General features: G+C 72.0%; 81 protein-coding genes and 3 pseudogenes. 36 read left to right on the forward strand and 48 right to left on the reverse strand.

Features of this window, described 5'->3' with window-relative positions; all coding sequences use genetic code 11:
- The 16 genes from ACFC09_RS31830 to ACFC09_RS31905 all read right to left on the reverse strand — a co-directional run.
- The coding region (locus ACFC09_RS31830; RefSeq protein ID WP_376534032.1) for a flavodoxin-dependent (E)-4-hydroxy-3-methylbut-2-enyl-diphosphate synthase at positions 1 to 194 on the reverse strand (194 nt) is incomplete at its 3' end.
- A 5-nt stretch (positions 195 to 199) separates the two neighbouring features.
- Positions 200 to 1,222, reverse strand: a complete 1,023-nt coding sequence (gene hpnH, locus ACFC09_RS31835; protein ID WP_376533890.1) for an adenosyl-hopene transferase HpnH — start codon at positions 1,220 to 1,222, stop codon at positions 200 to 202.
- Positions 1,223 to 1,227: 5 nt separating this feature from the next.
- Positions 1,228 to 1,863, reverse strand: coding sequence for a 1-hydroxy-2-methyl-2-butenyl 4-diphosphate reductase (locus ACFC09_RS31840; protein ID WP_376533892.1), 636 nt, complete (start codon positions 1,861 to 1,863; stop codon positions 1,228 to 1,230).
- The gene (shc, locus tag ACFC09_RS31845) at positions 1,863 to 3,884 is read right to left on the reverse strand and encodes a squalene--hopene cyclase (RefSeq protein WP_376533894.1); all 2,022 of its coding nucleotides are present in this window, start codon (positions 3,882 to 3,884) and stop codon (positions 1,863 to 1,865) included. The genes ACFC09_RS31840 and shc overlap by 1 nt, the downstream gene beginning before the upstream one ends.
- Before the next feature lie 116 nt (positions 3,885 to 4,000).
- Positions 4,001 to 5,134, reverse strand: a complete 1,134-nt coding sequence (locus ACFC09_RS31850) for a polyprenyl synthetase family protein (protein WP_376533896.1) — start codon at positions 5,132 to 5,134, stop codon at positions 4,001 to 4,003.
- On the reverse strand, positions 5,134 to 6,561 hold the full coding sequence (hpnE, locus tag ACFC09_RS31855) for a hydroxysqualene dehydroxylase HpnE (RefSeq protein ID WP_376533898.1): 1,428 nt from the start codon (positions 6,559 to 6,561) through the stop codon (positions 5,134 to 5,136). The genes ACFC09_RS31850 and hpnE overlap by 1 nt, the downstream gene beginning before the upstream one ends.
- Positions 6,558 to 6,701: a DUF6380 family protein gene (locus ACFC09_RS31860; RefSeq protein ID WP_376533900.1), complete on the reverse strand. Its 144-nt coding sequence runs from the start codon at positions 6,699 to 6,701 to the stop codon at positions 6,558 to 6,560. Before ACFC09_RS31860 ends, hpnE begins: the two co-directional genes overlap by 4 nt.
- Complete coding sequence (gene hpnD, locus ACFC09_RS31865; RefSeq protein ID WP_376533902.1) at positions 6,701 to 7,651, reverse strand: presqualene diphosphate synthase HpnD; 951 nt, start codon at positions 7,649 to 7,651, stop codon at positions 6,701 to 6,703. The genes ACFC09_RS31860 and hpnD overlap by 1 nt, the downstream gene beginning before the upstream one ends.
- Complete coding sequence (gene hpnC / locus ACFC09_RS31870) at positions 7,648 to 8,550, reverse strand: squalene synthase HpnC (protein WP_376533903.1); 903 nt, start codon at positions 8,548 to 8,550, stop codon at positions 7,648 to 7,650. Before hpnC ends, hpnD begins: the two co-directional genes overlap by 4 nt.
- 359 nt (positions 8,551 to 8,909) lie before the next feature.
- On the reverse strand, positions 8,910 to 9,698 hold the full coding sequence (locus ACFC09_RS31875) for an ABC transporter ATP-binding protein (protein ID WP_376533905.1): 789 nt from the start codon (positions 9,696 to 9,698) through the stop codon (positions 8,910 to 8,912).
- Positions 9,691 to 10,620, reverse strand: coding sequence for an ABC transporter permease (locus ACFC09_RS31880; RefSeq protein WP_376533907.1), 930 nt, complete (start codon positions 10,618 to 10,620; stop codon positions 9,691 to 9,693). The genes ACFC09_RS31875 and ACFC09_RS31880 overlap by 8 nt, the downstream gene beginning before the upstream one ends.
- A 74-nt stretch (positions 10,621 to 10,694) precedes the next feature.
- Positions 10,695 to 11,567: a glycosyltransferase family 2 protein gene (locus ACFC09_RS31885; RefSeq protein WP_376534034.1), complete on the reverse strand. Its 873-nt coding sequence runs from the start codon at positions 11,565 to 11,567 to the stop codon at positions 10,695 to 10,697.
- Positions 11,568 to 11,590: 23 nt separating this feature from the next.
- Positions 11,591 to 12,370, reverse strand: coding sequence for a CDP-alcohol phosphatidyltransferase family protein (locus ACFC09_RS31890; RefSeq protein WP_376533909.1), 780 nt, complete (start codon positions 12,368 to 12,370; stop codon positions 11,591 to 11,593).
- Positions 12,348 to 13,409, reverse strand: coding sequence for an iron-containing alcohol dehydrogenase family protein (locus tag ACFC09_RS31895; protein ID WP_376533911.1), 1,062 nt, complete (start codon positions 13,407 to 13,409; stop codon positions 12,348 to 12,350). The genes ACFC09_RS31890 and ACFC09_RS31895 overlap by 23 nt, the downstream gene beginning before the upstream one ends.
- Complete coding sequence (locus ACFC09_RS31900) at positions 13,397 to 14,158, reverse strand: sugar phosphate nucleotidyltransferase (RefSeq protein ID WP_376533913.1); 762 nt, start codon at positions 14,156 to 14,158, stop codon at positions 13,397 to 13,399. Before ACFC09_RS31900 ends, ACFC09_RS31895 begins: the two co-directional genes overlap by 13 nt.
- The gene (locus tag ACFC09_RS31905) at positions 14,155 to 15,975 is read right to left on the reverse strand and encodes a DUF5941 domain-containing protein (protein ID WP_376533915.1); all 1,821 of its coding nucleotides are present in this window, start codon (positions 15,973 to 15,975) and stop codon (positions 14,155 to 14,157) included. The genes ACFC09_RS31900 and ACFC09_RS31905 overlap by 4 nt, the downstream gene beginning before the upstream one ends.
- 547 nt (positions 15,976 to 16,522) lie before the next feature.
- Here ACFC09_RS31905 and ACFC09_RS31910 point away from each other — a divergent pair.
- Together ACFC09_RS31910 and idi are read left to right on the forward strand one after the other, a co-directional pair.
- Positions 16,523 to 16,696, forward strand: a pseudogene (locus tag ACFC09_RS31910) (cation transporter); the annotation flags it as partial.
- Positions 16,697 to 16,942: 246 nt separating this feature from the next.
- Positions 16,943 to 17,536, forward strand: coding sequence for an isopentenyl-diphosphate Delta-isomerase (gene idi / locus ACFC09_RS31915; protein WP_376533917.1), 594 nt, complete (start codon positions 16,943 to 16,945; stop codon positions 17,534 to 17,536).
- A 6-nt stretch (positions 17,537 to 17,542) separates the two neighbouring features.
- On the opposite strand, the gene ACFC09_RS31920 is transcribed toward idi, so the two are convergent.
- On the reverse strand, positions 17,543 to 18,037 hold the full coding sequence (locus ACFC09_RS31920) for an ATP-binding protein (RefSeq protein WP_376534036.1): 495 nt from the start codon (positions 18,035 to 18,037) through the stop codon (positions 17,543 to 17,545).
- Positions 18,038 to 18,260: 223 nt separating this feature from the next.
- Between ACFC09_RS31920 and ACFC09_RS31925 the strand changes: the two genes are divergently transcribed.
- Entirely contained in the window at positions 18,261 to 19,016 is a 756-nt protein-coding gene (locus tag ACFC09_RS31925; RefSeq protein WP_376533919.1) for an enoyl-CoA hydratase/isomerase family protein, read from the forward strand.
- Here ACFC09_RS31925 and ACFC09_RS31930 read toward each other — a convergent pair.
- Both ACFC09_RS31930 and ACFC09_RS31935 read right to left on the reverse strand, forming a co-directional pair.
- Positions 19,003 to 19,638, reverse strand: a complete 636-nt coding sequence (locus ACFC09_RS31930; protein WP_376533921.1) for a DJ-1/PfpI family protein — start codon at positions 19,636 to 19,638, stop codon at positions 19,003 to 19,005. The two genes, ACFC09_RS31925 and ACFC09_RS31930, sit on opposite strands and share 14 nt — an antisense overlap.
- Positions 19,639 to 19,906: 268 nt before the next feature.
- A complete protein-coding gene (locus ACFC09_RS31935; protein WP_376533923.1) occupies positions 19,907 to 20,866 on the reverse strand; it encodes a GlxA family transcriptional regulator in 960 nt (319 codons plus the stop codon).
- A gap of 169 nt (positions 20,867 to 21,035) precedes the next feature.
- On the opposite strand from ACFC09_RS31935, the gene ACFC09_RS31940 reads away from it, so the two are divergent.
- Complete coding sequence (locus tag ACFC09_RS31940; RefSeq protein ID WP_376533925.1) at positions 21,036 to 23,444, forward strand: Tex family protein; 2,409 nt, start codon at positions 21,036 to 21,038, stop codon at positions 23,442 to 23,444.
- A 323-nt stretch (positions 23,445 to 23,767) separates the two neighbouring features.
- Here ACFC09_RS31940 and ACFC09_RS31945 read toward each other — a convergent pair whose 3' ends face one another.
- On the reverse strand, positions 23,768 to 25,408 hold the full coding sequence (locus ACFC09_RS31945; RefSeq protein ID WP_376533927.1) for an ABC-F family ATP-binding cassette domain-containing protein: 1,641 nt from the start codon (positions 25,406 to 25,408) through the stop codon (positions 23,768 to 23,770).
- A 300-nt stretch (positions 25,409 to 25,708) separates the two neighbouring features.
- On the opposite strand from ACFC09_RS31945, the gene ACFC09_RS31950 reads away from it, so the two are divergent.
- Positions 25,709 to 26,623, forward strand: a complete 915-nt coding sequence (locus ACFC09_RS31950; protein ID WP_376534038.1) for an NAD(P)/FAD-dependent oxidoreductase — start codon at positions 25,709 to 25,711, stop codon at positions 26,621 to 26,623.
- Positions 26,624 to 26,905: 282 nt separating this feature from the next.
- Here the strand turns inward: ACFC09_RS31950 and ACFC09_RS31955 are convergent, their stop codons facing one another.
- Positions 26,906 to 28,864 (reverse strand): Xaa-Pro dipeptidyl-peptidase, encoded by a 1,959-nt coding sequence (locus tag ACFC09_RS31955; protein WP_376533929.1) that lies wholly within the window; start codon positions 28,862 to 28,864, stop codon positions 26,906 to 26,908.
- A gap of 198 nt (positions 28,865 to 29,062) precedes the next feature.
- Between ACFC09_RS31955 and ACFC09_RS31960 the strand changes: the two genes are divergently transcribed.
- Both ACFC09_RS31960 and ACFC09_RS31965 read left to right on the forward strand, forming a co-directional pair.
- Positions 29,063 to 30,544, forward strand: a complete 1,482-nt coding sequence (locus ACFC09_RS31960; protein ID WP_376533931.1) for a M1 family metallopeptidase — start codon at positions 29,063 to 29,065, stop codon at positions 30,542 to 30,544.
- A 205-nt stretch (positions 30,545 to 30,749) separates the two neighbouring features.
- A complete protein-coding gene (locus ACFC09_RS31965; RefSeq protein WP_376533933.1) occupies positions 30,750 to 31,493 on the forward strand; it encodes a MerR family transcriptional regulator in 744 nt (247 codons plus the stop codon).
- Between the two features lie 45 nt (positions 31,494 to 31,538).
- Here ACFC09_RS31965 and ACFC09_RS31970 read toward each other — a convergent pair whose 3' ends face one another.
- The 4 genes from ACFC09_RS31970 to mmpA form a co-directional block, all read right to left on the reverse strand.
- Positions 31,539 to 33,734 carry a 3-hydroxyacyl-CoA dehydrogenase NAD-binding domain-containing protein gene (locus tag ACFC09_RS31970; RefSeq protein WP_376533935.1) on the reverse strand — a complete coding sequence of 732 codons (2,196 nt, stop codon included), beginning with the start codon at positions 33,732 to 33,734 and terminating at the stop codon, positions 31,539 to 31,541.
- Positions 33,735 to 33,776: 42 nt separating this feature from the next.
- Positions 33,777 to 34,991 (reverse strand): acetyl-CoA C-acetyltransferase, encoded by a 1,215-nt coding sequence (locus tag ACFC09_RS31975; RefSeq protein WP_376533937.1) that lies wholly within the window; start codon positions 34,989 to 34,991, stop codon positions 33,777 to 33,779.
- Between the two features lie 135 nt (positions 34,992 to 35,126).
- Positions 35,127 to 36,281 (reverse strand): CaiB/BaiF CoA transferase family protein, encoded by a 1,155-nt coding sequence (locus tag ACFC09_RS31980; protein WP_376533939.1) that lies wholly within the window; start codon positions 36,279 to 36,281, stop codon positions 35,127 to 35,129.
- A gap of 295 nt (positions 36,282 to 36,576) precedes the next feature.
- Complete coding sequence (gene mmpA / locus ACFC09_RS31985; protein WP_376533941.1) at positions 36,577 to 36,723, reverse strand: morphogenic membrane protein MmpA; 147 nt, start codon at positions 36,721 to 36,723, stop codon at positions 36,577 to 36,579.
- 252 nt (positions 36,724 to 36,975) lie between these two features.
- Between mmpA and ACFC09_RS31990 the strand changes: the two genes are divergently transcribed.
- A complete protein-coding gene (locus ACFC09_RS31990) occupies positions 36,976 to 37,164 on the forward strand; it encodes a hypothetical protein (protein ID WP_376533943.1) in 189 nt (62 codons plus the stop codon).
- Here the strand turns inward: ACFC09_RS31990 and ACFC09_RS31995 are convergent.
- From ACFC09_RS31995 to ACFC09_RS32005, 3 genes are all read right to left on the reverse strand, one after another.
- Entirely contained in the window at positions 37,113 to 37,835 is a 723-nt protein-coding gene (locus tag ACFC09_RS31995; RefSeq protein WP_376533945.1) for an endonuclease V, read from the reverse strand. The two genes, ACFC09_RS31990 and ACFC09_RS31995, sit on opposite strands and share 52 nt — an antisense overlap.
- Positions 37,836 to 37,866: 31 nt before the next feature.
- Positions 37,867 to 38,193: a plasmid stabilization protein gene (locus ACFC09_RS32000; protein ID WP_376533946.1), complete on the reverse strand. Its 327-nt coding sequence runs from the start codon at positions 38,191 to 38,193 to the stop codon at positions 37,867 to 37,869.
- Positions 38,194 to 38,267: 74 nt separating this feature from the next.
- Entirely contained in the window at positions 38,268 to 39,371 is a 1,104-nt protein-coding gene (locus tag ACFC09_RS32005; RefSeq protein WP_376533948.1) for a WD40/YVTN/BNR-like repeat-containing protein, read from the reverse strand.
- Between the two features lie 215 nt (positions 39,372 to 39,586).
- On the opposite strand from ACFC09_RS32005, the gene ACFC09_RS32010 reads away from it, so the two are divergent.
- The 3 genes from ACFC09_RS32010 to ACFC09_RS32020 all read left to right on the forward strand — a co-directional run bounded on the left by ACFC09_RS32010 (position 39,587) and on the right by ACFC09_RS32020 (position 43,282).
- Positions 39,587 to 40,000 carry an SsgA family sporulation/cell division regulator gene (locus tag ACFC09_RS32010; protein ID WP_376533950.1) on the forward strand — a complete coding sequence of 138 codons (414 nt, stop codon included), beginning with the start codon at positions 39,587 to 39,589 and terminating at the stop codon, positions 39,998 to 40,000.
- Between the two features lie 285 nt (positions 40,001 to 40,285).
- Entirely contained in the window at positions 40,286 to 41,908 is a 1,623-nt protein-coding gene (locus ACFC09_RS32015; protein WP_376533952.1) for an ABC-F family ATP-binding cassette domain-containing protein, read from the forward strand.
- Positions 41,909 to 42,307: 399 nt separating this feature from the next.
- Positions 42,308 to 43,282, forward strand: coding sequence for an acyl-ACP desaturase (locus ACFC09_RS32020; RefSeq protein WP_376533954.1), 975 nt, complete (start codon positions 42,308 to 42,310; stop codon positions 43,280 to 43,282).
- A gap of 178 nt (positions 43,283 to 43,460) precedes the next feature.
- On the opposite strand, the gene ACFC09_RS32025 is transcribed toward ACFC09_RS32020, so the two are convergent.
- Complete coding sequence (locus tag ACFC09_RS32025) at positions 43,461 to 43,952, reverse strand: peptidylprolyl isomerase (protein WP_376533956.1); 492 nt, start codon at positions 43,950 to 43,952, stop codon at positions 43,461 to 43,463.
- Positions 43,953 to 44,160: 208 nt separating this feature from the next.
- Entirely contained in the window at positions 44,161 to 44,406 is a 246-nt protein-coding gene (locus tag ACFC09_RS32030; protein WP_376533958.1) for a WhiB family transcriptional regulator, read from the reverse strand.
- Between the two features lie 265 nt (positions 44,407 to 44,671).
- Here ACFC09_RS32030 and ACFC09_RS32035 point away from each other — a divergent pair, with 265 nt between their 5' ends.
- Positions 44,672 to 45,463, forward strand: coding sequence for a VOC family protein (locus ACFC09_RS32035; protein WP_376534040.1), 792 nt, complete (start codon positions 44,672 to 44,674; stop codon positions 45,461 to 45,463).
- A 21-nt stretch (positions 45,464 to 45,484) separates the two neighbouring features.
- Here ACFC09_RS32035 and ACFC09_RS32040 read toward each other — a convergent pair whose 3' ends face one another.
- From ACFC09_RS32040 to ACFC09_RS32060, 5 genes are all read right to left on the reverse strand, one after another.
- Positions 45,485 to 46,117, reverse strand: a complete 633-nt coding sequence (locus ACFC09_RS32040; RefSeq protein ID WP_376533960.1) for a S26 family signal peptidase — start codon at positions 46,115 to 46,117, stop codon at positions 45,485 to 45,487.
- Complete coding sequence (locus tag ACFC09_RS32045; protein WP_376533962.1) at positions 46,114 to 47,994, reverse strand: ABC transporter ATP-binding protein; 1,881 nt, start codon at positions 47,992 to 47,994, stop codon at positions 46,114 to 46,116. The genes ACFC09_RS32040 and ACFC09_RS32045 overlap by 4 nt, the downstream gene beginning before the upstream one ends.
- Before the next feature lie 11 nt (positions 47,995 to 48,005).
- Positions 48,006 to 48,557, reverse strand: a complete 552-nt coding sequence (locus tag ACFC09_RS32050) for a TlpA disulfide reductase family protein (RefSeq protein ID WP_376533964.1) — start codon at positions 48,555 to 48,557, stop codon at positions 48,006 to 48,008.
- Entirely contained in the window at positions 48,554 to 49,207 is a 654-nt protein-coding gene (locus ACFC09_RS32055) for a MauE/DoxX family redox-associated membrane protein (RefSeq protein ID WP_376533966.1), read from the reverse strand. The genes ACFC09_RS32050 and ACFC09_RS32055 overlap by 4 nt, the downstream gene beginning before the upstream one ends.
- An 89-nt stretch (positions 49,208 to 49,296) precedes the next feature.
- The gene (locus tag ACFC09_RS32060; RefSeq protein ID WP_376533968.1) at positions 49,297 to 49,464 is read right to left on the reverse strand and encodes a hypothetical protein; all 168 of its coding nucleotides are present in this window, start codon (positions 49,462 to 49,464) and stop codon (positions 49,297 to 49,299) included.
- 570 nt (positions 49,465 to 50,034) lie between these two features.
- On the opposite strand from ACFC09_RS32060, the gene ACFC09_RS32065 reads away from it, so the two are divergent.
- Positions 50,035 to 51,012 (forward strand): helix-turn-helix domain-containing protein, encoded by a 978-nt coding sequence (locus tag ACFC09_RS32065; protein ID WP_376533970.1) that lies wholly within the window; start codon positions 50,035 to 50,037, stop codon positions 51,010 to 51,012.
- Positions 51,013 to 51,021: 9 nt separating this feature from the next.
- Here the strand turns inward: ACFC09_RS32065 and ACFC09_RS32070 are convergent, their stop codons facing one another.
- The 3 genes from ACFC09_RS32070 to ACFC09_RS32080 form a co-directional block, all read right to left on the reverse strand.
- On the reverse strand, positions 51,022 to 52,059 hold the full coding sequence (locus ACFC09_RS32070; protein WP_376533972.1) for a LacI family DNA-binding transcriptional regulator: 1,038 nt from the start codon (positions 52,057 to 52,059) through the stop codon (positions 51,022 to 51,024).
- A 104-nt stretch (positions 52,060 to 52,163) separates the two neighbouring features.
- Entirely contained in the window at positions 52,164 to 53,105 is a 942-nt protein-coding gene (locus tag ACFC09_RS32075; RefSeq protein ID WP_376533974.1) for an ornithine cyclodeaminase family protein, read from the reverse strand.
- 165 nt (positions 53,106 to 53,270) lie between these two features.
- A complete protein-coding gene (locus tag ACFC09_RS32080; protein ID WP_376533976.1) occupies positions 53,271 to 54,248 on the reverse strand; it encodes a multicopper oxidase domain-containing protein in 978 nt (325 codons plus the stop codon).
- Positions 54,249 to 54,437: 189 nt separating this feature from the next.
- Here ACFC09_RS32080 and ACFC09_RS32085 point away from each other — a divergent pair, with 189 nt between their 5' ends.
- Positions 54,438 to 56,924 (forward strand): ThuA domain-containing protein, encoded by a 2,487-nt coding sequence (locus ACFC09_RS32085; RefSeq protein WP_376533978.1) that lies wholly within the window; start codon positions 54,438 to 54,440, stop codon positions 56,922 to 56,924.
- A gap of 47 nt (positions 56,925 to 56,971) precedes the next feature.
- Positions 56,972 to 59,119 carry an OmpL47-type beta-barrel domain-containing protein gene (locus tag ACFC09_RS32090; RefSeq protein WP_376534042.1) on the forward strand — a complete coding sequence of 716 codons (2,148 nt, stop codon included), beginning with the start codon at positions 56,972 to 56,974 and terminating at the stop codon, positions 59,117 to 59,119.
- 85 nt (positions 59,120 to 59,204) lie between these two features.
- On the opposite strand, the gene ligD is transcribed toward ACFC09_RS32090, so the two are convergent.
- The 3 genes from ligD to ACFC09_RS32105 form a co-directional block, all read right to left on the reverse strand.
- Positions 59,205 to 60,272, reverse strand: a complete 1,068-nt coding sequence (ligD, locus tag ACFC09_RS32095) for a non-homologous end-joining DNA ligase (RefSeq protein WP_376533980.1) — start codon at positions 60,270 to 60,272, stop codon at positions 59,205 to 59,207.
- A gap of 120 nt (positions 60,273 to 60,392) precedes the next feature.
- Complete coding sequence (locus ACFC09_RS32100) at positions 60,393 to 60,977, reverse strand: hypothetical protein (protein WP_376534044.1); 585 nt, start codon at positions 60,975 to 60,977, stop codon at positions 60,393 to 60,395.
- Positions 60,978 to 60,989: 12 nt separating this feature from the next.
- Entirely contained in the window at positions 60,990 to 61,112 is a 123-nt protein-coding gene (locus ACFC09_RS32105) for a hypothetical protein (RefSeq protein ID WP_376533982.1), read from the reverse strand.
- Between the two features lie 625 nt (positions 61,113 to 61,737).
- Between ACFC09_RS32105 and ACFC09_RS32110 the strand changes: the two genes are divergently transcribed.
- From ACFC09_RS32110 to ACFC09_RS32120, 3 genes are read left to right on the forward strand one after another with little or no spacing between them, the layout of a single operon-like run.
- Positions 61,738 to 61,914: a hypothetical protein gene (locus tag ACFC09_RS32110; protein ID WP_376533984.1), complete on the forward strand. Its 177-nt coding sequence runs from the start codon at positions 61,738 to 61,740 to the stop codon at positions 61,912 to 61,914.
- On the forward strand, positions 61,901 to 62,023 hold the full coding sequence (locus tag ACFC09_RS32115; protein WP_376533986.1) for a hypothetical protein: 123 nt from the start codon (positions 61,901 to 61,903) through the stop codon (positions 62,021 to 62,023). Before ACFC09_RS32110 ends, ACFC09_RS32115 begins: the two co-directional genes overlap by 14 nt.
- 45 nt (positions 62,024 to 62,068) lie before the next feature.
- Positions 62,069 to 62,257, forward strand: coding sequence for a phage major capsid protein (locus ACFC09_RS32120; protein WP_376533988.1), 189 nt, complete (start codon positions 62,069 to 62,071; stop codon positions 62,255 to 62,257).
- 62 nt (positions 62,258 to 62,319) lie between these two features.
- On the opposite strand, the gene ACFC09_RS32125 is transcribed toward ACFC09_RS32120, so the two are convergent.
- The gene (locus ACFC09_RS32125) at positions 62,320 to 62,778 is read right to left on the reverse strand and encodes a hypothetical protein (protein WP_376533990.1); all 459 of its coding nucleotides are present in this window, start codon (positions 62,776 to 62,778) and stop codon (positions 62,320 to 62,322) included.
- 342 nt (positions 62,779 to 63,120) lie between these two features.
- Here ACFC09_RS32125 and ACFC09_RS32130 point away from each other — a divergent pair, with 342 nt between their 5' ends.
- Complete coding sequence (locus ACFC09_RS32130; protein WP_376533992.1) at positions 63,121 to 63,354, forward strand: hypothetical protein; 234 nt, start codon at positions 63,121 to 63,123, stop codon at positions 63,352 to 63,354.
- Between the two features lie 71 nt (positions 63,355 to 63,425).
- On the opposite strand, the gene ACFC09_RS32135 is transcribed toward ACFC09_RS32130, so the two are convergent.
- The gene (locus ACFC09_RS32135; protein WP_376533994.1) at positions 63,426 to 63,749 is read right to left on the reverse strand and encodes a rodlin; all 324 of its coding nucleotides are present in this window, start codon (positions 63,747 to 63,749) and stop codon (positions 63,426 to 63,428) included.
- Positions 63,750 to 64,005: 256 nt separating this feature from the next.
- Here ACFC09_RS32135 and ACFC09_RS32140 point away from each other — a divergent pair, with 256 nt between their 5' ends.
- Positions 64,006 to 64,449 carry a hypothetical protein gene (locus tag ACFC09_RS32140; protein ID WP_376533996.1) on the forward strand — a complete coding sequence of 148 codons (444 nt, stop codon included), beginning with the start codon at positions 64,006 to 64,008 and terminating at the stop codon, positions 64,447 to 64,449.
- 290 nt (positions 64,450 to 64,739) lie between these two features.
- On the opposite strand, the gene ACFC09_RS32145 is transcribed toward ACFC09_RS32140, so the two are convergent.
- Positions 64,740 to 64,976 (reverse strand): hypothetical protein, encoded by a 237-nt coding sequence (locus tag ACFC09_RS32145; protein WP_376533998.1) that lies wholly within the window; start codon positions 64,974 to 64,976, stop codon positions 64,740 to 64,742.
- A 271-nt stretch (positions 64,977 to 65,247) separates the two neighbouring features.
- Here ACFC09_RS32145 and ACFC09_RS32150 point away from each other — a divergent pair, with 271 nt between their 5' ends.
- Both ACFC09_RS32150 and ACFC09_RS32155 read left to right on the forward strand, forming a co-directional pair.
- Positions 65,248 to 65,454 carry a hypothetical protein gene (locus ACFC09_RS32150; protein ID WP_376534000.1) on the forward strand — a complete coding sequence of 69 codons (207 nt, stop codon included), beginning with the start codon at positions 65,248 to 65,250 and terminating at the stop codon, positions 65,452 to 65,454.
- Between the two features lie 69 nt (positions 65,455 to 65,523).
- Positions 65,524 to 65,817, forward strand: a pseudogene (locus ACFC09_RS32155) (hypothetical protein); the annotation flags it as partial.
- Here ACFC09_RS32155 and ACFC09_RS32160 read toward each other — a convergent pair.
- Both ACFC09_RS32160 and ACFC09_RS32165 read right to left on the reverse strand, forming a co-directional pair.
- Positions 65,809 to 66,345, reverse strand: coding sequence for an NUDIX hydrolase (locus tag ACFC09_RS32160; protein WP_376534002.1), 537 nt, complete (start codon positions 66,343 to 66,345; stop codon positions 65,809 to 65,811). The pseudogene ACFC09_RS32155 and the gene ACFC09_RS32160 overlap by 9 nt on opposite strands.
- Before the next feature lie 45 nt (positions 66,346 to 66,390).
- A pseudogene (locus ACFC09_RS32165) lies at positions 66,391 to 67,307 on the reverse strand (hypothetical protein).
- A gap of 130 nt (positions 67,308 to 67,437) precedes the next feature.
- On the opposite strand from ACFC09_RS32165, the gene ACFC09_RS32170 reads away from it, so the two are divergent.
- The 4 genes from ACFC09_RS32170 to ACFC09_RS32185 all read left to right on the forward strand — a co-directional run bounded on the left by ACFC09_RS32170 (position 67,438) and on the right by ACFC09_RS32185 (position 72,028).
- On the forward strand, positions 67,438 to 67,707 hold the full coding sequence (locus ACFC09_RS32170) for a hypothetical protein (RefSeq protein ID WP_376534004.1): 270 nt from the start codon (positions 67,438 to 67,440) through the stop codon (positions 67,705 to 67,707).
- Between the two features lie 226 nt (positions 67,708 to 67,933).
- Positions 67,934 to 69,499 (forward strand): hypothetical protein, encoded by a 1,566-nt coding sequence (locus tag ACFC09_RS32175; RefSeq protein WP_376534006.1) that lies wholly within the window; start codon positions 67,934 to 67,936, stop codon positions 69,497 to 69,499.
- A gap of 300 nt (positions 69,500 to 69,799) precedes the next feature.
- Positions 69,800 to 70,870: an ATP-dependent DNA ligase gene (locus ACFC09_RS32180; RefSeq protein WP_376534008.1), complete on the forward strand. Its 1,071-nt coding sequence runs from the start codon at positions 69,800 to 69,802 to the stop codon at positions 70,868 to 70,870.
- A 123-nt stretch (positions 70,871 to 70,993) separates the two neighbouring features.
- Positions 70,994 to 72,028, forward strand: a complete 1,035-nt coding sequence (locus ACFC09_RS32185) for a DUF3048 domain-containing protein (protein ID WP_376534046.1) — start codon at positions 70,994 to 70,996, stop codon at positions 72,026 to 72,028.
- Positions 72,029 to 72,030: 2 nt separating this feature from the next.
- On the opposite strand, the gene ACFC09_RS32190 is transcribed toward ACFC09_RS32185, so the two are convergent.
- Positions 72,031 to 72,495 carry a MarR family winged helix-turn-helix transcriptional regulator gene (locus ACFC09_RS32190; protein ID WP_376534010.1) on the reverse strand — a complete coding sequence of 155 codons (465 nt, stop codon included), beginning with the start codon at positions 72,493 to 72,495 and terminating at the stop codon, positions 72,031 to 72,033.
- Positions 72,496 to 72,701: 206 nt separating this feature from the next.
- Here ACFC09_RS32190 and ACFC09_RS32195 point away from each other — a divergent pair, with 206 nt between their 5' ends.
- From ACFC09_RS32195 to pcaD, 7 genes are all read left to right on the forward strand, one after another.
- On the forward strand, positions 72,702 to 73,457 hold the full coding sequence (locus ACFC09_RS32195; RefSeq protein ID WP_376534012.1) for a CoA transferase subunit A: 756 nt from the start codon (positions 72,702 to 72,704) through the stop codon (positions 73,455 to 73,457).
- Positions 73,457 to 74,104 carry a CoA transferase subunit B gene (locus tag ACFC09_RS32200; protein ID WP_376534014.1) on the forward strand — a complete coding sequence of 216 codons (648 nt, stop codon included), beginning with the start codon at positions 73,457 to 73,459 and terminating at the stop codon, positions 74,102 to 74,104. Before ACFC09_RS32195 ends, ACFC09_RS32200 begins: the two co-directional genes overlap by 1 nt.
- Entirely contained in the window at positions 74,101 to 75,303 is a 1,203-nt protein-coding gene (locus tag ACFC09_RS32205; protein ID WP_376534016.1) for a thiolase family protein, read from the forward strand. The genes ACFC09_RS32200 and ACFC09_RS32205 overlap by 4 nt, the downstream gene beginning before the upstream one ends.
- 128 nt (positions 75,304 to 75,431) lie before the next feature.
- On the forward strand, positions 75,432 to 76,205 hold the full coding sequence (gene pcaH / locus ACFC09_RS32210) for a protocatechuate 3,4-dioxygenase subunit beta (protein WP_376534018.1): 774 nt from the start codon (positions 75,432 to 75,434) through the stop codon (positions 76,203 to 76,205).
- A gap of 4 nt (positions 76,206 to 76,209) precedes the next feature.
- Complete coding sequence (gene pcaG, locus ACFC09_RS32215; RefSeq protein WP_376534020.1) at positions 76,210 to 76,815, forward strand: protocatechuate 3,4-dioxygenase subunit alpha; 606 nt, start codon at positions 76,210 to 76,212, stop codon at positions 76,813 to 76,815.
- Positions 76,812 to 78,170: a 3-carboxy-cis,cis-muconate cycloisomerase gene (pcaB, locus tag ACFC09_RS32220; RefSeq protein WP_376534022.1), complete on the forward strand. Its 1,359-nt coding sequence runs from the start codon at positions 76,812 to 76,814 to the stop codon at positions 78,168 to 78,170. The genes pcaG and pcaB overlap by 4 nt, the downstream gene beginning before the upstream one ends.
- A complete protein-coding gene (gene pcaD, locus ACFC09_RS32225; RefSeq protein ID WP_376534024.1) occupies positions 78,167 to 79,321 on the forward strand; it encodes a 3-oxoadipate enol-lactonase in 1,155 nt (384 codons plus the stop codon). Before pcaB ends, pcaD begins: the two co-directional genes overlap by 4 nt.
- 327 nt (positions 79,322 to 79,648) lie before the next feature.
- Here the strand turns inward: pcaD and ACFC09_RS32230 are convergent, their stop codons facing one another.
- Positions 79,649 to 82,330, reverse strand: coding sequence for an AAA family ATPase (locus ACFC09_RS32230; protein WP_376534026.1), 2,682 nt, complete (start codon positions 82,328 to 82,330; stop codon positions 79,649 to 79,651).
- A gap of 179 nt (positions 82,331 to 82,509) precedes the next feature.
- Between ACFC09_RS32230 and ACFC09_RS32235 the strand changes: the two genes are divergently transcribed.
- The 3 genes from ACFC09_RS32235 (at position 82,510) to ACFC09_RS32245 (ending at position 86,333) form a co-directional block, all read left to right on the forward strand.
- Positions 82,510 to 83,820, forward strand: a complete 1,311-nt coding sequence (locus ACFC09_RS32235; RefSeq protein ID WP_376534028.1) for an MFS transporter — start codon at positions 82,510 to 82,512, stop codon at positions 83,818 to 83,820.
- Between the two features lie 29 nt (positions 83,821 to 83,849).
- Positions 83,850 to 85,010 carry an anhydro-N-acetylmuramic acid kinase gene (locus ACFC09_RS32240; protein WP_376534048.1) on the forward strand — a complete coding sequence of 387 codons (1,161 nt, stop codon included), beginning with the start codon at positions 83,850 to 83,852 and terminating at the stop codon, positions 85,008 to 85,010.
- Positions 85,011 to 85,226: 216 nt separating this feature from the next.
- Complete coding sequence (locus ACFC09_RS32245) at positions 85,227 to 86,333, forward strand: DUF2510 domain-containing protein (RefSeq protein ID WP_376534030.1); 1,107 nt, start codon at positions 85,227 to 85,229, stop codon at positions 86,331 to 86,333.
- The last annotated feature ends 81 nt before the right edge of the window (positions 86,334 to 86,414 follow it).

The following is an 86,414-nucleotide window of genomic DNA, read 5'->3' on the forward strand; positions in this document are numbered from 1 at the left end:
CCCGACGCCGTCAACTCCGCGATCTGCTGCAACGTCGCACCGACATCCGACGTACGCGTCGTCGTCATCGACTGGACCGAGACAGGCGCGTCCCCACCCACCGCCACCGAACCGACATGGATCTGCCGCGACACGCGGCGCTCGGCGATCGGCCGGGGCGGGATTTCGGGGACGCCGAGCGAAATTGCGGTCATACGTGTCACTCCCGGTTCCCGGAGACCGTCTCACGCATGGCGCGCAGCGACTCCTTGAGCGATCCCATGGTCGCGAGCACGGCGGTGGGCTCGTAGCCGCAGTGCGCCATGCAGTTGGCGCAGCGCGGGTCCTTGCCGCGGCCGTACTTGTCCCAGTCGGTCTTCTCGATCAGTTCGCGGTACGTCGGCACATACCCGTCGCTCATCAGGTAGCAGGGGCGCTGCCAGCCGAAGAGCGAGTAGTTCGGGATCGCCCACGCGGTGCACGGGAAGTCGACCTTGCCCTCCAGGAAGTCCAGGAAGAGCGGGGAGTGGTTGAGCCGCCACCGCCGCCGGTTGCCGCCCGAGAACGCCTTCTTGAACAGTTCGCGGGTCTGCTCGACGCCGAGGAAGTGCTCCTGGTCGGGGGCCTTCTCGTAGGCGTAGGCGGGCGAGATCATCATCTCGTCGACCTGGAGGTCGTCGTTGAGGAAGTTGAGCACCTCGACGATCGTCTGCGGGGTGTCCGTGTTGAAGAAGGTCGAGTTGGTGGTGACCCGGAAGCCGCGCCGCTTGGCCTCCTTGATCGCCGCCACGGCCTCGTCGAACACACCTTCCTTGGCGACGGACTCGTCGTGCCGCTCGCGCAGCCCGTCGATGTGCACGGCGAAGGCGAAGTAGGGCGAGGGCGTGAACTTGTCCATCTTCTTGCGCAACAGCATGGCGTTGGTGCACAGGAAGACGAATTTCCGCTTGGCCACCAACTGCCGCACGATCTCGTCGATCTGCGGGTGCATGAGGGGCTCGCCGCCGGCGATCGACACCATCGGCGCGCCGGACTCCAGCACCGCGCCGACGGCCTGGGCCACCGGCATGCGCTGCTTGAGCACCCCGGCCGGGTGCTGGATCTTGCCGCAGCCCTCGCACTTGAGATTGCAGGCGAACAACGGTTCCAGCTCGACGATGAGCGGGAACTTGTCGCGCTTGCGGAATTTCTGTTCAGCCAGGTACGTAGCGACCTTGATGGACTGGCGCAGTGGCATGGCCATCTGGCTCACCTCCGAGGGAGCAGCAAAGAACGGTGCCATTCAAAAAATGCAGGAAGGACTGAGCGAAGAACACGGAAAGCGGATATTCCACCGCGCACCGTGCCGATCCGGACGAGTTCATGTTCCGGAGCGTCCACGACCACCCGGACCGCGGCAACGGGTCGCTCGCCCGTCCGCACGGCGCTCAGGAGCGTGGCGGCCGACTCCATGTCGACCGCGATCGCGCCGGTGTCGAGGAGATCCGACCGCTCGTTGCCCCGGACCACGTGGTCGGAGCCGGTGAGCGGGCCGGTGTGGACCGTGCGTCCGGGCACGGTCCGGGTGAGCTCCTTGACGAGCAGTTCGGTCCCCGCGCAGGGGACGTCGCCCCGCGGGTCCCGGGTCTCCTCGGCGACGACCAGGTCGCCGGGGTGCATACCGGGGGCGAGCCCCGCGCAGAAGCCGGTGGCCACCACGGCGGCCCCGGCGAGCGCCGGTTCGGCGAGGGCCCGGGCGACGGAGCGTTCCGCCGCCCTCGGCCCCATGCCGGTCCGCAGGACCGTGACCGGCCCGTCGGCCCCGCCACGCTCGCCCGCGCGCAGGGCGAAGTGCTCGATGCCGAGCGCGCAGGCGATCAGCAGCGGGGCGGGCTGGGCACTCATCAGCCCCCCTCTCCGTCGACTCGGGGCGCTCCTACACCCCGGTCGGTGAAGGGCTCGCCGTGCACGTACCGGCCGAGCGCGGTGAGCGGGAACACCTGCCGGTAGAGGTGGTAGTTGATGGAGAAGTCCCAGGGGAAGCCGGTGCCCGTGAAGTACGGCTCGTCCCAGGAGCCGTCCTCACGCTGGGTCTCGGCCAGCCACTGGACGCCGCGCTCGACGGCCTTGGACTCCTTCTCCCCGGCCGCCAGCAGCGCCATCAGCGCCCACCCGGTCTGCGAGGGGGTCGAGGCGCCGCGCCCGCTCCAGTCCTTGTCGTCGTCGTAGGAGCGCAGGTCCTCGCCCCAGCCGCCGTCGTCGTTCTGGGTCGACTCCAGCCAGGAGACGGCGCGCCGGATCGCCGGGTGCGAGGTGGGCAGCCCGGCCGCGACCAGCGCGGGCACCGCGGATCCGGTGCCGTAGAGGTAGTTCACGCCCCAGCGTCCGAACCACGAGCCGTCCGGTTCCTGTGCGGCCAGCAGCCAGTCGACGCCGCGCCGGGTGCGCGGGTCGTCGGCCAGGCCCTCGACCGCGAGCATCTCGACGACATGCGCGGTGACGTCGGCCGACGGCGGGTCGATGACCTCGCCGAAGTCGCAGAACGGCAGCCGGTTGGGGAACGGGCTGGTGTTGTCGGCGTCGAAGGCGCCCCACGCCCCGTTCTTCGACTGCATGCCGAACAGCCAGCGCACCCCGCGTCCGATGGCCTTCTCGACCCGGTCCGGGTCGTGGTGCCTGACCCGGCGCAGGGCGAGCAGCACCTCGGCGGTGTCGTCGGTGTCGGGGTAGTTGTCGTTGTGGAACTCGAACGCCCAGCCGCTCGGCGGGAGTCCGGGCCGCTTGACCGACCAGTCGCCGGGCCGCACGATCTCCTCGCCGAGCATCCAGTCGGCGGCCTTGACCAGCCGCGGGTGCTCGGCGGGCACACCCGCGTCGGCGAGGGCGATCACGGCCAGGCAGGTGTCCCACACCGGGGACTGGCATGCCTCGATCATGCGGGAGCCGTCCTCGCGCCACACGGCGTACCGGTCAAGCGACTCCAGGCCCGCCCGCATCACCGGGTGGTCGAGGTCGTAGCCCAGCAGGTGCAGGGCGATGACCGAGTAGACGGCCGGCGGCTGGATGCCGCCGAAGCAGCCGTCGTTCTCCTGCCGCTCGATGATCCAGCGGGCCGCGGAGTTCATCGCGGCGCCGCGCAGCCGGCGCACGGCGACCGTGCGGTAGCCGCGTACCACCTTGTCCAGCCGCTGGAACAGGCCGTCCCAGCTCAGCGCCGGAGCGAGCGGCTGCGGCGGATTGGGGCGCGCCGGATCGGTGTGCAGCTCGTCCAGCGCGAACGGCGCGGGACGCACCGGGCGCTTCGCCGAGACGATGGTGAGCGGCACGATGGTCTGCCGCGCCCAGGACCCGAAGTTGTAGATGTTCAGTGGGAACCACTTCGGGAAATACATCAGCTCGGGCGGGAGTTCCGGCAGGTCCTCCCACTTCCACCAGCCGAACAGGGCCAGCCAGATCCGCGTGAACACGCGGGCGGCGGCGATCCCGCCGCGCTCGCGGACCCAGGCGGACGCCTTGGCCATGTGCGGTTCGTCGGGCGCGTCGCCGGCCAGCCGGAGGGCGACGTACGCCTCGATGGTGGTCGAGAGTTCACCGGGGCCGCCGTAGAAGGTGGCCCAGGCGCCGTCCGCGCGCTGTTCGCCGCGGATGTAGAGAGCCGCGCCGCGAGTCGTCGCCTCGTCGCGGATGCCCAGGAACTGGCGCAGGAGCAGATCCTCGGCGTCCATGGTGACGTTAGTTTCGAGGTCGCCCTTCCACCAGCCCTCGGCGTCCTGCTGCGTGAGCAGGAAGTCGGTGGCGCGCTGTACGGCGCGTGTGGCGGCGTGTTTTACCCCGTCCGCCGCGGGGGTTGTGAGCTGGACTTCGCTGGCCGAGGCAGCGCGGGGCGGCAGAGTGGCCCCGGTGCTTCCGTCGGTCGTCGCTGTCATGGCTTCCCCTTCTTGCAGTCGTGCAAGTCGTGCTGCTGTGGGTCCGCCGTCGGCCGATGTCTGTCATCCCTCGACACCGGCCGGCGACTACGCGAGGGTCATTCGACTGATAGTGATCATCTCTTTCGGACTACTACGAAGTCGGCGAGCGCCGTGAACCGGGCCCGAACCTGCTCGGGCATGTCGATGGCGTTCAAGGCTTCGATGGCGATGGTGTACTGGCGGCGCGCCTCCTCGGCGGTCCACTCACGGCCGCCCGCTTCCTCGATGAGGGCCGCACGGGCCGCGAACTCCTCCTCGGAGAAGTTCTCGAAGTCGCTGCTCTTGGCGTCGGCGGCGAGCATCTCGCCGAGCCGCTCCGAGGCGGAGCCGCCCGCCGCGAGCGCGGCCACGACCGGCAGGGATTTCTTGCGCTGGCGCAGGTCGCTCCAGGTCTGCTTACCGGTGGCCTCCGGGTCGCCCCAGATGCCGAGCAGGTCGTCGACGGCCTGGAAGGCCAGGCCGAGGTGGTAGCCGTACTTCTCCAGCGTGTCGGCGGTGCGGTCGTCCGCGCCGCCGAGCACCGCGCCGATGGAGGAGGCGCAGGCGAGCAGGGCTCCGGTCTTGTTGCCCTCCATCTCCAGGCACTCCGCGACGCTGACGCGGTCGCGGTGCTCGTAGGAGATGTCCTGTGCCTGACCGTCGATCAGGGCCCGGGTGGCGGTGGTCAGCCGGCGGGTCGCACGGCCCGCCTCGACCGTGGCCAGTTCCAGCAGCACCTCGTTGGCGAGGGCGAACAGGGCGTCGCCGACCAGGATGGCCTGGGCGGGGCCGTGCACCTTCCAGACGGTGTCGCGGTGCCGGCGCTGTTCGTCGCCGTCCATCAGGTCGTCGTGCAGCAACGAGAAGTTGTGGACCAGTTCGACGGCGACCGCACCGGGGATACCGGCCTCCGGCGCACCGCCGGTGACCTCGGCGGACAGCACGGCGAGCGCGGGGCGCACGGCCTTGCCGCCGTCCGAGTCGGCGGGGTTGCCCTGGGCATCGATCCAGCCGAAGTGATAGGCGGCCACGGTGTCCATGGGCGGGGCCAGGCGGTCGACGGCCGCCCGCAGTACCGGTGTGGCCAGGGTCCGGCCACGCTCCAGGAGCGCGGTCACGTCCACCGCGGTCGCTTGAGCGGCCGTCGCGGCCTCGGGCACAGTGGGCACGGTCTCTCCTCTTCTTGCAGTACGGGGGGTGCGGGGGCCTGCCGCATGCCGATCGGGCATCAGGCCGCCTCCTCGAACGCGAAGAGGTGACTCGGGCGGGGCCGGCCCAGGGCGCTGAGCGCCGCGTCTGCGGCACTCACGCCGCTGCGGACCGCACTCTCCATGGTCGCGGGCCACCCGGTGGCGGTCCACGCTCCGGCCAGCCAGAGGCCGGGGGCATTGGTACGGGCGCCGGGCCGCAGCCGTCCGACGCCTGGCGTGGGAGCGAACGTCGCCGTGCGCTCCCGGGTCACGAAGAAGTCCTTCACTTCCGCCCGGCGCGCGCCGGGGAGCAGCCGCTCCAGTTCGGGCAGGTAGCGCTCGCGCAGCACGGCCACGGGGGTGTCGATCTCGTCCTGCACGGCCGACTGGGACAGGGCCAGATACTGGCCGGTGCGCAGCCCGGAGGCGTGGGTGCGGTCGAAGACCCACTGCACCGGGGTGCCCAGGGCCGCGAAGAACGGCCTGTTCAGCACCGTACGGTCGTAGATCACATGGACGTTGAGGATGGGCGCGGTGCCGATCCGCAGCAGCCGGTCGGGGTCGTCGAGGGCGCCGGGCGGGAGCAGACCGTGGGCCTCGCGCTGAGGCACGGCGAGCACGACCGCGTCAGAACGCAGCGTCTCACCGGGAACCTGAACGCTCCATCCACCGTTCTCGTCAGTGGAGACGGAGGTGACACGTGTACGGATCTCGGTACGGACACCCGCGGAGTCGAGCGCCTTGCGAGCCAGACGGTCGTGCAGTTCACCCAGGGGCACATGAGCCCAGCCGATGTCGGCGGCGCCCGGGTCGGACAGCAGACCGGTCTTGAACACCATCGCGGCGAGCCCGAGCGAGGCGTCGCCCGCGACCGCGTTGAGAGTGGCGACCCCGACCAGGTCCCAGAGGGCCTCGACGGCGCGCGCCGACTGGCCGTGAGCGGCCAGCCAGCCGCCGAAGTCCTGTGTGTCCAGGGTCGGATCGGCGAGGTCGAGCCCCTTGAGCGCGAGCGCGGCACGCCCCACCTTGGCCCGCTCGGCGAGTGACAGGTGCGGATACGAGGCCAGACTCCGGCCCAGGTGCAGGGGTACGGGCAGCGGATCGCGCCGCAGTCTGCCGAGTCGCCGTCCCTCGGGTCTGGCGAGGTCGAGGACGGGTACGTCGAGGCGGTTCTGCACCGGCGCCAGCTCCGTTCCCCCGATCCGGTCGAGGAACCAGCGGTAGGCGGTGCAGCAGCGCAGGTACACGTGCTGGCCGTTGTCGACAGTCAGGTCGCCGCGTTGGAAGGAGAAGGCGAGGCCGCCCAGTCTGGGCCTGCTCTCCAGCAGCGTGACGCGGACGCCGGCGTCGGCGAGCGCGAGCGCGGCCGTGACACCGGCGAGACCGCCGCCGACCACGACGGCGCTGCGTCCGGTGTGCCCCGGGATGTCCGCCTGCGGTCCCTCGGACCGCTTGCCGTCGGTCATCGTGCGTCCTCCCGTGCCCGCCCGCCACGCCGGTGGTACGGCACGCGGCGGGTCATCTCAGTCAGGGACGCCACGCCGCACCGGAGGGTTGCTCGTTCCCCGGCGGAGTCGCCGGAGTCTTCCTGTCCTCTCGCGTCCATCAGGCACGCCTCCTGACGGTCTGCCGGGCCACGTGCCGGGCGTCGAGTCCGGACAGCCCGCGCACGGCGACGTACGCCTTCTCGTGGCCGGGCAGCGAGACCCGGCCGCGCAGCACGGCCTCGGGCTCGCGCTCGATGCGGTCGAGCAGCCGGCGGTAGATCCCGGCCATGGCGGCGACGCACGCGCCGCTGCGCCGGTCGAGCATGGGCAGCAGCTGGTAGCCCTCGGCGAACAGGGCGCGGGCCCGCCGCACCTCGAAGTGCACGAGACCCGCGAAGTCGGAACCCTCGGGCGGCGTCGGTCCGTTGAACCCGGCCGAGCAGCCGAACTTGGCGAGGTCGTCGGCCGGCAGATAGGTACGGCCGCCCTCGGCGTCCTCCCGGACGTCCCGGAGGATGTTGGTCAGCTGAAGGGCGAGACCCAGGGTGTCGGCGTACTCGGAGGCGCGCTCGGCGCCGCGGGCCCCCGGTTCCGTGCCGAACACGCCGAGCGAGAGCCGGCCGATGGCCCCGGCCACGCAGCGGCAGTACACCTTCAGGTCGTCCCAGGTCTCGTACGCCTCACCGCGGACGTCCATCTGCACGCCGTCGATGAGTTCGTCCAGGCCCCCGAGCGGGATCGGGAACACCCGCGCGGCATGGGCGAGGGCGACGGCGACCGGGTCGGTGTCGTCCTCGGCGACCGAGCCCTCACGGACCCGGGCGAGCAGTGCCCGGGTCTCGTCGAGCCGCGTGGCCTTGACGTCGTCCGCCAGCTCACCGTCGCCGATGTCGTCGACACGCCGGGACAAGGCGTACAGCGCCGACATCGCGCGCCGCTTGGGCGTCGACAGCAGCCTGATGCCGTATGCGAAGTTGCGGGCCTGCTGCCCGGTCACGGCCTCGCAGTAGCTATAGGCGGCGAGTACCGGTGCGGACACGTTCACTTCCGGCTCCACAGCCCGGATCACCCCTCTCCTCGCAGAGTCACGCCCACCTCGCGCAGCAACTGGACCTTGCCGGGCTTGGGCGGGCCGGGAAGTACGTCGTATTCGGCAGCGGCGATCGCCCGGATCGCCGCCCTCCCCCCCGCCACGAATCCCGCGAGCAGCAGCTTCAACCTGCCGTGGACGCTACCCACCAGGGGGGCGCCTTCATTCAGGAGGTCGCGGGCGCGTTGAGCTTCGTACGCAACCAGGGCGCGCGCCGATGCGCCCGTGGTTTTCGCGGCGAGATCCGCCTCCTGGACATGAAAACGCTTCATGTCCTCGGCCGGCAGATAGATCCGGTCGCGGCCGAGGTCCTCGGCCACGTCCTGGAGGTGTTCGACGATCTGCAACGCGGTGCAGATCGAGTCGGAGAGACGGATCCGCTCGGGGGTCGAGGTGCCGGTGACGGCGAGGACGAGGCGGCCGACGGGGTTGGCGGACAGTTCGCAGTACGCGAGGAGGTCGTCGTAGGTCTCGTACCGCTTGACGAGCTGGTCCTGACGGTTGGCCGCGATCAGGCCGAGGAAGGGCTCGGGGGTCAGGGAGCAGCGGCGCACCGTGGGCTGGAGGCGCAGCAGCAACGGGTGGCGCGGGGTGGCGTCGAAGACGCGGCGCAGATCGGCCTCGAAGGCGTCGAGGAGGACGAGCCGGTCCTCCGCGTCCGCGGGCGACACGCCGAGCAGCCGCGCGTCGGCGCCGCCCGGGGCGAGGTCTCCGTCGCCGATGTCGTCGACGAGGCGGGCGAAGCCGTAGACCGCCATCAGGTCGTCGCGCCAGACTCTGGGCAGGAAGAACGGAGCCACGGGGAAGTTCTCGCCCGCGGCCTTGTCGAGCGTGCCGCGCTCCGGGCTTCCCAGGCGCGCCGTGTCGATTCCCGTCACCGGGCACTGCCCGGGGCGGGGACGGCACATGCTGCGCTGAGCTGGGGAGTTTCCGTAGCCATTGCCGTCACATCTCCCGTTCTACACTGCCAAACCAATACACACTATTTCGGACACGCCGCCCAGCCGTCCGTGACGGCGCCCGGCGGAGGGTGTCGCGCATTATCGCCCCACTTGCCACTTTCCGGGACCGATACAGTTTACGTTGTACAACGCAGCGAGGTCCGTGGGGGTGTCCTGCACATCACAACAACACACCGATTGCCGCCAAGATTCCTTGACGGACCCCGAGTTGACGTTTCTTTTGCACACGAAGGGCCCCGCCGGAAAGGTTCCGGCGGGGCCCCGGGCGTGTCGGGCTACTTGCCCGTGAACTTCTCGTACTCCTTGAGGACCTCGTCGGTCGGTCCGTCCATCCGCAGTTCACCGCGCTCCAGCCACAGGACCCGGTCGCAGGTGTCCCGGATGGACTTGTTGTTGTGGCTGACCAGAAACACGGTGCCGGCTTCCCTGCGCAGCGCCCGGATGCGGTCCTCGGAGCGCCGCTGGAACTTGCGGTCACCGGTGGCCAGCGCCTCGTCGATCATGAGGACGTCGTGGTCCTTGGCCGCGGCGATGGAGAACCGCAGCCGGGCCGCCATGCCGGAGGAGTAGGTGCGCATGGGCAGGGTGATGAAGTCGCCCTTCTCGTTGATGCCGGAGAAGTCGACGATGTCCTGGTAGCGCTCCCTGACCTCTTCACGTGACATCCCCATGGCCAGACCGCCGAGGATGACGTTGCGCTCGCCGGTGAGGTCGTTCATCAGGGCCGCGTTCACCCCGAGCAGCGAGGGCTGGCCGTTGGTGTAGACCTTGCCGCTCTCGGCGGGCAGCAGCCCGGCGATGGCCCGCAGCAGGGTGGACTTGCCGGACCCGTTGGAGCCGATCAGGCCGACGGCCTCGCCCCGGTAGGCGATGAACGACACGCCGCGTACGGCGTGCACCTTGCGCACGCCGCGTGCCGCGTCGTCGGAGCCCCGCCCGAGGATGCGGCTGAGGGCGGCGGTGGCGCTGCCCCTGCCGGTACGGGCGCCGTTGACGCGGTAGACGATGTGCAGGTCCTCCGCGATGACGGTCGGGACGGGCTGTCCGGTGTTCTGCTCAGCCACGGCCGTACCTCTCCTCCGCCTTCCAGAAGTACACGAACCCCCCGGCGAAGGCGGCCACGGCCCAGAACAGGGCGATGCCCCAGACGTGCGGCGGGAGGTTCGCGGAGCCGTAGCCGTCGATGAGCGCGAAGCGCATCAGGTCCATGTAGACCGCGGCCGGATTGACCTGGAGCACGCGCACGATCCACTCGGGACGGCCTTCGAGCATCTTGTTGATCGAGAACATGACGCCGGAGGTGTACATCCAGGTCCGCAGTACGAACGGCATCAGCTGGGCCAGGTCCGGCGTCCCAGCGCCCAGGCGGGCGATGACCAGCGCGAGCCCGGTGTTGAAGAGGAACTGCAGCGCGAGCGCCGGCACGATCAGCAGCCAGGACAGGCCGGGATAGCTGCCGAAGCCCACCGCCACCACGAACAGCACGATCATCGAGAACAGCAGCTGCTGGAGCTGCTGGAGCGCGAACGAGATCGGCAGCGAGGCCCGCGGGAAGTGCAGGGCCCGCACCAGACCCAGGTTGCCGGAGATCGCGCGGACGCCCGACATGATCGAACTCTGTGTGAAGGTGAACACGAACACACCGGTCACCAGGAACGGGATGTACACGTCGTGCGACATGCCCCGGCTGGCGTGGAGGATCAGGCCGAAGATGAAGTAATAGACGGCCGCGTTCAGCAGCGGGGTGGCCACCTGCCACACCTGGCCGAGTTTGGCCTGGCTGTACTGGGCCGTCAGCTTCGCCTGGGAGAAGGCGAGGATGAAGTGCCGCCGCCCCCAGAGCTGCCGGACGTACTCACCGAGCGAGGGCCGGGCGCCGCTCACGGTCAGCCCGTACTTGACGGCGAGCTGCCCCGGCGTCAGTCCCTCGTCGGACGACCGGGCCGCGGTCGTCGCGATCCCGCCGTCGTGCGCTGTCTCACTCACGCGTGGAAACTTTCCTCTTCGAATGCGTCATCGAGTTCGTCCAGGCGCCGCGCGGCCCCCTTGGACCGAGCTTGTCAGATCACCGGGGGCCGGCCCAGTCGGGTCAGCCGCCACACCGTACGCCACTTCATGGGCCGGCGCGGCCCGCACGCGGTGGCCCAGCCCTCCCGGAACCCGCCGAACCAGGCTTGCAGGGCCGAGCGGGAGGGGCGGCGCACCAGGGTGAGCAGCAGCCAGACCCCCAGATACACCGGGACCAGGAGCGCGGGGAGGTTGCGGCGGGCCAGCCAGACCCGGTTGCGGGCGACCATGCGGTGGTACACCGCGTGCCGGGAGGGGGCGGTCGTCGGGTGGTACAGCACCATGTCGGAGCGGTAGTCGATCATCCAGCCCGCGTCCAGGGCGCGCCAGGCCAGGTCGGTCTCCTCGTGGGCGTAGAAGAACGCGTCCGGCAGGCCGCCGACCTCGGCGAAGACCCGGGTGCGGACGGCGTTGGCACCGCCGAGGAAGGTGGTGACCCGGGAGGAGCGCATCGGGTCGGCGGCGCGCAGCCGCGGCACGTGCCGGCGCTGGGTCTCGCCGGTCTCCGGATCGGCGATGCGGAAGCTGACGATGCCGAGCCGCGGGTCCGCGGCGAAGGCCGTGCGGCACAGCTCGGCGGTGTCGTGGCGGGCGAGCAGTCCGTCGTCGTCGAGGAAGAGGAGTATGTCGACGTCGCGGCCGCCGGGTCCGAAGGCTTCCGTGCCCACGTTGCGACCGCCCGGTATGCCCAGGTTCTCGGGCAGTTCCATGGTGCGTACGCCCTCGGGGACGTCCGGCACGGGCGAGCCGTTGCCGACGACGACCACCTCGACCGGGTCGCCGTCCTGTTTGGCGACCGAGTCGAGCAGGGCGCGCAGTTCGTCGGGGCGGTTTCCCATGGTGATGATCACCGCGCCGACTCTCAGCGGTGGGGAGGTGTCCACGGCGCTCACCGCAGCCGGCTGGAGACGAGGACGGACACCAGATGCAGCAGGGTCTGCACCAGCGCGATGCCGGCCAGCAGCGCGGTACCCAGCCGGGTGAAGAACAGATCGCCCCTGATCTCGTCCGCCACGGCCAGGACGAGGATCAGCAGGGTGGCCTCGATCCCGAGGATCAGCCGGTGGAACTTGAGGGCCGCGGCGGCCCTGCGGGCCAGCGCCATCCCGGACGAGCGCGGCTCGGCGGCGGATTCCGCGACCGGCGGCAGCCCGCCCTGGTGACGGGCCACGCCGACGAGGTCCGTCTCGGCCTTGACGAGGATCGCGCCGAGCGCGGCAAGCGTCCCGAGGAAGGCCCACAGCCAGTCGATCCGGCCGGGCCCCCACAGGTCGGCGGCGCGCAGCCCCAGGCCGACCAGGACCGCGGCATCGGTCAGATAGGCACCGACCCGGTCCAGGTAGACCCCGCCGAGCGAGTACTGCTGCTTCCAGCGGGCGACCTCGCCGTCGACGCAGTCCAGCAGCAGGTACAGCTGGACCGCCAGCACGCCGAGCACGGCGCCCGCGATCCCCGGCACCAGCAGGGCCGGGGCGGCGAGGACGCCGAAGACGGTCATCAGGTAGGTGAGCTGGTTGGGCGTGACCCGCGTGGTGACCAGATAACGGTCCACGCGCAGGGACACCTCGCGCATGTAGAGGCGCCCCATCCAGTGCTCGCCGCTGCGCCGGTCCTTGACCCCGGGGGGATGGACGACCGTACGCAGTTCAGCTACCGATGGCCTTGACATAGTCGACGTAGATGTCCTTGATCTGATGGGTTTTGAGGTCGAGGTGTTCGAGGATCGTGTAGCGGCCCGGCCGGGTCTCCGGAGCGAACTCCACGACCCGGACGAATTCGTCCGCCGTGAAGCCGATCTCGTGCGGCAGGACGGGCAGGCCGTGCCTGCGCAGCACCTCGGCCATGTGCGCCGCTTCCTCGTGCGCCCCCCGCAGGTACATCGCGAAGGCCGCGCCCAGCCCGCACTGCTCGCCGTGGCTCGCCGCGCGCTGGGGGAACAGCAGGTCGAAGGCGTGGTTGATCTCGTGGCAGGAGCCGGAGGAGGGGCGGGAGTCGCCCGACACGGACATCGCGACCCCGCTGAGGACCAGCGCTTCGGCGAGCACCTGGAGGAAGTCGTTGTCGCCGATGCCGCCCGGGTGCCGCAGTACGGCCTCGCCGGCCTGCCGGGCCATCGCCGCGGCCAGGCCGTCGATCTTCTCGCCGGTGACACGGTTCGCCAGCTCCCAGTCGGCGATCGCGTTGACGTTGGAGACCGCGTCGCCGATGCCCGAGCGGACGAACCGGACGGGGGCCTCGTGGATCACGTCCAGGTCGATGACGACCGCGATCGGGTTGGGCACGCCGTACGAGCCGCGGCCCGCGTCGTTGTCGAGGGTGGCGACGGGCGAGCACAGGCCGTCGTGCGCGAGGTTCGTCGGGACGGCGACCAGCGGCAGGCCGACCCGGGCCGCGGCGAACTTGGCGCAGTCGATGATCTTGCCGCCGCCGAGGCCCACCACCGCGTCGTAGCGGCCGGCCTTTATGGCCCCGGCCAGCCGGACCGCGTCGTCGAGGGTGCCGCCGCCGACCTCGTACCAGGAGGCGCCCGGCAGTGAGGGGGCGACCCGCTCGCGCAGCAGCGCGCCGGAGCCGCCGCTGACGGCGACGGCCAGCCGCCCGGAGTGCGAGATGCGTTCGTCGGCCAGCACACCGGCCAGGTCGTCGAGGGCACCCGGGCGGATGTCCACCACGACCGGCGAGGGGATGAGCCGGGTCAGTACTGGCACGCGATCTCCCGTCCCCGGGCGAGATCGTCGTGGTTGTCGATCTCGACCCAGCGCACATCGCCGATCGGAGCCACGTCGATGCGGAAGCCGTGGTCGACGAGTTCCTGGTAGCCGTGCTCGTAGAACTGCTGCGGATCGGCCTCCCACACGGTCTTGAGCGCGGCGGCCAGTTCGGGGGCGGCGTCGCCCTCGATGAGGGTGACGCCGATGTACTCGCCGGTGGCCTCGGCCGGGTCCATCAGCTTGGTGATCCGCCGCATGCCCCTGCCGGGGTCGGCGACGACCTTCATCTCCTCGTCGGCCAGCGACTTCACCGTGTCCACGGCGAGGATGATCTTCTTGTCGCCGCCGCGGGCGTCCAGCAGGGTCCGTTCGACGGAGACCGGGTGGACGGTGTCGCCGTTGGCGAGGATCGCACCGTCCTTGAGGGCGTCACGGCCGCACCACAGGGAGTAGGCGTTGTTCCACTCCTCGGCCTTGTCGTTGTCGATGAGAGTGAGCTTCAGGCCGTACGTCCGCTCCAGGGCCGCCTTGCGCTCGTAGACGGCCTCCTTGCGGTACCCGACGATGATCGCGGCCTCGGTCAGGCCGATCTCGGCGAAGTTGCCGAGGGTGAGGTCGAGCACCGTGGCCTGGTCCTCTATCCCCGACCGACCCGCGTCACGCACCGGCACCAGAGCCTTGGGGAGGCTGTCCGTGTAGGGCCGCAGGCGCCGTCCGGCGCCGGCCGCGAGCACGAGGCCGATCATGCGGGTTCTCCTTCGTCGTGTACGGCGGGCGCGCCACCCAGGTGGGAGGCCACCCAGAAGCGGATGCTCTCGGCGAGCACCAGCAGGGCGACGACCACGGCGAGGACCGTGAGCGCGACCTTGAACTGCGCGGCGGTGAGCACCGCGGCCAGAACGGTGACGAGCAGCGTCCGCCCCTCGTGCCCCCCGATGGCGCGCACCAGCCAGGACGGCGGCGCTCCGGCGTCACCGCGGATCCGGTACACCGTGTCGTAGTGATGGTAGGCGACGGCGGCCACCAGGCCGAAAGCCGCAGGAAGGGTTCCGTTCACCCCGGATATGGCCGCGAGGGCGAGCACGGTGCCGTACTCGGCGGCCCGGAAGAAGGGCGGGACCAGCCAGTCGAGGGTGCCCTTGAGGGGGCGGGCGACGGCGAGGCCCGAGGTCACGGCGTAGACGACGGCTCCGGCCACGGGCAGTGGGCTGCCGGGGGCGGACAGCGCGGCGGCGCAGACGACGACGGCTCCGCCGACGAGCGCGGCGCCGGGGACGGCGAAACCGGGCAGCCCCCGAGGGACGGCACGGGCGAGCACCTGCGCGAGCGGACCTGAGTCCGCGAGGTCCGCGAGCGCCCGCGCGGCCCGGTCCGTGCGGTGCGCCCTGCGGGTCACCGAGCGCAGCACCCGGCCGGCGGTGGTGTAGGCCGCGGCGCAGGCGCAGCCGACGAGCAGCACCCAGAAGGTGATGCGCGGGGTGGCGACGGCCGTGAGGACGGCGATCATGGCCCATCGTTCGCCGATGGGCAGCACTATCATCCGGCGCAGCCACACCGTCCAGCCGACGCTGTCGAGCCGGTCGGAGAGGGCGGCGGTGGGGCTGGTGTTGGCGGTGGCGTCGTGGTTGGCCTCGTTGAACGAGAAGTCGACGACGTGCCGGCAGGTCTGCAGGACCATCGCGCCGAGGGCGAGGGCCCAGACGTCGTCGCCGCCACGGGCGGCGCCGAGGGCGAGGCCCGCGTAGTACGCGTACTCCTTGGCCCGGTCGAAGGTGGCGTCCAGCCAGGCGCCGAGCGTGGAGTACTGCAGCGAGTAGCGGGCGAGCTGGCCGTCGGTGCAGTCCAGTACGAAGGAGAAGATCAGCAGGAGTCCGGCGGCGACGAAGCCGCCGCGGGTGCCGGTGGCCGCGCAGCCCGCCGCGATCAGCGCGGTGATCAGCGAGGCGGTGGTGACCTGGTTGGGGGTCAGGCCGCGACGCGCGCACCAGCGGGCGAGGTAGCGCGAGTACGGGCTGACGCAGAACGTGGTGAAGAAACCGTCGCGGGCCTTCACGGCCGACTTCAGGCGTACGGCCTCGTCGTCGACGGCGGCGACGGCCTGCCGTGCCTCGTTGCGCGCCTGCGGATCACCGGGGACGGCGGCGACCAGGCTGCCCAGCTCGGGGCGGTGCACCTCGGCGCCGTCGGCGTCCAGGGCGGTGACGATCCGGTCGGCGAGGCTGTCCACGGCCAGGTCCGTGCCGTGCGCCGTGCCGCCGCCCGCCGTGGTCGGCCGTGCCAGCGCGCGGCTCAGGGCCTCACGGCCGGCCGGCCGGGCGGTGACGGCGCCCGCGACGGCCGCGAGCGGGAAGCGGGGGTCGGTGAGGCCGAGGCGCAGCGCGTGCGGGTGGCCGACGAAACGCGCGTCGACGAGGGCCACGCGGCGGTCGGCCGGTACGGCGGCGAGGAGTGCCGCGGCGTCGGCGGCGTCCGCGGCCGACCGCACCTCGAAGCCGAGGGACCGCAGATCGTTCTCCAGTGACGATCCGGGCACCGGCTGACCGGTGACGATGGCGGTCGACAACCGAACTCACTCCCTGGGTGCCGACGCGTCCGCGCCGGTCGTCTGCTGGGTCGGGGCGCCGCTCGTCCATGGCTCCCGGGCGGCATGTCGGCAGAGGTTATCGGATACCTGGGGGACCTTGTTCACCGGCCGTTAACGGGACGGTCGACGCGGTCTGACCCGGCCTTTGCCGAGATCATCATCAGCGATCAGGGCCCGACCGCCAAACCACGTCCCGCGGTTGTGCCCGCAGAACAGGCATGAGCGGGCACAGCAGAAGTTCCGTATGTATCTCTACATGGGGGGCGTGCGTCTCTGTACGCGAAGGGCGCCCGGACAGCGCCGCGGGACACCGGGTGCGTCCCGCCCCGCGGCCGACCGGCGGTCGGCCCCGACGGGGAGGTCTGTACCTACGGTTGTGCGCCACCGCACCCCGCCGAGCACGGGGGCCACCCTGACCTGCGCTTCGTTTCCGCAGGTCAGAGGGGATGACGACGGTGTTCAGTACCGCGTTGCCGGATACCCCCCCCGCCCGTAGTTCACTGTGCGTCTGGACGGAGAGCCCGAACCGGTGCTGTCCGCACACATGGTCGTGCGCTCGGACACGCTCAACGCCGTCGGACACGAGAGGACACTGCACGACCTGCGGGGCTGTCTCGGACACCACTTCGACGTGGCACACTGCACCTTCCGGTTGGAGCCGGGCGGACACGTGGCGCACGAGGCGAAAGTGTGCCTGTGACGCAGGCCCCGACGCACCCCGCCGGAGCCCCGCGGTCCGACGCACCCTTCGATCGGGTGTTCGGGGGCCCCGGACGGTTCCCCGGCGGACGCGTCGGGCACGATCGTCTACCGGGTCCCCCTTCCGGCGGCCGGAGCGGCCGCGGTCCATCCCGCGCGCGGGACATGCGGACGTGCCGGGGAAGTGCCGGGAGTGCCGGATTCGTACGGCAGACTTGGGGTGCGAAGACCGAGGCGAAGGATGGTTATGCCGATCACACCTGCCAGCACGACGCACAGTTCGTCGAACGGCACCGCAGAGGCGATTTTGCTGGAACTGGTCGACGAGAAGGGTGTGACGATCGGCACCGCGGAGAAGCTCGCCGCCCATCAACCGCCGGGACAGTTGCACCGCGCCTTCTCGGTGTTCCTCTTCGACGAGCAGGGCCGGCTGCTGCTCCAGCAGCGGGCGCTCGGCAAGTACCACTCCCCCGGTGTGTGGTCCAACACCTGCTGCGGCCACCCCTACCCGGGCGAGGCGCCGTTCGCGGCGGCGGCCCGGCGCACCCACGAGGAGCTGGGGGTGTCGCCCTCGTTGCTCGCGGAGGCGGGCACGGTGCGCTACAACCACCCGGATCCCGCCTCGGGCCTGGTCGAGCAGGAGTACAACCACCTGTTCGTCGGCCTGGTGCAGGCCACGGCGGCGCCGGACCCCGAGGAGGTCGCGGCGACCGCCTTCGTCACCCCGGCGCAGTTGGCGGAGCGGCACGCGCGGGACACCTTCTCCACCTGGTTCATGACCGTCCTGGACGCGGCCCGGCCCGCGATCAGGGAGCTGACCGGGGATTCCGCGGGCTGGTGAGGCACCTCACCGCGGCCGAGCGGGTTTGAGCGGCAGGGCGGCCCAGATCACCTTGCCGCCACTCGCCGTGTGTGCCACATCGAGCGTGCCGCCCGCCTCCCGGGCCACCTCGCGCACCAGGAGCAGTCCCCGCCCGCCGGTCCGGCCGTGGTCGGCCTCCAGGGCGGTCGGGCGGTAGGGGTGGCTGTCCTCCACCGACACGCGCACCCACTCGGCGCCGACGGCGACCTCCACGGCGAGCATCGGCGACAGCAGCGCCGCGTGCTTGACCGCGTTGGTGACCAGTTCGGACACGATCAGCAACAGCCCGTGGACCAGGTCCTCCGAGACCGGCACGCCCTGGCGCGCGAGCAGGTCCCGTACGGCGTGCCGGGCCTGCGGCACCGACGCGTCGACGGCGGGGGCGGTGAACCGCCAGACTCCTTCGTACGGCAGTGGATCCGGCGTTCGCCGGTCGTCTCGCCCGGGGCGCGGGCCGTACCCGCGCCCATCGTCGTCCATGGTCCGGTCGCCACCCTCGCACTCGATTGTCACCACACGTGGAATGTTGGCAACGCTCCGCTCCGGCCCACCGGAGTGAACACAAATCAGCTGCGATCGAGCGTTTCTGACCGTTGGCGTATGACCTGGTCAGGTGCGGGACTGCTCCTGTCGCCCGCGGGCTGTCTTCGCGAACTCTTCGGTTTGTACGGCTCGTCCGACCACGCCCGATAGCATCCGGCTCATGGAGCCTCAGCTGTTGCACTCCGTCACCGACTCGGTCGCCACCGTCGTGGTCCACCACCCGGCCAAACGCAACGCCATGACGGCCGCCATGTGGCGCTCGCTGCCGCCGCTGCTCGACGCCCTGGCCGCCGATCCGGGCGTGCGGGCACTGGTGCTCACCGGTGAGGGCGGTACCTTCTGCGCCGGGGCGGACATCTCGACCCTCAAGGACTCGCCCGAAAAGGCGCAGCGGCTCGCCGTGGCCGCCGAGGAGGCGCTCGCCGCGTTCCCGAAGCCGGCGCTCGCGGCCGTGCGGGGTCACTGTGTGGGCGGCGGGGCGCAGCTCGCGGCGGCCTGCGACCTGCGGTTCGCCGAGGCCGGGGCGCAGTTCGGGGTGACTCCGGCGAAGCTCGGGATCGTCTATCCGGCGTCCGCGACCCGGCGGCTGGTGTCGCTCGTGGGTCCCGCCACCGCCAAGTACCTGCTGTTCTCGGGCGAGCTGATCGACGCGGACCGGGCCCTGCGCACGGGTCTCGTCGACGAGGTGCTGCCGGAGGGCGAACTGGACAAGCGGGTGGCGGAGTTCGGCCGGATCCTGGCCTCCCGGTCGCAGCTGACGCAGGCCGCGGCCAAGGAGTTCGCGAACGGCCGCACGGACCGGGACGGCCACTGGGCGCGGCAGGCGGGCGGCAGCGGCGACACCGCGGAAGGCGTCGCCGCGTTCCTGGAGCGCCGCCCGCCGCGCTTCACCTTCAGCGTGTCTACGCCTCGCTGAAGCGGCTGCCGGTGCGGAACCTCTCGACCAGGTGGGCGGGCGCCTTCTCGGGGGAACCCGCGTCGTAGGGCGGCTGCGGGTCGTACTCCGTCAGCAGCTGCACCGCCTGCGCCTGTTCGTCGCCGGCGATCCGGCCCAGCAGGGCGAGGCCCATGTCGATGCCGGAGGAGACACCCGCCGCGGTGACGTACTTGCCGTCGAAGACGACCCGCTCCCCCGTCGGCCGCGCGCCGAACCCCTTCAGGAAGTCGAGCGCCAGCCAGTGCGAGGTGGCGCGCCGGCCGTCGAGCAGTCCGGCGGCGGCGAGCAGCAGCGAGCCGGTGCACACCGAGGTCGTCCAGGTAGTGGTGGCGTCGGCCGCCCGCAGCCAGTCCAGGAGGACCGGATTGTCCATCTGCGGGGTCTGGCCGGGGCCGCCGGGGACCACCACGATGTCGGGGCCCGGCACGTCGGCGAGCGTCCGGTCGGCCGTGAGCGCGAGGTTTCCCGACTCGTTGCGCACGGGTCCGGTGTGCTCGGCGACGAACACGGTCTCGGCGCCGGGGAGACGGCCGAGCGTTTCGTAGGGTCCCACGGCGTCCAGGGCGGTGAAGCGGTCGAAGAGGACGATGGCGATCTGCATGGGTTTCCTTTCCGGGCGGCACGACGACGCGGCGCCGGGCCCGCGGTGCGCGGTTCGGGGTGCGCGGCTCGGGGTGCGGGCCATGCGTGTGCGGCGCGCGCTCGCCTCCGGGACGCGTCCAGGCGCGGTGCTCGGGTGGTCCGGGCTCAGGTCGGTCGGGGCTCAGGTGGTCGGGGCTCAGGTGGTCGGGACGGTTGGTGCCGGACGGGCGGCACGGTCGGGGCCGGAGGGCCGGTACGGTCGGCGTCGGGGGCCGGCACGGCCGGGGTCAGCCGATCGGGGCGGGGCGGAAACGGCGGCGGTATTCGGCCGGGGGCGCGCCCAGCGCCCTGGTGAAGGCGCGGCGCATCGCCTCGGGCGTGCCGTAGCCGCTCGCCCGGGCCACCCCCTCGATGCCGTCGCCGGTGTCCTCCAGCAGACGGCGGGCGTGTTCCAGGCGTACCCGGTCGACGTAGCGGCCGGGCGTCATGCCGGTCTCGGCCTGGAAGGCGCGCGCGAAGTGGCGCGGGGAGAGCGCGGCCCGAGCGGCCAACGACTCGACGGTCAGGTCGGCGGCCGGATGCTCGGTGATCCACCGCTGCACCTCCTGGAGGGGTTCACGCCGGGCGGTCTGCGCCGCCAACTGGGCGCTGAACTGGGCCTGGTTGCCGGGCCTGCGCAGGAAGACCACGAGACGGCGGGCGACCGTGAGCGCGACGTCCCGGCCCAGGTCCTCCTCGACGAGGGCGAGCGCGAGGTCGATGCCCGCGGTGACCCCGGCCGAGGTGGCGACCCGCCCGTCGCGTACGTAGATGGGGTCCGCGTCGACCCGCACGGCCGGGTGGTCGCGGGCCAGCCGGTCGCAGTACGCCCAGTGCGTGGTGGCCCGCAGGCCGTCCAGGAGGCCGGCCTCGGCGAGCCGGAGCGCGCCCGTGCAGACGGAGACCAGACGCTCGGCACGCGGGCCGTGGACGCGCAGCCACGCGGTCAGCCGGGGATCGGACCGCCGGGTGCCGGGCCCGCCGGGGACGAGCAGCGTGTGCGGACCGGACACCTCGTCGAGTGCTTCGTCCGGCACCAGGGTGAGACCGCTGGACGTACGCACCGCGGCCCCGTCCAGGGACGCGGTACGGATCCGGTACGTCCCCGGGGAACACAGCTCGGCCCCGGCGAAGACCTCCACCGGGCCGGTGACGTCGATGCTCTGCACGTCGTCGAAGAGAACGACGAGGACGGTTCGCTGCGCCATACCGTCGATTCTTCCCGGCCCCGGGGATGGCCGCAATGACGCGTTTCCCACCTTTCCTGCCATCGGACGGGCCGACGCGCCAGGGCGTCGGGTGCGCCCTGATCCCGGGTTGTCGGTGCCACCTGCCACAATTGCCGCGCAACCTCAGTGGAGAAGGCGGTACGGGATCGTGACGACACCCGGGTCCCTCGAAGTAGGGTCCATCGAAGGCAGGATCGCCGAGGAGCTCGGCGTACGGGAGCGGCAGGTGAAGGCCGCGGTGGAGCTGCTCGACGGCGGTTCGACGGTGCCCTTCATCGCCCGCTACCGCAAGGAAGCGACCGAGATGCTCGACGACGCGCAGCTGCGCACGCTGGAGGAGCGGCTGCGCTACCTCCGGGAGCTGGAGGAGCGACGGGCGGCGATCCTGGAGTCGGTGCGCGAGCAGGGCAAGCTCACCGAGGAACTGGAGGCGCAGATCCGGGGCGCCGAGACCAAGGCGCGTCTGGAGGACATCTACCTGCCGTACAAGCCGAAGCGGCGGACCAAGGCGCAGATCGCGCGCGAGGCGGGTCTTGAGCCGCTGGCGGAGGGTCTGCTCGGCGACCCGACGGTCGAACCGACCGCCGCTGCCGCCGCCTTCGTCGACGCCGACAAGGGCGTCGCCGATCCGCAGGCCGCCCTGGACGGCGCGCGGGCGATCCTCACCGAGCGGTTCTCGGAGGACGCCGACCTGATCGGCGAGTTGCGCGAGCGCATGTGGACGCGGGGGCGGCTGGCCGCCAAGGTGCGCGAGGGCAAGGAGGAGGCGGGTGCCAAGTTCGCCGACTACTTCGACTTCGCCGAGCCGTTCACCGAACTGCCCTCGCACCGCGTCCTCGCGATGCTGCGCGGCGAGAAGGAGGAGGTCCTGGACCTCGTCCTGGAGCCGGAGGAGCCGGCCGAGTCGCCGACGGCCGCGTCGTCGTACGAGGGGACGGTGGCGCACCGCTTCGACATCGTCGACCGTGGCCGTCCGGCCGACAAGTGGCTCAAGGACACGGTGCGCTGGGCGTGGCGCACCCGGATCCTCGTCCACCTCGGCATCGACCTGCGCCTGCGGCTGCGCACGGCCGCCGAGGACGAGGCGGTCGACGTGTTCGCCGCCAACCTGCGGGACCTGCTGCTCGCCGCGCCGGCGGGTACCCGTGCCACGCTGGGCCTGGATCCCGGCTTCCGTACGGGCGTGAAGGTGGCCGTGGTCGACGCGACCGGCAAGGTGGCGGCGACGGACGTCATCCATCCGCACGTGCCGGCCAACCGGTGGGACGAGGCGATCGCCACCCTGGCCCGGCTGGCGAAGGAGCACGCGGTCGAACTCGTCGCGATCGGCAACGGCACGGCGTCCCGGGAGACCGACAAGCTCGCCGGTGAACTCATCACCAAACACCCGGAGTTGAAGCTCACCAAGGTCATGGTGTCGGAGGCCGGCGCCTCGGTGTACTCGGCCTCCGCCTACGCCTCGCAGGAACTGCCCGACATGGACGTGTCGCTGCGCGGCGCGGTCTCGATCGCCCGGCGGTTGCAGGACCCGCTGGCCGAGCTGGTGAAGATCGACCCGAAGTCGATCGGCGTGGGTCAGTACCAGCACGACCTGTCCGAGGTGAAGCTGTCCCGCTCGCTGGACGCGGTGGTCGAGGACTGTGTGAACGGCGTGGGCGTGGACGTCAACACGGCGTCCGTGCCGCTGCTCGCGCGGGTGTCCGGCATCTCCTCCGGCCTGGCCGAGAACATCGTGACGCACCGGGACACGAACGGGCCGTTCGCGTCCCGCTCCGAGCTGAAGAACGTGGCCCGGCTGGGCCCGAAGGCGTTCGAGCAGTGCGCCGGCTTCCTGCGCATCCGCGGCGGCACCGACCCGCTGGACGCCTCCAGCGTGCACCCGGAGGCGTACCCGGTGGTGCGGCGGATGGTGAAGACCAGCGGTCAGGAGGTGGCCGCCCTGGTGGGCAACACGGGGCTGCTGCGTTCGCTGAAGCCGTCCGAGTTCGTCGACGACACGTTCGGGCTGCCGACCGTGAGCGACATCCTCAAGGAGTTGGAGAAGCCGGGCCGCGACCCGCGGCCCGCGTTCAAGACGGCCACCTTCAAGGAGGGCGTGGAGAAGATCTCCGACCTCGCGTCCGGGATGGTCCTGGAGGGCGTGGTCACGAACGTGGCGGCCTTCGGGGCGTTCGTGGACGTCGGTGTCCACCAGGACGGTCTCGTCCATGTCTCGGCCATGTCGCGGACGTTCGTCAAGGACCCGCGGGACGTCGTGAAGCCCGGGGACATCGTCAAGGTGAAGGTCCTCGACGTGGACATCCCGCGCAAGCGGATCTCGCTGACGCTGCGGCTGGACGACGAGGCCGCGCCGCAGGGGCAGCAGCAGCGCGGCGGTGGCGGCCGCCCGCCGCAACAGCGTCAGGGCCAGCGCCAGGGGCAGGGCCAGCGCCAGCGGCAGGGACAGGGCCGCGGCGGCGACCGGGGCGGACGTCAGGCACCGCCGCCCGCCAACAGCGCGATGGCGGACGCGCTGCGGCGCGCGGGTCTCCTCGACTCGAAAAACGACCGCCGCTGAACCGACGCGCTCGAACGGACCGGGCCCGGCTCCTCCGGCACGACGGGAGGAGCCGGGCCCGGCCCGGTGCGGTTCGGTGCGGCAGCGGCATGACGGCTGTGTACGGCTGTGCTCCGGGGCCGGCGGGCGGCTCGCTCCGCGTTCGCCTCCACCTTCGCCTCCGGCGCCCGGTCGGCTGCGCGCCTCGTGCCGCCGCGCCCCCGCCGGCCGGGAGACGTGGGCGTCGCCCCGCGGGTACCTCCGCTGTCCTCCGCGGCGGCCCGGAGCCGGACGCGCGCGGTGCCCCCGCCGGCCCGGCCGTGTCGGGCCGGCGGCCCGGACGGTCAGCGTTCGCCGACCTTGCCGTCGGCCACCTCCAGGCGGCGGGTGACCCGGACGGCGTCCAGCATGCGGCGGTCGTGGGTGACCAGGAGCAGCGTGCCCTCGTAGGCGTCGACGGCCGATTCGAGCTGTTCGATGGCGGGCAGGTCGAGATGGTTGGTCGGCTCGTCGAGGACCAGGAGGTTCACACCCCGGCCCTGGAGGAGTGCCAGGGCGGCCCGCGTGCGCTCGCCCGGCGAGAGGGTCACGGCCGGACGCAGCACATGGTCCGCTTTCAGGCCGAACTTGGCGAGCAGGGTGCGGACGTCGGCGGGCTCGGTGTCGGGGACCGCGGCGCGGAACGCGTCCAGCAGGGACTCCGCGCCGTGGAACAGCGCGCGGGCCTGGTCCACCTCGCCGACCAGGACGCCCGAGCCGAGCACGGCGTGTCCGGCGGTCGGCGGGACCCGGCCGAGCAGCACGCCGAGCAGGGTCGACTTGCCCGCGCCGTTCGCGCCGGTCACGGCGATCCGGTCCGCCCAGTCGATCTGGAGTGACACCGGGCCGAGGACGAAGTCCCCACGGCGCACCTCCGCGTCCCTGAGCGTGGCGACGACGGCGCCGGAGCGGGGCGCGGAGGCGATCTCCATGTGCAGTTCCCACTCCTTGCGCGGCTCCTCGACGACGTCCAGCCGTTCGATCATGCGCTGGGTCTGCCGGGCCTTCGCGGCCTGTTTCTCGCTGGCCTCGCTGCGGAACTTGCGGCCGGCCTTGTCGTTGTCGTTGCCCGCCTTGCGGCGCGCGTTGCGTACGCCCTTGTCCATCCAGGCGCGCTGCATCTGCGCCCGGTCCTGAAGGGCGGCCTTCTTGTCGGCGTACTCCTCGTAGTCGTCCCGGGCGTGCCGCCGGGCGACCTCCCGCTCCCCCAGATAGGCCGCGTAGCCGCCGCCGTAGAGGTTGATCTGCCGCTGGGCGAGGTCGAGTTCGAGGACCTTGGTGACGGTGCGGGTGAGGAATTCACGGTCGTGGCTGACGACGACGGTGCCCGCGCGCAGGCCGGTCACGAAGCGTTCGAGGCGGTCCAGGCCGTCCAGGTCGAGGTCGTTGGTGGGTTCGTCGAGCAGGAAGACGTCGTAGCGGGACAGCAGCAGCGAGGCGAGTCCGGCGCGGGCCGCCTGGCCGCCGGACAGCGAGGTCATCGGCTGGTCGGGGCCGACGGTCAGCCCGAGCGTGTCGATGACCTCCTCGGTCCGCTCCTCCAGGTCGGCGCCGCCCAGGCCGAGCCAGCGCTCCAGGGCGGCGGCGTAGGCGTCGTCGGCGCCGGGCGCGCCGTCGACGAGTGCCTGGGTGGCCTCGTCCATCTGGCGCTGCGCGCGGGCGACGCCGGTGCGGCGGGCCAGGAACTCGCGCACGCTCTCGTCCGGCCTGCGCTCGGGCTCCTGCGGCAGGTGGCCGACGGTCGCGGTCGGCGGGGAGAGCCGCAGTTCGCCCTGCTCGGGCCGGACGAGACCGGCGAGCAGCCGCAGCAGCGTGGACTTGCCGGCGCCGTTGGCGCCGACCAGACCGATCACGTCCGCGGGCGCGACGACGAGGTCGAGGCCGGAGAAGAGCGAGCGGTCGCCGTGCCCGGCGGCGAGGTTCTTGGCGACGAGGGTGGCAGTCATCAGAGCGCCGATCCTAGTGCCCCGGCAGGGGACGTTCGCCCCGGTGCTCAGCGGGGGCCGCCGCGCGTCACCGGCGCCGCCGGCGGTCCCCCGACGGCGCGGGCCACGACGAAGGCTCCCCGCGCCGTCGGCCGAGAGTCGCCCATGCGCCGGACACGGTGTGCGGATCCCCAGAGCGGCACGGATGTGCGCATGGCGCCAGGAAATCCTCCGCCCGCGCGCCGCGATCCGCGCGCGGGGCCTGCCGTCCGGGCGCCGAGGTTCTAATCTCCCCGCGTGGAGCATGAGCCGAGTGACGAAGTGATCGTGGTCGGTGGCGGGGTCGTCGGGCTGACGACGGCCGTGGTGCTGGCCGAGGGCGGCCGGCGGGTGCGGGTGTGGACACGGGAGCCCGTCGAGCGGACCACCTCGGCGGTGGCCGGCGCGCTGTGGTGGCCGTACCGCATCGAACCGGAGCGGCTGGTCGGCGACTGGGCGCTCACCTCCCTCGTCGTGTACGAGGAGTTGGCACGGCGGCCCGAGCGGACGGGCGTACGCATGGTGGACGGCGTGCATCTCGGGATCCGCCCGGCGGACCTGGGGCCGTGGGCGGCGCGGGTGCCGGAGCTGCGGGCCGCGGACGACGGCGACGGGGTGCGGGCGCGGCTGCCGTTGGTCGACATGCCGGTCCATCTGGTGTGGCTGCGGGAGCGGCTGACGGCGGCCGGCGGGGTGGTCGAGGAGCGGACGGTGGCGGACCTGGCCGCGGTGCCGGCCGCCGTCGTGGTCAACTGCACCGGTCTCGGCGCCCGTGCGCTGGTGCCCGATCCGTCGGTGCGGCCGGTCCGGGGGCAGTTGGTCGTCGTGGAGAACCCGGGGATCACCACCTGGTTCACCTCGGTCGACGACCCCGCGGGTGATTCGGCCTACTTCTTTCCGCAGCCGGGCGGGCTGATCCTGGGCGGCACGGCACAGCCGGACGAGTGGTCCCTGGAACCCGACCCGCGCGTCGCCGAGGAGATCGTCGCCCGGTGCGCGGCCGTACGGCCGGAGATCGCCGGGGCGCGGGTGCTGGGGCACCGGGTGGCCCTGCGTCCGACGCGGCCCGCGGTACGGCTGGAACACGGGACGCTGCCGGGCGGGCGGACGTTGGTGCACAACTACGGGCACGGCGGGGCCGGGGTGACCGTGGCCTGGGGATGTGCCCGGGAGGCGGCCGGGCTGGCCGACACCTGAGCGCCGGTGCCGCGGACCCGGCACCGTTCGGGGACGGTGCCGGGACGAGTCGCCGCGCGACCGGGCGACGGTGGGGCAGGCGAGCCACGGTGGGGCGGCGATGCAACAGCAGGGCAGCCGGGCCGCGGTGGGGCGGCGATGCGAGAGCGGGGCAGCCGGGCGGTGGTGGGGAGGCGATGCGACAGCGGGGCAGCCGGGCCGCGGTGGGGCGGCGATGCGACAGCGGGGCAGCCGGGCGGCGGGCGGCCGGGCCGGACTCGGGCCCGGCCGCCCCTCAGCCGGTCAGCTCGCCGGGACGCGCTGTACGGCGTGCGGCGACCGGACGCCGTGCAGGGCCGTGGTCCCGGGTGCGGTGGAGGCCGCGCCGGAGGTGGCGCGGGCGAACGCGGCCGTGCCGCCGACCAGCGGTACCCGGGCGGACGTACGGGCCAGGTCCAGGGTGAGCGTGGGCGTGTCGGCCGGCGGATCGATGAGGCCCCTGTCGGTGCCTGCGACGATCAGCGCCAGCCGGTGGCCCGCGGGGACGACATGGTCGGTCGCGGCCAGGTCGAGCGTGATGGTGTACGCCCTGCCCGGAGTGAGCGGGACGCCCTTGCCGCTGTCGGCGTAGGTGCCGAGGTCGGCCCAGCCGCGGCTGAGGACCGTGTAGCCGACGGAGGTCGTCTTCGCCCGGGTCTGCTGGAAGCAGGCGCTGTCGCCCGGTGTGCTCTCGCCCCAGCAGTCCCGGTCGGTGCCGGTGGTGATGCCCTCGCCCGAATCGGCGTAGTCCCGGATGGTGTCGGGGCCGAGGTCGACGAGGACGGCGGACAGATGGGCCGTCGGGGTGGTCGGGGTGGCGGTCACGGTCACCGCGGAGGACCCGGACAGACGCAGGTCGCGGCCGAGCGGACCGGTGACGAACCCGGCCTTCTCGGGGGTGGACCTGCCGATCGCCGCGGCCCAGTCGGTCTCGCTCAGACCCGGGTCGTCGGTGAAGCTCTCGGTGCCGTGGCCGGGGCGCAGGCCGAGTGTGCCGACGCCCGCCAGGTCGCCCGCGGCGGGCCGCAGGGTGGTGGTGCCGGTGTCGCGCGGCGGCCAGAGCGCGGAGGTGACCCACTGGTCGGGCCGGCGTTCGATGTCGGCCATCGGCTCGCGGTCGATCCCGTTGTCGTAGCCGAGGAGTTCGTGGTCGAACCAGCGGTGCAGGGTGTCCACCCAGGCGCCGCGCCGGAAGTCGAAGGGGTCGACGTGGCCGGTCTGGGAGAGCCAGATCTTGCGCTCGACGCCGTGCGCGGCGAGGGCGTCCCACCACTGGCCGAAGTTCTTGGTGCGGACGTTGAGGTCCTGCATGCCGTGCACGAGGAAGACGCTGGCCCGGACCTTGCCCGCGTCCTTGACGTAGTCCCGTTCGCTCCACAGCCCGGTCCAGTCGCCGGTGCGCGGGGCGCCGTCGACGAGCGCGCGCTGCACGGCGGCGCACCGGCCGAGGGCGTCGTCGCTCTCGACGGCGCCGGCCAGCCAGTCGGGTCCGGAGTCGTACAGCGGCGCGCCCTGGGCGAAGTAGTAGTCGTACCAGGAGGAGATCGCGCTGATCGGGACGATCGTCCGAAGTCCCTCGACGCCGGTGGCCGCCACGCCGTTGGCGATGGTGCCGTCCCAGCTCTTGCCGATCATGCCGGTTCTGCCGTTGCTCCAGTCCGCGGTGACGGTGGTGGTGCCGGTGCGGCTGGTGTAGGCCCTGGCGCGGCCGTTCAGCCAGTCGATCACGGCCTTGGCGGACTGAATGTCGGAGCGTCCGCCGACGTCGACGCATCCGTCGGAGCGGTTGGTGCCGGCGAGGTCGACGCCCACGACGGCGTAGCCGCGCGGCACGAAGTAGTTGTCGTAGAAGAGCGGCATCTGGACGACGTGGCCCTGGGCGTCGTACGTCTTCAGCTGGCTCTCGTTCCCGCGCCCGCAGCACGAGTAGTAGGGGCTCGCGTCCATGATGACGGGGATCCTGCGGCCTTGCTGGGCGGGTTCGCGGGGCCGGACGATGTCGGCGGCGACCCGGTCGGTGTGTCCGTCTCCGTCGGCGTCGAGGCCGGTGTCCACCCAGACGGCCTCGCGGACGGCGTTCGCGTAGGAGTGGACCGGGCGGCTCTCCCGGGCTGCCGGGCCGGTGGCGGCCTGGGCCGTCGGAGTGAGGAAGGCGGCCGTCAGGGCGACGACGGCGGCTGCCGCGAGCGGTCTCCAGATCGTGAAGCGCATACGTTTCGGCATGCGCGGACGGTACCCCGGCCAACTCCCGTGAAGAAGAGGACACGTGGGGCACGGCCGGCCGGACCGCGTGCGTGGCACGCGCCGTGTCATGGCGGCCGAATGGCGATCGTGTGACAGCGGGGGCCGTGGACACGTCAGGGGGCGGCGGGACTGAATAGGCTTCGAACGGACTTGGTGCTTCTACGACTTGGAGCTCTCGTGCACCGCAGAATCTTCGCGCCGGGCGCGCTCGCGGCGGCCTCCCTGCTGCTGGCGGTACCGGCGTCGGCCGCGAGCTACACCCCCGGCGCTCCGGGCATCGGCGACCCCTACTACCCGTACTACGGCAACGGCGGTTACGACGTCTCCCACTACGACCTGCGGCTGCGGTACCAGCCCGGGACGGACGAACTCGACGGCACGGCGACGATCCTGGCCCGGACCACGCAGGACCTGTCCCGCTTCGACCTGGACTTCCTGCTGGACGTGAGCGAGGTCCGGGTCAACGGCGCCAAGGCCGCCTTCGCCACCTCCGGCGAGCACGAGTTGCAGATCACCCCGAAGACGCCGCTGGCGAAGGGCACGCCGATCACGGTCGTGGTCCGCTACAGCGGAGTGCCGTCCACGAAGACCGCGTACGGGTTCTCGACCTGGCACCGCACCCCGGACGGCGCCGTCGCCGCGGACGAGCCCGAGGCCGCCTGGTGGTGGTACCCGAGCAACGACCATCCGCTCGACAAGGCCACCTACGACGTGTCGGTGGCCGTGCCGGACGGCACCCAGGCCATCTCCAACGGCACGCTCCAGTCGACCAGTTCCAAACTCGGCTGGACCCGCTACACCTGGCGCCAGAACAAGCCGCAGGCCACCTACCTGACCACGCTCGCGGTCGGCAGGTTCGACATCACGACCAGCACCTCCGAGGGCGGGGTCCCGGTCGTCAACGCCTACAGCAAGGACCTCGGGGACAACGACGGGGCGGCGCGGGCGAGCGTGGAGCGGACCGGGGAGGTCGTCGACTGGCTGAGCGGGTACTTCGGCCCGTACCCGTTCGCCTCGGCCGGCGGCTATGTGCCCAACACGACCACCAGCTACGCGCTGGAGACGCAGACGCGGGTGTTCTACAGCCCGAAGCAGTTCGCGAACGGCTCCAACACCTCGGTGGTCGTGCACGAGCTGGCCCACCAGTGGTACGGCGACTCGGTGTCGCTGAAGGACTGGAAGGACATCTGGATCAACGAGGGCTTCGCCCGGTACGCGCAGTGGCTGTGGTCCGAGCACGAGGGTGAGGGCACCGCGCAGGAACTGGCGGACTACACGTACGCCTCGCACCCGGCCGACGACCCGTTCTGGACGGTGGCGCCCGGCGACCCCGGCCCGGACAACCAGTTCGACACCGCCGTGTACGACCGGGGCGCGCTGGCCATCCAGGCGCTGCGCAACGAGATCGGCGACGACGCGTTCTTCGCCGTCCTGAAGGGCTGGCCGAAGGAGCACGCGTACGGCAACGCGTCCGTGGCGGACTTCCAGAGGTACGCCGAGCAGGTGTCCGGGAAGCCGCTGGCCGCGCTGTTCGACACCTGGCTGTTCCAGCCGAGCAAGCCGGCCGCGCCCGAGGCGCGCGCCGCGGCCGTCGCCGCGGCCGCTCCCGTCCAGCCGAGGTCGTGGAAGAAGATCGCGGCGACGAACGACGCGCGCTGAGCGCTCCACGGGAAGGCCGTGATCCGCTGATCCCGTCCGCGGGTGCGCCGTGGCTGGTCACCCCCTTCCCGTCTCGCTCGAACAGGGGGACCCGCATCTCCCCGCGCCCTTGCGGGGGCGCCCTCGGCCGACAGGGTGGGCCACGGCCCCGGCCGGGGCCCCCGCGCGGTTTCACAGTGGTGGTGGGACAGCGATACTGCTGCACATGACGACCGACGCCGAGGAGCCGCCCCTCACCATCGACGAGTTGGCCGCGCGGGCCGGCGTCACGGTCCGTACGGTCCGCTTCTACAGCACCAAGGGCCTGCTGCCGCCCCCGGCGATCGGGCCGCGCCGGGTGGGGCACTACGGGCCGGGTCACCTCGCGCGGCTCACGCTGATCGAGGAGTTGCAGCGCCAGGGCATGACGCTGGCCGCGATCGAGCGCTATCTGCACCGGCTGCCGCCCGACCTGACCGCGCGCGACCTGGCCGTGCACCGCGCGGTGGTGTCCTCGTGGGCCCCGGACGCTGCGCGGACGCTCACCCACGCGGAGTTGGAGCGCCGGGCTGGGCGTCCGCTGGACGGGGGTGATCTGGACCGGCTGACGGCGATGGACGTCGTCGAGCGGGCCGGGGACGCGTTCCGGGTCGACCTCGGGCTGCTCAGGCTCGGTGTCGAACTGCTCGACGTGCCGCTGTCGCAGGAGTCGATCCTCGCCGCCCGCGGCGTCCTGCTGGAGCACGCCCGCGCGGCGGCGCACGAGATGTCGCGGCTGCTGCGCGCCGAGGTGGCGGAGCGCGACGCCCGGGACGTGCGCTCGCTGTCCGCCCATATGCAGCCGCTGGTCGTCCAGGCCCTGCTGACAGCCTTCCAGCGGTCCCTGAAGGAGGAGCTGCGGGTCTGGCTGGGGGACGAACCGGCGCCGGAGCCGACCCGGCCGGCGAACGGGCCGTCCGGACCCTGCTGACGGGCGGCCCACCCCGGGGGCCGCCCCACGGCGGTACCGACGCTCTCAGCGGGCGTCGGTGAAGACCTCCCCCTTCTCGGCCTTCTCGACCAGCAGGGCGGGCGGGGTGAACCGCTCGCCGTAGCGCGCGGCGAGTTCACGCGCGCGGGCGACGAAGCCGGCCGGGCCGGTGCCCGTCCCGGCGCCGCCCTCGTAGCCGTTGATGTACTGGAGCACACCGCCGGTCCAGCCGGGGAAGCCGATGCCGAAGATCGAGCCGATGTTGGCGTCGGCGACCGAGGTCAGCACGCCCTCTTCGAGCAGCCGTACGGTGTCCAGCGCCTCGGCGAACAGCATGCGCTCCTGCATGTCGCCGAACGGGATCCGATGGCCGGGCCGGGTGAAGTGCTCGCGCAGCCCCGGCCACAGTCCGGTGCGCCGGCCGTCCGCGTCGTAGTCGTAGAACCCGGCGCCGCCGCTGCGGCCGGTGCGGCCGAACTCGTCGACCATGCGGTCGATGACGGCCTCGGCGGGGTGCGGCGTCCAGGTGCCGCCCGCCTCCTCGACGGCCCGCCTCGACTCGGTGCGGATCTTGCGGGGCAGGGTGAGGGTCAGCTCGTCCATCAGGGAGAGCACCTTCGCCGGATAGCCCGCCTGCGCCGCCGCCTGCTCGATCGACGCGGGTTCGACGCCCTCGGCGACCATCGCCACTCCCTCATCGATGAAGTGGCCGATGACGCGGGAGGTGAAGAAGCCGCGTGAGTCGTTCACGACGATCGGCGTCTTGTTGATCTGCCGGACCAGGTCGAAGGCGCGGGCGAGGGCCGCCTCGCCGGTGCGCTCGCCCTTGATGATCTCGACGAGCGGCATCTTGTCGACCGGCGAGAAGAAGTGCAGCCCGATGAAGTCGGCCTGCCGCTGGACGCCCTCGGCGAGCGCGGTGATGGGCAGGGTGGAGGTGTTGGAGCACAGCAGCGCGTCGGGCGCGACGACACTCTCGATCTCCTGGAAGACCTTGTGCTTGAGCGCGGTGTCCTCGAAGACGGCCTCGATCACCGCGTCACAGCCCGCGAGGTCGGTCACTTCGGCGGTGGGCGTGATGCGGGCGAGCAGCGCGTCGGCCTTCTCCTTGGTGGTACGGCCCTTGGCGACGGCCTTGGCGCACAGTTTCTCGGAGTAGCCCTTGCCCTTGGCGGCGGCCTCGGGGGAGACGTCCTTCAGGACGACGTCGATGCCCGCGCGGGCGCACGCGTAGGCGATGCCCGCGCCCATCATCCCGGCGCCGAGCACGGCCGCCCTGCGGACCCGGCGGGGCTCGATGCCCCGGGGCCGGTTGGCGCCGGAGTTGACGGCCTGCAAGTCGAAGAAGAACGCCTGGATCATGTTCTTCGCCGTCTGCCCGGCGGCCAGTTCCACGAAGTAGCGGGCCTCGACGACCTCGGCGGTGGCGAAGTCCACCTGGGAGGACTCGACCGCGGCGGCGAGGATGCGCCGCGGGGCCGGGTAGGGGGCGCCGTTCGTCTGCTTGCGCAGGCTGGCCGGGAAGGCGGGCAGGTTGGCCGCGAACTTGGGGTTGGCCGGGGTGCCGCCCGGGATGCGGTAGCCGGGCCTGTCCCAGGGCTGCTGCGACTCGGGGTGGGCGTCGATGAACGCGCGCGCCTTGGCCAGCATCTCCTCGGGGGTGCCCGCGACGTCGTCGATCAGACCGTTCTCCAGCGCGCGCCGCGGGTTGTACTGGGTGCCCTGGAGGAGCACCTTCAGCAGTGCGTCGGTGATGCCGAGCAGCCGTACGGTGCGGACGACGCCGCCGCCTCCGGGCAGCAGGCCGAGGGTGACCTCGGGGCAGCCGATCTTCGAACCGGGTGCGTCGAGGGCGATGCGGTGGTGGCAGGCGAGGGCGATCTCGTAGCCGCCGCCGAGCGCTGCGCCGCCCAGCGCCGCGACGACCGGCTTGCCGAGGGTCTCGATGCGGCGCAGGTTGCGCTTGATCGCCATGCCGCCGTCGAAGAGTTCCTGGGCGGTCCCGGGCGTGACCCGGATCAGATCGCGCAGGTCGCCGCCTGCGAAGAAGGTCTTCTTGGCGGAGGTGAGGATGACACCGCGGATCGAGTCGCGCTCGGCCTCCAGACGGTCGGTGATCGCGGCCAGCGACTCCCGGAACGCCTGGTTCATGGTGTTGGCGGACTGGTCGGGGTCGTCGAGGACGAGCGTGACGACGCCGGTGTCGTCCTGTTCCCAGCGGATGGTGGTGCTCGTGGTCATGAGGGGTCTCCGTAGAAGTCGGGAAGTCTGCCGCTGGGGAGGTCAGATGCGTTCGACGATCGTGGCGATGCCCATGCCGCCGCCCACGCACAGCGTGGCGAGGCCGTAGCGCTTGTCCTGGCGTTCCAGTTCGTCGACGAGGGTGCCGAGGATCATCGCTCCGGTGGCGCCGAGCGGGTGGCCCAGGGCGATGGCGCCGCCGTTGACGTTGACCTTGTCCAGGGTGAGGCCCATGTCCTTCACGAAGCGCAGGACGACGGCCGCGAACGCCTCGTTGATCTCGACGAGGTCGATGTCGTCGATGCTCAGCCCGGCCCGTGCGAGCGCCTTGCGGGTGGCGGGCGCGGGTCCGGTGAGCATAATGGTGGGCTCGGAGCCGGAGACGGCCGCGGAGACGATCCGGGCGCGCGGGGTGAGTCCGTTGCGCTCGCCGGCCTCCTTGGAGCCGATGGCGACGAGCGCGGCGCCGTCGACGATGCCGGAGGAGTTGCCCGCGTGGTGGACGTGGTCGATCTTCTCGACCCAGTGATACCGCTGGAGCGCCACGGCGTCGAAGCCGGCGAGGTCGCCGATGTCCGCGAAGGACGGCTTCAGCTTGGCGAGCGAGTCGGCGGTGGTGCCGGGCCGCGGGTGCTCGTCGTGGTCGAGGACGACCAGGCCGCTGCGGTCCCTGACCGGGACCACGGAACGCTCGAAGCGGCCCTCCTTCCAGGCGGTGGCCGCGCGTTCCTGGGAGAGCGCGGCGTACTCGTCGACGTCGCGCCGGGAGAAGCCCTCGATGGTGGCGATCAGGTCGGCGCTGACGCCCTGCGGGACGAAGTTGACGGCGAGGTTGGTCATCGGGTCGTTGAACCAGGCGCCGCCGTCCGAGGCCATCGGCACCCGGGACATCGACTCGACGCCGCCCGCGAGCACCAGGTCCTCCCAACCGGAACGGATCTTGGCGGCGGCCATGTTCACCGCCTCAAGGCCGGAGGCACAGAAGCGGTTCTCCTGCACGCCCGCCACGGTGTCCGGCAGTCCGGCCGCGACGGCGGCGATCCGGGCGATGTCCGAGCCCTGGTCGCCGACCGGGCCGACGACGCCGAGCACGATGTCGTCGATCGCCGCCGGGTCGAGGCCGGGGAAGCGGGCGCGGATCTCGTGGATGAGGCCGACGACCAGGTCGATGGGCTTCGTGCCGTGCAGGGCGCCGTTCGCCTTGCCGCGGCCGCGCGGGGTGCGGATCGCGTCGTACACGTACGCTTCGGTGCTCACTGAGGGGCCTTTCCACGAGGGTTGCGGAGCGAGGGGAGTTCGGGCTGCGGGGGGGGGAGGGCCGGTGCGCTGTGGTCCGGTGCGCTGTGGTCCGGTCCGCCGGGCCGGGCACGGCTCGGGGGGAAGGCGGTTCCATCATGCGTCGTCCCCGCCGGGGGCGCAGAGCAAGCCGGGCACGTTCCAGTCGTGCGCCACGTCCGCGGTGTCCGCCCCGGGCCGGGCGGGGCCGGAGCGGATCGTGGTCGGGGTCGCGGAGAACCGGGGTGCCGGGGCCGGCTGGGTGATGCCGGCGTGGTCGGTGAAGGTGCCGCGGGCGGCGAGGTGCGGGTGGTGCGGGGCCTCGCGCAGCGACAGGACGGGCGCCACGCACGCGTCGGAGCCCTCGAAGACGGCCGTCCACTCGTCGCGGGTACGGGACTTGAAACGGGCGGCGATCCGCTCGCGCAGTTCACCCCATCGGGTCCGGTCCTTGCGGGCCGGGATCAGTTCGTCCAGGCCGAGCAGCCGCAGGAACTCCTCGTAGAACTGCTGTTCAAGAGCGCCGACCGCCAGGTACCCGCCGTCGGCGGTCTCGTAGGTGCCGTAGTACGGGCAGCCGCCGTCGAGCAGGTTGGCGGCCCGCCGGTCCTGCCAGCCGCCGGCGGCCAGCATGCCGTGGATCATCGCGGTGAGATGCGCGGTCCCGTCGACGATGGCGGCGTCGACGACCTGGCCCGCGCCGGTCTCGCGCACGTGGTGGAGGGCGGCGAGCACGCCGACGACCAGGTAGAGGGAGCCGCCCGCGTAGTCCCCGACGAGGTTGGCGGGGACGGGGGGCGGCTCGTCCGGGGCGCCGATCATGCCGAGGGCGCCGGTGACGGCGATGTACGCCACGTCGTGGCCGGCGCGGTCGGCGAGCGGACCGTCCTGTCCCCAGCCGGTCATCCGTCCGTAGACCAGTCGTGGGTTGCGGGCGTGGCAGTCCTCGGGGCCGACGCCGAGCCGTTCGGCCACGCCCGGCCGGAAGCCCTCGATCAGGACGTCCGCCCGTTCGGCCAGGTCGAGGACGCGGGCCGGGCCGTCGGCGGACTTCAGGTCGACGACGACGGAGCGCTTGTTGCGGTTGGTGACGTCGTGGGCCGGATCGACGGCGAGCCCGGGAGTCCCGGGCCGGTCCACACGGACGACGTCGGCGCCCAGGTCGGCGAGGAGCATGGCGGCGAACGGGCCGGGTCCGAGACCGGCCAGCTCGACCACGCGCAGCCCCGTGAGCGGGCCGTGTCCCTGCGTCGGCTTCCCTGCCGTCGTCATGCGGCCCCCAGTCGATGTGACACAGACGATGTAACACCATCGATGCTAGGAACACGTTCCACCGGGCACAAGGCCGGAGGACCGAGCGCTCGGCCAAGTCGCCCATGGTCACCCGAGCGTCGCCACGACCGGCCGGGCACGGGGGCGGTGCGCCGGGTTCGGGGTGGTGGCCGGAGTCGACCGAGGGCCGGCGGGGTGCGGTCGCCCCTGCCGTGGCGGCGAAGGACGGCCCGCCCCGGGGAACGCCGGCGCCGGGATCACCCTCCGGCCGGCTCCCACCGTCCAGGACGGTCCCTCATCGGACCCAGCCGGCCAGGGTGTAGATCATTCCGGCCGTCCAGGCGAGTCCCGCCAGGACGGCGAGGGCCAGCGCGAGGCCCGCGGCCCGCCCGGCGGGACGGGGACGCCGCGGCACCGGCCGCGGGCAGGGAGGAGTCGTCATGCGGCCCAGCCTGCCGGTCGGCCGGCTGGACCACATCCGTACAGGTACTCAGACGGCGCGTCCGCGGCACGGCGGCGACCGCGCGTACGGACGGCGGCGCGACCACCGTCCCCGTCGCACCCTTCCTCTCCCTCCGTTTGAGACTTTCCGGGGATCAGTGACGCTGCTCCCTGGGTTCTGTGCGGAAAAGTGCCAAGAAGCAGGTGAATGAAACAATGGAAGCCCAAGGTCCGAGGTCCAAGGAGGGAAAACGTGAAGTTCGTTCTGGAGGTCACGGTCGACGACACGGCGGCAGCCGTGGACCGGGCGGCGGAGCTGGGACGGATCCTGCGCTACTGGGGCGGAAACCTCGGTCACTACGCGCTCGAAACCGGGGACGGCTCGGCCGTCTACGACTCCGGGTACCGCGAGGTCGGGGAGTGGCGGATCGTCGCCTCCTGAAGCGCCCGTCGGCACAGCGCGTCCGCCCGGCGGGTCGTCTCCGGGAGCCGGAAACCCGCGGTGATCGCGAGCGTGTGGGCGCAGGCGTTGTCCAGGCTCATCCGGTGGCCGACGGAGACGAAGACCGGCTTGACGGCGTCCCGCGTGCGCAGGGCGCGGCCGACCTCTTCGTCGCCCGCGCGCAGCGGGGTGGCGCTGCCCCGGCCCGGTGCCGGGTCGTCGTGGGCGAAGGTGAACGGGTTCTTGGCGACGCCGATCGTGGGCAGGCCCGTGAGCACCCCCAGGTGGCTCGCGAGCCCGAAGCGACGCGGATGGGCGAGCCCGTAGCCGTCGCAGACGACCAGGCCGGGCGGACCGGGCAGCGCGTCGAGCGCGGCCAGCACGGCGGGGATCTCACGGAAGGCCAGCAGCCCGGGTACGTACGGGAAGGCCACCGGGCCGACGGCGGTCGCCTCGGCGACCACCTCCAGGGTGGCCGCGTCCAGGGTGACGGCCGCGGCCGCGACGAGGTCGCGGCCGTCGTCGTAGGCGACGTCGACCCCGGTGACCCGGCCCGTCCCGGGCGGCGGGCCGGGCTCGTCCAGTACCACCCGGCCCCGCAGCGCGTCCTGCACCGCGCGGGCCTGTTCCTCGGTCACCGGCCAGTTCTCGGGCAGCGCTACGGTCGTCATGGTGGGGACGAGCCTACGGGGCGGCCCGGGATCACAGGTCGCCGAGGGCCCGTCGCAGCTGGTCCTTGTTCATGTCCGAGCGGCCGTGGATGCCGCGCCGCCTGGCCTCCTCGTAGAGCTGGTCGTAGGTGGGCCCCTGCGAGCCCTTGCCCGAGCGCAGGCCGCCGCGCCGGCCGGAGGACATGTCCTGGAGCGAGAGGCGGCTCGCGGTCCTCGACTCGCCCGTGCGGGCACGCTCCTTGTTCACGGTCCTGGCGGCGATCTCCTCGGCGCGTCGCCTGCTCGCACCGCGGTCCAGCTCGCTCTGCCTGATGTGTTCGTACTGCCGCTCCCGCTTGGGACTCGAACCCCGTGGCACGACCGCTCACTTCCTCTCACGCTCGGCATCGTGTCGGGTGCCGTCGCCGAGTACCCGGGATCCGCCCTCCTACGTCAGCTCTCCAGGCGTGCCACCCGCCCCTGCTCCCCCGCCGCCCAGCAGCTCAGGTCAGGGGTGCAGGTCACCGTGTCGTACGAGCCGGCGTCGATGGTCCGCCAGGTACGGCCGGCGTCGGTCGTCAGGTCGGTGCCGGTCGGGCCGACGGCGAGGGCCGCGGTGCGGCTGTGCGGGAGCCAGGCGACGCCGGAGCGGTAGGCGGGCGGAGCGGTGGCGGCGGGCCGCCAGGTCCGTCCGGCGTCGGAGGTGCCGGCCGCCGCCCGGGGCGAGGGCCGGTCCTGGCGGTAGTCGCCGCCGACGGCGAGGCCGTGGGTACGGTCCCGGAAGGCGAGGGCGAAGACCCCGCGGGCCGGGTCGCCCGCCGGCAGCGGCGTGCCGGTGGCGGTCCAGGTCAGTCCGCGGTCGGCGGAGTGCAGCACGCGCGCCTGGGCGCCGCCGCCCGTGGCCAGCCAGACGTCCGCGGGCCCGGACGTCACCAGGCACTGCCCACTGGCCGCGAAGCCCGCCTCGCCGTCCAGGGCGGGCGGCATGCCGGCGGCCGGCAGCACCCGCCAACTGCGCCCGCCGTCGGACGTGGAGAGGATGCGGAACCTGCCGTCCACCGGGTCGCTCATGGCGAGGCCGTGGCGGCGGTCGAAGAAGGCGAGGCAGTCGTAGAAGGACTTCGGGTCGGTGTTGCGGAAGGACTCCGTCCAGGTGGCGCCGCCGTCGTCGGTGCGGTAGACGCGGGACGCCTCGCCCTCGCCGATGGCCAGCACCACGGCGCGGCGCGCGTCGAACGCCTCGACGTCGCGGATCTCCAGGTCGGCGGCGCCCGGCGGAGAGACGTTCCGCCAGCTCGCCCCGCCGTCCGAGGTGCGCAGCACGGTGCCGCCCGTGCCGGCCAGCCAGGCCGTGCGGCGGTCCACGGCCGACAGACCTCGGAAGCGGGCCGCGGGGGTGCCGGTGTCCTTGAGTTCCCAGTGGTGGGCGCCGTGAACGAGCGGCCGGGCCTCGGCGGGTCCGACGGTGAGCGCGGCGAGTGCCGCCCCGCACGCCACCCCCGCGGCCACCGCCCGACTCGTACGTCCCCTGCGTCGCGTGCTCCCCAAGCGCCTCATGGCGGGCGAAGCTAGCCCACTCCCCCGCCGCCGTCCAGGGCCCGGGACGCGCCCGCGCGGCGGTCCGGCCGGCGCGCCACCGAGGGCGCAGGCATGAATGCGGTGACAGAGGTCACTCGACACGCGTGTGCACGGAAGCGGCCGTTTCGTCGTCTCTTCCAGTGCCAGGGTCGACCACCCGCACGTTGGTCCAGCCGTCACGAGGGAGCAAGGCGTTGTCCATCGTCATCGAGCAGCCCGTAGAGGCCCGCCTCGTCGCCGCCGCCCCGCGCATGCAGAGCTTTCCCGCCACGCTGCGCTACGACCGGCGCGATCCGTTCGCCGTGTGCATGACCTTCCCGGGCCCGGCCACCCTGGAGGGCGTGGAGGTCTGCTGGACCTTCGCCCGGGACCTCCTCGCGGCCGGGCTGCACGGCTGCGAGGGCAGCGGCGACGTGCGGGTGCGGCCGTACGGGTACGACCGCACCGTCCTGGAGTTCCACGCCAGCGAGGGCACGGCGATCGTGCACGTCCGCTCGGGTGAGATCCGCCGGTTCCTCCAGGCCACCAGCGATCTGGTGCCGCTCGGCCTGGAACACCTCCAACTCGACCTCGACCGCGATCTGGCCGAGCTGATGCGCCGGCCCTGACGGCCGCCGCCGCACAGCCTCGCGGCGGTCCGAAATCGCGTTGACAGCCGCCGGACCCCCTCGTACGGTGCTGAGTGGTCCTGTTGCCGTCGATTGGAGAAGGACGTTGCTCCTCTGAGGTCCTGAGACACCGCGTCACACCCGTGAGGTGTGCGTTGGCGTGCGACCTCGGCGTCCGAGCCGTCCTTGGGCACAGGCCATTTCCATGGCCCGGTTCCCTGTTGCCGCCCAGCGGTGCCTCGACACGCGTTTGCCCTGACCGCACCAAGCAACCGCGAGGCCCCCATGTCACCTTCCCTCACCTGCACCTCCCTGTCCTTCGCCTGGCCCGACGGCACTCCCGTCCTCGACGGTCTCGACGCCGCCTTCGCCTCCGGCCGCACCGGGCTCGTGGGCGTCAACGGATCAGGGAAGTCGACCCTGCTGAAGCTGCTCGCCGGCGACCTCACCCCCTCCGCCGGCACCGTCCGGGTGACCGGCGAGATCGGCTACCTCCCGCAGAACGTCACGCTCGACACCGCGCTGCGCGTCGACGAGGCCCTGGGCATCGCCGCCCGGCGGGCCGCCCTGCACGCCATCGAGGCGGGCGACGCCTGCGAGGAGCACTTCGAGGCGGTCGGCGACGACTGGGACGTCGAGGAGCGCGCGGTCGCCACCCTGGGCGAACTCGGCCTGGGCCACATCGGCCTGGACCGTACCGTCGGCGAGGTCTCCGGCGGCGAGTCGGTGCTGCTGCGGCTGGCCGCGCTGCTGCTGCGCCGGCCGGACGCGCTGCTGCTCGACGAGCCCACCAACAATCTCGACCTGTACGCGCGCCGGCGCCTGTACGCGGCCGTCGCGTCCTGGCCGGGTGTGCTGGTCGTGGTCAGCCACGATCGGGAACTCCTCGGCCTGGTCGACCAGATCGCCGATCTGCGTGCCGGCCGGATCACCTGGTACGGCGGCGACTTCACGGCGTACGAGGCGGCGCTCGCCGCCGAACAGGAGGCCGCCGAGCGCATGGTGCGCGTGGCCGAGGCCGACGTCCGCAAGCAGCGGCGCGAACTGGCCGACGCCCAGGTCAAGCTGGCCCGCCGCAAGCGGTACGGACAGAAGATGTTCGAGCAGAAACGCGAACCGAAGATCGTCATGGGCGCGCGCAGACGCGCGGCGCAGGAGTCCGCGGGCAAGCACCGCATCCTGCACGAGGAGCGGCTGTCCGAGGCCAGGGAACGGCTCGACGAGGCCGCGGAGGCCGTACGGGACGACGACGAGATCCGCGTCGACCTGCCGTACACGGCCGTGCCGCCGGGCCGTGACGTCCTCACCCTGCGGAATCTGGAGCTGAGGTACGGAGCGCGCGTCGGCGGCCTCGACGTGCGCGGGGCGGAACGGATCGCGCTGGTCGGACGCAACGGCGCGGGCAAGACGACGCTGCTGCGCACCGTCGCCGGTGAACTGCCGCCGGTGGCGGGCGAGGCGACGGCGCACGTACCCTTGCGCTTCCTGCCGCAGCGGCTGGACGTCCTCGACGGCGGGCTGACCGTCGCCGAGAACGTGGCCCGGTTCGCGCCGGACGCCACCGGCAACCGGATCCGGGCCCGGCTGGCCCGGTTCCTGTTCCGCGGCGCCCGTGCCGACCGGAAGGCGGCGACCCTGTCCGGCGGGGAACGCTTCCGGGCCGCCCTGGCCGCGCTGATGCTCGCGGAGCCCGCGCCGCAGCTCCTCATGCTCGACGAGCCGACCAACAACCTGGACATGGCGAGCGTGCGGCAGCTGACCACGGCCCTGGAGTCGTACGAGGGCGCCCTGCTGGTGGCCAGTCACGACCTCCCGTTCCTGAAGTCGGCCGGCATCACCCGCTGGCTGCTCCTGGAGGACGGCGAACTGAAGGAGACCACGCCGGAGGCGGTCGGGAACCCCGCCTAGCGCAACGGCATGCGGCCCGGAGGACGGGGCGGCACGCGGCGCACCCCACGGCCCTGCGCCGGGAGGGTGTTCCGGGTGCCGCCCCGCCCTGCGGGAGCCGGAGGGCGGTGTGACGTGCCTCTCGGTGCGGTTGCGGGAGTTGTACGCCTGACGGCGGCTCCTGCCGTCGCCGGCTCGGGACCACGGGGCCGCGGACCAGCGCCGGTGCCGGGAACCGCGCCCGCGCCGTATGCTCGCTCCTACCGCCGGGACGCCGCTGAACAGCACTTGTTTACGCCACACTTAACCTACGGCTTCGTAACCTACGGTCTCGTAGCCTACGATCGCGTAGGTTTCCGGCACCGCTCGCCGGTTCTTGTTGTTCTTCCCCCATGTGCACGTCGTCCCCCTGGAGTTCCTGTGACGATCACCCCTCCCCACCTCGGCAGCCCGTCCGTGTGGACCGACGCACGGCTGCTGTACGCCCTGGAGGAAGTGGTCGAAAAGGAACTCGATCGCCATCTGAAGGTCGCCCGGGACTGGATGCCGCACGAGTACGTGCCGTGGAGCGACGGACGCAACTTCCCCGGTTTCTTCCCGGACGGCGAGGTCTGGGGCAAGGAGCAGTCCAAGGTCACCGAGATCGGTCGGACCGCGCTCGTGGTGAACCTGCTGACCGAGGACAACCTGCCGAGCTACCACCACGAGATCGCCACGCTGTTCGGCCGGGACGGCGCCTGGGGCACCTGGGTGCACCGCTGGACGGCCGAAGAGGGCCGGCACGGCATCGTGATGCGCGACTACCTGCTCGCCTCCCGCGCGGTCGACCCGGACAAGCTGGAGCAGTTCCGGATGGCCCACATGAGCGAGGGCTTCCAGTCGGACAACCGGCACTCCATGCTGCACTCGATCGCGTACGTCGCCTTCCAGGAGCTGGCGACCCGCATTTCGCACCGCAACACCGGTCACCAGTCGGGTGATCCGGTCTGCGACCGGATGCTGGCCCGGATCGCGACCGACGAGAACCTCCACATGGTCTTCTACCGCAACCTGCTGAAGGCGGCCTTCGATCTCGCGCCCGACCTGACCATGCAGTCGGTGCGGGACGTCGTGGTGGACTTCCGCATGCCCGGTCACGGCATCCCCGGCTTCGAACGCGCCGCCGCCCAGATGGCCATCGGTGAGGTCTACAACCTGCGCATCCACCACGACGACGTGCTCCAGCCCGTGCTGCGCTTCCTGAAGGTCCTGGAGCTGGACGGGCTCGGTCCGAAGGGGCGTCAGGCGCAGGAGGAGGTCGGGATGTTCCTGGGCGGGCTGGACGCGGAGGCCGCGAAGTTCGACGAGAGGCTGGCCGCGCGCAAGGCCCGGATGGCGGCACGCGCCGTCATCTGAGCCGCGGCACCCGAGGCGCACCGGACCCACGGTGCGCCCCTGCCCGTGCGGGGTCATCCGGCTGCGTGCCAGGACCCGCGTGGAGTTTCCCCCACCACGCGCGCGGACTCGTCACGGGGGGCGGGCGCCGTCGGTCGAACCGACGGCGCCGCCAGGAATCCGGCCGGCCGGCGCCGACTCAGCAGACCCCGCTGTCGGCGATCTTGACCGTCGCCTTGGTCTGACCGTTCTGGGTGCCCAGGCTCTCGATCCTGTCCACGATCTGCTGCCCCTCGGCCACCTCGCCGAAGACGACGTGCTTGCCGTCGAGCCAGTCGGTGACGATCGTGGTGACGAAGAACTGCGAGCCGTTGGTGTTCGGCCCCCTGTTCGCCATGCTCAGCAGGTAGGGACGGTCGTGCTTGAGGGTGAAGTTCTCGTCCTCGAAGGTACCGCCGTAGATGCTCTTGCCGCCGGTTCCGTTGCCCTCGGTGAAGTCGCCGCCCTGGAGCATGAAGCTGGGGATCACCCGGTGGAACACCGATCCGGCGTAGCCGAAGCCGGGCTTGCCGGTGGCGAGCTGCCGGAAGTTCTCGGCGGTGCGGGGCACCACGTCGTCGAAGAGCCGGAACACGATCCGGCCGGCGGGCTGCTCGTCGATCGTGATGTCGAAGTACACGTTCTCACTCATGGCCGCCAATCTATCGTCCGCCGGCGACCGCCCTGCGACTACGGTCGGCCGGCCCACTCCACCCCGTACGGCGGCGCCCCGTGCACGCGGTCGTACGAGGTGGAACGTGGGCGACGAGCGGAATCCCCGGCCCGCACGGCGGGGAGGAAGCCGGGGCCGGGGCGTGGAAGGGGCCGCAAGCGCGGCCGGTCTGTCCGCGTCCCGCCGTTCAGTGGGTGGTACGCCGCAGCTCCAGCCGTTCCTTCTCCGACAGGCCGCCCCAGACGCCGAACCGCTCGTCGTGGTCCAGCGCGTACTCCAGGCACGCGGAGCGGATCGGGCACAGGCCGCAGATCCGCTTCGCCTCGCGCACGGAACTGCCGGGCTCGGGGAAGAAGAAGTCGGCCCCGGTCTGTGCGCACAACGCCCCCTCCTGCCAGGCGAGGTCGGGCGAAGTGATCGAATCGAAGTGCATGGCCAGGATCGTGCCGTCCGGCGAAAAACGTTCGCTCAATGCCGGCTCAACGCCACGCCCGGGGCTTCCGGCCGTCCCGATGATGCTCCGCCGGCGGACCAGGGCGCACGGCGGCGCGCGGGAGGCGCCGCACACCGGCACGATCTGGCCGGTCACCCCGCGTGCCCGCGGGACCGCCCGGCGCGCCGGGACCGGCGGGCGGTCGTCAGTGGGCGGTGCGAGACTCGGCTGTGCACAGGACGGGACCCTTCCGAGGAGGGCGATGATGCTCACCACCCGTTTCGTCGACGGCGCTCCCAACTGGATCGATGTCGGCACGGCCGACCTCGACGGCACCGCGGCCTTCTACGGCGGTCTCTTCGGCTGGCGTTTCCGGCCCGCTGGACCCGGCTCCGGCGGCTACGGCTTCTTCGAACTGGACGGCAGAACGGTGGCCGGGGGTGCGCCGATCGCCCCGGACCAGGGTCCTCCTGCCTGGACCGTGTATTTCCGGAGCGAGGACGCCGAGGCCACGGCCGACGCCGCCGAACGCGCGCACGGACAGGTGTTCTGCCGGCCGATGGACGTGGGGACGCAGGGCCGGCTGGCGATGCTGGTCGACCGGGCGGGCGTACCGTTCGGGGTCTGGCAACCCGGCCACCTCAAGGGCATGGACATGGCGAGCGAGACCGGCGCCCTGTGCTGGGTCGAGCTGTACACACCGGACATCGCCGCGGCTGCCGCGTTCTACCACCGGACGCTCGGTCTGGAGACGTCGGCCGTGCCCTTCCCCGGCGGCACGTACACCTGCGTCAATCCGGCCGACGGCGGGGAGGAGGCGATGTTCGGCGGGATGGTCGCGCTGGCCGACGACCCGACGGAGGCGGCGGCCGGTGCGTACTGGCTGCCGTACTTCGGGGTCGCGGATCCCGATGCCGCGGTCGCCCGAGCGCTGGAGCTGGGCGGCACGGTCCGGGTGCCCGCCACCACGGTGGAGGGCGTCGGCCGGACGGCCCGGCTCGCCGATCCGCAGGGCGCCCGCTTCGCGGTGCTCCGGGGCGAGCCCCCGCAGGAGTGACCGCGCGCGGCCCGGCGGCCGTCACGGGCGCCGGGAGGCGGGCAGCGTCCGGACGACGACGCCGAGGACCCGGTCGTCGGGGAAGAGGCCGAGGGTGCGCGAATCCACGCTGACGGCCGTGTTGTCCCCGAGCAGCACCAGCGAGCCCCCGGGCACGCGGCTCCCGGGCGCCCCGGCCGGCGCCGGGACCGCCCACGGCGGCACCGGATCGCCCGCGACGGCGGCGACACGTTTGACCAGCCAGGCGCGTTCCGCCACGGCGACCGCGCCGGCGGCCGTGGACAGCGGGGGCCGCTGCCCCGCGTACCGACCCCTCCCCTGCTCCACGACCACGACCTGCCCCTGGTGAGGCGAGGCGGAGCGCCGTACCAGGACCCGGTCCCCGTCCCGGTACGCCGGTTCCATGCTGGGCCCGCGCACCGTCACCACGGCCCAGGTCCGGGAGAGATACATCACGAAGGCGGTGCCCCCGGTTCCGGTGAGGAGGGCGCAGCCTGCCGCGGTGGCCCGGTCGGCGTTCGCGAGCAGGGACACGGCCGCCGCCACGGCGCTCAGGACGACCAGGGCGCACACGCGGGTCCTGCGGGCACGCCGGGCCCGGTGCACCCGCGCCCGGTGTGCCCGCAGCCATGGGGCCGGGCCGCTCCGGGTCATGGGGCTCCTCCCCGCACCGGGTGGCCGGCGGGGTGCTGGTTCTGGTAGCCGGCGGCCTGGAGCGCGAACAGCCGCTGGTAGTCGCCGCCGGCCGCCAGCAGCGCGTCATGGGTGCCCTCCTCGACGACGCGTCCCCCTGACAGCACCACGATGCGATCGGCGTCCCGCACCGTGCTCAGACGGTGGGAGATCAGCAGGCTGGTACGGCCGGTCCGGTGGGTGCGGATCGCCGTGTGGATCTCGTGTTCGGCACGGGCGTCGAGACCGGCGGAGGGCTCGTCCAGGATGAGGAGTTCCCGGCCTTCGCGCAGGAACGCGCGGGCGAGTGCCACCCGTTGGGCCTGCCCGCCGGACAGGACGACGCCCGTGGACGGGTCGTCCTTGTCCGACTCCAGGAAGAACGAGCGGGACAGCAGCGTGTCGTAACCGTGCGGCAGGTTCCGCAGGACGTCGTCCACACCCGCGCGGCGGGCGGCGGTGCGGACGCGTTCCCGGTCGTGCAGGGCGGACAGGTCGCCCAGGGCGATGCTCTCGGCCGCGGTCAGGTCGTAGGACATGAAGTCCTGGAAGACCGCGCCGATCCTGCGGCGCAGTTCCTCCGGACGTACCTCACCGATGTCGACCCGGTCCCACAGGATGGCGCCCCGGTCCGGGTCGTAGAACCGGCACAGGAGTTTGACCAGCGTCGACTTTCCGGCCCCGTTGAGGCCGACCAGTGCCACACTCGCTCCCTGCGGGATGAACAGGCTGACGCCGCGCAGGACCCAGGGGTGCCCAGGCGAGTAGCGGAACCACACGTCGCGGAGTTCGATGCCGCGGCGGAGCGCGGGCAGCCGCTCGGGCGCGGCGCGCACGGGCAGTTCGGGTTCCGTGGTGACCACCGCGAGGTAGTGTCCCAGGAGCGTCAGTGCGTGATGGGTACGGGCGACGTCGGCGGCGATCGCGGCCAGACAGCCCTGGACACCCGCGACCGCGGCGGTGAAGACCATGACGTCCCCGACGGAGAGCCGGCCCTCGTGCGCCGCCTGGATCGACCACAGCAGTCCGCCGCCGGTCGCCAGTGCGGACAGTGCGCCCAGTGCCGTCTGGACCTTCAGCCCACGCCGGTCGACGGCCCGTTTCGCCGTGTTGACGGCGCGCTGCTCGGCGATCATGCGGTCGCGCAGGAAGCGGCCGATCCCGAACAGCCGCACCTCCTTGGCCGCCTGCACGCTGGAGAGGAGACTGCCGTAGAAGAACTCGCGGCGTTCGGCCGGGCTCATCCGCTGGGCCACCCGGGCGCGTCTGCGCGAGAGGCTGATCTCCGCGGCCAGGGCCGGTGCGCCGAACAGCACCACGAAGACGCTCATCAAGGGGCTGAGCAGCCACAGCGAGACGAGGAATCCCGCGATGGTCAGCCCGGAACGCGCGGCGCCCAGGATTCCGTCCACGGCCTGTCCGGGATTGCTGCCACCACCCTGGCGTGCGAGCCTCAGCTCGTCGAGGAACCGGGGGTCCTCGAAACGCCCCAGTCCGGTGAACGCGTTGACGGCGTCGAACAGCCGACGCTGTGCCAGCAGCCCCACGCGGCGGTCCATCTCCGCCTTGCAGAACTGGCTCAGCTGCGGAGCCAGCCGGCCGAGGACGCCGACCGCGGCGAGCGCCGCGCTGGTCACGAGCAGTTCGCGCCCGGCATCGCCCTCGACCAGCCCGTCCAGCAGGCGCTTGGTCAGCCATGCGGCGGCCACCGGCACCGCGCCCGTCAGGAGGGCGAGGGCCGCGTGGACGGCCAGCACCCGGGGGCAGGCGCGTCCGGCCAGCGCGCCCGCCGTCGAGAGTCGCGACAGGAGCGGGAGCCTGCGCCCCGCCGACCGGGCCGGGCGCCCGCCCTCTGCCACGACGTCCTGTGTCACCGGGCCGCCGCCGCGGGAGCCAGTTCCGCGGCCAGCCGGTTCTCCGCGACCACCACGGCCCCGCCCTGCCGCGCCACCCGCAGGACGGTGGGGAACGCCCTGACCTGGAAGGCGTCGCTCAGCGGGCCGTCCGGTGTCTCGACGACGACCTGTGCCACCCCGCCGAGTGCGTCCACGAAGAGGCTCCCGTCCCCGACCGTGTCGACCACCACCGCGAGCACCCGGTCCCGGCCGCCCGGCACGCGGCGCGCGAACTGGGCGAACGCGGGGACCTTCTCCCGGCAGGGGCCGCAGTCCGGGGCGAAGAAGGCCACCACGGTTCCGTCGGCGAGACGCGCCGTGCTGATCTCGGCACCGCCCTCCGTGACGGCCGTGGCCGCGCCGACGCGCTCGCCCACCGCGATCACGGGAAGCTCACGCCCGCCCGTGGCGCCCTGTGCCAGCAGATCGGTGTGTTCCCGCAGCCTCCTGATGACGCCGAGCAGCAGGACGAGGTTCAACGCGCCGAGCGTTCCCGCGAACGCCACGGCCGCGATCAGATAGATCATGGCTGCCTTTCCGTGCGGTTTGCAGGAGTCCGTGCCGTTGCGGAAGTTCTGGAGGGTGCCGGAATCTGTCGGGTTGCCGGAATCCGCGGGGCTCGTCGGACAGGGCCTGTAGTGGCTCCTGGGCCGGGGCCCGTACCGAAGAGGGCTACTACGTCGTCCAGGGCCGCGACGAGGAGAGCCGCCACGATGCCCGATGCCACGGCCGTCACCGTGCCCGCCGGCTGCGCCCGGCCCGCGGCGGTCGTGCCGGCCCCCGCGACCAGCGACACGCACACCAGCAGCGTGTTCCGCGCCACGTGCCGCCACCCCGTCGGAGCCGACGCGGCGCCGAAACACCGGCAGGGGGCCCGCTCTCCCCGGCGCAGGGCCGACACGATCGCGGCGGTGAACACGCACAGGAGGCCCGCCGCCGCCACGGGGCCCAGCGCGCGGGGGCCGGGGACCGGGACCAGCAACAGCACGCACACCACCGACTCGGCCGCTACGACGATGCCCGCCAGCAGGCGGGCCCTCTCCCCCGGTGCCGCCGTCATCGACCGTACCGACGCAGCGAACGTCTCGAAGGCGGCCGCTCCCCGCACCTTGCTGAGGACCGAGAGCAGGAATACTCCACCGAGGAGCCACCGTGCACCGATCGCGACGTACAGCATGCTCGCCACTCCCTCCTCGCCGGGAACGGGCCTCGGCCCCGGCGAACGTCCGGGCGGCGCGCGGGGCGCCGCCCGGCACGATCAGGCCGTCAAGGGCACGGGCTCTCCGAGCGGTCGCATCCGGACCCGTCGCAGCACTCGTGCCAGTAGCCGGCGATACACGCGTACCAGCAGCCCTGCGCCGAGGCCGACGCCTCGGCCTTGGGGGCAAGCCGCTCCAGCAGGGCGGCGCCCAGGTTCTCCAGCTTCCTGTACACCTGAGACTCCTTTTCCTTGAGTGGTCGTGACTCCCGGCAGGGCCCGGGTCCGCGCGCGTGGCCGCTGTGTCCCCGCAAGCGCACCGGGCTCCGCACAGGCCGGTTTTCGTGATGCACCGACGACGATGCCGGGACGGGAAACGCATGTGATTGACCGTCCGTGCACAGGTGTTGTCCGTTTCCGCAGACGACCGGCGAGCGGGGCTGCCGCCCCGTGCGAGGGGCCGACCGGCGGCACCGAACACCCCCCCACGAGCCTTCTCCGGTGTGCCCGCCCTGTCCGGCCCGTCCCCGGACAGCTTCCTGACCAGCCCGGACGCCAATCGGCTGGCTGGGACAACGGCAAGCCCTTGCTGCCGGGAATCCGTGACTGCGAGCATTCCCACACCGGCGCCTGCCGGCCCTGGCGGCAAGGTGTCCGTCGGCGGGCCGCGGGCGACCCGCCCGCATGTCGCCCGCGTCCACGACGAGCCGTCCCGGCATGGTCCACGGCCTGCCCATCGGCCGGCGGCGGCCGGCGAACGCGTGCAACATCACGACAACCGGACAGAGTTGGGGGCAGACGTGCAGGTGAACGAGTTCAGTACGGAGATCGTCCCGGCGCCGGAGCGGTTCGAACTGTGGGCGGACACGACCGCACGGACCCACGTGCCCAACCGATTACACAGCAGGGACAAGGATGACTTCCGGGCCCGGATGCGTGTCGTCGACCTGGGGGAGTTGCAGACGGCCGCGATGGCGTACCCGCATCTGGGGGTCGCGCGGACGGTGCAGACGATCCGGCAGTCCGACCCGGAGACGTACCTGATCAACTACTTCGCCAACGGGGCGGGGATCCTCTCCATGGCCCGGCACGACGTGCCGCTGCGGCGCGGCGACCTGGTGCTGATGCACAGCAGCCAGCCCTACCACGGCGATGTCCAGCACTGTACGGGCAGCTGGTCGCACATGACCGTGCAGTTCCCCCGCGAGCTGCTTCCGCTGCCGGAGAAGACGGTGCAGCAGTTGCTCGCGGTCCCGATCAGCGCACGCCACGGGATGGGCGGGGTGTTCGCCCGCTGGCTGACCGATCTCACCGAACACGCCCCCGAGCACACTCCGGCGGCTGGCTCGACCCTGGCCTCGGTCACCATGGACCTCTTCGCCTCCGTCCTCGCCCGCCACCTGGAGGCCGATGCGCCGGCGAGCCCCTGGTCCGGGGACCGGGCCCTACAGGTACGCATCCGGGACTTCATCCAGCGCCACCTCACCGACCCGAGCCTCAGCCCCGAGACCGTCGCGGTCGCCCACGGCATCTCGATCCGTCAGCTGTACCGGGTCTTCAGCGACGAGGACACCGGTGTCGCCGGGTGGATCCGGCAGCGCCGGCTGGAGCGCTGCCGCCGCGATCTCGCCGACTCCGCCCAGCTCTCCCGCTCCATCCAGGCCATCGCGTCCCGCTGGGGCTTTCCCGACCCGGCGCACTTCAGCCGCACGTTCCGTGCCGCCTATGGCATGTCGCCCCGCGACTTCCGGCATTCAGCCGTATCGCCATCCAAGATCATTTGACCGCGGATCCTAGGCGGACGCGCGCCGTACCAGCGTCGTGGGCAGGATCACGCTCCGCGGGAAGTCCGGCCCGGTCGCGCCCCGGTGGCTGCGGTCGAGGCCCGTCAGCAGCAGGTGGGCCATCAGCCGGCCCATCTCCTCGATGTCCTGGCGGACCGTCGTCAGGGGCGGCTCGGTCTGCTCGGTGACCGGCAGCACGTCGTCGAAGCCGATCACGGCGACGTCCTCCGGCACCCGCCGGCCGCTCTCACGCAGCACACGCAGGGCACCGGAGGCGGTGAGGTCGTTGGCGGCGAACACGGCGTCGACGTCCGGGCGGCGGTCGAGGAGTTTCCGCATGGCGCGCTCCCCGCCGCCCGGGGTGAAGTCGCTCTCCACGACCAGCCGCGGATCGCAGTCCCCCATGACGTCCCGGAAGCCGTCCAGCCGGTCCACCGCGGAGGTCTGGTCCAGGGCACCGGTGATGTGCGCGATCCGGGTCCGGCCGAGCCCGACGAGATGGCGTACGGCGGCGCGCGCCCCGCCCCGGTTGTCGCAGTCGACGTACACCGAACGCTCCGGCTCGTCGTTCCAGTCGGGGCGCCCGCCGAAGACCGTGGGCACTCCCGCGCCCCTGATCAGGCCGGGCAGCGGGTCGTCGATGTGGAGCGAGAAGACGAGCGCGCCGTCGACGTGTCCGCCGGTGAGATAGCGGGCCACCCGCGGATGGTCGTCCCGGCCTTCCGTCAGCAACAACACGAGTTGAATGTCGTGCGCGGTCAGCTCCTTGCTGATCCCGCGTAGTTGCATGCTGAAGAAGGGGTCGGCGAAGACCCTGGCCTCCGGTTCCGCGATGACCACGGCGACGGCGTCGTGCCGCCGGGTCACCAGGCTGCGCGCCGCGCGGTTGGGGACGTACCCGAGTTCCTCGACCGCCCGCCGGACCCGCTGCACCAGGGGCTCCCGTACCCCGTCCCCGCCGTTGACCACCCGGGACACGGTCGCCCGTGACACCCCTGCCAGCGCGGCGACGGCCTCCAGCGTGGGACGCGGCGCTGTCTCGGACACGGCCAGACTCCCCTCGGCGGCTCCGGCTCAGGATAGCTCCGGGCCGCACACGGGAGTGCGAGCGTTCCGGCCCGCGGACCCCCGCCGCCTGGCTCGGTCGCCACTCAGGCCAGCAGGTCGATCCGGCGGCCGATGCCCCGCCGCCGCGCCTCACGGTGGGCGATCCAGGCCAGGGCCAGGTCCTGCCAGGGCAGTCCGACGGGGGCGTAGACGGAGCGCCGGCCGGGCGTGGTGCGGCCGGGGTGGGTGCCGTCCAGGATCTCGCCGAGGGTGGCGTCCACCGCCGTCTCCGGGAGCCCGGCGGTCGCCAGCACTCCCGATTCCGCGGCCAGTTCACGGTCGTCGACGACGAGCAGCGCGGCGTCGAGCAGATCGTCGGCGAGTTCCCGCTTGCCGGGCTCGTCCGCGCCCAGACTGGTGAGGTGCTGACCGGGCCGGGTGTCGGCGAGCGCGAGGAGCGGGGCGCGGGACCAGGTCGCCAGCAGCACCACGTCGGCGGCGCCGGCGACCTGCTGCGCGGAGGTGAGGGCCCGGCCGCGGTGCCGGTCGGCGAACGCGGCGGCCCGCGCGGGGTCCGTGTCGTGGACGACGAGTTCACCGCCGTGGCCCAGCGTGCGCAGGCCGCGCACCACCAGTTCGGCCTGGGCTCCGGCCCCGATCACCCCGAGGACGCCGTCGGCCGCGGCCCCGGCCAGCACCTGGGTGCCCAGGGCGGCGGCCAGCCCGGTGCGCCACGCGGTCACCGTGGCGGAGTCCAGCAGTGCCGGCAGCTCGCCGTCGGCACCGGAGTGCAGGCAGATCACCCCGCGCAGGGCGGGCCGCCCCGCCGGGAACTTGGCGTTGACCTTCACGGTGTACGCCTCGATGCCGGGCAGCACTCCGGGCAGCAGGGCGGTGACCGTCCCCGGGAACGGCAGGTCGGCACGCACCCGACGCCCCGCGACGGCCGCGCCAGGGGCTGTCCGAAACCCGTTCCGCAGAGCATCGATGCAGGCCGCGGGGTCCAGCACGGCTTCCAGATCGGTCCGGGTCAGTACGCGCGTCATCCCGCCGTGCTCCCCCACCGAAGGCGGCTCAGGTCCGCCGGTGACCCGAAAGCGGCACGGGGAAACCGGGTCCCGCTGTTCGAACGAGGCCGAGAACTTGGGGAGCGACCGGCCGGCACGCACCGTCCGGTCGACCGGCACCCCGGCGCACCCCCGGCCAACCGCTCAGTGCTTGTGCGCGGCACCTGTTCCCTGCGGCTGCGCCGCGTGCGGCTCGTACCCGGGGATCGTCCCGTCCGGCTTCTTCACCAGGAACAGGCCCACCATCCCCATGTCCGAATGGCTCTGGACGTGGCAGTGGTACATCCAGGCGCCCGCGCCGACCCCCTCCCCCGCCAGCACCTGGAAGCCGAAGGAGTCCGCGGGGCCCACGATCTTGTTGTCGATCACCTGGCTGGGGTCGTCGGGGCCGGTGAGCAGCCCGGTGCGGTTGTCGGCCCAGCGATGACCGTGCATGTGGAACGTGTGGTAGTACTCGCCGTGGGTGATCATCACGAACTCGACGCGGTCGCCCACCGTCGCCTCGAAGTCCGGCCCGGTGTGCGGCGGACGGTTGTTGATGGTCATGTCGTTGAAGACGATGGTGTGCGTCCGGTCGGGCAGGATGTCGCCCTTGCGCCGGACGACGACCGGACCGTACAGGCCCTTGCGGATGCCGCCGGTGCCGTGCTCGGTGCCGACGACGTGGTCGTGGTAGTGCCAGTAGCCGGCGCTGCCCGCCCGCCAGGTGCCGTCCGAGCGGCGGCCGGGCGCGTGGGTGCGCCAGGTGTAGGTGCGGGTGCCGCCGGGTTCGACATCGCTCTTGTTCATCTTGGTGCCGTCGCTGGAGATCTCGTAGTCGAGGCCGTGGACGTGCAGGCTCGCGGCCACGTCCAGGGTGTTCTCGAACTCGATGTGCAGCGTGTCGCCCTCGTTCAGCTCGATGAGCGGGCCGGGGATCGACGCCTTCCCCTTCTCGAAGCCGTAGCCCAACTGCCCGTCGGCCAGCTTCTCGGCGTAGATCTTGATGTGTCTGACCTCGCCACCGGCCGGTGCCGTGCGCGGCGGTGTGACCGCGCTGACGGCCTCGGGTGCCAGGGACAACGATGTCGCGACCGCCGCGCCGCCCAGCAGCACCCTGCGGTTGAACGCGCGTCTGTCCATGCGGAACTCCCCACCCTGGTAAGGACTTTGCGGAGGTGCACCTGTGATGAACCTGTGCGACGGTACCGGCCCGGCGGCCGTTTATCCACTCTAAGGACAAAGTTCGTTTGATTGCGGTCATAGGTATTGGCGAGTCGTGAAAAGCCGCCTAGCTTTCTTGGCGCTGTTGCCGTGACCGAGGAGGTGCCCATGCACTTACGAGGATTGAGCGCCAGAAGCAGGAGGAGACGGGCCTGGGCGGCCACCGTGACCGCGGGGATCGTCGCGGCCGGACTCCTCTCGGGCCCGGCCGCGAGCGCGCGGCCTGCCCCTGACCCATCCCTGACAACGATGTCGATCAAGTCGCCGCCGGGCGGCGCCAACGTAAGAGTGCTGCTGTTCTACGGCTCCGCGGCCGCCGGGGACGAGTCACCGGTGGTGAACGCAGGGATCGAGGCGATCGAGAAGATCGGTCTGTCCGGCCCCGCGAAGGAGCGCTTCACCGTCGAGGCCACGGACGACGCGGCCGTGTTCACCAACGCGACCAAGCTCGGCCGCTTCAACTCCGTCGTCTTCCTGACCGGCGGCGGCGACGTCCTCGACCCGGACCAGGAAGCGGGCCTGGAAACGTACATGGAGGCGGGCGGCGGCTTCGTCGGCATCCATGACGCGGCCCGCGCCGAACCGTACTCGGACTGGTTCACCGGACTGATCGGCGCCCGGCCGGCCTCGTCCAGTCCGACGGCGGCCCAGCGGGCCACGGTCGAGGTGGGCGACCGGCTGAATCCGGCCACCCAGAGCCTGCCGCTCGAATGGAAGCGGCCCGACCAGTGGTTCAACTGGGTGAAGAACCCCTCGGGCGAGGTGCACACGGTCGCCCGGGTGCGCGAGTCGACGTACCAGCCCGGGACCGGCGCCAACGGCGCCGACCACCCGGTCAGCTGGTGCCGGGACTACGACGGCGGCCGGTCCTTCTACACCGGCATGGGCGGCACGGTCTCGTCGTACGACGAGACCGACTTCCGGGCCCATCTGCGCGGCGCCCTGCTGTGGACCACGCGGCTGGCCCAGGCCGACTGCAAGGCCACCATCAACGCCAACTACCACGCCGAGCGCCTCACCCAGCCCAACAAGCCCGGTCAGAACGACCAGATCGGCGAGCCGCACGGCATGGTCGCCGCGCCCGACGGGCGGGTGCTGTACATCGGCCGCGGCGGCGCGGACTCCTCGCAGCCCGTGATCACCGACTGGAACAACCCGGACGTGGGCAAGGGCAAGGGCCAGATCCACGTCTACGACCCGAAGACCAAGCAGGTCACCCTGGCGGGCGAGTTGACGGTCTTCGGCAACAAGGGCGGCGGCGACGAGCTGGTCAAGGTCGAGGAGGGGCTGCTCGGGATCGAGCTGGACCCGCGCTTCGAGCAGAACGGCTGGGTGTACCTGCACTACACACCCCACTCGCAGCTCAACCGCGACACCCAGATGGCCGAGCGGCGGGTCTCCCGCTTCACCCTCGACCTCGCCACGGACAAGCTGGACCTGAGCAGTGAGAAGGTGCTGCTCAAGTGGCCGGTGCAGGTGCACAGCTGCTGCCACGCGGGCGGCGGGATGGCCTGGGACTCCAAGGGCAACCTGTACATCGCCACCGGCGACAACAACTCCAGCCAGTTCAGCGACGGGTACTCGGGCAACAACCCGCAGCCGAACTACAAGGGGGTGTCGTTCGCCGACGCGCGCCGCACCGCCGGCAACACCAACAACCTGAACGGCAAGATCCTGCGCATCCACCCGGAGGCCGACGGCACGTACACCCTGCCGGACGGCAACCTCTTCACCGGCAAGGAGACCGACGAGGGCGGCGGCAAGACGCGCGGTGAGATCTATGTGATGGGTGTGCGCAACCCCGCGCGCATCTCCGTCGACAAGTCGACGGACATCCTGTACGCGGGCTGGGTCGGCCCGGACGCGGGCGAGCCGTCGACCACCTGGGGCCCGGCGAAGTACGACACGTTCGCCGTCATCACCAAGGCGAGCAACCGGGGCTGGCCGTACTGCATGGGCAACAAGCAGCCCTACCGGGACCGCAACCTGCCCGATCCGTCGAAGCCGCTGGGCTGGTACGACTGCGACCACCCGAAGAACGAGTCGCCGAACAACGACGGACTCGTCAACCTTCCGCCGGTCACCGGCAACAACGTCTGGTACTCGCCGCAGGGCGGTGGCCCGGACTACCCGCGTGACGCGAACGGGATCCCCTCGTACAAGAAGGAGGAGGCCACCTACCGGCTGCCGTGGCTCAAGGGCGGCGGGCAGGCCGCGATGAACGGTCCCGTCTACCGCTACGAGGCGAGCAGCACCAGCGCCGTGAAGTGGCCCGCGTACTGGGACGGCAAGTGGTTCATCGGCGACTTCTACGACGCCGACCAGCCGCGCAACGCCGTGGTCATGGACCCGAAGACCCAGGGTGACGGCGGGCTGCCGGTGCACTCGGAGTCCCTGAAGAAGATCGTGCCGATCGGCAACGACGGCATCAAGAACCTCATGGACTGGAAGTTCGGTCCGGACGGCTCGCTCTACGTCCTCGACTACGGGCGCGGCTTCTTCACCTCGGACTCCAAGTCGGCGCTGTGGCGGGTGACGTACACCGGCGGCGGTCCGACGCCGTCCGCCGACCAACTCGCCAGGGGGGCGAAGTGATACGACGACGACGAAGACTCCTCACGGCCCTGCTGGCCGCCGTCCTCATGCTGCTCGGGGTGCAGGCGGTGCCGGCCGCCGGACGCGGTGACGGGCCGGCGGCGGCCGAGCAGGTCCTCACCTGGACCGCGGGCGACGACATCACCAAGTACGGGTCGGCGCCCACGACGGCGGTCGCGGGGCAGGCCACGATCGTGTTCGAGAACAGCGCGGCCACCGGCAACACCACCGGCATGCCGCACACGCTGACCTTCGTGAACTCCGACCCCGAGTACAACAGCGACGTCCAGGTCAACATCCTCGCCAACCCCTTCGACGACCAGGGCGGCCGGCACTCCGTCGAGGTGAACCTGACGCCGGGCCGCTACTTCTACCACTGCACCATCCCCGGCCACACCCAGATGCAGGGCGTCCTGGTGGTGACCGAGGGCGGCGGCTCGGACAGCACACCGCCCGAGACCAAGGCCACGGTCGACGGCACCAGGAACGCGCAGGGCGAGTACGTCGGCTCCGCGAGCGTGGCGATCGAGGCGACCGACGCGGGATCCGGCGTGGACCGTGTGGAGTACGCGGTCGACGACTCGGACGCCTGGCAGCCGTACACCGCGCCCGTCGTGATCGACCAGGTGGGCCCGCACACGGTGCGCTACCGGGCGACCGACAAGGCGGGCAACGTGGCCGCGGAGAAGAACGTCGAGTTCACCGTCGTCGCCCCGCCCTCGGACGACACGACACCGCCCGAGACCTCGGCGACGGTCAGCGGTGAGCGCGACGCCGCAGGCGCGTACATCGACATGGCCACGGTGACGGTCACCGCCTCGGACACCGGGTCGGGGGTCAACACCATCGAGTACGCGGTCGACTCGGGTGCCTGGCAGCCGTACACCGGGCCCGCGATGGTGCACCAGAGCGGCGACCACACCGTCCGCTACCGGGCCACGGACAAGGCGGGCAACGTGGCCGCGGACAAGAGCGTGCAGTTCACGGTGGTCTCGGCGCCACCGCAGGACACCACCCCGCCGGTCACCGGAGTGAGCGTCGACGGCACACGCAACTCGGACGGCGCCTACGTGGGCAACGCCAAGGTGACCGTGACCGCCGCGGACGAGGGCGGCTCGGGCGTCGCGGCCGTCGAGTACTCGCTGGACGGCGGGCCCTACCTGGCGTACACCGCCCCCGTGGTGGTGGACCGGGCCGGGGCGCACACCGTGGCGTACCGGGCGACCGACAAGGCGGGCAACACCGCCGAGCCGCGCTCCGTGAGCTTCACGGTGGTCGCGGGCGGGGGCGTGCCCGCGCCCGGCTGCCCGGAGTACGACGAGCGGCTGACGGTGATCGTCGGGACGGTCGACACCGGGGTGCCGAACCGGGTCACCAACAACCGGTGCCGCATCAACGAACTGATCGAGGACGAGAAGGAGTGGACCTCCCAGGCGCTGTTCCTCAAGCACGTGAAGACGGTCCTGGACGGGCTCCGCAAGGAAGGGGTGATCGACCAGCGGGAGTACAACACCATCCAGAAGGCCGCCCGGCAGTCGGGCATCGGCAAGCCGGGCCAGACCACCGGCTACCGCACGATCCTCGACGGCACCGCCGGCTCCTTCGCCAAGTGGGAGCAGGTGGGCGGTGGCTCGTTCGCGCTGAACGGCGACGGGTCGATCACCAGCGGTACCAGCAAGGACGGCCTGGGGATGCTGTGGTTCCCCGAGCGCAAGTACGGCGACTTCTCGCTGCGGCTCCAGTGGCGTGACGACGCTCCGGGCACGGGCAACGCCAACTCCGGGGTGTTCGTCCGGTTCCCGCAGGTCCACGACAACCCGGAGGAGTCGCGGCCGGAGTGGGTCGCCATCAAGTACGGGCACGAGGTGCAGGTGTTCGACCGGCCCGACGGCGACATGTACAAGACCGGTTCGATCTACGGGTTCGACCGGGTCGGTCTCGCCGGTGCCGGTGTGACGCAGAAGGGCACCTGGAACGACTACGAGATCCGCGTGGTCGACCAGCACTACTCCGTCTACCGCAACGGCGTGCTGATCAACGAGTTCGACAACATCGGCGGCCAGACCTTCACCCCGCCCCGCTCGGACGATCCGGGCACCGACGGGCGGCGGTTCGCCTCCGGCTACATCGGACTGCAGGTGCACAGCACGTCGGACGTGGTCTCCTACCGGGACGTCCGGATCAAGGACCTGTAGGAGGCCGCGAGGGACGAGGAGGCGCGCCGGGCCCGTAGGAGCGGCGCGACACGAGGAACCGCGCGGACGAGGAGCCGGCCGGCCGTCAGGACCCGGCCGGCTTCTCCTTGTCCGCGGCCGGCTCCTGCCGGCCACCGGCCGCCTTCGCCCCGCGCGCCCGGCTCGGCTGCACCCGTTTGGGCTCCCCCGGCATCTTCGGGTACTCGGGCGGGTAGGGCAGATCGCCCAGACCGTGGTCCTGCTCGTCCCGCCGCGCCAGATCGAGCAGGGCGTCCAGGGAGTAGGCGTGTTCGTCCATGTCCGCGTGCACGTCGCCGAGTGCGGCGAAGCGTACGGGCATGGTCGCGAGGTCGAAGTCCCGGGGCTGGACCCGGTCCACCTCGTCCCAGCGCAGCGGGGCCGAGACCGGGGCGTGCGGGCGGGGGCGCACGGAGTAGGCGGAGGCGATGGTGCGGTCGCGCGCGGTCTGGTTGTAGTCGACGAAGATGCGCTCGCCGCGTTCCTCCTTCCACCACTTGATCGTGACCTGGTCCGGCATCCGGCGTTCCAGTTCCCGGCCCACGGCGATGGCCGCGCGCCGCACCTGGGTGAAGGTCCAGCGCGGCTCGATCGGCACGAAGACGTGCAGGCCGCGACCGCCCGAGGTCTTGGGCCAGCCACGCAGCCCGCCGAACTCGTCGAGGACCGCGCGCAGTTCGTGGGCGGCGCGCACGGCGTCGGCGAAGTCGGTGCCGGGCTGCGGGTCGAGGTCGAGGCGCAGTTCGTCGGGGCGGTCGACGTCGTCGCGGCGCACCGGCCAGGGATGGAAGGTCAGGGTGCCGAACTGCGCGGCCCACAGGACGGCGGCCTCTTCGGTGGGGCACATCTCGTCGGCGCTGCGACCGCTGGGGAAGGTGATGTGGGCGGTCGGGATCCAGCCGGGCATGTTCTTGGGCGCCCGCTTCTGGAAGAAGGACTCGCCCGTCACGCCGTCGGGATAGCGCTCCAGGGTGGTGGGGCGGTCGCGCAGGGCGCGCAGGATGCCGGGGGCCACCGCGAGGTAGTACTGGGCGAGGTCCAGCTTGGTGAAACCGCGTTCCGGGAAGAAGACCTTGTCCGGACTGGACAGCCGTACGGTCCGGCCGCCCGCCTCCAGTTCCACCGCGTCACCCATGCGGCCACGGTAGGCGCTGCGCGTACACCTCGCACACCGGAACGCACCGGGCGGGTGCGGGAATGGGCGACCGTGCGCGGAATCGGAGCATGGATCTGCGGGAAAATGACCCACCGCAGGTCAGATGGCCTTCTCACCTACCATTCCTTGATCGTTTCTCACATCTCCGCACAGCGATGGCGACGTGGCCGACGGCGACGGCGACGGCGACGGCGACGGCGACGGGAGACCATGCCGCCGGTCGGGAGCGGCGGCAGCCGGACGAAGATCCTCGGCATCCGGAGCCGCATACTTGGCCTTCGTGAAGGCCGCATTCGTATGCCCCGCCCAGGCCGCGAGCACGACGTCCGGGACGCCGTTCACCGCGAGGTACTTCAGGACCGCATGCCGCGCGTCGTACAGCCGGACCCACCGCAACTCCAGCGACTCCATCAACCGGTACGCGTGCTCCCGCAGCTTCCGTGTGCTCAGCGGCACACCGACCTCGTCCACCAGGACGTAGCCCGACAGGGCGTACGCCTCGCCGGCCGCGAGCCGTTCCCGGGCCTGCCGCGCCTTGAAGCTCCTCAGGGCGTCCCACACCAGGCGCGGCAGCGGCAGTTCCCGTTCGCCGCCGGTGGTCTTGGCGTCCTTCTCCACGACGATGTTGTTGCGGGCCATGGTCCGGGTGTTCAGGACAGAGACCGTGCCTTCGACCAGGTCGATGTCCTGTTCCCATCACTGTCCGGCGACCTCTGCCGGGCGCATACCCATGAGGGATTCCATGAGCGAGGCGCACAGCCGGTCGCCGCGGATGCCCGTGACGAACGCCTGGCTCGCCTCGTCGGCGGACGGGATCACGCGGCGGAGGATCGTGCCGTTGTCGCCAGATCGACGCCTCAGCGGCTGCCCGGCACCTACACGCCACTGGGCGGTGCGTGCCGCGGACCTCGACCGGAGTGAACCGTCCGCTGCCCGGTTCCGTCTTGACTCACGGAAACCGCTGGGAGAACCAATCCACTGGAGGTCACACGATGACGACACCCACCGGCCCGCGAAGTCTGCCCCTGGTGGCCCAGACGGCGATTGCCCAGACACTCAAGGAGCAGATTGAACGGGGGGCTGCAGCACATGGCGGCGGGGATGCGCTGGAAGAGTTCAGCGTGAGCCTGGGCAGCACATTGCGCGCGAGGCAAGCGACGGGCGCTCCCGCCGTGGCCAGTCCGCCGTCGGAGCGGACTCGTATGGCTCGGATGGACCCAACTCAGGGCACTTCAGGTCAGGTTCGCCGGCAGACATCCACGGCTTCCCAAACGGCGTCCTACGACCCCGTACGTGATCGGACGTTGTCTCCCGCTCCACAGGGGCGGGCCGCAGGGCGCTAAATGCATTGATCACGAGCGTTGTCAACGCTGACCAGGCTTGATCATCACGAGTACCTCCGGTGTGGTGGAACTGTCCCTGTGTGACTGGCCGGAGGGTGATCATGGCGACCAACGTCGAGGCGACCGCGGCCAAGATCGAACGGCTCCGGGTCGGTGAGATCTCCCCGGGCCTGGCGCAGCTCGCTCTCACTCTGGCCTGGGACTGCAACATCCTCGACGAGGCGATGATCCTGGGCGACGACGCGGGGCGCGCTGATGCCCACCATGTCCGCCGTTGAGAACCCGACGCAGCCGACCGGCGAGATCACCTCGGCGTCGACCGGCAAGACCGGCGGCACCGGCGCGGCCGGCGCGTTCACCGCTGACGACCTGATCGACCTGTTCTAGAGCGTCATCGCGCCGTACCGGAACAGCACCTCGTGCGGCTGGCTGATGCGGGACGCCACCCTCGGCGCCGCCAGGAAGCTGAAGGATCTGCAGGGCCAGTACCTGTGGCAGCCGTCCATCCAGGTCGAAGCTGGCCGACCGGGGCTGGCTGCACAAGTTGCCGAACGGAACCTTCACGTTCCGGCTGTGATCGCCCACCGAGGCCGTATCCAGGCGGCCACCGGCCGGGGGTGAGGGGGTATGCCTACAACCGCTACCCCGGCCGGGGAACACAACTCATTTGGGGACCTGGTGCCTCACCCGGGGGTGCTGACGGCGGGCTGGATCTTGCCCTTGGCCTCTGCCGGCAGGTAGTTCGGGCTCCCCCTGTAGATGGCCTCGTAGCCGGTGAGGATCGCCTGCGCCCAGATCACGGGGTCCCCAAGGTGCGATCCGGAGTCGAGCACCGCCTCACCATTGGAATCGGTCGGCTTGCTTCCGATGTCCCGGCCGTTGACGCGGAACATGATCCTCTGGCCAACGATCGGCATGCCGTCCTGATCGGTGAGGGTTGCCTTGAGCGTGGCTTGCGCCTGGCCGAGAGCGCTGCCCGACGTCCCCGTTGCCTCCAGAAAGGAAGGCTGCTTTTGCGCAGGCGCCTGATTCTGCCCGTTCGTCTGCGGCTGAGACTGCGGATTCTGCTGCTTCTTCATCAGCTCGGCGACCTGCTGCTCAAGCTTTTCCATCCGGGCCATCTCTTCTGAATTCATGCCCATGGGACATCTCCTCCTGTTGCTCTCGCACGCCGGATCCGGGCCACCCTGGCCCCGCACAAAGGCTGACAGAGAGCCCATATCCCCGCCTGCGCTGCTGCTCCGTTTGCCATGCCGGCGATCGCCGGCCCCGCTTTCGTCGGCCTGGACGACGAAGCCGGCGACCCAGCGGTCATCACCGGCTACAAGAAGCCCCGTGGGCCCCGACTCGTCCGCCCGCTGGCCGACGACCTTCACGCCAGGCAACCGCCAACGACCAGCACGAGCGCGGCATCACCCGCCCACGCCATCTCTCGTGACCTGCACATTCAGGATGAAGACAACTCACTCGTGGAAGGCGCACCGGTGCGCGTGCGTATGAAGGTGACGCTGTCCGGGACCCGGGACGGCCAGGAGTGTCCACCGCGCGGGCAGCTGGTCAACCAGCCCGACGACGAAGCCGCCCACCTGCTGGCCGGCGGCCTGGCCGAGAAGCCCAAGGACGACGTCCCCCAGGTCGAGGAAGCCACGGCCCCCGACGCGGAGACGTCGGCTCCCTCACGCCGCAAGCCCTCGGCCCGCCGCAGCGCGGCTGTGTAGACGGAGTCCTGACGGCGCTTGCGTGGCTCGGCCGCCGATCGGGACGGGGCCGAGCCAGGCAGGTGAAGCGGTCAACTGTTGTCTGATCCATTGCCGGAGATGACGGGGACTTCGTCAAGAAGGTGGCTGAGTTGGTCGTCGCGGTCGCTGATGGTGCTGTTCTCGGTGCACTGCTGCTGTTGTTGTGACGTGAGGACGGGGACGTCCTGGACGCCAACGTTGATCAGCGAAAGGACCGACTGGAGGCCCAGCTTCCCGATCCCGAGGCACGGCTTATTGAGCGTCCCCTGGATGAGGGACATCTGAGGAGTCGGGTCGTCGGCCCATGCGGAGGCCGGTGCGGCCGCAAGCAGAGCTACGGCGATGGACACGGACGCTGCGGATTTACGGATCACAGGTCTTCTTTCTGCCCGGAGTCGAAATTATGCAGAACATAGCCTTATAGGCATTTCCGGGTCGCCGGAAGTTCCCCGGCCGAGCAGCGACTGTTCACCGCTTCGGGTGAGCGCAAGGCACTTACGCAGCCAGCAGCACATAGGAAAGGGGGCAGCCGTGGCACCGGCTTCGGATACGCGGTGCCCAACCGGGTCCTGCACAGCTTCTGGAGCCGTACAAGGTCCCACCGGGGGTGGCGTGATACCCACCTCCCGCGTGCCCGCGGCCGTAGACGCGCTGCTGACGATCCTGCGGGCCGCGCCCGCCCTTGAGGGGATCCGGATCGCCGACGGGCCAGAGGCCGTGAACCTCACCGCCAAGCACCGCATCCACGTGGGCTGGCAGCCCCGGCGACAGCGCGGCCGTCACGCTGGAGCAGTCCTGGAACGCGGCCGGCGTCCGCACCCGCGACGAGACGTTCTCGATCGCCTGCTACGCGGAATCCCGGTCGGGCGACAAGGACATGGCCCTTCGCCGCGCGAAGGTCTTCGAGAGCGCGGCGGCCGTCGAGACGGCCCTGCGCGCCACCGATACGGCACCCGAGGCCCCGACGGCACGGTCCTGTGGGCCGAGCTGACCGCGGGCGACCTCCCCCAGGCCCAGAGCGAGGGCGCCATCGCCGGGCTGGCGTTCACGGTGACCTGCCAGGCCCGCATCTGAACCAATCCGGGGGTGAGGAAATTCGGCGTCAGATTGCGCTCCTGGCGGGAATGCCACCATATGACCTGGCTCGGATCGGCGAACCACTCGGATCAAAGCCTTTTGGTATTTCCGAGGTAAGCCCAGAGGGGCGGTTTCCGATTGGAAGTGCCCAACAGCGTGACGCCTGGGGCGCCGGTGTCGGCTGGAGTTTCCACGGGGCGTTCGTCCGGTATCCCGCGTTCGGGTATGGGTGGGGCCAGCCCGACGTATTCCGGCTGGCCCTCTACTACGTCAGCCGCGCGTATCTGTCAGCTGTACTTGCTGATGGTGACGTCCTGGGCATTGCCCCACGGGCAGTACACGTAGACGGATCCGGTCCCGGACATCATGTTGCTCGTGGCGCTTGCGCCCAGGGAACACCAGACGGTCACGTCCCACAGACCCGTACCCGTGCACGTCCCCTTACCCCACGTCTGCCCCTTCGACTTGGTGCAGCTCAGGGCCTGTGTGCCAGTGTCCGTCGCGCTGGCGACACTGCTTCCCACCAGGCCCACCGAAGCCGCCAGACCAACTGCGGCTACAGCCGCCGCGATTTTGCCTCGCATGCTGTTCCCCTCTCGACTCATGGTTGCCGGACTCGTCCTCCGGTATGCGTTTTGGCGTGCTGCTTGGAGGATGCCGGGCCTTGCTGCAGCGAGTCCTTGTCCATGCCTGCACGCTTGTTGTCGTTTTCGGCAAAGTGATCACGGAACGTAAAGGCGCACGATCTGACGCCGATGTTCCTCAAACTCCAATCTCACCCTGAGGAGTACCGCCATGGCGCGTGTGCGCTTTGTGGGGCCCGAGCAGGCGACCGTCCCCGAGCTGGGCGGTCGCACGGTCGAGCCCGACGAGATCATCGAGGTCCCCGACGACCGGTTCGAGGGCTACGTCTGCCAGCCCGCGAACTGGGAGCCGATCGAGGAGCCCGGCACGACGAAGAAGACCGCGGCCAAGGCGCCGCAGAAAACGACGGAGGGCTGATCTGTGGCGATCGGGTCCGGGCTCGACGCCCAGCTGGGGATCAGCGCCGAGACGACACACGGCACCTACGTGGCGCCGACGCGCTTCGTGGAGTTCACGAAGGAATCCCTGGTCCTGAAGAAGACCACCGCGCAGTCCGCGGGGATCGCAGCGGGACGGCTGCTCGCCCTGTCGTCCCGGCGCGTGGTCACCCGGCGGGAGGTCTCAGGATCGATCGATCTGGAGATCGTCAACAAGGGGGCCGGCCTCCTGTTGCAGGCCCTCATGGGTACGACGGTCACGCCGGCGCAGCAGGCGACGACGACCACCAGAACGGAAGTTCGGGCAGTAAGGGCCGTTTCGTCATGCCCTGGATCATCTGAGGCGCAGATGATGCAGCATCAGCAACGCGGCCACCGCGTTAGCCGACTTCACCTCACCGCGGGCGATCAGCTCGGGTACCTTCGCGAGGGGCACCCACTCCCGGCGCGTGGACTCGAAGTCATCTTCCGGGACGGCGCGCATCTGTTCCGCGTGATCCGACCAGTACACCCGATGGTGCGACGTCGAGATACCAGGCATCGGGTCGATGGCAAGCAGCAGGCGCATGGGGCCGGGCCGCCATCCGGTCTCCTCCTCGAACTCTCGTGCCGCCGCAACGGCCGGATCCTCACCCTCACCGGTCCCGCCCGACGGTAGTTCCCATCCCCACGCTTCGGTGATGAACCGGTGCCGCCACAGCAGTAGCGCCTCGTCCGCCTCGTTCACAACCGTGGCCACTGCCACGGGCCGCAGCCGGATCACGGTGTGGTCGAGGTGTCGGCCGTCCGGAAGTTCCACGTCGGCCATGTTCACCTTGACCCACCGGTTCTCGTACACGGTGCGCTCGCCCAGGTTCTGCCACACTGACACGCTGCTGCCTCTCCTCCGGGACCCGCCCTATCCGATCATGGACGGCTACAGCGGGATGCGAAGGGTCTCGTCGATCCGGGCGACAACCTCGCACGTAGACCCGCTGCGGGTGGTGGCGAGGTTGCGGCGTACACCGGCAAGCCGGTCGTAGAGCCGGTGCGATTCCATCCCCTCTGCGTGTCGAGCATCTGTACCCCGGTGCCGGCGGCACGGTCGACTTCCCCTGCCCGCAGTTCGCAGTCGGCGAGGGTGGCGAGCCGGTGCACCCGACCGCGGGCATGGGTCTGGACGGCGACGGCCTCGGCGGCGTACTGCTGCGCGGGCCCGGTATCGCCGAGCCGCATCAGGGCGTCCGCCATTGCGGTCTCCAGCAGGCCGGGCTGGACGTACCCGGTCTCGTCGGGCTCCTCGTCCGGGCGGATCTGCCCGGACGAGGTCTCCGCCTGCTGCATGGCCCGGTGGGCGGCCACCTGGTCGCCCATGCGGGCGTACGCCTTCGCCTGCATGGCGTGCAGGTCGCAGGCAAGAGCCGGGCTGATGGCGTGTCCTGCGGTGCGCAGCCCGGCCTCGGCGAACGCGACCGCCTGCCGGTACTCGCCAGCCGGTGATGACGGGCGCCCGCTGTACGTCGTCGCGCTGCTGATGGTCGCCGCGCCACAGGGCGGTTGCACGGCCGATGAACCCGCCGAGGGGTGTTCCGGCCGGGGGCGTTGCCGACCGGGCGCCCATGCCGATGTCGTCGAGACTGATGGCTCGGCCGAGGCGACCGGAGAGACATCGGCGATCAGTTCTGGGGTGCGGCCCCGGGGTCGCTGGCCCTTGAGCCAACGGATGACGGAGCTGTGGTCGTAGCGCATCTGTGTCCCTCGTGCTGCTGCCGCGCTGTTGACGCGGGCGGCGAGTCCCAATCGGGACATCCCTGCCTCGTCGAGCAGCGCGTCAAGCAGTGTGTTCGGCTCCATGATGTGCCCCCCGGCTCACTCAGTGTGTGAACCCGGTAACGCCACACGCGCCCTGCACACAGTGCCGCGCAGCAGGCCAGAGCGACACCATCGGTGCACGAAGCACGCACCGTCCTCTGGGAGTCCCTCAATGAGCAGAACCGCCGTAGAGATCCCACCCGAGGTGCTCGAAGTCCTCGCGCTGCCCGCCGCCTCGCTCACCTACGCCCACTACTCGGGATGGGCCTGCTGCTGGTGCGGCAAGAGCCTCCTCGACATCACCGGCGCCCAGTCCACCGGCCTTGCGCGCGGCCGGAGCGGCGCCCACGTCCTCGACAACGAGGTCTACGCCTGCCCCACCTGCACCGGCCAGAGTTCCCCACGCCCGTCGAAACCTGCCCATCAAAGAGGCACCCCGTGAGAATTTGCCGCCGCTGCGACCAGCCCATCACGGGCCCGGCCGACGAGGTGTCCCCGCTGCGCCCGACCGGCGCCAGCCCGACGATGTACACCTACCCCGGTGGCCGGTGCCCGAAGGTGCCCCAGCAGACCGCACCGCTTCAACGCCACCCGTAGAACCTCGCCCGGGGACGGCAAACCCCGACGGGGCAGTTGCTTAGACCGAGCGCGCTCAACGAGGAGTGCACATGTCTGGTTCCACGTTCTCGACCATGCTGAAGACCTCAGCCGGCTACATCGACATCGCGGCCAACGCGCACGGCGAGGAGAAAGCGTTCCTCGCGCTCCAGGCACTCAAGCGGGTACGCGACGACAACCCGCATCTGGTCGAGGTCGGGCCCGGCGGCGGATCGGCCGTCGCCTACCTGGCTTCACAGCTCGCCTCAGATGGACACCACAGCAGTGGCGCCCACCTCACGCTGGTCGAGGTACCAGGCGTGGCGTCGGGCTCGCTCGTCCAGGCCATGGACGAGTTCAACCGCGCGGGCGGCAACTGCCGGCTGGTCACGGGCTTCGCCCAGGACATCGGGACCCTGCTCAGCGAACCTGTCGACGTCATCAGCGCGTCCGCCCTGCTGCACGAGGTCTACTCCTACGGCGGCGGCTACAACGGCCTGCACGCGATGATCCGTACCCTGCCCACCGTGTTACGGCCTCACGGCATGTTCGCCTACCGCGACGTATACGCCGTCAAGGCATCCTCGCTGCACGACCGTTCGCTTCAGACCTACACCTCACGGTCCTGGATCAAGTTCCTGCGAATGTTCGTCCCGCAGTACCTGCACGAGGGCACCCACCCGTACCACTCCGCGGCCGACCACATCGTCTGCCGGCACAACTCCCGGATCGTCCCGGCCGACCAGCTCGACGAGCACACGGCCGTGGTCGTCACCGCACCCGTCGGCATCTTCCGGGAAGTCCAGCGGCACTACATCACCCTGCGCGACCACGTCTGGCGATCGGGTGTCCTCGGCTTCACACCGCACCTGGAGGGCCCCCTGGCAGGAGACTGGATCGACGCGAAGCACGGCCACAAACGGGTCCACTACGCCCTGACAGACACCGACTGGTTACCGGCTTCCCAGAAATCCACGCTGCTCGCCCTCAGCGAGCGCTACCTGGACCACTACACCGTGGACGGGGACATCTTCGACGAGTGCACCGACATCGCCCTGAACGCGTTCCTGTCTCTCGCCGAGCAGGACGGCGGGGAGTGCGGCCAGGTCTGGCAGAGTTGGGTCACCCGGGAAGGACGCGAGACATACGCCTACATGACCCTCGACGGGCTGCTGGCCGCCGTCGCCGTCCACTCCACCGAGGCAGCACAGGACGAGCGGACCGTCCTGATGCCCGTGCGGGTGACGGACGTCCTGCGCCGTGACCGCGCCTACTACAACCGGTACCTGCGGCGCGCGCTCCCCAACCCCTTGCGGGACGCCAAGCAGATGGTGCTGTTCTCGAACGTCCCCGCCACCGACTCCCGCGCGCTCGGAGAGGGGATGCACTGCCTCACCCGGGCGTCACGGTCACCATCGACGAGGTCGCCGGCGTCGGTGTCTTCGTCGAGACGGAGGTCATCAGCGTGGATGCCGACGCCGCGACGGCGGCCGTCGAGCAGACGGAGAAGGAACTCCGGGTCGCCGACTTGCCCACAGTGGATCTCCCCTACCGCGACCTCGTGCTCCGGAACGCACGGAGGGTCTGAGCCCTTCTCGACGTCGCACGTACCCGGAGGCGGCGGGCCCGCGGTGTAATCTCCCGCTCCGTCGGCGGACCGCAAACCGTTGGCGGGGCGGGTCTCCGCACCGGAAGTCGCATATGCCAAGTCTTCTGGAACTGTTGTTCGATATCGTCCGGCATCAGACACGTCGGCCCCGACTGGCGGAGGACCGGAAACCTCAACCAGCCGGGGCCGCGTCGTACCCGCATCCGACGCCGTCTCACACCGCTCTCACGGCCTCCGTGCGAGACAGCCTCCGCACCCCCTCCCGCATGGACACAGTGGACGCCACAGACGATGGGCGGACACCGAAAACGGCCCATAGAGTCGGAGCATGGACCTGCCGGTCATGCCGCCCGTGAAGCCGATGCTCGCCAAGTCGGTGGCGAAGATCCCGCCGGACATGCACTACGAGGCGAAGTGGGACGGCTTTCGCGCCATCGTGTTCCGCGACGGCCCCGAGGTCGAACTCGGCAGCCGCACCGGAAAGCCGCTGACCAGGTACTTTCCCGAGCTGGTCGGGGCGCTCAAGGAGCGGGTGCCCGAGCGGTGCGTGCTGGACGGGGAGATCGTGATCGCCCTGAACGGGCGGCTGGACTTCGACGCGCTGACCGAGCGGATCCACCCGGCCGACTCCCGGGTGCGCACGCTGGCCGAGCGGACGCCCGCCTCGTTCGTCGCCTTCGATCTGCTGGCGCTGGCCGACGAATCGCTGCTGGACGTGGCGCTGACGGACCGGCGGGCGCTGCTCGTGCGGGCGTTGTCCGGCGCGAGCGCACCGGTGCACGTGGCACCGGCGACGACGGACATCGACGTGGCGCGGCGGTGGTTCGAGCAGTACGAGGGAGCGGGTCTGGACGGTGTCGTCGCCAAGCCCCCGGCCGGACGCTACCGGCAGGACGAGCGGGCGATGTTCAAGATCAAGCACGAGCGCACGGCGGACGTGGTGGTGGCCGGCTACCGCTTCCACAAGAGCGGCCCGGTGGTCGGCTCCCTGCTGCTGGGGCTCTACGACGACCGCGGCACGCTCCAGCACGTCGGGGTGTCCGCCGCGTTCCCGATGAAGCGGCGCGCGGAACTGGTCGAGGAGTTGGAGCCGCTGCGGCTCGCGGACGTCTCCGGGCATCCGTGGGCGGCGTGGTCCGAGGAGTCCGCGCACGAGTCGGCCCGGCTACCCGGGGCGCCGAGCCGCTGGTCGGGCAAGAAGGACCTGTCCTGGGTGCCGTTGCGGCCGGAGCGGGTGGCGGAGGTGGCGTACGACCACATGGAGCACGGGGCCCGCTTCCGGCACACGGCCCGCTTCCGCCGCTGGCGGCCGGACCGCACTCCCGAGAGCTGCACCTACGCCCAGTTGGAGGAGCCGGTCGGCTACGACCTCGCGGAGATCCTCGGGCCGCGGGACTGACTCCCAGGGCTGAACCGTACGGCCGGTGGCTGGGCCGAACGGCCCAGTCGGCGCGCGGAACCGGCAGCCGTCGGGTAGGGCCGTCGATGAACCGATGAACGGACTATCGACGGCTTGGACGGGATGGCGACGGTGGGCATGGGGCAGCGGGCGCGCGGTGGGCGCGCGACAACGGCGGGCGTACTGGCCGCCACCATCACGGCGGCCCTCCTGGCGGGCTGTACGACAGGGCACCGCCCGGTGGACGACGGCCGCGGCACGGAGCACCGCCCGCCTCCGCCGCCGAGCGCCACGCCCGACGCCGGACCCGTCTCCCCGCCCGACGCGGCCCGCTCCGCGACCGGCCCGGTGCTGGCGGTGAAGATCGACAACGTGGGCGCGGCCCGCCCGCAGGCCGGCCTGGACGCGGCGGACGTGGTGTACGCGGAACCGGTCGAGGGCGGGCTGAGCCGGCTGCTGGCGGTGTACGCGTCCGCGCTGCCCGAGGTGGTGGGGCCGGTGCGCAGTGCCCGCGAGTCCGATCTGGAGCTGCTGCGCCAGTTCGACCGGCCGGTGCTCGCCTTCTCCGGGGCGCAGCGCAAGCTGCTGCCGCTGATCGGCCGGGCGCCGCTGCGGCCGGCGGCGCCCGACGACGCGTCCGGGGCGTACTACCGCGGCGCCGGCCGGACGGCGCCGCACAACCTCTATGTACGCCCGCGCCTGCTGCTGTCCGCACCCCCCGGCGCGGCGGCCCTGACCACCGGTTTCCACTACGGCACCGCGCCCTTTGGCGGCCGGGCCGAGTCCGCCCGCACCGTGCGCTACCCGTCGGCCCGGTTCACCTTCACCTGGTCCCCGGACCGGAAGCGCTGGCTGGTCGCCATGGACGGCACGCCCACCCGGACGGCCGACGGGGAGTGGGTGGCTCCCGCCACGGTCGTCGTGCAGTACGTGAAGGTGCGCGCGTCCGCCTACCGCGACGTGCTCGGGAGCAACACGCCCTACACGGAGACGGTGGGCTCGGGGACGGCGGAGGTGCTGCGCGACGGCCGGACGTACGGCGGCTTCTGGACGCGGCGGGCCGCAAGCGGCGGCACCGAGTTCACCACGGCGGAGGGGGCGCCGCTGAACTTCGCCGAGGGGCAGGTATGGGTGGTGTACGCACCGGCCGCCGGTTGAGCTCAGGGCCGGCCGACGAGGGGTTCCGCGGGGTTCCGCAGTCCCTCGGCCGCGTCCGCGACGCGGCCGATCAGGTCGAAGAACAGGTCCTGTTCCGCCGTGGAGAGCGGGGCCAGGAAGACCTGGTTCATCCGGGCGGTGCGCACGGTCAGCTTGCGGTGGGTGCGCAGGCCGTCGTCCGTGAGCCGGAGCAGGAACCGCCGGCCGTCCTGCGGGTCGCGCACCTTGTCCAGCAGGCCCCGGCGGCCGAGCCGGCTGATCACCTCGGCGACGGTGGACCGGTCGAGGCCCACCCGCTCCCCCACGGTGCGCTGGTCCAGGCCGGGCTCGGCGACGAGCGCGTTCAGGACCGCGAACTGCGGCGAGGTGATCTCCTCCGAGACCATCGTGTTCCACAGCAGGTAGTGCGCCTGCTGGAGCCGCCGGGCCAGGTGCCCGGGGTGGCTGCCGAGGTCCACCGCGGCCATGTGCGCTCCCCTGGTCGAATTAGTCGGTGCACTGAACGATACCTGGCATCCAGCCAGGTGTCTGCCGAGGCGATTCACATCATCCGAGGTCTTGACGGTCAAGCTGCTCGGTGGCAGCGTGATGAGCACCTCACTAAATAGTCAGTGCCCTGATTAATTTGCGGTTCTCCGCCGCCGGGGCGTTCGGAAGAGATGAGGCTTCACGGATGGACAAAGTGGTCGCCACCGCCCTGGAGGCGGTGGCGGACGTGCCGGACGGCGCGTCACTGGCGGTGGGCGGCTTCGGACTGAGCGGTGTGCCGAACGTGCTGATCGAGGCGCTGCACGAGCGCGGCGTGTCCGGTCTGGCGGTGGTGTCGAACAACTGCGGGGCGATGGAGTCCGGGCTCGCGGTGCTGCTGGCGGCCGGACGGATCGCCCGGGTGACCGGTTCCTACATCGGTGCGAACAAGGAGTTCGCGCGGCAGTACCTGGCCGGGGAGCTGGAGGTCGAGCTGATACCGCAGGGCACGCTGGCGGAGCGGCTGCGGGCGGGCGGCTCCGGGATTCCCGCGTTCTACACGCCGGCCGGGGTGGGCACGCAGGTCGCCGAGGGCGGGCTGCCATGGCGCTACGACGGCTCCGGCGGTGTCGCGGTGGCCTCGCCGGCCAAGGAGGTGCGGGACTTCGACGGCGCGGAGTACGTGCTGGAGCGGGGTATCCGCACGGACTTCGCGCTGGTGCGGGCGGCGCGCGGCGACCGGCACGGGAACCTGGTGTTCAACAAGTCGAGCCGCAACTTCAACCCGCTGGCGGCGATGGCGGGCCGGGTGACGGTGGCCGAGGTGGAGGAACTGGTGGAGCCGGGCGGGATCGACCCGGACGCGGTGCACCTGCCCGGCGTCTTCGTGCAGCGGGTGGTGGCGCTGACGCCCGCTCAGGCGGCGGACAAGCAGATCGAGCAGCGGACGGTGAGGTCCTGATGGCGTGGGATCGCGAGGAGATGGCTGCCAGGGCGGCCCGGGAACTCACGGACGGGCAGTACGTCAATCTCGGGATCGGCCTGCCGACGCTGATCCCGAACCATCTGCCGCCGGGGGTGGAGGTGGTGCTGGAGTCGGAGAACGGCATCCTGGGCACCGGCCCCTATCCGGCCGAGGACGAGGTCGACCCGGATCTGATCAACGCAGGCAAGGAGACCGTGACGGTGCTGCCCGGCGCGTCCTTCTTCGACTCGGCGCTGTCGTTCTCCATGATCCGCGGTGGACACATCGACGTGGCGGTGCTGGGCGCCATGCAGGTCTCGCAGCGGGGTGATCTGGCGAACTGGTCGGTGCCGGGCAAGCTGATCACCGGCATCGGCGGGGCGATGGACCTGGTGCACGGGGCCCGCAGGGTCATCGCGGTGATGACCCACACCACTAAGGACGGCGCCCCGAAGATCCTGCCGGAGTGCACCCTGCCGCTGACCGGCAAGGCGTGCGTGAACCGGATCATCACCGACCTCGGCGTCCTCGACGTCACCGCCGGCGGCCTGGTGCTCGTCGAGACCGCGCCCGGCGTCGCCGCCGCCGAGATCACCGCCAGGACCGGTGCCGAGGTGCACATCCCCGAGGAGGCCCGGCCATGACGGACGTGTATGTCGTCGATGCCGTACGCACCCCGTTCGGCCGCTACAACGGCTCTCTCGCCCAGGTGCGCCCGGACGACCTGGCCGCCCACGCGGTGCGTGAACTCCTGGCCCGGTCCCCGCGGCTGGACCCCGCCCTGATCGAGGACGTCTACTTCGGCAACGCCAACGGGGCCGGCGAGGAGAACCGCAACGTCGGCCGCATGGCCGCGCTGCTGGCCGGGCTGCCGACCTCCGTGCCGGGCGTGACCGTCAACCGGCTGTGCGCCTCCGGCCTGGAGGCCGTGATCCAGGCGGCCCGCGCCATCGCCTGCGGCGACGCGCACATCGCGCTGGCGGGCGGGGTCGAGTCCATGACCCGTGCCCCCTACGTCCTGCCCAAGAGCGACCGGCCGTTCCCGGCGGCGCACACGGAGCTGTACTCGACCACCCTGGGCTGGCGCATGGTCAACCCGCGGATGAACCCCGAGTGGACCGTCCCGCTCGGCGAGTCCGCCGAACTCATCGCGGACAGGCACGGCATCAGCCGCACACAGCAGGACGAGTTCGCGCTGGGCAGCCACCGCAAGGCGGCAGCGGCCCAGGAGGCGGGCCTGTTCGACGCCGAACTCGCGCCCGTGACCGTCCCGCGGCGCAAGGGCGACCCGGTCGTCGTCGCCGCCGACGAATGCGTACGTCCGGACGCTTCCGGCACCGCGATGGCCAAGCTCAAGCCGTCCTTCCGGACCGAGGCGGGGACGGTGACCGCGGGCAACGCCTCACCGTTGAACGACGGCGCCGCGGCCCTGCTGCTGACCGACGAGGTGGGCCTGAAGGCCACCGGCCGCGAGCCGCTGGCCCGCGTCTCGGCGACCGGCGTCTCCGCGCTCGACCCGCAGTATTTCGGGCTCGCCCCGGTCGAGGCCGTGCACCGCGCGCTCGCCAGGGCCGGCCGCGGATTCGCCGACCTGTCGGTGCTTGAGCTGAACGAGGCGTTCGCCGCCCAGGTCCTCGGCTGTCTCGCCGAATGGCCCGAGTTCGACCCGGCGATCCTCAACCCGCGGGGCGGAGCCATCGCGCTCGGCCATCCGCTCGGCGCCTCCGGTGCCCGGCTCGCCGGGACCGTCGCCCACCAGCTCGCCCGGCGCGGCTCCGGCACCGGCGTGGCCACCCTCTGCATCGGTGTGGGCCAGGGTCTCGCCCTCGTGCTCGAACGGTAGCGCCGCGCCGCTCGTGCCGGATGACAGCTGCGGGCCGTCGGTGGCCGGTACGCAGTTCCCCGCGCCCCCGAGGGACGCGGCACCGCCCCCAGTTCGACGAGACCGTCCGGATTGCCAGGAAGCGACCAATGACTCTCACTCAGCAGGACATCGATCAGGAGATCGCGGCGAAGCACGCCGCGTACCAGAAGGGGATCGCCGAGGGCGCTCCCGTGGAGCACCACCCGCGCCGCGACTACGCCCCCTACCGCTCCTCCACGCTGCGCCACCCCGCGCAGCCACTCGTCCCCGTCGACGTACGGCAGGACCCGGAACTGGTGGAGCTGTGCTCCCCCGCCTTCGGGGAACGCGACATCACCGAGACCGACAACGACCTCACCCGGCAGCACGCCGGCGAGCCGATCGGGGAGCGCATCACCGTCTCCGGCCGCGTCCTCGACCGTGACGGCCGTCCGGTGCGCGGTCAGCTCATCGAGATATGGCAGGCCAACTCGGCGGGCCGCTACGCCCACCAGCGCGAGCAGCACGACGCCCCGCTCGACCCCAACTTCACCGGCGTCGGCCGCGCCCTCACCGACACCGGGGGCCACTACCGGTTCACCACCGTCCAGCCGGGGCCGTACCCCTGGCGCAACCACGTCAACGCGTGGCGCCCCGCGCACATCCACTTCTCGATGTTCGGCACGGCGTTCACCCAGCGGCTGGTGACGCAGATGTACTTCCCGAACGACCCGCTGTTCCCCTACGACCCGATCCTGCAGTCCGTGACCGACGACGCGGCCCGGCAACGGCTGATCGCGACGTACGACCACAGTCTGTCGGTACCGGAGTTCTCCCTGGGCTACCACTGGGACATCGTGCTCGACGGCCCGCACGCCACCTGGATCGAAGAAGGACGCTGACCCCATGACCAAGATCGACACGGACCGCCCCGAGAGCGTGCTGCCCACCCCCTCGCACACGGTCGGCCCGTTCTACGGCTACGCGCTGCCCTTCGCCGGGGGCAACGACATCGCGCCGCTGGGCCACCCGGACACGATCACCCTCCAGGGGCACGTGTACGACGGCGCGGGCGACCCGCTGCCGGACGCGCTCGTGGAGCTGTGGGGCGCGGACCCCGACGGCCGGGTGCCGCAGGTCGACGGTTCGATCCGGCGCGACGCGTCGACCGGCGGCCACCTGGGCCGCAACGGCGTGGAGTTCACCGGGTGGGGGCGGATCCAGACCGACGCGGGCGGGCACTGGTACGCCCGCACGCTGCGGCCCGGCGCCCGTGGGCGGAACGCCCCCTACCTGAGCGTGTGCGTCTTCGCACGCGGGCTGCTGGTGCACCTGTTCACCCGGATCTATCTGCCCGAAGACGACGCCGCGCTCGCCGCGGACCCGTTGCTCGCCCGGATCGACCCGGCACGGCGCGGCACCCTGATCGCCGCCGCCGAGGGCCGCGGCACGTACCGGTTCGACATCCGCCTCCAGGGCGAGGGCGAGACGGTCTTCCTGGAGTACCGGTGACATCCGAACCCTCCGGGCGCACGTCGCCGCCGGCCGACGGCGACCTCGGCCTGCTCGCCCCCGGGTGGACCGGCTCCCCCGCCGCGGCGGCGACGAGCGACACCGCGTATCTGCGGGCGCTGCTCGACGCGGAGGCCGCGCTGACCCGGGCCCAGGCCGCGCTGGGGCTCGTCCCGGCCGGGGCCGCGCGGGCGGTGACCGAGGCGGCCGGGAGGGCCCGCTTCGACGTCCGCTCGCCGGCCGGTCGTGCCCGGGGCGGCGGGAACCCGGTGATCCCGCTGGTCGCCGACCTGACCGCGGCGGTCGGCGCGGAGTACGGGCCGTACGTCCACCGGGGCGCCACCAGCCAGGACATCATGGACACGGCGACGATGCTGGTCGCCGTACGCACCCTGGATCCGGTGCTGGCCGACCTCGCTCGGACGGAGCGGGCGCTGGCCGGGCTGGCCGCCGAGTACCGCGACACACCGATGCCGGGGCGCACGCTGACCCAGCACGCCGTGCCGACCACGTTCGGGCTGAAAGCGGCGGGCTGGCGCTCGCTGGTGCTCGACGCCCGGGACCGCTGCGCCCTGGTCCGCGCCTCGCTGCCCGCGCAACTCGGCGGCGCGGCCGGGACCCTGGCCGCCTTCGGCGCGTACGGCGCGCCCGACGCGCTCGCCCTGCCGGCCGCGTACGCCCGGGAACTCGGGCTCGCCGAGCCGCCGCTGCCCTGGCACACCCTGCGTACCCCGGTGGCCGACCTGGCCGGCTGCCTGGCCTTCACCGCGGGTGCGCTCGGCAAACTCGCCGCGGACGTGCTCACCCTCTCCCGTACCGAGATCGGCGAGGTCGGCGAGGGCAGCGGCGGCGGGTCGTCGGCCATGCCGCACAAGGCGAACCCGGTGCGGTCCACGCTGCTCGCCGCGGCGGCCCGGCGCGCCCCGCAACTCGCCGCGACGCTGTACGGGTCACTCGTCGCCGAGGACGAGCGGCCCGCCGGTGCCTGGCACGCCGAGTGGGAGCCGCTGCGCGACCTGCTCCGGCTGGTGGGCGGCGCGGCCCGCGACGCGGCGGAGCTGACGGAAGGGCTGCGGGTGCACCCGGACGCGATGCGCCGCAACCTGGACCTGACCGGGGGGCTGATCGTCTCGGAGCGGCTGTCGGCCGAGCTGGCGCCGGTGCTCGGCCGCGCCCGTGCCAAGGAACTGCTGACCGATCTCGCCCGCCGCGCCCACGCCGAGAGGCGTGACCTGTGCGCGCTCCTCGCCGAGGAACCCGACCTGCGGGGCGTCGACCTCGACGACCTCACCGATCCCGCCCGTTACACCGGCTCCGCCGGAGCCCTCACCGACCGTGCCCTGGAGCGACGTTGACCGGGAACCTCCTCAATCACCGTGCCGAAGGCCCCGCCTCGGCACCGCCGCTGCTGCTCGGCCCCTCGCTCGGCACCTCGTACGCCCTGTGGGACGAGGTCGCCCCCGAGTTGTCGATCACCCACCGGGTGGTCCGCTGGGACCTGCCGGGACACGGCGGTTCGGCGGCCGACCTGATCGGGCCGGGGGCCACCGTGGGCGACCTGGCCGCTCTGGTGCTCGCGCTCGCCGACTCCCTCGGCGTCGAACGGTTCGCCTACGCGGGTGTGTCGCTCGGCGGCGCGGTGGGGCTGCACCTCGCCGTGCACCACCCCGAGCGGCTGGCGTCGCTGGCCGTGATCTGTTCCTCCGCCCACTTCAACGGCGCCGGCCCCTGGCGGGAGCGGGCCGCGCGGGTGCGCCGGGAGGGGCTTCAGTGGCTGGTGGAGACCGCCGACTCGCGCTGGTTCACACCCGGATTCACCGTGCCGCGGCTCGTCCGGGACCACCGGGAGGCCGACCCCGGTGCCTATGCCGCCTGCTGCGACGCGCTGGCCGCGTTCGACCTGCGTGACCGGCTCGCCGAGATTCCCGTACGGACGCTGCTGGTCGCGGGCCGGGAGGACCCCGCCACCCCGCCCGCCCATCTCCGTGAGATCGCGGACGCGGTGCCCGGCGCCGCGCTCGTCGAGATCCCCGGGGCCTCGCATCTGGCGCCCGCCCAGTGCCCGCGGGCCGTGCTGACGGCGCTGCGCGCGCACCTGGGTGCGGGGGGAGGCGGCGCCCTGCCGGGCATGGCGGTGCGCCGGGAGGTGCTGGGCGACGCGCACGTCGACCGGGCGCAGGCCCGGCAGACCCCGTTCACGGCCCGCTTCCAGGACTTCATCTCCCGCTACGCCTGGGGCGAGATCTGGACCGATCCGACGCTCTCGCGCCGCGAGCGCAGCATGATCACGCTGACCGCGCTGGTCGCGCACGGCCACTACGACGAGCTGGCGATGCATGTGCGGGCGGCCCGGCGCAATGGGCTCACGCCCGAGGAGATCGGCGCGGTGCTGTTGCAGACGGCGGTGTACTGCGGTGTGCCGGCGGCCAACTCGGCGTTCGCTGTCGCGCAGAGGGTGCTTGCGGAGGAGGGGACGGGGGTGGCGGGGACTGTCGGTGGCGAGTGACGTGCGCTGCGCGGGGAGGTGGGGAAGCGGCGGGGCGGCGGGGCGGGGCGGGTGGCTGCGACGCCGTCGGGGACGGGCGCGCAGTTCCCCGCGCCCCTGACAGGGGCGTTGGCGCCACCGGAGACAACAGCCCGCCCCCAGCTGAGAACAGGCAGCACAGGCCGTCGCATCACTGCGGCGCCGTCGGAGGCGGGCGCGCAGTTCCCCGTGCCCCTGGCGGGCGCGTGCCGGGAGTGTGTACGGGGCCGAGGTGCGCGATCGGGTCGTGGCGGTCGCCGAGCCGCGTGGTCATGGTGCGAGCCGACCGGGCGGCAGCGGCCGGTCCGGTCAGTTCGGCCCGCTCGCCGTCCGCAGGGCTTCCTCGGCTCGTGTCACCAGTCCGTCCGCGCCGCAGGAACGGGCCAACGTCAGAGCCCGGTCGAGTTCGGCGGCCGACCGGGCCGCGATGCCGTACTCGACGCGGGCCGCCGCGTGCTCGTACTGGCAGGGCGACGCCTCCAGGTACGCCACGGCCTGGGCGGCGAGGCGCACCGCGCGCTGCCCGGTCTCCAGGGCCGCCGCACAGCGCAGGGCCTCGCCGATCGCCGTGTCGGTGCCGAACCGCTCGGCCTGCCTGCGGGCGTCACCGGCCAGTTGGGCGGCCCGCACCGGATCCGTCGCGGCGAGCGCCCTGGCCAGGTCGACGGCCCAGGGCGCGAGCACCGGATTGTGGCCGCCGCGGGACGCGGCGGTCTTCTCGGCGGCCTCCAGTTCGTTGACGCCCTCCTCGGTGCGGCCCACGGCGAGCAGCAGCCGCCCGCGGACGGAGCGGGGGTCGGGCAGCACGATGGTCGACGGATACGGCGGTGCGAAACCGTACTGCTCGACGACCGCCCACGCCTCCTCGACCCGGCCGCGCGCCAACAGGGTGTCGACGAGTCCGCACGTCGCCGACCAGTACAGGGGCAGCCTGCGACCGACCCGCTCGGCCAGCCGCAGCGAGTCGCGCAGGATGGTCTCCGCGTCCTTCAGCCGGCCCTGCCTGCGGTAGGCGAGACCGAGGAAGGCGTTCGCCAGGGAGAGGTGGCCGCCGCTCCAGCGCGCGGTCGTGTAGGCGCGCAGTGCCTCGGCGAACAGGCTCTCGGCACGGTCGAGACGGTCGGCGTAGGCGTACGAACTGCCCAGCATCATCAGCAGTTCCATGCCCCACTCGGTGTCCGTCCAGCCGAGGCCCGGCGCGAGCCGCCCGTTGACCAGGGCGCGGTCGCACAGCTCGACGACCTCCTCGGCGCCCTCGCCGTGCGTCATCGCGTCGAATCCGCGCAGGATCAGCAGGGCCCGTTCGGAGTTGTCGCGGCCGGTGCAGGTCCGCGCGAGGTCGGCGAGGCGCTGGGAGCGGCCCGCCGAGACGGTCTCGCCGTGGATGCCCTCCCACATGAAGTGCACGGCTTGCAGCCGCAGTCGTGCGGGTCCGGGTGGGAGCCGTGCCGCCTCCGCCTCGACGGTGCGCACGGCCTCTTCCAACTGGTCGTTGTGCATCAGCGCCTGGGACAGCCGGAAGACGGCGTCGACCCGGGTGGCGCCGTCGAGTCCGGGCATGCCGAGGGCGCTCTGGAGATGGTCGATGGTGGTGGCGGGCGCCGTCAGCAGGGTGGCGCAGCCCAGTTCGTAGAGCACGCGCGCGTGGACCTCGGGCAGCGGCGGCTCCAGCAGGGCACGCTCCAGACAGCGGCGGGCCGCGTCGGGCGCGCCGACGGCGAGATGTTCGCGGGCGGCCTCGCGCAGCTGCTCGACGAGTTCCTCGTCGTCGTCCGGATGCACCTGGAGGAGGTGCCGGGAGGCCGCGGCGACACCGCGCCCGGAGTCCGTGACGACCTGGGCGGCGATGCCGTGCATGGCGGTGCACAGCGCCTCCGGGATGGAGTTGTACACGGCGGAGGCGATCAGCGGATGGACGAACTCCAGGTCCCCGGCGTCCGGGCGGGCCTGTGCCTGGTCCGGCTGGGTGAGGATGCGGGCGTTGCGCAGCAGATCGGCGCAGCGCTCGGCCCTCTCGACGCTCATGGTGGCGAGCTGGGCGACGAGGTCCACGGTGATGCCGGTGCCGAGGACGGCGGCGGCCCAGGCGAACCGGGTGGCGTCGATGCCGAGGGACTCCAGCCGGGCGACGAGTCCGCCGCCGCGGGCGGCGCGGTTGAGCGGGCGCAGTTCGCCGGCGTGCGCCTCGACCGGGTCGAGTTCGCTGTCCTGGACCTTGGCGAGGAGTTCGACCGTCTCGTAGGGGTTGCCGCCGGTGACCGCCCAGACCTCGCGGCAGAACGGGGCGTCCGCGTGCGGGCCGAGGGTGGCGCGGGTCAACCCGGCCGTGGCCTGCGGGGTGAGGGCGCTGAGGCTGTTCATGGGACAGCCCGCCGCGGCGGCGACCGCGTCGAGATGGCGGGCGCTCTCGCCGCTCACCTCGCCGGGCCTGCGGGCCACCACGACCAGCACGGAGAGGTCGGGCAGGCGCTGCGCGAAGGCGGCCAGCCAGCGCAGGGTCTCCTGATCGGCCCAGTGGGCGTCGTCGACCAGCAGCACCAGCGGCCACTCCCGCTCGGCGAGCCTGCTGACCGCGGCGACGAGTCCGTCGCACACGTGCTGCGGGTCGGCGTGTCCGTCCCCCGGGTCCGCTATACCGAGGGCGGGGCCCGCGATGTCGTACCAGTCGCCGAGGTATTCGCGGGCTTCCTCGGGCATCAGCGACACCAGCGCGGGCTGCAACAACTGCCGCACCACGTTGAACGGGACGGATCGCAGTGTCTCGCCGCCGCGGGTGGACCACACCGTGCAGCCGCGCCGCTCGGCGATGCGCCGGGTCTCGGCCAGCAGAGCGGTCTTGCCGAGCCCCGCCTCGCCGAGGAACACCAGCAGGTCGCCCGCGGAGGACCGGTCGGTGCACAGGGCGTCGAGCGCCTGCGTGACGGCGGCGATCTCCGCGTCGCGCTCCCACAGGGAAGCCGAGGCGGCCCCACCGGGCCGTACCTCCGTCATCCCGTAACCTCCCCAAGTCGCCCGAACGACGTACGGACCCCGAGCGTAGCCGTCGGGCGCGCCCCATGGTGGCTGGTCCGGGCAGCTGTTGCCGGGTCGGGTGAACCGGGAGGCGGTGGGACGACGTCCCGGGCCGCGACCGAGGTTTGCGCGGCGCCCGCGCGGTCAACAGCCCAGGAGTGAAGCAGACTTTCCGCGAGCGCGAGACGGGCTGGGACCGGCCGGGTGTGCGGGCCGTGTACGCGGGCTCGGTGGGCAACTTCATCGAGTGGTACGAGTTCGGTGTCTACGGCTATTTCGCCACCGTCATCGCCGCGCGGTTCTTCACGCCGGAGGGCGGCAGCGAGGCCGAGGCCCTGGTGCAGACGTACGCGTCCTTCGCCCTGGCGTTCTTCTTCCGGCCCGTCGGCGCGGCCGTGTTCGGGCGGCTCGGCGACCGGATCGGCCGACGGCCGGTGCTGGTCCTGGTCGTCTCGCTGATGACGGGCGCGACGGCGCTGATCGGGCTGCTGCCGACGTACGCGTCGGTCGGCGCCGCGGCGCCGTGGCTGCTGACGTTCCTGAGGGTGGTCCAGGGTCTTTCGGCGGGCGGGGAGTTCGGTGGCGCGGTGGCGTTGATGACGGAGTTCGCACCGCCCGGACGCCGCGGGCTGTACGGGGCGTGGCAGTCCTTCACGGTGGCGCTGGGGCTGCTGGGCGGCGCCGGCGTCGCCGCGGTCACGGCCACCGTGCTGACGGAGGCTCAGGTGCAGGCGTGGGGCTGGCGGTTGCCGTTCCTGCTGGCGGCGCCGCTGGGACTGCTGGCGCTGTGGCTGCGGTTGCGGCTGGACGAGACGCCGTCCTTCCGCCGGGAGCGGGAGTCGGCGGCCGCGGCCGTGCGTCCGTCCGGACGGGAGGTGGCGCGGGCGATCGCGCTGGGCGCGGGACGGATCATGGGCTGGTCGGCGGCCGGCTACACCTTCCTCGTCGTCCTGCCGTCGTATCTCCAGAGCACCCTCGACGCGAGCTTCCAGCAGGCGCTGATCGCCACGGTCCTCGCCAACCTCGGGTTCGCGGTGACCATCCTCCCGGCCGGACTGCTCAGCGACCGGATCGGACGGCGGCCGGTGATGCTGGCCGGCGCGCTGCTGGTCGTGGTCCTCGCGCTGCCGCTGCTCCACCTGCTCCAGGACACCGGCGCCTCAGGTGCGCGGCAGGGCGCCGCGGTGTTCTGCGCGGGTGCCGTGGTGGGGCTGATGGCGGGACCGGCTCCGGCGATGCTGGCGGAGATGTTCCCGACCGCCGTCCGCCACACCGGTCTGGGCCTCGCGTACGCCCTGTCCAACGCCGTCTTCTCCGGCTGCGCGGGCCTCGTCATCACCAAGGCGGTCGAGCGCACCGGGAACGCGGACGTGCCCGCGTACTACGCGGCCGCGACCTGCGCGGTGAGCGTGCTCGCCCTGGCGGCCGCGCCGAGGGTGGGCAGGGCCGCGGAACGGGAGGCGGGGTGACCGGGGATCCGTCCGGGGTGTCCGGCCCGATGCGGGTGATCGGGCTGATGTCCGGGACGTCGTACGACGCCATCGACGCGGCGGCGGCCGAGCTGCGGCTCGTCGGGGACGCGCTGGTTCTGCGGCCGCTCGGGATGGTCAGCGAGGCGTACGACGCGCAGCTGCGCGCGGCGCTCGCGGCGGCGCTGCCTCCTGGCGTGGTGCCGCTGGCCGACGTGTGCCGGCTCGACACCCGGATCGGGCAGGCGTTCGCGGCGGCGGCCGTGCGGGCCGACCGTGACCTGTGCGCCGGGCGGGCGGAGTTGGTCGCCTCGCACGGGCAGACCGTCTATCACTGGGTGAGGGACGGAACGGTGCACGGGACCTTGCAGCTCGGGCAGCCCGCCTGGATCGCGGAGGCGACCGGCCTGCCCGTGGTGGCCGACTTCCGGCCGCGGGACATCGCCGCGGGCGGGCAGGGGGCGCCGCTGGTGAGCCTGGTGGATCTGCTGTGGCTACGGGGCCGGCCGGGTACGCCGGTCGCGCTCAACCTCGGCGGGATCGCCAACCTCACGGCCCCCGACGGCACGGCCTTCGACACCGGTCCCGGCTGTGCGCTGATCGACGCCGCCGCCCGGGAATTCAGCGGTGGCCGGCTGGAGCACGACGCCGACGGACGGCTCGCCGCACGCGGACAGGTCCACGAGGCGCTGCTGGAAAGGCTGCTGGCCGAACCGTACTACCGGCTGCCCGCACCGAAGACGACCGGCAAGGAACTCTTCCATCCCGGGTATCTGCGCGCGGCGCTGGCCGGGACGGGGAAGCCACCGGCCGAGGACGTGATCGCGACGCTCACCGTGCTGACCGCCCGTACGGTCGCGGACGCGGTCCGCGCGGTCGGCGCGACGGAGGTGCTCGCGTCCGGCGGGGGCACCCGCAATCCGGTGCTGATGAGGATGCTCGCGGACCGGCTGCCGGGCGTGGCGCTGCGCCGCTCCGACGACCTCGGGCTGCCGGCGGACGCGAAGGAGGCGTACGCGTTCGCCGTGCTGGGATTCCTCACCGCGCACGGCCTCCCGGGCACCGCCCCGTCGAGCACGGGCGCCCGGCATGCCAGCGTCCTCGGTTCGGTGACCCCGGGCAGGGACGGCCTCAGGCTGCCACCGCCGGTGACGGGCGGTGGACCCGGGCGGCTCGTGATCGAGCGCTGAGCGCTCCGCCGCACGTGCCGCGAGGCGCTGTCGCTTGTCCGCGGCACCGTCCGCGGCGGTCGCGCCCTGCGGGTCGGCGGGCGACGTGTCCGTCCCGGGCCCCGCCCGGATCGGGCGCCCCGGCACGGACGGCTCGTGATGTGTTCCCGGGCTTCGTGCCGAACCTGACCGGTCCCCTCTCATCCCCCTTTCACAGATGCCTCATACGGTAGGGGCATGACGCAGGTGACTCCTCCCGGGTGGTACCCCGATCCCGGGCAGACGAATGAGGGTCCGCCCACCGAGCGCTGGTGGGACGGCAAGGCATGGACGGACCAGACCCGCCCCGCCGGTTCGGCCGCATGGGGTCCCCCGACGCAGACGCCGCCCGCCGGGCCCTACCCGCCCCAGCAGCCCGGCGAGCCCGACGGATCCCCGCAGCCGGGCGAGGCTTACGGATCCCAGCAGCCCGGCGGGCCCTACGGGCCGTATCCGCCGTATCCCGCCCAGCCGCCGGCCGCTCCCCGGCGTGGACTGCGCACCGGGATCGCGGTCGGCGTGGCGGCGGCGGTGCTCGCGTGCATCGGGGTCGGTGTCTACGCGCTGTCCGACAGCGGTTCCGGCGGCGGCGACCAGGCCGGCTCCCAGCGGGGGCCCGGGTTCCAGGGCGGGCAGGGCGGCTCCGAGGGGCAGAACGGCGGGCAGGGCGGCCAGGGCGGTCCCTTCGGCGGTTCGGGCGGCGGTTCGGGCGGCGGTTCGGGTGGCTTCGGCGAACAGTCGCCGGCGCCGGACCAGTCCGGGGCCCCCGAGGTCAAGGGCGGCGGCACGGTGTCGGACCCGCTGAACGGCATCAGCATGCCCGTGCCGGACGGCTGGACCGGGCAGGCGTTCAGCGCCGGCGCGCAACTGACCTCCGACCACTCCTACAACTGCCCCGGCGACACCTCGCAGAAGTGCACCGACGGCGGTGCCTACTCGGCGCCCGCGGTGGCCCTCGGCACCAAGGGGAGCACGGCGGAGGAGGTCGCCAAGGCGGACATCGAGGCCAACGCCGAGGAGTCGTACGGGGGCAAGACGTACGGCAGCATCACCTCGCACGAGGTGCTGGCCTCGAAGGCGGTCACCGTGGCCGGGCAGCAGGGCTACCTGGTCCGCTGGAAGGCCGTCACCAGCAAGGGATCCGACGGCTACGTCGAATCGCTCGCCTTCCCCTCGCCCGCCAACGCCCAGCAGATGGTGGTGGTCCGCTTCGGCGTCGACGTCGGCCAGAAGGTCACGGTCATCGACGAGATCACCCAGGGCATCAAGGTGTCGTCGGGCGGCGGCGACGGGCAGAACGTCTGATCCGGCCGCGGCCGGACCAGCGGACGGAGCACCCGCGTGGACGATCGGCCGGGTGGGGCGCCTCTTCGCTCAGGAGGCGCC

The sequence above is a fragment of the Streptomyces sp. NPDC056161 genome (assembly GCF_042268025.1).
Lineage (GTDB): Bacteria > Actinomycetota > Actinomycetes > Streptomycetales > Streptomycetaceae > Streptomyces.

Bases quoted from the DNA above. Each gene is read 5' to 3' on its own strand.
- ACFC09_RS32170 (WP_376534004.1), top strand. From the start codon at position 67,438: ATGAGCAGAACCGCCGTAGAGATCCCACCCGAGGTGCTCGAAGTCCTC.
- ACFC09_RS32240 (WP_376534048.1), top strand. From the start codon at position 83,850: ATGCGGGTGATCGGGCTGATGTCCGGGACGTCGTACGACGCCATCGAC.
- ACFC09_RS32085 (WP_376533978.1), top strand. From the start codon at position 54,438: ATGCACTTACGAGGATTGAGCGCCAGAAGCAGGAGGAGACGGGCCTGG.
- pcaH (WP_376534018.1), top strand. From the start codon at position 75,432: ATGACTCTCACTCAGCAGGACATCGATCAGGAGATCGCGGCGAAGCAC.
- ACFC09_RS31840 (WP_376533892.1), bottom strand. From the start codon at position 1,863: ATGAGTGCCCAGCCCGCCCCGCTGCTGATCGCCTGCGCGCTCGGCATC.
- ACFC09_RS31930 (WP_376533921.1), bottom strand. From the start codon at position 19,638: ATGCAGATCGCCATCGTCCTCTTCGACCGCTTCACCGCCCTGGACGCC.
- ACFC09_RS32200 (WP_376534014.1), top strand. From the start codon at position 73,457: ATGGCGTGGGATCGCGAGGAGATGGCTGCCAGGGCGGCCCGGGAACTC.
- ACFC09_RS32245 (WP_376534030.1), top strand. From the start codon at position 85,227: ATGACGCAGGTGACTCCTCCCGGGTGGTACCCCGATCCCGGGCAGACG.
- ligD (WP_376533980.1), bottom strand. From the start codon at position 60,272: ATGGGTGACGCGGTGGAACTGGAGGCGGGCGGCCGGACCGTACGGCTG.
- ACFC09_RS31935 (WP_376533923.1), bottom strand. From the start codon at position 20,866: ATGGCGCAGCGAACCGTCCTCGTCGTTCTCTTCGACGACGTGCAGAGC.
- ACFC09_RS32195 (WP_376534012.1), top strand. From the start codon at position 72,702: ATGGACAAAGTGGTCGCCACCGCCCTGGAGGCGGTGGCGGACGTGCCG.
- ACFC09_RS32005 (WP_376533948.1), bottom strand. From the start codon at position 39,371: ATGAGGCGCTTGGGGAGCACGCGACGCAGGGGACGTACGAGTCGGGCG.
- ACFC09_RS32190 (WP_376534010.1), bottom strand. From the start codon at position 72,495: ATGGCCGCGGTGGACCTCGGCAGCCACCCCGGGCACCTGGCCCGGCGG.
- ACFC09_RS32115 (WP_376533986.1), top strand. From the start codon at position 61,901: ATGTCCGCCGTTGAGAACCCGACGCAGCCGACCGGCGAGATCACCTCG.
- ACFC09_RS32050 (WP_376533964.1), bottom strand. From the start codon at position 48,557: ATGATCTATCTGATCGCGGCCGTGGCGTTCGCGGGAACGCTCGGCGCG.
- ACFC09_RS31995 (WP_376533945.1), bottom strand. From the start codon at position 37,835: ATGACGACCGTAGCGCTGCCCGAGAACTGGCCGGTGACCGAGGAACAG.
- idi (WP_376533917.1), top strand. From the start codon at position 16,943: ATGCCGATCACACCTGCCAGCACGACGCACAGTTCGTCGAACGGCACC.
- ACFC09_RS32030 (WP_376533958.1), bottom strand. From the start codon at position 44,406: ATGCACTTCGATTCGATCACTTCGCCCGACCTCGCCTGGCAGGAGGGG.
- ACFC09_RS31955 (WP_376533929.1), bottom strand. From the start codon at position 28,864: ATGCCGAAACGTATGCGCTTCACGATCTGGAGACCGCTCGCGGCAGCC.
- ACFC09_RS32080 (WP_376533976.1), bottom strand. From the start codon at position 54,248: ATGGACAGACGCGCGTTCAACCGCAGGGTGCTGCTGGGCGGCGCGGCG.
- ACFC09_RS32035 (WP_376534040.1), top strand. From the start codon at position 44,672: ATGCTCACCACCCGTTTCGTCGACGGCGCTCCCAACTGGATCGATGTC.
- ACFC09_RS31900 (WP_376533913.1), bottom strand. From the start codon at position 14,158: ATGATCGGCCTCGTGCTCGCGGCCGGCGCCGGACGGCGCCTGCGGCCC.
- ACFC09_RS32110 (WP_376533984.1), top strand. From the start codon at position 61,738: ATGGCGACCAACGTCGAGGCGACCGCGGCCAAGATCGAACGGCTCCGG.
- ACFC09_RS32185 (WP_376534046.1), top strand. From the start codon at position 70,994: ATGGCGACGGTGGGCATGGGGCAGCGGGCGCGCGGTGGGCGCGCGACA.
- ACFC09_RS32120 (WP_376533988.1), top strand. From the start codon at position 62,069: ATGCGGGACGCCACCCTCGGCGCCGCCAGGAAGCTGAAGGATCTGCAG.
- ACFC09_RS32180 (WP_376534008.1), top strand. From the start codon at position 69,800: ATGGACCTGCCGGTCATGCCGCCCGTGAAGCCGATGCTCGCCAAGTCG.
- mmpA (WP_376533941.1), bottom strand. From the start codon at position 36,723: ATGACGACTCCTCCCTGCCCGCGGCCGGTGCCGCGGCGTCCCCGTCCC.
- ACFC09_RS31925 (WP_376533919.1), top strand. From the start codon at position 18,261: ATGGAGCCTCAGCTGTTGCACTCCGTCACCGACTCGGTCGCCACCGTC.
- shc (WP_376533894.1), bottom strand. From the start codon at position 3,884: ATGACAGCGACGACCGACGGAAGCACCGGGGCCACTCTGCCGCCCCGC.
- ACFC09_RS31890 (WP_376533909.1), bottom strand. From the start codon at position 12,370: ATGTCAAGGCCATCGGTAGCTGAACTGCGTACGGTCGTCCATCCCCCC.
- ACFC09_RS31850 (WP_376533896.1), bottom strand. From the start codon at position 5,134: ATGCCCGATCGGCATGCGGCAGGCCCCCGCACCCCCCGTACTGCAAGA.
- hpnH (WP_376533890.1), bottom strand. From the start codon at position 1,222: ATGGCCATGCCACTGCGCCAGTCCATCAAGGTCGCTACGTACCTGGCT.
- pcaG (WP_376534020.1), top strand. From the start codon at position 76,210: ATGACCAAGATCGACACGGACCGCCCCGAGAGCGTGCTGCCCACCCCC.
- ACFC09_RS32230 (WP_376534026.1), bottom strand. From the start codon at position 82,330: ATGACGGAGGTACGGCCCGGTGGGGCCGCCTCGGCTTCCCTGTGGGAG.
- ACFC09_RS32205 (WP_376534016.1), top strand. From the start codon at position 74,101: ATGACGGACGTGTATGTCGTCGATGCCGTACGCACCCCGTTCGGCCGC.
- ACFC09_RS32075 (WP_376533974.1), bottom strand. From the start codon at position 53,105: ATGACGCGCGTACTGACCCGGACCGATCTGGAAGCCGTGCTGGACCCC.
- ACFC09_RS32090 (WP_376534042.1), top strand. From the start codon at position 56,972: ATGCTGCTCGGGGTGCAGGCGGTGCCGGCCGCCGGACGCGGTGACGGG.
- ACFC09_RS32015 (WP_376533952.1), top strand. From the start codon at position 40,286: ATGTCACCTTCCCTCACCTGCACCTCCCTGTCCTTCGCCTGGCCCGAC.
- ACFC09_RS31970 (WP_376533935.1), bottom strand. From the start codon at position 33,734: ATGACCACGAGCACCACCATCCGCTGGGAACAGGACGACACCGGCGTC.
- ACFC09_RS32175 (WP_376534006.1), top strand. From the start codon at position 67,934: ATGTCTGGTTCCACGTTCTCGACCATGCTGAAGACCTCAGCCGGCTAC.
- ACFC09_RS32150 (WP_376534000.1), top strand. From the start codon at position 65,248: ATGGCGCGTGTGCGCTTTGTGGGGCCCGAGCAGGCGACCGTCCCCGAG.
- ACFC09_RS31945 (WP_376533927.1), bottom strand. From the start codon at position 25,408: ATGACTGCCACCCTCGTCGCCAAGAACCTCGCCGCCGGGCACGGCGAC.
- ACFC09_RS31980 (WP_376533939.1), bottom strand. From the start codon at position 36,281: ATGACGACGGCAGGGAAGCCGACGCAGGGACACGGCCCGCTCACGGGG.
- ACFC09_RS32055 (WP_376533966.1), bottom strand. From the start codon at position 49,207: ATGCTGTACGTCGCGATCGGTGCACGGTGGCTCCTCGGTGGAGTATTC.
- ACFC09_RS32125 (WP_376533990.1), bottom strand. From the start codon at position 62,778: ATGGGCATGAATTCAGAAGAGATGGCCCGGATGGAAAAGCTTGAGCAG.
- ACFC09_RS32025 (WP_376533956.1), bottom strand. From the start codon at position 43,952: ATGAGTGAGAACGTGTACTTCGACATCACGATCGACGAGCAGCCCGCC.
- hpnE (WP_376533898.1), bottom strand. From the start codon at position 6,561: ATGACCGACGGCAAGCGGTCCGAGGGACCGCAGGCGGACATCCCGGGG.
- ACFC09_RS31920 (WP_376534036.1), bottom strand. From the start codon at position 18,037: ATGGACGACGATGGGCGCGGGTACGGCCCGCGCCCCGGGCGAGACGAC.
- ACFC09_RS31965 (WP_376533933.1), top strand. From the start codon at position 30,750: ATGACGACCGACGCCGAGGAGCCGCCCCTCACCATCGACGAGTTGGCC.
- ACFC09_RS32040 (WP_376533960.1), bottom strand. From the start codon at position 46,117: ATGACCCGGAGCGGCCCGGCCCCATGGCTGCGGGCACACCGGGCGCGG.
- ACFC09_RS31860 (WP_376533900.1), bottom strand. From the start codon at position 6,701: ATGGACGCGAGAGGACAGGAAGACTCCGGCGACTCCGCCGGGGAACGA.